The following is a 115,343-nucleotide window of genomic DNA, read 5'->3' as shown; positions in this document are numbered from 1 at the left end:
CAGGTACACAAGGCAAGCTGGTGTTTAGGGTACAGGCCTATCAAGATAGATATGCTTACTCAAAAGCGGTTACGGTAAACGTAACGCCACATAAAACTGTGGTTGCCTACCCTGTATTATACGTTCCGGGCGATTATCAGGGTTGGAGCCCGGCAACAGCACCTACCATTGCAGCTGTTCAGGCTGATAAAATTTACGATGGCTATATTAATATACCTTCTGGCGGTACTAATCACTTTAAGTTTACCAGCGCGCCGGATTGGAACCATATCAACTATGGTGATGGCGGTAACGGCACTTTAACTACCGATGGCTTAGCCGGAGATTTGGTGGTACCCGAGCCGGGCTATTACGAGCTTTCGGCTAATTTAAATACCAACACCTGGACCTACGCCAAAACTACATGGTCTATTATTGGCGATGCTACCCCAGGTGGCTGGAGCAGTGATACGCAGTTGAAATACGATGCATCTAACAAGGTGTGGACGGTTACTGCCGATATCGTATCAACCGGATCATTTAAATTCAGGGCCAATAATGCCTGGGTGATTGATTTTGGTATAGACGCTAACGGTAAACTGGCTTACGCTGATAGCCCGGTATACGGTTACAACGCAGCCATTGGCAACATTACCGTACCTACAAGCGGAAATTATACCATCACATTAGACCTGCACGACCCAACCAACTACAATTACAAGCTGAAGAAAAATTAAATATCAGGCAGTGTTTGCACTGCCTGATTCAACCTCATTTATATGAAATTTATAACCAGACGATACCTCTTAAAAGTTCTGTTATTTTTTGCTGTTTCGATTTTTAGCTTTTGTAAAAAAGATAAAAATCAGGCGGCAGAATCGCCTTACAGTCAATACGGAACACCTTATGCCAGTGTGCCGGCTACGCAGGATGCTATTATCTATCAGGTTAATATACGTGCGTTTAGTAATGATGCCAATTTGAAAGGTGTTACCGCCCGCCTGGATTCTATCAAAGCTTTAGGCGTTAATGTGGTATACCTGATGCCTACCTACCCGGTTGGTGTATTGAAATCGGCTGGTGGATTAGGGTCACCCTATGCGGTGAAAGATTACAAAGCAGTTAACCCCGAATTTGGTACGCTGGATGATTTGCGCGCTTTGGTTGATGCAGCCCACGCCAAAGGTATGGCTGTGATGCTGGATTGGGTAGCCAATCATACCTCATGGGATAATGCCTGGATTGCCGAACACAAGGACTGGTATAAGCAGCAGAACGGTAACATCGTATCACCGGCCAATTACTCAGACGTAGCACAGTTAGATTTTACCAATCAGGCTATGCGTAGCGCCATGATAGATGCCATGCAGTACTGGGTGTACACTACCAATATTGATGGCTACCGTTGCGACTTTGCCGATAACGTGCCCATGGATTTCTGGAAGCAGGCCATAGATGCGTTGAGAGGTATCACTACGCATAAACTGATTATGCTGGCCGAGGGTACCCGTAGCGATCACTCAAAGGCTGGTTTTGATTTAGTGTATGGTATGTCTTACTATTCCACGCTATCAAGTAAAGTGTTTGCTAATGCAGGTACGGTTACGCAGCTGCAAAATGAAAATGTTAGCGAGTATGCCAGCATATTGCCCGTAACTCAAGTGCTCAGATACATCACCAATCATGATGTGTACAGCAGCGATGGCAGTCCTGTTAATTTATATGGTGGTAGAACCGGATCAATGTCAGCCTTCCTGGTAACCGCTTATATGAAAGGTGTACCCATGATTTATAATGGTCAGGAAGTTGGTACTACGCGTGATTTAAATATCTTTTACCATAATCCGATTGACTGGACTACCAACCCGGATATGACAGCCGAATACAAAAAAATTCTGAATTTCAGAAAAAGCAGTGATGCGGTGAAAAACGGACAGCTAAGCATGTTCAGCAGTGATGATGTGACTGTGTTCACCAAATCAACCGAAGTGCAAAAAGTATTAGTAATTGCCAACTTGCGTAACAGAGCGGTAACGTATACCATGCCATCTACTATAACAACAACTGGCTGGAAAAACGCTTTTACGAATACTAGTATTACGTTAAACAATCAGGTTTATTTGCAACCTTATCAGCATATGGTACTGGTTCAATAAGCCCTTAATTCTATTAAATATTATAAATTCTATCTAACAACCGGAATATTAAATGATAACCCGGCTTCCGTTAAACATGAAAAGAAAACTAACGCTGCTGGTATGTATACTGATGCTAACTGGTATACGTCCCGGCCTAACCTTCGGACAAAACTCAGGTTCAACACCGTCTCAGTATAATAAGCCCTACAAAAATGTTCCTGATAGGCGAGATGTAACCATCTATCAGGTAAACATGCGCACATTTAGTAAAGAAGGAAATTTTAAAGGCGTTACTGCCCGTTTGGATTCTATCAAAGCTTTAGGCGCTAATGTAGTATACTTAATGCCTGTTTATCCGGTTGGAATTGTAAAAACGGCCAATTCACCTTACTGTGTAAAAGATTACGTGGCTATAAACACCGAGTTTGGTACATTGAATGATTTGCGAGAATTGGTTGACGGCGCCCATCAAAGAAAGATGGCTGTACTGCTGGATTGGGTGGGTAACCATACCTCGTGGGATCACGCATGGATTACAACGCATAAAGACTGGTATAAACAGGATTCCGTTGGTAAGATTGTTAGTCCGCAGGGATGGAATGATGTAGTCCAGTTAAATTTTGACAACCAGGATATGCGCCGGGAAATGATTAGTGCCATGAAGTATTGGATATATTCCGCTAACATTGACGGGTTCCGTTGCGATTATACAGATGGCCCGCCGGTAGATTTTTGGAAACAGGCTATTGATACCTTAAAAAAGATTTCTAACCATCGACTATTAATGCTGGCTGAAGGTAAGCGTCCGGGCAACTACACTGCCGGGTTTGATTATAATTTCGGCTTTACTTTTTTTGAAAACCTGGAGGCCGTTTATAAAAAAGGTAAATCGGCTAAGGTGATAGACAGTTTGAATAACGAGAATTACATCGGCGCTACCGGCGATCAGCAAATAGTAAGGTATCTAACTAATCATGATGTTAACGGTTCTAATGGATCGGCAGTCGAAATTTTTGGTGGTAAAAAGGGTTCAATAGCTGCCTTTGTGGTTGTGGCTTATATGAAAGGTGTACCCATGATTTACAACGGCCAGGAAGTGGGCTTGCCCTACCGATTAGTTTTTCCGTTTACCTCAGCCAAAGTGGATTGGACGCTTAATCCGGATGTAACAGCTGAGTATAAAAAAATCATCGCTTTCAGGAATGCAAGTACAGCTATACGCCGTGGTAAGCTAACCTCATTTACCACAGATGATGTTTGTGCTTTCACCAAACAAGATGGCGGTAAAAAAGTACTGGTTATATCAAACTTAAGAAATATACCTTTAACGTTTACTCTGCCTGCTGGATTAGCTACCACTTGGAGAGATGCTTTTACCGGTGCTAAAACAACTTTGAATAGCACCATTAAGTTGGAGCCATATAGCTATCTGGTTTTGAAAAATTAGCGTATAACTTAGTTAGAATATTACACGAAAGAAGGATGCGAAAGCATCCTTCTTTGTTTGAGCTCATTTTAAACTGAACAACGTTGGCCCGATTTTTTGTAGTATGTTTTTATATATTTTGGCAAATGAATAATTTAAAAATAAAAGTTGAGGTGTTGCCTGATGCAGCTACAGATATGACAGCCTATCTGAATTCGTTGTTCGCAGATCATTCAAGCAACTACAACGAACTTAAATACGAAATTCAGCGAGAATTTCGCCATAATGGATCACCTGATGTAAATTCCATGAAGTTAGACCGGGTTAACTATGACCCTAAGTTGGGTAAAGGCAGCTTTAGGGTTGTGGTAGATATGAGTTATACATTTAGCTGTGAGGACGTACGGACAGAAAAGCCGAACCAAACCTCGGAATGGACTTTTGAAATAGATAAAAATGCTTCGGTCATCCAATTCCACAATTCACCTTACGCAGAAAGCCGAAGCACAGCTGATGAGTTCTAAAGTTAAAAGCCAAAAAATTTCATTTGAATGCAAGGAGGAATTTATCTTTTAGTTAGAAGCGCTTAAAAGTGGAATGAGTAAGGGCCATCTAATTTCATTTGTTAAACGGCCCTTACTTATTTTTATACTATGCGTTCTTAACTTGCGGAATAGAAATTTCAAACGAAGTTCCTTCGCCTGGGCTTGAATTTATTTTCATTTCCCCCTTCAGGCTGTCTACCAAGTGCTTTACCAGTGCCAAACCAAAGCCATAACCCTGTTCGCCGCTGGTACCGTTGGTTGAGGTGCCCTGGCCGTGCAATATGGCGTTCACTTTGTCTTCTGTCATGCCTACACCGGTGTCTTGTACATTAAAGTGCAATTGGTTTACATCTGTGCCTATTTTTAAACCCATCTCTACCGAAACTTTACCGCCCATCGGTGTGAATTTCATGGAGTTGGATATCAGGTTACCTATAATTTGCAACAACTTGTTTTTAGAAAAAGGAATAACCTCAGTGTCTGCATTGGTTGTTACTACAAATTCAATTCCCTTGTTAAACGCTTGGGGGGTATATAGTTTTTCCAGCTTATCTTTTAGCATAACTTGGTTAAACTCATTGGCTCCAAGTTTAGGTGCAGATGCTGCTAATGGTACATCAGCACTTAATATCTCATCGGCTAGTTCTAAAATAGAATTGCCGCTTTTGTGAATCAAGTTTATAAACTCCAACACCTCTTCCATGGTGTTTTCATCACCTTGCTCACTTATAATCCGCGCTAAACCAATAATACCGCCAATTGGGCCCCGAATATCATGGGCTACCCGTTTTTTACTTTCCAGTGCATTAGTGGCGCTGCTTTTTAAATTTTGAATTATTTTGTGTACTTGCAAGCGATTCACAATTTCACCGGCAATAATTTTCAGCATTTCTACCTTCTCGGGCGTTAGCGGCTTGCTCTCGGTATCAAATACACATAGCGAGCCAATATTATAACCAGATGAGGTTTTAAGCGGGATGCCAAAATAATAACGCAGATTTGGATCGCCAGATACATAGGCTTTATTTTTAAACCGGTCATCTACAGATAAATCTTCTACCTCAAATTTTTCACCTTCTGCAATGGTGTACTGACATACCGTATCTTCACGTGGATATTGTTCTAATGGTAGGCCATGGTTGGCAATAGTCCACGAGGTGTAGCTGTCAATCAAATTAACCAGCGAAATATGGGTTCCCGCTATTTTAGCGGCTAAAGTGGTCAGATCCTTAAATTGATCTTGCAAAGTGCCATAATCCAAATCGAACTCCGAAAGTTCAATTATCCTTTCCATTTCATTTGCCGGTACCGGCGGTGTAATTGGTTGCATGGTGGGGCTTTTAGATTTTTACTTAAACGTATTGACTTACAATTTGGTTTAACTAAAACTTACCTAGTATAATACTTAAGGTTAAGCAAGAAACAAAAAAAGCGTCGAAAAACAAATTCGACGCTTTTTTTGAATAAGGATTATTTTATTAATAATGTCCGTTGCTTTGCAGTTTGGCAGTAAGCTTGGTTTGGTCGGTAGCACCTGTTACACCTTGTAGCCAAATGGTGTATAAAGCATCACTGTTTAGTTGTACATTACTTAAGCTGGCTAATACATTACTGGTGCCCGTTTGGCGAATCTCGAGTGTATAACTAGCGTTACCATTTACGGGTACAAAAGGTGAGTATCCTTTAAATCCCTTGTTGAAAGCTAACAAAGCGCCATCCTTAATAACTAAGTCAACAGCACCTGCATTAGGACTCAAATTTAATAAGCGAATAGTAGCTTTGCCAGTAGCCGGACGTGCAATTGAATCACGAATTAAAAGAAATTCTGCCTGGCTAGGTAAGTTTGTTAAAAACAAGCTGTAATACTGATCCTTCTTCAAGGTCATCGTGTCCGATTTAATAACTTGTTGTGTACCGGATGCATAAAAAGTAGCTGTTCTTTTTCCGGTATAGACCTGAAGATAATCCGGCAGGCCACTGCCATATGGGATATTTGAATACGCTCTGTTTTGATCCACATAAAAATCAACAGGTTGAGAGCCAGGCGACGCGTTGATTGCCCATACATTTGCCGTTGACGGTGCTACATATTCTTCATCATGGTTTTTTAAACAAGAAGAAAACAGGGCGGCTACCAAGCACATCATTCCAATTATGCCTGCTTTTCCTTTAATAGATAGTTGAGCTTTTCTCATAGTGAAAATAAATTATTTATTAACCCTTACGCAGAAAGATCACCATGTGCTACTAGCAGTTAAAAAAAATTTGAATTAAAATGAGGGGCAAAATTTAACAGGAAAAATAAGATATCCAGATTGAAATGCTCAAGTAATTATTGAGAATAGATGCGATCATTGTAGACGTCGGATAATAGAAAAAGCCTCCTCGCTCTTGCAGCTTGGAGGCTTTCAACCTAAACCTTATCACAATTGTAAGTATAGTACTTACAGCTACAAAAGTAAGTATTTACACATTAAATGCTAACTTTTTTTCCCGAAGTTTACATTCTGTTTATAATTTATCAAGGTTAAATTAATGCTAAAAGGTTTTAGAAAAGCGCTAAGGCCGATTAATTATTTTACAAAAAAATCACTTTGCGGGTGGCTTAGCGTAAAATATACACTTAAAGCAATTTATTTGGTGTAATAGGCAGCTCCCGAATGCGCTTGCCGGTAGCGTGGTAAACAGCATTTGCCACTGCTGCGGTAAAGCCAATTAAACCAATCTCGCCTATCCCTTTCGCACCCATGGGGTTCAGGTAATTATCGGGCTTGTCTATTAAATGTACTTCAATTTGTGGTACGTCGGCGTTTACAGGTACATGGTAATCGGCCAGGTTGTTGTTTACATACCGGCCATAGCGGTGGTCAACAATACCTTCTTCCATTAACGCCAAGCCAATGCCCCAAACCACCGACCCCAGTACTTGGCTGCGGGCGGTTTTATGATTCATGATGCGGCCAGAATCAATAACCGACACTACACGGTTTACTTTCACCATACCCATAGCTGGATGCACCAGTACTTCTACAAAATGCGCACTAAATGATTTGCCCGAATACTGTTCTGCTTCTGGCCCGGGTTTAGATTCAATGGTAACGTCAAGTTGAGGTAGATTATATCGCTTCAGTATACCAATATAATCAATGCTGGCATCTAATGGTGCTGATGGAATCAAGTCCATAAATTTTTTTTTCAGTGCTATTGCTGCATCATGTACAGCGGCCCCGGCCGAAGCAGTGGTATGCGAGCCATATTGTGGCGGTGCATAAGGATAAGCAGCATCGCCCCAATCAACATTTACATGGCTTACATTAATCCCTAAAGCATCGGCTGCAATTTGGGTGAGTATGGTGGCCGAGCCCGGCCCGGTATCGGCTACCGAACTTTGTATAATCACTTTGCCATCCATCAGCATTTTTATATAGCCAGACGATGGTGCACGCTCGGCTTTGTAAATGCCGGCAGCCATTCCCCAGCCCATCAGCATGCCATCTTTTTGCATGGACCGAGGTTGAGCGTTGCGTTTAGCCCAGCCAAATTTTTCGGCGCCAATAGTATAGCATTCTTTTAAGTAATTGCTTGACCATGGCTTATCTTTCATCAAATCCTTATCTGCAAAATTTTTTAGTCGTAAAGCCAGTGGGTCCATCTTCAATGCATAAGCCAGTTCATCCATGGCCGATTCCATAGCAAATGATCCACTGGTTTCGCCGGGGCCGCGGGCGGGGCAGGGGGTGCTCATATCCAGCGGTACCAATTTATAGGTAGTTTCTAAATTGGCACAGTTGTACATGGATTTGGTTGGTTCAATAATGCGCTCGGTAAACTGCTCATATTGCGAGGTTGAACCGTAAGCCTCATGACTGATACCTACCAACGTGCCATCGGCGTTAGCACCAATCCTGAATTTTTGCACTGAGTAGGGGCGATAGCCCACCATGTTAAACACCTGCTCGCGCGCGGCCACCACTTTAACTGGTCGGCCTACCTTTTTAGCGCCCATTACCGCAGCCATTTCATGTGGCCACATACGCGACGAGCCGCCAAAGGCACCGCCCACAAAGGGGGCATGTACTTGCACATTTTCGGGCTTTAGATTAAAATATTGTGAGAACTGCTGTTGCGTAGTTTTTACGGCCTGCGTTTTGTTGAAAATTAATAGCTTGTCGTTGCTTTCCCAATAAGCCGTGGTAGCATGGGGTTCCATAGGGTTATGCACCTGTTTAGGGGTGCGGTATTCCAAGTCAAGTTTAACAGGTGCGCTTTGCCAGGCGTCGGCTTGTCCTCTGGTGTAATCAGAGGGCTTGTCTGGCTTGATCGCCTTATCCAATTGATCTTTAATATCGGTGTGGTGGTCTTCTTTCTGATAGGTGATGTTTACTAAGCCAGCTGCGTATTGTGCCCGTTCCAGCGTTTCGGCAATTACCAATGCTACGGGTTGCATGTTAAAGCGAATAATATCGTCCTGAAACAACTTAAATTCTTTACCCGAAAATATAGGAATTTTAGAAGCCGGATTTTTAGCATACCCCGGTACCGGCGGGCTGTTCAGGTGACTCATTACCAGTAGCACACCGGCCGCCTGCTCGGCTGCTTTACTGTCTATCTCTGCAATTTTACCTTTGGCAATAGTGCTGGTTACCAGTACGCCGTAAGTCATGTTTTTTAATGCATACTCGGCCGCATATTTGGCTGCTCCAGTTACTTTAGCCCGTGCCTCAACGCGGTTAAGTGGTTGGCCAATGGCTGGTAAAGATGCTGTTGGGTTCATAGTGGCAGATGGGAAAGCTTTAAATATCACTATGGAAGCAACAGGCAGCCTTTTAATTTGTTGCATGCCTGCGTGCCTAAGTTGTTGCCAAATATTACAAACCCGAAACAATATGTGTATACACCTTAAACAAAAGTTAGTTTAATTTGCCATTGTAAAATTCAACGTCGTTTATCTAACCTGTAAGGCAACTCAATCATGATTTCAGAACCTACCTATCTGGCTGCACGAATGGTATCCGGTACTATTAGTAACCACTTTGCTTATCATCTGGAAACAGCCGATTGTGCAGGTAAATGTAACCTGGCACCCCAGCCCGAGTTGCAATGTATTGAGGCCGTTATTGACGTAGCTTTTTGGGCCAGTTTGCGGCGAGAGGAAGGCCACTCGCCCAAAATCTCTTTAGCGTTATTACCGCCCGAAAAAGCCAAACAGCCACTGATGTTTAAACACCGGTTGCGATTAACGCCGCATAATTTAACCAAGTTGGGCCCCGCAGTTGAAAAGGCAGGTATTCACTTAGGCGTATGGCATGATGAAAAAGGCATGTATGTTTGGGGGAGCGTACTAAACCTGCCGGGCATTTGCTTTGTGCTGGAAGTGATAGAGCCGGGTTTGCTGGTGGTAAAACACAGCCGTGCCGATGGTTTTGGCAAGTTCATTAACGTGGCCATTTTAAAAGGTGATGAAATTAAAATTGTAAATGAACGCCGCTTAGGTATGGGCGATTCACCGGCGCTGGTAGCCTCACTGTTAGGTATGCCATTACCCGATAGCCAGGACGATGCTGTGAATGTACTGATTGAACTGGCCGGCGCCATGCGTGAACATGGCCGTGGCGGATTGGTATTGGTTGTTCCTGCTAATTCTTATGCCTGGCATGACTCTATAGTGCACCCGATATCGTATCCTATAGTACCGGCCTATTGTGGCATCTCCGATTTGATGAAAGAAGACATCAGCGAACGGAGCAAGCCCTCATGGCGTGAAGCCTTAACCCGTGCTATTGATACAGTGGGCGGCTTTACAGCAGTAGATGGTGCTACCGTCATTACTCATGAGTACGATATGCTGGCTTTCGGCGTAAAAGTTACCCGTTCTAAAAACAGCATGCCTGCACAAGAAATATTAATGACTGAACCCGTTGAAGATAGTACAGGAGCGCTTATACACCCGGCGCAAAACGGCGGCACGCGCCATTTAGCGGCGGCACAATTTGTGAACGATCAGCGTGATTCATTGGCTCTAGTAGCTTCCCAGGATGGACATTTTACAATTTTTTCTTGGTCAAGCCAACTGGATAGGGTACACGCGCACCGTATTGATGCATTATTGTTATAAGCTTACTAAAAACCTAATTAAAAGGTAGGATTATCAAATAGCAACACTCAAAAAACCTGTCATTGCGAGGAACGAAGCAATCTCGTCGCCTGATTACGAACGCGATGGGATTGCGTCGTTTCTTGCAATGCCAGGTTGTAAAATCTGTTCTTTAAACATCAATATTCTCTAAATACTTATAACCACTACCCGTATTTAACAACAGTACTTTTTCTTGCGGCTTAATCCAACCGTCGCTTTTTAGCTTTTTAAAAGCTTGCCAAAGGGCCGCGCCTTCCGGGGCAATCAGCATGCCTTCGTAGCGGGCTATCTCTTTTAAGGCTTCGCTCATTTGTGCATCGGGAATAGCAATGGCTGTACCGTTACTTTCGCGTAATACTTTTAATATTATTTTATCGGCATAAGGTTTGGGTACGCGCAAGCCGTTGGCAATGGTAAAGCCGCCATCCACAAATTCTGCAGATTGCTGGTTACCATGAAAGGCCTGCACAATACCATTGCAACTTTCTGATTGCACGGCCACCATGCGTGGGCGGTGGCTGCCAATCCAGCCCAGTTGCTCCATTTCATCAAATGCTTTCCAAAGGCCAATCAGTCCGGTGCCGCCACCGGTAGGGTAAAGTATCACATCGGGCAATTGCCAGTTTAGTTGCTCAGCAATTTCATAACCCATTGTTTTTTTACCTTCCAAGCGATAAGGCTCTTTTAACGTTGATACCTGGAACCAGCCATGAATCATGGCCTGCGCGTTGGCCAACCGGCCACAGTCGCTGATGTTGCCATCTACTTCAACCAATTGTGCCCCATATAGGTGGCACTCGTCTTTAAAAACCTGTGGCGTGAGTTGCGGCATATATACGACGGCTTTAACACCGGCCCTGGCAGCATACGCGGCCAAAGCGCCGCCTGCATTGCCCGCAGTGGGGGTAATAATGGTATTGATCCCTAATTCTTTTGCCTTGGATACGGCTGCACCAATGCCACGGGCTTTGAACGAGCCGGTTGGATTGCCCGATTCGTCTTTCCAAACTACTTCGTTGTCGCCGGCTATGTGCTGGAGGTTTTTTAAGGGCAATATGGGTGTAAAGCCTTCACCAAGTGTTACAATATTTTCTTCATCCAATAGGGGAAGTACTTCTTTGTAACGCCACATGGTTGCCGGTCGACCAGCCAAAATTTCTTTTGACAAGCCGTTACTGAGGTCATACTTTGCAAAAAGAGAGGATAGACATGTTGAGTCTTCACAAACGGTGCGTACTATATCAGCACTGTAAGCTTTACCACAGGCCGGGCATTCCAAATGCGTTACAAGTGAACCTGTAGTATGAGTTGCCGGTGTAATTTCTTTATTGATCTGAAGCATACTTGATCTGATGGCAGCACTAAACAATTTGCACGGTGCTTGAGTAAAATCTGTTTATAAGCCCACCTTATTTATTTTTTAATAGGACTAGTAATGTGAGCATCATACTTAACGGTGAAAATATTGAATTAGTTGTGACACTAAAGCGTATAAAAATACTACTAAGTTTATATACTATGTATATATTTGCTATTCATATTACCTAAAATTGACCTATGTTGTTTTATGGCGGTTTTTTACTGTGTAAGGTATAACAAGAGGTGATAGGTTATAAAAATATTTCAAGCCTGGGCAGTTACCCTGACAGTGGCTTTTTTGTTAAGATTGTAAAAACATACACATGCAAAGTTTTAGAACTGAACTGGAAAACCCGGTGGTGGAAAAAGATATCATCGACTTAGAGAAAAAGATCAGGGCTTTCCGTGAGGGTAAAATACACGACGAGAAATTCCGTAGCCTTCGTTTAGCACGCGGTGTTTACGGTCAGCGTCAGCCCGGCGTGCAAATGGTGCGTATCAAGCTGCCTTTTGGTAAGGTGACTTTTAAGCAGCTATTGCGCATTGCCGATATTGCCGACGAGTATGGCAGCGGTAATTTACACTTAACAACACGTCAGGATATACAGATACACTATGTGAGCCTTGACCGTACGCCCGAGCTTTGGGCCAAGCTGGAGCAGGATGATATCACCCTGCGCGAAGCCTGCGGTAACACTGTGCGTAATGTAACCTCGTCGCCTACATCAGGCATCGACCCAAAAGAGCCATTTGATGTATCGCCTTATGCACATGCTACTTTTGAGTACTTTTTGCGTAACCCTATCTGCCAGGAGATGGGTCGTAAATTCAAAATTGCGTTTTCATCAAGCGAAGAAGATACCGCATTTAGTTACATCCATGATATTGGGGCAATTCCAAAACTGCGTAATGGAGAGCGCGGTTTCAAAATACTGTTGGCCGGTGGTTTGGGCGCTCAGCCTGCACTGGCGCATATGGTAAATGAGTTTTTGCCCGAAGATGAACTGATTCCGTATATCGAATCTATCATCAGGGTGTTTGACCGCTACGGCGAGCGTAACAACCGTAACAAAGCGCGCTTAAAATTTTTGGTTCAAAAAATTGGGCTGGAAGAAGTATTGCGCCTGGCCGAAATTGAGAAGACAGCCAATAAAGTTAAAACTTACAAAATAAACCGCGATACGGTACCAGCACCTGCTGTACCGCAAGCAACCAGTTATTCCGAAGTAACCATTATTAACCAGTTGGCTTACGATGTTTGGAAGGCTACTAACGTGTTTGAGCAAAAGCAACAAGGGTTTTATGGCGTATTTGTGAAAGTGCCTATCGGCGATATTCATACACCCGAAGCCCGTAAGTTGATTGAAGGCATCAAGGGTTTAGTGGCTGATGAAATTCGCATCACCCAAAACCAAGGCTTGCTGCTTAAATATGTGCGTGCCGAGGCCTTGCCTGCGTTATATAACGTTTTGGAATCGGTCAATTTGGCCGAGCCGGGATTTGATAGTGTGGCTGACGTTACTACCTGCCCAGGTACGGATACCTGTAACTTGGGTATTTCCAACAGCATGACTTTAGCCCGCGTATTGGAAGAGGTGATTTACACCGAGTACGAAGATTTGGTATACAATCGCGATATTAAAATCAAAATTAGCGGCTGTATGAATTCCTGCGGTCAGCATGGTTTGGCGCATATTGGTTTTCACGGCAGTTCTTTAAAAGCTGATAAACGCGTATTGCCATCAGTACAAGTGCTGCTGGGTGGTGGTACGGTAGGCGACGGCGTGGGCCGTGCAGCCGAAAAGGTAATTAAAGTTCCGGCTAAGCGTGCTACGCATGTATTACGTTATGTATTGAATGATTATCAGTCTAACACCACAGAGGGTGAAACTTTCCATAATTATTACGACCGTCAGGGTAAAGATTATTTTTATCAGTTGTTGAAACCACTGGCTGATTTGACTAACCTGGCCGACGATGAATTTGTAGACTGGGGGCACGAAGAAACTTTTGCTACCGCCATTGGTGTAGGTGAGTGTGCCGGTGTGATGATTGATTTGGTTGCTACACTGCTGTTTGAATCTGAAGAAAAGCTGGGCTGGGCTAAAGAAGCTTACCAGGACGGCCGTTGGGCTGACGCCATTTACCATAGCTACAATACTTTCATCAGTTCGGCAAAAGCTTTACTGTTGGATAAAGGTGTAAACAGCAGTACGCAAATTGGTGTGATCAAAGAATTTGACAACCATTACGTAAGTGCCGGTTTGATTAATTTACTAACCAGCTTTAATGATTTGGTAACGCAAATAAACCAACACGAGCCATCACAGGAATTTGCCACCGCATATTTGCAACAGGCTGAAGAATTCCTGACTGAGATGAAAGCTAAACGCGAAACCGTGAATGTATGATAAGCCCTGAAGAGCTTAACAATAATGCTGTGAACAGCACAAAAGAACCGGACGGCAACCTGCTGTTTCCGGTTTTTTTGAAACTGAACCAGTTGCATACTGTACTCATTGGTGCCGGCAATGTTGGTTTGGAAAAGCTGACGGCATTATTAGGTAATAGTCCGCAAGCACGGATTACCATTGTGGCTGATCGGGTGTTAACAGAAGTTGAGCAATTGGTAGCTAACTATCCGCAGGTAAGCATCCGGCAAAAAACTTTTTTAGAAAGCGATTTAAACGAGGCAGATGTAGTGGTAGCTGCAACCGGCGACAATGAATTGAACGTTAAGATCCGGCAAGCTGCACGGCAACGTAAGCTACTTATCAATGTAGCCGACAAACCGGAATTGTGTGATTTTTACCTGGGCTCAATCGTCAAAAAAGGCGATTTAAAAATCGGTATCTCTACAAACGGTAAATCGCCCACAGTGGCCAAGCGTTTAAAAGAAGTTTTGAACGAAGCTTTGCCCAATGATATCAATACCACCTTACAACAGATAAGCGCGCTTCGGAACACCCTAAGCGGCGACTTTGCCAGCAAAGTAAAGGCTTTGAATAAAGCAACGGAGGTATTGGCTCCATCAGCCAAACCATCATTTTACCAAAAAAACAAGACCTGGCTTATTATAGCAGGTCTTGTTTTAATTATAATTCTTATTGCAGTCGTTATCTACCGTTAAGCCAAGTTTAATTCTCTACTTTATATTCTTGATTTGAAATTACGGTGTTGTTAAAGCAACAGGGATTACTTTGCCGCTAAAAAACTTCTGACCGGTTAAGGCAAAGTCGGCAATATACTTCCCCATTTCAAACGCCATTACCGGCGACTCAAATCCTGGGAAAGCTTTCTCCAGCATTTCTGTTTGGGCCGATCCCAAAGCCAGGCAGTTGACGCTTATTTTTTGTCCGGCCAGTTCCTGCGCCAGGCTTTCAGTTAAGGCATGCAAAGCGGCTTTGCTGGCAGCATAAGCTGACAATCCCGGAAAACGCGAACTGCCCTGATAAGCACCCATGGTGCCGATATTAACAATATGCCCGCCTGCCGACATGAATGGCAATATACTTTGCGTCATGCGCACGTGGCCCAAAAAGTTGCTTTGCAGCATTTCTACAAAATCCTGCTCACCCAGTTCCATAAAGGGTTTGTTCACCAAAGCACCGGCATTATTAATCAGCACATCTACCTTATTATCAAAATTAGTGCGGATGAATTGCTGTAACCCGGCATAGTCATCATACACAATATCAAATTTGATAGGGTAGAGCGTACATTCCGGATTTAAGCCTTTGGCAATTTCCAGCAAGCGGGTAAGCCGGTCTTGTGAACGGGCCAAAGCAATTATTTTGTGCTTGTTGGTCAATATTAAATCCAATACAGCCTCAAATCCTACGCCGCTGCTGGCTCCCGTGATGATGATATTCATGTTGCCCCCTGATTTCCTAAAAGGTAAATGGTGTTATTGATTATGGGTAATAGCTATTGGGTTAGATTTGTTTGTTGATAGCGGCTTCTTGCTCTGCAGGCTCGGCGTTTTGTTCCATCTCTGGCAAGCCTTCTTGCAAACGACTTGGACGCAATACGTAGTAAACGCCAATTAACGATACGAGTAAAGAAATCAGGTAAAAAGATACACTCAGAAATACCGCCAAACCTACATTCATGTGGAAAGGGCCTGAAAGCTGCGTGAAAATAGCCTCCCGCGCACCAGCTCCACCTAATGAAATAGGCACTACCGCTGCTAATGCTGATAGCAGGAATGATAACAGGTAAGGGGCAAACTTGCCGCTAAAATTTTGGCCCAGCATTACCAGCAAAATGGTAAGCACTTGTAAAGATTGTACCATCACTGCTTTACCATGTGCCTGTACAAAGTTGCGGGTATATTCCTTGAAAAACTTATGCGCTACAAAATAGTAAATAGCCGATCCGACCAAAAATATGCTGGCCGGAATGGCCATATGCAATTCTACCTGCGGTACAAATAAAATCAAAGCAACTACTATTAAGCCAATGGCCCATAAGCCGCTCAGGCGATCAAACAAAATGGCCCAGAAAAGCTTTTTGGCAGGTAGTTTATAGGCTTTAGTAAGCATGTAAATTTTATAACCATCGCCGCCAATACCGCCGGGAAGTAAAAAGTTATAAAACATGCCCAGTAAATACAATCTGAAATTGAAACGGGTATCTAACCTTAAATTGATTGATTTAAAGAAGCTTAACAAGCGCCAGGCCGATACTACGCTGGATAAGAAAAATACCACTACAGCAGCCAGCATCCACCAGTAATTAGCGTGCAACAGGCGACCTTTAACATCCTCAAACGGTACTTTGGTAAAAACGTAATAAAGTAATACCGATGTTACTGCAATTTTAAACAGCAGCTTGGCAGCACTCCACAGAGTGTCTTTCCAGGTTTTGGGCTTCGGGAGAGTTTCCGTATCAGTCATTTGTTTGCAAAGCTAAGTAAAAAAACAAAAAGCTGTTTTACGTAACCAAAACCTTACCTGCTGTTGGTGGGCAACAGATAGATAAATGGACGTTTTTTTACATTAACTCAATAATACCATTATCTGCATATCGCTTAACTTAATTTACTAATGTGTATTTTTGCGCAAATTTTTAAAGCAGAGATGAGCAAAGTACAAGTAGGTTTGGTACAGATGAGCTGTACAGCTGATAAACAGCAAAATTTACAGAAAGCTATTGCAAAGGTACGCGAGGCCGCACAGCAGGGCGCACAAATTGTGTGCTTGCAAGAGCTGTTTACCTCGTTATATTTTTGTGATGTTGAGGATTATGATAACTTTAAATTAGCTGAACCAATTCCTGGTCCATCTACCGATGAGCTGTCAAAAGTAGCTGCAGAACTGGGTGTGGTAATCATAGCCTCGCTGTTTGAAAAACGTACACAAGGTTTGTATCACAATACCACTGCGGTATTGGATGCCGATGGTACTTACTTGGGCAAGTATCGTAAAATGCACATTCCGGACGATCCGGGCTTTTACGAGAAATTCTACTTTACTCCGGGCGACTTGGGCTACAAGGTGTTCAAAACTAAATTTGCTACCATTGGTGTGCTTATTTGCTGGGATCAGTGGTACCCTGAAGCTGCCCGTATTACCGCTTTAATGGGTGCCGAAATTTTGTTTTACCCAACCGCTATTGGCTGGGCATCATCACAAGATGTAGATACTAATACCGAGCAGTACAATGCTTGGCAAACCATACAACGCTCACACGCGGTGGCCAACGGCGTGCACGTGGTAAGCGTAAACCGTGTGGGCGAAGAAGCCGGCCTTAAATTCTGGGGCGGTTCATTCGTGTCAAACCCATTTGGTAAGGTGATGTTCCAGGGCGATCATAAAGAAGAGCAAACTACGGTGATTGAACTGGATCTGGATAAAACCGACCATTACCGTACGCATTGGCCTTTCCTGCGCGACAGACGTGTAGAAACTTATCAGCCCATCACTAAACGCCTGTTGGACGATGAGTAATTTTAATAATTCTCCTGCAAAGCAGGGATTCACCTTTCCTGCTGAGTGGGAACCACATACGGCAACCTGGCTAAGCTGGCCGCATAAAGAGGCTTCGTGGCCAGGTAAAATTGAAAGCATATATGCAAACTACTGTGCCTTTATCAAAGAAGTAGCACAAGGTGAATTGGTGCGCATTAATATTGCCAACCAACAAATGCAGGCATTTGCCACGCAGCATTTACAACAGGCGGGTGTTGATTTAAACCGCATTCAGTTTTTTGAGTTTCCAACCAACGATGCCTGGTGCCGCGATCATGGTCCGGCGTTTTTGGTGAACCGCAGTACCAAGAAAAAGGCTGTGGTAGATTGGGGTTACAATGCCTGGGGGGGCAAATACCCACCGTTTGATTTAGACGATGTGATACCTACCCGTATTGCCGAGCATTTTAATTTGCCGGTGTTTAATCCGGGTATTGTGATGGAAGGTGGTTCGGTTGATTTTAACGGCGCTGGTACGGTGTTAACCACTACTGCATGTTTGCTCAATAAAAACCGTAATCCGCACCTGAAACAAAGCCAGATTGAAGAGTACCTGCAAAACTTTTACGGAGTTGAGCAGATACTATGGCTGGGCGATGGCATTGTGGGTGATGATACCGATGGGCATATTGACGATATTACCCGTTTTGTAAACGAGGATACCGTGGTAACCGTTGTGGAAGAAAATAAAAGCGACGAGAACTATGCCATACTGCAACATAACCTGCAGGTATTAAAAGGTATGCGTTTATTAAACGGCAAACAGCTGAATGTAATTGAACTGCCAATGCCTTCGCCGGTTATTCATGAAGACCAACTGCTGCCGGCATCATATGCTAACTATTATATCAGCAACGCTGCGGTAGTAGTACCAACTTACCGTTGTGATGCAGACCAAAAAGCATTAGACATTATTCAGCAATGCTATCCTCACCGCAAGGTAGTAGGTATTGATTCTACCGACATTGTATGGGGCTTAGGTAGTTTCCATTGCTTAAGTCAGCAGGAACCCGAAGTGTAAACTTTTAATCTAGGTATAAAAGCAAATGCCCTGTTCTAATCAGAACAGGGCATTTGCTTTTATTAATATATTTTTAGCTCCTATATAACAGGTTACTCTGCCTCCACGGTAGCTATAAAAGTGTTTATGGGCAATTAATGAGCGCAAGAAATTATCTCAACAACCACATCCACAAGGTAATTTGTGAAAAGGGTTTGCCTCTACAAGATAAGTTGCAAGGTTATGTTTATAGTTAACAAGCATTGTTTTGCTCATCACAGCAATAGATTTTGCATATAGTGAAGCCATATACAATACCGGAGTAATTTGCGCTGGTTTAGCGTCGGGTAGGGTTAGGGCGATAAGGGATGCTAAAACTTTCATGATTTGCGTTTTCAGTTGACAAATCAAAAATCGTTAATATTTGATAATCAATTGTTAACATAGATTAAGATTTGCGTTTATAAAATGTCAATTTTCATAATATCGCTGGTCTGTCAAAATAAATCATATCCACGCTGTTAATCATTTTACTGGCTATTTTTGCCGCCTTAATTTGTAAAGCATGACTAAGCGCCAGCATTTTTTTCTCATACTCATTCTGGGGGCTTTAACCACCATAGGGCCGTTTTCTATTGATATGTATCTGCCTAGCTTTCAGGCCATAGCAGATGATTTGCATACCACTATACAGCAGGTAACCCTGTCGTTGTCAAGCTACTTCATCGGTATATCGGCCGGGCAATTATTATACGGACCATTACTGGATAAATATGGCCGCAAAAAACCTTTATATGTTGGTTTGGCCGTTTACCTGCTGGCATCGTTTGGCTGCATGATGGCGGCCAGTGTAAATCAACTGATTGCTTTGCGCTTTATACAAGCCATTGGCAGCTGTGCAGCTGCGGTAGCAGCAGTGGCTATGGTTCGCGATTTATTTCCGATTGAGGAAAACGCCAAAGTGTTTGCCCTGCTGATGCTGGTGGTAGGTGCATCGCCCATGATAGCGCCTACTGTTGGTGGTTATGTAACTACAGCCTGGGGCTGGCACGCTATATTTTTAATCTTGGCTATCATTGCCGTTATTATTTTGCTGGCCGTTATTTTTTATCTGCCCGACAGATACATACCTAACCGGGAGCTATCCTTAAAACCGGGCCCTATTCTGAGCAACTTTTGGTTGGTACTTAAAAACCCGCAGTTTTATACTTATGCATTTACCGGTGCTATTGCCTTTGCGGGTTTGTTTGCTTACGTGGCCGGTTCGCCACTGGTATTTATGAAAATTTATAGTGTGAGTGAAGAAACTTATGGGTGGATTTTTGCCGGCTTATCCATCGGTTTTATCGGTTCCAGTCAGGTAAATAGCTGGTTGCTTAAGCGATACAGCAGTCAGCAGATTGTGCCTGTGGTGCTGGTAGCTCAGGCTATTTTCGGCATCTTATTTTTAATAGGTGCTTATTTAAATATATTGGGTTTGCCTGGTACGCTGGTAATGCTGTTCTTGTTCCTATCTTGTATTGGTTTGGTTAATCCCAACGCATCGGCAATGTCCATTGCGCCGTTTGCCGAAAATGCAGGAAGTGCTTCGGCGCTGATGGGCGCTGTGCAGTTAGGTTTAGGAGCATTAGCATCAGTAGGGGTTGGTTCGTTTCATTCGCTTACCGCTATTCCGCTGGCCGCGATCATGGCGGGCTCAGCAGTATTGGCCTGCCTGGTGTTTTTTGTTGGTCGCAAGGCTATTAAAGAGCCCACTGTGGTAGACGGCAACGTGGCAGCGTTTCATTAAAACAATACGGCCTTTGCAACCTTATAGTAAGTACAACAAAATTTAAAAGTTATGGCTGCAGAAGAAAATAGAGAACCACTAAAAACGGCTGGGCATGAACAGTCGGGTGTAGAAAATAACCAGGAAGGTAACGGTCGCAGCAGTGCCGAAGTTGAAAAGACTTTTGAAATGGACCCACTGCAACAGGCTTACGACGCTTCTACTCCTTCATTTGAACTGAATTTGGACAGCGGTGACACTGCTGGAGGCCCAGTAGGTAATGAAGATAAGGATAAACAAGACGGACCCAACATTAAGCAATAACGTCTTTCCATTAAAAAGGGCTGGTTAATTAATTAACCAGCCCTTTTTAATGGAGTAAGTTTTGTGATCCAAGTAGCACAAGATTGTGTTTGCAGCACAAAGCTTATTAAACCAAACGTTCCAAAGTTTTAATTTTTGCCGGCCGGGCTAGCAATACTGGCGATATGCGTACAAAATGTTTGTAAGGTACTGCTTCCTGATGTCTGCTTAATGAATCTTCATCACGCCATTCCTCAATAATCAGGTAACGGCAACGTTCGTTGTTGTACTGGTATACTTCATATTTCAGGCAGCCATCTTCCTGTAACGAGGTGTCAACCAGTTTTTTCAGCTCCTGTTCAAACGTCTCCTCCGCATCCATGTTGCAGTGCATCATGGCTATCAACTTCACACTCATAATTAGATGGTTATTGTAAAATAATAACCATGCAAAGACTTAATTTGTTGTGCAAGTTGCAAATAATATTAGTGAAATACTGAGAAGTTTACTGCTCCATATAACAAGCACGACAACGCGGCTCGTAGCTTTCTTTTTCGCCCAGCAGTATGCGGCTGTTATCAGGCACCAGGCGATAGGAGTATAGGGCCGGATTGCCGCAGCGTACACATACAGCGTGTACTTTAGTTACCGATTCGGCCATGGCAATAATGGCAGGCATAGGGCCAAAGGGTTGGCCTTTGTAATCCATGTCTAATCCGGCCACAATAACGCGGACGCCTTTGTTGGCTAAGGTGTTGCAAACATAGGGTAACTCATCGTCAAAAAACTGGGCCTCGTCAATGCCCACTACCTGCACATGGCTACCCAGTAACAGTATGGATGAGGAACTTTCTACCGGAGTAGACGGAATGCTGTTTTGGTTGTGCGATACAACGGCCGTTTCATCATAGCGTGTATCAGTTTTGGGCTTAAAAATTTCAACATCCAGGCGGGCAATCTGTGCACGGCGTAACCGGCGAATCAGCTCTTCGGTTTTGCCCGAAAACATCGAGCCACAAATAACTTCGATACTTCCGCCATGCTCACTTCTTCTTTTAAAAACGTCTTCACTAAACAGCATTCCAAAAACTTTACAGCCGGCTAATATCAGAATTATATCTTACTTTTGGATAGGTACGTTTTCAACATCAGCAACATGAAACAACAGGAAATATTTAAGAAGATAGGTGGTATTTTAAAAGAATTGAATGAGCAACATGATTATTTGCAATCGCAAAATGACGAGTTTAGCGACCTTGATTTAGAGCTTTTTGCTGCCAGCGCACATTTTTTAACCGACCATACCGAGATATTGCGCAAGCTAAACCAACATACCGGCGGCAGCAAAATTGAGCCGGTTACACCGGCTGTAACACAGCAACCGGAGCCCGAGCCTGCACCAACGCTGCACCATCATGCCGAATTACCGGTAGACGAAGATATAGCCGAATCATTTGCTGCACCACTGCCACCGCTGGCTGAGAGCGCTGTAGTGTATGATCCTTGGCCTGTAACACCTGAAACGCCGGCTGTTGTTGACGAACCGATAGTTACTGAAGAACCTGTAGCAGAGCTGCCGGTATTTGAACAACCTGCACCACAAGCCGAACCTGAATATCAGGAACCGGTGGCTGAGCCAGTTGTAGCATCGGTAGAGGATGCACCTGCACCTGAAATTAATATAGAACCCGCGCGCCAGGATTTTTATTCTTTTATGCGTGAGGAGTCGCAAACGTCGGCACCACATCATGACTTTAGCATCAGCAGCAGCCATACAGAAGAAGTGAGTGCATCAGAACCAGTTCCGGCAGTGTTTACGGCGCCGGCACAGCCCGAGCCTGCTTTCCCAGCTCCTGCTCCAGCCGAGCCGGAACCGGTACAACATACTGAACCTGTAAAAGCATCACAAGACCCAGTAGTGGAACAGCCTGTAAGTGCTCCTAATCTGTTTACTTCACAACCAGCACCCACGCCTCAAGCCCCAAAAGCCGAAGAGCCGGTACTTACATTAAATCAGCGCCTGTCGGCCCAGCTGCATGGTAATACCAATACAGCAACATCTTTTCAAAGCCAATCCATCACCGATCTTAAATCGGCCATTAATTTGAATGATAAAATGCTGTTTGTGAAGGATCTGTTTAACGGCTATAGTTTGGCTTACAGCGAGGCTATTGAACTGCTAAATCGTAGCAAAAGTTTTGATGAAGCCGATCGGTTTTTGAAAAACAACTATATGACTAAAAACAACTGGGCAGATAAACCAATAACAGTCGAAAAGTTTTATAGCATATTGCGTAAGCGGTTTCCACAATAATTATAAGTAAACCCATCCCTGCAAGGATGGGTTTATTGTTTCTAATCAAACACAACAACCTCCAAACCTGTTCCCAACTATGTACTGCAAAAGCTATGATTGTAAATTACACAGAACAGGGATGGGAAATTATCACCCAAAGGGCACATGGGCTATTGGCGGGGCAATTCATGTTGCATTGGGCACAAAAGCAACGTCCCAAACGATGGATGGAAACCCTTTTGGCTGTTGCCGAACATGATGATGCGCATATTGAGTTAGAGAACGACGAGTTGCTTACGCCGCAGGGCGGTCCGCTACATTTTGCCATGCGCTCGTTCGATCCGGAGTTTTGTCGCCGTGTGACAGAGTTTTCCCTTTCTAAAAGCCGGTATATTGCCCTGCTGCATTCCCTGCATATGGATTTTTTGTATCATGACGAAGCAAAACACAACGCAGAGATAAAAGCTTACTTAGCAGAACAAGCCAAGCTGCAAAAAAAGCTGCGTAAAGAACTTGGAATAGAAAAAGCCGAGGCTGATAAACTTTATAGCCTGCTTGAATGGTGCGATGCTTTGTCCTTGTTGCTTTGCCAGCACAAAGTACAACCCGAGCAGCGTGGTATAGACATCAGCAGGGGTCCTGCTAAAAGCGAACATCAACTGAAGCAAAATGCCGATGATACATTGACAGTAAGCCCTTGGCCGTTTGAGGAAGACAAGTTTGAGGTGTGTGTGGAGGCAAGATTGCTTACGCAGTTGAAGTTTGCAAATAATGAAGAGTTTAAAAAGGCGTTTTTAGCTGCGGAGGTATATGAATTAAATTTGGTTTTTAAAAAGCATTGAAGCTTTTGTTATTGCTTTAATTATTTTTCTGTATTTTACACAGTAAACCTTAAACAATAGAAATTGCAATTATGAAATCGCTTGTTAAAAAGACTACGAAAAAAATCTTTACTACTGTTCTGCTCTTTAGTTCAATAATCGTTGTAAAAACAGAAGTAAAAGCACAATCAACTGATGTTCGAACAGGCATTATGTGGAATGCTATGATGGCTCCTGCCTCGAAAGAAGTTTATTATGATCGGATTAATAAGATAGATGGTAGCCCTTTCTTTCAAGATCAATTCATGGAAACACAAGCTATCACTAATGACGGGAAACGATATAAGATAGAGAAAGCGAAGCTTGACTTGGTGAATCAGTTTTTAGTAGCTGATGAGTCTGAAAATAGTACCACCCCCTCAAACCCTATATTTGTTAATAATCTTAAAAGCATTGTTATCAAAAATAAAAATGGTTCTGAATACCTCTTTGAAAGTGGATTTCCGGCTGTAAACGGAAACGGTGAAATGACGCTTTATCAGGTTCTTGGAGGTAAAGATGGAAAACTATTAAGATTGTTTACAAAAAAGACAGCTTGGAGAAAATCATACGGAACACAACAAGAGTATGTAACAAATAACATTAGTTATTACATATATAAGAATAACAGTATGTCTGAATTGAAAAAAGATAAAGACAGTATACTAAGTGTTTTTTCAGACAAGAGCCAGCAACTTTCAAACTATATCGATTCTCACAAGCTGAAAATTAGTAAAGACAAAGATCTAGACGAATTGATAGCATATTATAATACATTGTAAAATAAGGAAGCGGCTTAGTAAATCTACTAAGCCGCTTCCTTATTTTACAAACCCAGCACCTGCCTAAGTTTCACATACCCACTTTTACTTACCGGTATTTTAGCACCGGATTTCAAGATAGCCAAATGAGTATCTTTCTCATAAGGATCAATACGCGTAATTTGCGGGATACTAATGATAAAAGAGCGGTGCACCCGCACAAACTGTCGGGCATCCAGCGTTTGCTCAAAAAAGCTCATGGTTTTATTTTTCAAGAAAGCGCCTTCGGCCGTATGAATGCTTACGTAGTCATCATCGGCCGATAAGTATTCTACGTCCTGCACAGGGATAATCTTAACTTTCGTGCCGGTTTTAACCACAATACGTTCATGCTGTGATGGCGACTGCGCAACAGCTTCCAGCAACTGTTCTGTCTGCTTGTTTGCCTGTGGCTGTATCACTGCCTGACTTAAGTATTTTTCGATGGCCTTATTGAAACGCTCGCGCGAAAAAGGTTTAAGCAGGTAATCAACTGCGTGAGCTTCAAAAGCTTTAATGGCGTATTCATCAAAAGCAGTGGTAAAAATTACCTGCGGTGGTTGGTCAACCAGTTCAAGCATTTCAAAGCCGTTTATTTTTGGCATCTGCACATCCAAAAATATCAGGTCGGGTTGGTGCTGCATAATGGCTTTGATGCCTTCAAATCCGTCACCACATTCCTGTAAAACCTGTATATCCTTAAAAGGCATCAGGTACTCTTGTACCACCATTCGGGCTAAAGGTTCGTCGTCAATAATAAGGGCGCGTTTCATGCTTGCGGAATCTTAATCAGGATGGTAAATATATCATCATTTGTGAAAGTTTCCACCAAATCATTCCGGGCAAATAACAAATAAAGCCGACGTTGTATGCCGCTTAAACCAAAGCCGGTGCCTTGGCGGGGCCGGGCGGTTTGTGGGTCGTATGGATTTTGCACCATTACCACCAGGTAGCTATCTTCCATTTCGGCACGTATACTTACGGTTACCTCGCCAGTGGTGTCATACAAGCCAAATTTAATGGCATTTTCAACAATAGGTTGTAAAAGTAACGGCGGCAGCATGGCATCGCCCGAATTCGTATCGCTGCTGATTTCGGTTTTGAGCCGATGTCCAAAACGAACTTTTTCAATTTCCAGATAAAGATTCAGGTGTTTCAGTTCGTCGCATAAAGTTACCTGCTTCTGCTCATCCTTGTTAAGGGTGCCCCGTAAAAAGTCAGATAGCTGGTGTATCATTTTGCGGGCTTCATCAGGTTTAAAGCCAATAAGCGCGTTGATGGAATTTAAGCTGTTAAAAAGGAAGTGGGGTTGTAGTTGCTGACGCAAATTGTATAGTTCGGCATCGCGTGCCAGCTGTTCGGCTTCGGCTTTGCGCTTTTCGTTTTCTTTCTGGTCTTGCAATACATACCATATCAGGCTTATCATGGCCATCCATCCTATGGCCATAAAGCATGAAAAGAAACGCAACAAGGTAGATTGGTTAATAAAAACATCATACGTCTGTCCTAATCCAAACATAGGCAGAGTAAACCTAACCAGTAAGGTGCAGCCACCTGCCAGTGCCAGGCACCAGAAAAACAGGTTGATATAGCTGCCCTTACCCGGCTGGTAATACCGCAAATTGTTGTTAATAAGCCAGCATGACGCCGCCAGGGGCAGGGTGCATGTTAAACTATCCGTAATGGCAACGTACCAGTTAAAGCCAAAGCTTTGCACTACGTAAGCTTGTAAACCGGCCCAGGCCAGTCCGCCTAAGGCAAAAGCGATGTTCAGTTTACTGAATACGGTTGTTGATGTAGCCATTTTGGCAAAAAATTGCGGTCAGTTAAAGGTGATTGATTGAGGGTGATTGATGGAGTACGACTTAAATCTTTAAACGTGTTTGGATAAAGTTTTAAAAATCGTGTGAATGCTGACGATTACTAAATACCAGTTCATAATGTAAAGATTTTAGAGGTTAATAACTACGTATATCTACACCTGCAAAAATGGAGGTGCCTTTAATTACCAATAGTTTATCTGGGCTTTGCGGGGTTGTTTTATTAAAACGTTTATCATCAACACCGGCAAATATCACTGCCTGATCAGACACAATTTGCCAGTGTGGTGGTACAATCAGCTTTAAGCCGCCAAATACTTGTACAATGTCCAGTACCACGCGGCCGTTAATATCAGCCTGGGTAAGATCCAGTTCCGATCCGCCAAAAATGTTTACAATATCCCCGCCTCTGAAATTTTTAGACAGAATCGTTTTTTTTTGGTTGCTAAATACCGTTACTGAATCTACAAAGTCTTCGCCGTAGGGTGGTGGCGTATTTGTATTGGTTTGATTGGTGTAAGTATTGTCTGTACCGGCAGTAGGTGCGTTAGGGTCAGGTACGGTATAATCTACTTCCGGAATGTTTGAAAAATCAACAGTTTTTTTTTGAGTCCAGTGGTCAGGGTCTTTATGATTATTTCGTTTTAAAATAAACCATAAACCTAAAGCTATTAATACCAGTGGCCATACAAACTGGCGCAAATCAAACCCGTCAAAAATTCGGTTCAGTAAAAAGATACTGCCTATTACCACCATAATAAGCCAGGCCGAATTACGGAAGTTGTTTTTGGCGCCTATATAAAGGCCTATAATAATTAACAAGCTCGGAAAACTAAATATCCAGCTTGGAAAAAAGAAAAAGGTAAACTGCTTTAACAAAAGCAAGCCGCCTACAGCTAACAAAATAAATCCGGCCACGGCTTTGCCATTATTTTGTGGGCGGTTAGGATATGTTTCGATACTCATTGTAGTAGTATTAAATATTCTTTGTTGCTTCAAATGTACATCAACAACTAAATTGAGCCAATACAAAAGTGGTAACCGGGTTTAAGTTATCGGTAAACGGCGGTATTTTGTCGGTGAGAAATTCTTTGTGTAAAAAAATATCGGTAAAAAGTGTAAGTATTTACTTAAATTTATAATCAGTTACCTTACATATCACAATCATGAAAATGAAAAAGCCCGGCAAAGCTATATTGCTTATTTTGTTGGTGGTACTTGTTGTAATTACATCTGGCCTGGGCTATGTGCGCTATTTTAAGCCTGATGTAGGTGCAGCACCACAAATCAAAATTATAAGCAATCCGCAAATGATAGAACGCGGCCGCTATATGGCTAATCATGTTATGTCGTGCATAGATTGCCATAGCACACGTAATTTTAGCGAGTTTGCAGGGCCAATGGTAGCTGGTACCGCCGGTAAAGGCGGCGACCGATTTGGTCCCGAAGTTGGATTTCCCGGAACCTTCTATGCGCCTAATATTACACCGGCCGCTTTAAAAAGCTGGACGGATGGTGAGCTATTTCGAGCCATTACCACCGGTGTTCGTAATAATGGCGAACCTATTTTTCCGGTAATGCCTTATCATTATTATGGCCGGGCCGATTCTGCCGATGTTATTGCGGTAATTGCTTACCTGCGTACGCTGCCTGCTATTGAAAATGAGGTACCTGCATCTAAAGCCGATTTTCCGGTCAACTTCATTATGCGTACCATGCCTGCAAAAGCGCACTTGCAGCCTAAGCCGGATACGGCTAATCAGTTGGCTTACGGTAAGTATCTGGTAAGTACGGCGGCCTGCCAGGATTGCCATACACAGGTGAACAAAGGCGAGCTTATAGCCGGATTGGAATTTGCAGGTGGCCGAACTTTTGATTTACCTACGGGTAAAGTATCATCGTCCAATTTAACGCCGGATGCTACGGGTATTGGTAGCTGGACACCCGAACAGTTTGTAAGTCGTTTTGCCCGGTTCCGCACCGAAAGCGCTACACATCAGGTAGTAAGAGCCGGCGAGTTTAATTCTATCATGCCCTGGACCATGTACGCGGGTATGACAGACAAGGATATAAAAGCTATTTTTACCTATCTTAAAACACTAAAACCCATCAAAAATCAGGTGGTGAAGTTTGTACCTAAGGGTTAAATAAATTGGTTGCATTTATTATTTTTGACGATAACTCTGCCGATCCGCTTAGCTGCATTTTATGAAAACAAAATATTGCTGAGGAATATTTAACTAACAGCCAATTACTTATTTCCTAATTCTTTATTTCTGACCAATTATATCTTAATGGTAACAGAGATTTTATATTCGCTGAAACAATATCAGACTATGTATGACAGCCTGACGGATGGCGTATTATTGTCAGACGCGCAAGGCAAATGTTTATACATCAACCCAAGTTTCACCGAGCTATTCAATGTTGATTCTTTAAATGTAATCGGTAAATCTGTAAATTGCTGTTTGGAGTGCATCCGGTTACCGTTAGTTTATAAATCGTATCAGCAAGCAGTAAAAGAGCAGTGCAAACAAACTGAAACCTATGCACATGAGGTAACACAGGCATTATATAAAGTTACGGTGGTGCCTGTTGATGATTACTTTGTAACCTTATTTGTACGGAGCCATATTGTAGAGAATAAAAGTTACCAGAATTTAACAGATAGTCACGGGTTTCTTGAGGGTGTATTTAACGCCCCCAACGTCGGACTGATAGTTTACCAGGCGGTTCGTAACACGGATGGAAAAATAGTTGATTTTACGCACCTGCTTATCAGCAAGAAAACTGAGGAAATGCTGCGTCAAACCAACCTGTCCGGTAAAACGATGGCAGCATTGCTTAAAAACTATTGTGAGCGGCAGTTTAATTCATTGTGCCAGGTGGTTAATACTGGTGAACTTAGAAATTATGAGCTTGATTATAAAACTCTGGAAGGAGACAGGTGGCTTCAAATATCCAATGCTAAATATAAGGATGGTGTAATACACGTTTGGGATGATATAACCAACCGTAAAATAGCGGAGCAAGAATCACTTCGTGCCAAAAACTTACTCGAGGCAATTTTCAACACCTCTAACACCGGCTTGTCGGTAATGCAAAGTGTTCGTGATGATCAGGGCCAGATTGTTGACTTTATTTACAGTTGGAATAATAAAGTTATAACAAATATGGCTGGTGCAGATATTACCGGAAGGCGTATGCTCGAAACATTTCCGTCAGCTAAAGATTTGGGTATTTTTGATGAATACGTGCAGGCTGTGACGGTAAGTGGTTTTGCAGATATTGAACGATCTTTTAAAGCCAGTGGTATTGATGGCTGGTTCAGGTGGACGGCCGTAAAGCTGGATGATGGCTTGTTTGTAACTGTTGAAAACATAACAGAGCGTAAAAAGAAAGAAGAAAATAAACTGCGTGACCAGGCTATCTTACAGCAATCCGAGCAGTTAGCACAGCTGGGTAGCTGGGATTATGATATGCAAACCGGCGTTTACCGTTGGTCTGAAGGGATGTATAGCCTGTTTGATCTGAAAGCAGGTACACCGGTAACACCCGAAATATATCTAGCCTTTGCTACCATAAGCTGCAAGCCTATTGCCAAGCGAATTGTTGATGCCATTAGAAGTGGCTATTCGCCTTTTGAAGAAACGCTGGATATAGTGGCCAATGCACAAATCAAAACCATTAAAGTAAGGGGGCAGATCATCCGTTCGGCCACGGATGATTTGCTTCAGGTGGTAGGTGTTGACTGGAATATTACGCATACCAGGCAAGCGGAGGCCAGGATAAAAGAAAACGCCGATTTAATACGCGGAATAGCCGATGCTGCGCCCGATATGCTGTATGTAATTGATCTGCGTACTATGCGTATGGTATATGCCAACGGCAACACTACCCGCATGTTCAACAAAACGGTCGAACAAATCAGAGCTCTAGGAATGCTGTTTTTTGATGCCGTTATTCATCCAGATGACAAAGAGAAGTTTAAAAACAACATTGAACAGTTGCGCAATGCCGACAGCCACGAGGTGAATGAACTGATTTACCGAATATTTGACAGCCGGGGTGATATCCATTGGGTAAAAACCCGCCGTACGGTTTACAAGCGCAATAAAACAGGCTTGGCTACACACGTAATAGGTGTATCACAGGATATTACGCCACAGGTATTATTACATGAGCAAAATAAGCAACTGGAAGAACGTAAACAGAAAGAGATATTAACAGCAGTTTTAAGTGCGCAGGAAGAAGAGCGAAAGCGAATTGCCGAAAGCTTGCACAATGGACTAGGGCAGTTGCTATATGGTGTTAAAATGAACCTGGAGCAGGTTAATCTGACTAAATATGGTGTTGATATTGAGGAAATACAATCTGCCCGGCAGTTAACCGGACAATTGCTAAGCGCTGCTATCAAAGAATGCAGGCGGATATCGCATGAGCTTACACCCAGTATATTAGAAGATTTTGGCCTGAGGTATGCCATTCAGGATGTATGCCAGCAGTTTGGCAGAACCATGCACACACAATGCCATTTTGAAGGCATGTATTATAAAGTTGAACCTTACCTAGAAATTGCCATATACCGTATTGTACAGGAACTGGTTTTAAACGTAATTAAACACGCCCAAGCCGATAGGGTAGATGTAACTTTAATTTATAAAAGAAAAAGTATCATCATAACAGTGAAAGACGATGGTGTGGGCTTTGATAGTAAAGAAGAACAAAAGCAGGGCATTGGTTTAAAAACCATCCGCAACAAAATAAAGCTTTTAAAAGGGAACATGGTTGTTGCCTCGGCGCAGCATCAGGGCACAACTTTTAATATCACTATCCCCATTAAAAATTAAGTTAGTTAGTAAGGCCTGCGTTTTATTTAAATGTTAAATCAAACCAGCCGTTTTTATCTACTTCAAGGATGATTCTCTGATAATTAATTCAGTATCTACCTGTTGATTACTGTATTCATAAATCGGATGTTTGCTTTCGATCGTTTTAATCAGCAGTTCAGTAGCGAGTTGTCCCATCTGAAAAGCGGGCTGGCGCACTACGGTTAAAGGTGGGTTAAATGATTCAGCTACGTCTGAGTTGGTAAATCCGGCCATGGCTAAATCATTTGGAATTTTTAATCCCATTTTTCTAATTACGGGCAAACAGGTAGTGGTCAGCCGGTCGCTGGTACTAATGAGGGCGTCTGGACGCTCGGGCAGGTTAAGTAATTCATGCACGGCCATTTCCACTTCATCCAGTATCATACCGCCGTGATCGCAGTGTTTAATATATTCCGGTAAAAACGGAATGTTATACTTTTCAAGCGCAGCTTTATAACCAGCTACCCGTTCAACACTAATAAGCAGATTTTTAGAGTTAGTGATGTGTGCTATTTTGGTATGGCCGGTATTTATCAGATGCTCGGTAGCTTCAAAAGCGCCTTTGAAGTTGTTGGCCGTTATTTTATGGGTGTTTACCTGCTCGGCAACCCTGTCAAAAAATACAATAGGAAATCCTTTATCATGCAGATATTGGTATGGAGCAAGATCGGTGGTAGAGGCAGATAGTGATACCAATAGTCCGTCAACATGGCGCGACAGCAAATGCTGCACATTGGTTGCCTCACGTGCGGCCGATTCATGTGTTTGGGTAATGATAACATGATAGCCTGAGTTGTAAGCAATAGATTCTATACCATTAATAGCCTGCGAAAAATAATTGTTGGCTACCTCGCAAACCACTACGCCTATAGAGTGGCTTTTTTGCTCTTTTAAGCTAAGCGCAATAGGGTTTGGGCGATAGTTAACTTTTTCGGCATATTCCAGCACCAGTTTCTTGGTTTCGGCACCTATTTCATAACTGCCGTTTAAAGCACGCGAAACAGTAGAAGTAGACAAGCCCAATGCTTTCGCAATATCCTTTATGGTGTACGATCCAAACATAATCGGTTGCTAAAATAGATTTATTTCAGATATGCATACAACCTTTTGTTGCTGCTATAACACACCAGGTGATTTAAAACGATTAGTGATATAAAACATTGCCAAACTTTTAACTTCAGCAAACAACTATAATCAGCAAAAACGTTATTAGTAGTAAATACAGGTTATATAAATACGATGAGTTTCCGGGAACGATTGCATGATTTTAATTAATCATATCCTTTTTTTTATTACTTCGAGTAACTAATCTTGTTCGTGATTAGCTCGTTGCTCTCCTAACAATACCGGAGACATGTTAGCTATTATAAACCAATATATAACCAATCAGAGCCCATGTTTAACAGCCCAAAAAAGTTTTACATCGCCGCATTGCTACTGGCTACTTGTGGATATACATATGCACAAGCACCGGCATATTCCTGGAAAAATTTGCCTAAGGTATTGCGTCCGGTATTTAAAAAAGATACCATTAACGTACTGAAATATGGTGCCAAGCCCGATGGTGTTACGCTAAATACCAAAAGCATTAACAATGCTATTGCTGCATGCAGCGCCGAAGGTGGCGGTGTGGTGCTGGTACCGCAAGGCTTGTTTTTAACCGGGCCAATTGTATTAAAAAGCAATGTTAACCTGCATGTAAGCCGGGCCGCTTTATTGCAGTTTACGGCAGACAAAAGCCAGTATAAAATTATAGAAGGCAATTGGGAAGGGCATGCCGCCTACCGTAACGAGTCGCCGATATCAGGTACTAACCTGGTTAACGTGGCCATCACCGGCGAAGGTGTGATAGATGGCAACGGTGAAATTTGGCGAGCTATTGGCAAAGACCGTTTAACCGAAGAGGAGTGGAAACGCAAAGTAGCATCAGGTGGTGTGGTGAGCGAGAATGGCAGAACTTGGTACCCGTCCGAAGCGTATGCCAAAGCCGCTAAAACACCGCGCGCCGGTTACATCGAACCAGGGTCAAGTGCTGCTGCAAACGAGCAGTATAAAGATTTTTTCAGGCCCAACATGCTGGTGTTAACCAACTGCAAAAAAGTATTGTTGCAAAATGCCACCTTTCAAAACTCGCCAGCCTGGTGTTTGCACACCTTAATGTGCCAGGATTTAACCTTGCAGGGTGTCAAAGTTCGCAATCCCTGGAATGCACAGAACGGAGATGGTATTGATGTGGAATCATGCAAAAACGTAATGATTGACAACAGTACGTTTGATTGTGGTGATGATGGTATTTGTGTGAAATCGGGCCGTGATGATGAAGGGCGTAAAAGGGGCATGCCGACAGAAAACATGATTGTTAAAAACAGCGTTGTTTACCGTGCGCACGGCGGCTTCGTGATTGGTAGTGAAATGTCGGGCGGTGCACGCAATATTTTTGTGACCGATTGTACCTTCATGACCACTGATATTGGCTTGCGCTTTAAAACCACCCGTGGCCGTGGTGGCGTGGTCGAAAATATCTTTATTAAAAACATTGCCATGAAAGATATCATCACCAGCGCTATTCTGTTTGATATGTACTACACCGGCAAATCGCCAACAGAAGAAGAAATGGCTAATGATAACAATATTCCGCCGGTTACCGAAGCTACACCACAGTTTCGCAATTTTTATGTAAGCAATGTGGCCTGTAACGGTGCCGACAGAGGCTTGATGGTAAGAGGCCTTCCCGAAATGAGCATTAAAAATATCAACCTGGAAAACATCACGCTAAAGGCTAAAAAAGGTATTGATATCATAGAAGGCAACGGCATCAACCTTAAAAATGTATATGTAGAAGCGGTTGAGAATAATCCACTCATCAGCGTGGTAAATAGTAAAAACATTAAATTTGATAATCTGCGTTACGGTGCAGCAACCGAGTTGCTTTTTAAAATAAGCGGTAAAAAGTCAGAAAACGTCCAGGTAATCAATACCGATACATCAAAAGCCAAAAGTAAAGTCGAGTTTAAAAACGGAGCAGAAAGCAAAGTGCTGACCGCTGCCAAATAATAAGATCAACTACAAAATTTCACAATGAAAAAGCTTAGGCTATTTATTGTTTTATTATTGAGTACCGGCAGGCTGTTTGCGCAGTCTGCCGGTTTGCCTACTGATATAATCGTAGCACAGGATGGCAGCGGAAAATACAAAACAATTCAGGAAGCGGTTAACGCCGTTCGCGATTTAGGTCAGCAGCAGGCAACCATCCATATTAAAAAAGGTGTTTATCACGAGAAGCTGGTTATCCCATCTTGGAAGACTAAAATATCTTTAATTGGTGAGGATGCCATCAACACCATCATCACCAATAATGATTACTCGGGCAAACCAGTACCCGGAGGTACAGATGCCTATGGCCATAATAAAATGAACACTTTCACTTCATACACGGTGTTGGTTCAGGGTAACGATTGCCATATTCAAAAGCTTACCATTGAAAACAGTTCGGGCAGGGTAGGCCAAGCCGTTGCCTTGCACGTAGAGGGGGATCGGTTCATTATTAAAAACTGTCGTTTACTGGGCAACCAGGATACCTTATATGCAACCACCGAAAACAGCCGGCAGTATTATAAAGATTGTTATATTGAAGGCACTACCGATTTTATTTTTGGCGAAGCTACGGTGGTATTTCAAAGCTGTACTATTAAGAGCTTGATGAATTCGTACATCACGGCAGCAGCTACCACGCCCCGCCAGGCTTATGGCTTTGTGCTGTTAGATTGCAAGCTGATTGCGGATACAGCAGCCCAAAAAGTTTTTTTAGGCAGGCCTTGGCGCCCTTATGCTAAAACCGTATTTATCCGCACCGAAATGGGTAGCCACATTGTACCCCAGGGCTGGGACCCTTGGAAAGGCGATGCCATGTTCCCGGAAAAAGAGAAAACCGCTTATTACGCTGAGTATGGCAATACCGGACCAGGGGCAGCTACAGCCAGCCGCGTCCCTTGGTCTAAACAGTTAAAAAGTAGTGAAGCTAAGCGCTACACCGTTAAAAATATTTTGGCTGGTAAAGATGATTGGGATCCAACTGCGGCATTGTTTTGAACTGAAAATTTGCCTTGGTTAAGCTAGTGGCCAAAGGATACCGACATAAAGCTTAGTTATAACTGTGGATAAGTACAGTATTAAGCTTGAAATAATGAAAACGTTACCGGGAACGATTGCATGAAAAATTATTCTTTTTTGCGTATACTGACCTGAAAATATAGTTAGAATTGTAAAACAACAGGTTATTTTAATAACCAATATAAACAACCGGAATAAGTTCGCCAAACTTATCCTAACAGATTGGGTAGAAAACATTCCATGAAAAAAAAATATTTACTGTGTTTGTTACTGCTGTCGGGCACATCTGTGCTTAAGGCGCAAAGCCTGCAGTGGGCACAAAAAATGGCTAATACCGCCATGAATTTATGGAGCGATACGGCAAGTAACAGTCGGTGGACCTATGAGCAGGGTGTGGTATGGCAGGGCATGAAAAGCGTTTGGATGCAATCGGGTGATGCACGTTACATTAAGTATGTACAGCGTAGCGCCGATCGTTGCATCAATGCAGATGGCACAATACGTACTTATAAAGCTGAGGATTATAATATTGATAATGTAATGAGCGGGCGCAGCCTGCTTACCCTTTACCGGGTATTAGGTGCCGAAAAATACTATAAGGCGGCAACCACCCTGCGCGAGCAGTTAAAAACTCAACCCCGTATACCGCAGGGTGGCTTTTGGCATAAAAAGCGTTATCCTAACCAGATGTGGCTGGATGGCCTGTACATGGGCGAACCGTTTTATGCCGAATACGCCAGTACATTTCATGAAACTGCCGACTTCGATGATATTGCCAACCAGTTTGTTTTGATGGAAACAGCTGCCCGTGATGCTAAAACAGGGTTGCTATACCATGGTTGGGATCAAAGCAAAAAGGAACGTTGGGCTAATCCGCAAACTGGGTTATCGCCTCATTTTTGGGGTCGCGCTATAGGCTGGTATGGTATGGCACTGGTAGATGTACTGGATTATTTTCCGGCCAATCATCCAAAACGTCCTCAATTGATATCCATTTTAAACCGTTTGGTAGTGGCTATGCAAAAATACCAAGACGCTAAATCGGGCGTATGGTACCAGATCGTAGATAAAGCCGGTGCTAAAGGTAACTATCTGGAGGCATCTGCATCATGCATGTTTGTTTATACTTTAGCAAAAGCTGCCCGCGAAGGGCATATCCCGAAAAAGTATATACAGGTGGCACAAACCGGTTACAGTGGCATCATCAAACAATTTATTACCACCGATGCTAACGGGCAGGTAAACTTAAACGGTGTATGCAGTGTAGCTGGTTTAGGCGGCAACCCATACCGCGATGGCAGTTATGAGTACTACATTAGCGAAAAGGTAACTACTAATGATATGAAAGGCGTAGGCGCTTTCATGATGGCCAGCGTCGAGGTTGATCGCTTGGCCCACTTGTCAGACGCCAAAGGTAAAACTGTACTGCTTGACAGCTATTTTAACAACGAACGCAAAAAGGATGTCACCGGCGCAGTGTTACCATACCATTATAAATGGGAGGGTATGGATAATAACGGTTTTTCGCTGTTGGGTTACCTGTTTAACAATTACGGTGTGCAAACACAAACGTTGTATGATGCGCCAACAGCCGCTAACCTGAAAAAAGCGAACATCTATTTAATTGTTGATCCGGATATTCCCAAAGAAAACCCGGATGCTAAATACATTGAGCAACCGCACATTAAAGCCGTAAGCGATTGGGTACAAGAAGGCGGCGTATTGCTGGTGTTGAATAACGATACCGGCAATGCCGAGTTCAAACACTTGAATGAGCTAATGGCAAAATTTGGTATCTACTATAACGAAAATAGTGTGAACCATGTGGTAGGTAGCCAGTTTGAGCAAGGTGCGGTAACTATTCCAGCCGGCAATGAGGTGTTTAAAACCGCACGTAAAATTTATATCAAAGAAATCAGCACGTTTACGCTAAAAGCTCCGGCTAAAGCTGCCTTGAATCATCAAAACCAAATTGTGGTGGCTACTGCCAGGTATGGTAAAGGCGCCGTTTTAGCCGTTGGCGATCCATGGTTTTACAATGAATACCTGGATGGGCGCAAATTGCCGGCAGAAATGGAAAATTATAAGGCTGCCAATGATGTAATTGCTTGGTTGATTAAACAAATTCCTGCAAAAAGGTAATAAGAACCAATACTTTACCTGCGGTCAATGCAATCCCTACAAAACAACAACACTAACAATAGATACTTAATTGAATCATGATTTTATCCAGATACAATTTAAACAAAATAAGCACGCCAAACTTGGCTGTGCCTGCGGATGAAATATTTGAACTGCCCGAAAAAGTGTTGCAGTTTGGTACCGGGGTATTGCTGCGTGGATTACCTGATTATTATATTGATAAAGCCAACCGCCAGGGTATTTTCAATGGTAGGGTTGTGGTGGTGAAATCTACCGATACAGGTTCAACCACAGAGTTCGATCGCCAGGATAGCTTGTATACCTTGCACTTAAAAGGTATAGACGAGGGTAAAGAAGTTGATGAGCAAATGGTATGCTCAGCTATCAGTCGTGTTCTGACAGCTGGTACCGACTGGGATAAAATTCTGGAAGTAGCTAAAAGCCCGGATTTAAAAGTGGTTATTTCTAACACTACCGAGGTAGGTATACAACTGGTGCAGGATGATATCCGCAAGTATCCACCCGTTTCTTTTCCGGGCAAATTGCTGGCTGTTTTATATGAGCGTTACAAAGCTTTTAACGGCAGCAAAGGTAGCGGTTTGGTTATTGTACCTACCGAGCTGATTGTAGACAACGGCAAAAAGCTGGAGTCGATTGTATTGGAACTTGCTCATTTAAATAAACTGGAACCGGCTTTTATGGACTGGCTGGAAGAAAATAATCGTTTCTGTAGTTCATTAGTAGACCGTATTGTTCCCGGAGCACCAAATCCAGCACTAGCTGAAGAGATGAACCAAGAGTCGGGATACCAGGATAACTTACGTATCATTTCAGAAGTTTATTCACTATGGGCTATTGAGGGTGATGAATATATTAAGGAAGTGCTTTCATTTGCACCGGCTGATAAAGGCGTGGTGATTGTACCGGATATTGAAGTGTTCCGCGAACTGAAACTGCGTTTGCTGAATGGTACGCATACGCTAAGCTGCGGTATAGCTTACCTGTCGGGTTTCAGAACGGTAAAACAATCTATGGATAATCCAGATTTTTCAAAACTGGTTACCCAACTGATGATAGGCGAGGTGGCTCCGGCCTTGCCTTACGATATTGATATGGATACGGCAACCGACTTTGCCAACAAGGTGTTAGACAGGTTCCGTAATCCGTTTATCGAGCATCAGTGGATCAGTATATCGGCCCAGTATTCATCCAAAATGAAAATGCGGGTGATACCTATTATCATCAACCATTACAAAACCAAGCAACAGCCGCCTAAATGCCTTGCTTTAGGTTTTGCCGCTTTTTTACGTTTTATGAAGAGCGAAAAGCGAGCAGATGGTAAATTTGTAGGCCATTACAATGGCGAAGAATACGTTATTACCGATAGTCAGGCCGAGGTATTTAGCAATGCCTGGAACAGCTACTCGGACGTGCACGAAATGGTAAACGCCTTGCTGGCGCAAAAAGAATTATGGGGTTTTGATTTAAATCATTTACCGAGTTTCCGCAATGCGGTATTAACCGAACTACTGAAAATCAACGAGCACGGAACCAAAGAATTATTTTTTAAGGAAGCGATAGTATGAAACAAAGATATTTAAAGATACATCCGGCTGATAACGTATTAGTGGCCCTAACCGATTTGCCTGAGGGCGAAGTGGTAGAATATAAAGGCGAACGTGTAACTAGCGTTAATGCCATCCCAGCCAAGCATAAACTGGCTTTGCAAGATTTAAATACAGGCGACAGCATTACCATGTACGGTGTACTGGTAGGCAAGGCACAAGCTTATATACCGGCAGGTGGTTTGTTAAGTACGGCCAATGTAAAGCATGCCGCCAATAGCACGCTTACTGAAAATTTAGGTCCGGCTGATTGGAGTAAACCAGACGTAAGCCAATGGGAAGGGCGCACTTTTAACGGCTACCACCGCGCAGATGGTAGTGTAGGTACCGGTAATTACTGGCTGGTGGTACCCATGGTATTTTGTGAAAACCGTAATCTGGAAGTATTACAGGAAGCGTTAGTGAAACCGCTAGGCTATGGTCGCAAAAAAACATATGAAACCAAAGCGCAGCAATTAATCAACCGCATCAAACAAGGCGGTTCGGTTGACGAGGTACTATACACCGAGATAAATGCTGAAGATGCTGCGGGTAATGAAACGAAAGTATTCCCTAACGTTGATGGGATTAAGTTTTTAACACATACCGGCGGCTGCGGCGGTATCCGCCAGGATGCAGAAGCGCTGTGTGGCCTGTTAGCAGGTTACATCACACACCCTAACGTGGCTGGCGCAACGGTAATGAGCTTGGGTTGCCAGAACGCACAGGTAAGCATCTTACAACGTGAAATACAAAAACGCTCACCAAACTTTAGCAAACCGTTGTATATCATCGATCAGCAAACGGTAGGCAAAGAGTCAGACACGGTAGAGCTAGCTATGCGCCAAACCTTAGCAGGTTTAATTCAAGCCAATCAAATTACCCGTAAACCTGCACCGCTAAACAAGCTGACTATCGGTTTAGAATGCGGTGGTTCGGATGGATTTTCTGGCATTTCGGCCAACCCGGCAATCGGTTATACATCCGATTTGCTGGTAGCACTAGGCGGTTCAGTAATCTTGTCTGAATTTCCGGAACTGTGTGGTGTTGAGCAAAACCTGATTGACCGTTGTGTAGAAAAAGATGATGCCAACCGCTTTGTGAACCTGGTACGTACCTACGCACAACGTGCAGAAGAGGTAGGATCGGGCTTTGATATGAACCCATCGCCAGGTAACATTAAAGATGGCTTGATTACCGATGCTATTAAATCAGCAGGCGCCGCCAAAAAAGGCGGTACATCGCCAGTAATGGACGTGTTGGATTACCCTGAAAAGGTAACTAAACCTGGCTTGAACCTATTATGTACACCAGGTAATGATGTGGAATCTACAACAGCCGAGGTAGCTTCAGGTGCCAATGTGGTGTTGTTTACTACGGGTTTGGGTACGCCAACCGGCAACCCTATTACGCCGGTGGTAAAAATATCATCAAACACCAATCTGTATAACAAGATGAGCGACATCATCGATATCAATACCGGAACCATTATAGAAGGTGAGGAAACTATTGAGCAGGCTGGTGCCCGTATTTTAGATTATGTTATACAAGTGGCCAGCGGCGAGGTACAGGTAAGTGCTGTACGCCATGGTCAAGACGACTTTATTCCGTGGAAACGCGGAGTATCCTTGTAATTATTTTATAGTTTTTATTTGATGGGGAGCGTTCTTACAGCGAGTGTAAGGCGCTTTTTTGTTTACAGTATGATCTGAAAAAAGAAAGCCCGATAATATTATCGGGCTTTCTTTTTTAGGCTGATTAGGTTCCTGAACCCTCATTGCCGCTTACATCTTTGGTCCACTTCTGGTTTTCGTCTTCCAAATAAGTATCTGGCGGAGCTCCTTGCTGGCGCTCGGGATACGCATCCCGGCCACCCTCAGGGCTATTCTCTTTTATTTTGCTGAGTTGGTCCTCATCACGGGCGCCGCTTCTGATATCCTCTCCAGATTGATTGCTATCTTGTAAGCCTTCTTTCTGGTCGTAAGGTTTGGTACCTTGTTCATCCAACTGATTTTTTTCCTGTTCCATAATCTCCTCCTTATTTAATGGATACTTAAAATCTTAAAAATGCAGCAACAACGCTTTCCTTAGGCATTTTTTCTTTTTCCAGCAGGTAAACATCTCCACCGTTTACAAAGGTTTTGATGGCTGCCTGATTCAGTAAGCACTCGTCACCTTCCTGCTTATCCTGATGAATTTCGAGAATGTTGTCTGCCTCGTTAAACTTGCCCCAAATGTGCTTATCCTTACAGATAAATAGATCCGACACTTGTGAGTAATAGCTGGCCGGAATTACCTTATCAGGCATTGATGAGGTAAGCGGCGTGGCAATTTGGTTGTAATAATTCTCTAAAGCCTTGTTGGTGCGCTGTCTAAAATAAGGCGCTACCTTTTCGCGCGATTTTTCGAACAACGCATTCAGGTTCTCGTGTTCCTGGCTACCGGTGATCGGCTCTTCGACAATGTTCTGGTATTTGCTTACACCTTTGTAAATAGGTATCAAATACTCTACACCGGCCAAAACCAATGGTGCATGCTTATCGTGTAAAATTTCGGTAAACAAGGTTTTGTCCACTTCCTGAAAGTAAATACCCAAATTGGCCTTATCATCTAATTGTCCCTCGCCATGGCCGTGGAAACTAGCACTTCCGGTACCGCCTTTGCCACCTTGACGGAACAATTGCTGGTCTTCTTTTTCTTCAAAGTGCACCACGTCGTCCATGCCGTTGGGCAGGCCTTCTACCAGTACACGTTGTAAGCCAAAGGCATTACCTTGGTAAAACTGTGCATCGTGTTTGCTTAGCACCAGCAGGTAATACTCTTCGTTGTTGGTGATGGCTGGCAATAGCGGACTTACAAAGAAATTATGGTTCAGATACACTTCTTCTTTTACCGCAAAAGGCAATTGGATGGCTTTGAAAAAGCCGTTGGCCATAAATACGGCTAGGCCTTCCAGTTGGCTGTTCCAAAATATTTCGTTGTTATACAATTCAAACCCTGGTTTCAGCAAGTTTTCAATTACTTCCGAGGTTAAACCTTGGTTTTGCAACTGCGTATTGGCAGCTTGTAAAGCATTTTTGAAAACAATAGCATCCTGCTTTTCATTTACCTCAACGCCCGAGCGGTGCGTTGGTATATACAAGGAAATGCAGTTGTCACCCTGGAAGTTTACCAGTTCTGTAAATTCATTTTTTGATATAATCTCCATTAGTGCTTACTTATTAATCGTTATTACTATTGTTATTGTCGTCTAAATCTTCACCTTTATGCAGATTGCGGTTGGGGTGACGTACGTGTATACCTTCTGCAAGTTCGTCGGTGTGGTCTTTAGTATATTTGGCTGCTATTTCATTTTCTGTTTCCGGATCAATAGCTGCAAAAGCGTCTTTTAATTGATGTGTATCGCGGTCGCTGCCAGATGGTTTTCCTTTCGGCGGAACGTATCCGCCGTTTTTATCTTTTCCCATAGTGATGTTTATTAGTTTATATTAAAAAAGGAAAATCTTTAGATTATCCTACGGTTAAATATGTTAACCATAGGAATAACTTATTGGTGCTAAAACGGTTTTAAAAAAAAGCGAATAAAACCAGCACGAAATTTAATTTCAATGTCAGCTAGGGTTTGCCAAACCTAACTTGAAAGGTAAGTGTTATATGCATCATAAATTCATTAAAAAGCTATGGATAAGCTTAAAACGCCACTTAAAATAGCGGCAGTAGCAATGGTGGCCGCTTTTGGCCGTTACCCGGTTTCATGGTTGTTTTCTAAAAAAAGCGGCAAACATATTAGCTGGCCCAAGCCCGGCGTACACCATTGGGTAAAGTGTGCCAGTGGTAACGAGTTTTATGTGGAATTTGATGGTCCCGTTAACGCACAACCTATAGTATTTATACATGGTTTAAATGCTACACGGCAGCAGTGGTATTACCAGCGCAAGTATTTCAAAAAAACACATAGGCTGGTGTTTATTGACTTGCCGGGGCATGGCAATTCCGCAAAAGCCAACGATTTAACCGTTGCTACGCTTGCTGCAGACTTGAAACGGGTGTTGGGCTTTTTGCATGTTCATAACCCCATTATTTATGGGCACAGTTGGGGAAGTTCAATAGTGATGCAATACTGCCTGTTAGCCGGCATACCATTGAATGCCAAGGCGGTTATCTTACATGGCGGTCCCTATACTAATCCACTAAAAACCATTCAGCTTAGTCCGTTAGCGCTGGCGCTCGAAAAGCCGGTAATTGTGCCAACTGTTGAGCTTCTGAAAAAAGCAGCACCGTTGGTTGATGTGGTTAATAAGCTTTATTACTCAAGTGGTATCACTACCTTATTGGCCCGGTTTGCCTATTTTACAGGTAAGCAAACCGCAGCACAATTAAGGTACACAGCACAGATGGCACCGCAGTGTAAGACCAAAGCGGTAACCGGCGGACTCCTGAAGCTTTTTAACTTCGAGCTTACCGAGCAGTTAAAAACCATCAAAATACCCACACTGGTTGTAGGTAGCCTGAATGATAAGGTACACCGTTATGAGTGCAGCCAGTTTATTCATGAACAGATACCCAATTCAAGTTTTGTAACTGTAGATGGCGGCCACCAAAGTATGGTGGAAAACCACAAAACCTTAAATCAGGCCATTGATATGTTTATCCAGTCTATAGGTTAAATCAAGACATGTGAAGTTTCCTTTGCTTTAACGCTGGATATTACAAAGCCGCTTTTAGGTAAGGTAGGCATACGCGATAAATTAAATGACAGATCTTGCTTGGCGACTGTGAATTGCACTTTTTCCAGTAAAAAGGTAAGTACAGTCTTTAACACTTCTATAGTAATCCACTCACCCGGACAACGATGTCCTTGATGTGGATTGCCACCGCCTTGCGCCAAAAAATCAAATGGTTTTATGGGGCGATTTATAAAGCGGTCAGGATTAAATTCATATGGATGTTCCCACAAGCGTTCATCATGGTTGGTGCCATACATATCCAGTAATACCAGCGCGCCTTTCGGGATAGAATAACCTTGCCAGTCAAAATCATGCTTGGCAATGGCACCCATCAATGGGGCAAATGGGTAAAAACGCCTAACTTCATTCACAAAGCGGTTACGGTAGTCATTCGTATCTTTCAAAAACAATTGATGGCTGGCCGGATACGTATGCAGTGCTGTAGCGCCAAAGGTAATATACCAGGCAATAGCCACAGTTGGGCGCAAAACGTTTAAAAGTTCAATTGCGGCCAAGTGCAAATCCAATAATCTGCCCTCGCTATCGCGATAAAAGGCGGTAAGGTACAATGCTGTTTCCTCGGGTACCGCCATTCTTCCATCCCTTACTTTTTTGATCATACGCTTTATCCATGTTTGTGCACGCCTGCGAGCCAAGCGACCCCGCCAGTTACGGGAACCGATGCTGCCAAAAGCATCAACCATATAAATAAAGTCGCGCGCTCGTCTGGCTACTTCGCTGTTTTTCAGGGGCACACCTGCCCAGGCACATACTGCCCGGCAAAGTACCTGTTGTGCTTCTTTAAACAAAACCACGCTTCTTTGACCTGGCCACCGGTTTAAAGCATAGTTCATTTGTTGCTCTACCAAACCCGTAAGCCGGTTGATGTTCTCATCCGTCATCAACGACATAAACATTTCTTTACGGTTGTGATGCACCTCGCCGTCGGTGGTATGAATGGCGTTGGTGCCGGTCAACGTTTTTTGTATAGGTGGAGGCACAGCCCCCTTGCGCTTAAATTTATCCGGGTCATAAAATGTTCTGGCCGCATCTTCTCCGCCAAAGCAAATGACTTTGAACCCTAAAACAGGTATTTGAAATATGTCTGATTGGTGTTTTTTCCGTCGGTTGCCAATAAAGTTAAAACCGTCGTGGTATACACCGTATAATGCAGATAATGCGTTTTCTGATGGAATCTCTGTCATGCGCTTGAGTTATACTGTTTAAAAGAAACGTCACTTTGCTAAGCTTGTTTACAGTAATAAGATTATTCCAATGGTTGATTTATGTGATTTTCTTGATAGTGATTTGTACTCCAGTAACATAAATTGACCAATTCCTGAAAAATGTTACTGGTATTTGGTATTCCTAATTAGAGTGTAAGTTAAAATTTGATATTAATATTTATGTGGTTATCGTTTGATGTTAACTATTGATTAAATGTGCCTGTTATTGAAAATTAACGGCTTTTTGCCCCTTGACATGTGGTTTTAATAATTAAATTTGGTAGCCGATTTTTTAACCGGCCTCTACAAATACCTATCTATGAATAACGAAATTATAGACATCCCTGTAAAGGAGCGTCCGAAAAAGTCTGTGCTTAATGATAGCGAAGAGGCTTTGGATATGCGCGAATTGCTGCGTGTGCTTTCACAAGTAAAAAACGGTAAGTTAAGTGCCCGCATGAATATTACCCAGGCGGGTATCAGCGGCCGGATATGCGAGTTGGTTAATGATATTATTGACATGAACGAACGTATCGTGTCCGAAATTTGCACGGCCGAAAAAATCATTGGTAAACGAGGTAACCTTTCTAAAAGGGTTTCCATTCCGGATGCTAAAGGGGAGTGGGCTGTTGGGGTAAACGCCTTAAACAACCTTATCACCGATTTAACATATCCTACTACAGAAATTGCAGGGATGATCACCTCTATTGCAAAAGGTGACTTATCGAAGCAAATACCACTTGAAATAAATGGGCAGCCATTGCGGGGAGAGTTTTTAACCATTGCTAAAGAGGCAAACCAAATGGTGTCGCAGCTCAGATTATTTTCATCTGAAGTAACCCGGGTAGCCACCCAGGTAGGTTCGGAAGGTAAGCTGGGCGAGCAGGCCAAGGTTAAAGGGGTAGCCGGTGTTTGGGAAGAACTGACCGACTCGGTAAACCAAATGGCCGGTAACTTAACTACCCAGATGCGTAACATTGCCGAGGTGACTACGGCGGTAGCCAAAGGCGACTTGTCGCGCAAAATTACCGTAGATGCTAAAGGTGAAATATTAGAACTAAAAAATACCATCAACACGATGGTGGATCAGCTGAACTCCTTCTCATCCGAAGTAACCCGTGTGGCTATTGAGGTTGGTACCGAGGGGAAACTAGGTGGTCAGGCAAAAGTACAAGGTATATCAGGTACCTGGAAGGATTTAACCGACTCGGTAAACCAGATGGCCGGTAACCTAACGGCCCAAGTACGTAACATTGCTGAGGTGACTACAGCGGTAGCCAAAGGCGACTTATCACGGCACATTACAGTAGACGTAAAAGGCGAGATATTGGAGTTAAAGAATACCATCAATACGATGGTGGATCAGCTGAACGGTTTTGCATCCGAAGTAACGCGTGTGGCGCTTGAGGTAGGTACCGAAGGTAAGCTGGGTGGACAGGCCAAAGTACCAGGCGTAGCTGGTACTTGGAAAGAGCTTACCGACTCGGTAAACCAAATGGCCGGTAACTTAACCGGTCAGGTGCGTAACATTGCCGACGTAACCACCGCGGTAGCCAACGGTGACTTGTCGCGCAAAATTACGGTAGACGTCCAAGGCGAAATCTTGGAGCTGAAAAATACCATCAATACCATGGTGGAGCAGCTTAACTCGTTTGCATCTGAAGTAACACGTGTAGCGCTAGAGGTGGGTACTGAAGGTAAATTAGGCGGCCAGGCCAAAGTAAAAGGTGTTGGTGGGGTTTGGAAAGATTTGACCGACTCGGTAAATAAAATGGGTAGTAACCTGACTTTACAGGTACGTAATATAGCCGACGTAACCACGGCGGTAGCAAAGGGCGACCTTTCCCGCAAAATTACGGTTGCCGCCAACGGCGAGATTTTGGAGTTGAAGAATACTATCAATACGATGGTGGATCAGCTCAACTCGTTTGGTAATGAGGTAACCCGTCTGGCTCGTGAGGTAGGTACTGAGGGTAAACTGGGTGGCCAGGCATTTGTGCCTGGGGTAGCCGGCACCTGGAAAGAGTTGACTGACTCGGTAAACCAGATGGCTGGTAACCTAACCTCGCAGGTACGTAACATCGCAACGGTAACTACTGCCGTAGCGAATGGTGACTTATCACGTAAAATCACCGTGGATGTACAAGGCGAGATTCTGGAGCTGAAAAACACCATCAACACAATGGTGGAGCAGCTGAACGCCTTTGCCTCGGAAGTAACCCGTGTGGCCTTGGAGGTAGGTACCGAAGGTAAGTTGGGCGGCCAGGCCAAGGTAAAAGGTGTTGGTGGGGTTTGGAAAGATTTGACCGACTCGGTAAATAAGATGGGTAGTAACCTGACCTTACAGGTACGTAATATAGCCGAGGTAACCACGGCGGTGGCAACGGGCGACTTATCGCGCAAAATCACCATCGAGGCCCGAGGCGAAATTTTAGAATTAAAGAACACTATCAATACGATGGTGGATCAGCTAAACGGTTTTGCGTCCGAGGTAACGCGTGTGGCGCTCGAAGTAGGTACCGAAGGTAAGCTGGGAGGACAGGCCAAAGTACCAGGCGTAGCGGGTACGTGGAAAGAGTTGACCGACTCGGTAAACCAGATGGCAGGTAACTTAACCTCGCAAGTACGTAACATTGCAGATGTAACCACAGCAGTGGCCAACGGTGACTTGTCGCGTAAAATTACGGTAGACGTACGAGGGGAAATTCTCGAGTTGAAAAACACCATCAACACGATGGTGGATCAGTTGAACGCATTTGCATCCGAAGTAACACGCGTGGCTCGTGAGGTGGGTATTGAGGGCCGCTTGGGTGGCCAGGCGTTTGTGCCGGGTGTTGCCGGTACCTGGAAGGATTTGACCGACTCTGTAAACAACATGGCGTCGAACTTAACCAGCCAGGTGCGTGGTATAGCCAAGGTTGTGACCTCGGTAGCTAACGGTAACCTAAAACAAACGCTATCGATCAATGCACAGGGCGAAGTTTACCAGCTAACGGAAACCATCAACAACATGATTGATACCCTGGCGGTATTTGCCGATCAGGTAACTACGGTGGCCCGTGAGGTGGGTGTGGAAGGTAAGCTGGGCGGGCAGGCCAACGTGCCGGGTGCATCTGGTACCTGGTTGGATTTAACCAAAAACGTAAACCAGTTGGCCGAAAACTTAACCACACAGGTGCGTGCCATTGCCGAGGTAGCATCGGCGGTAACCAAAGGCGACTTAACCCGAACCATCCGTGTAGATGCACGTGGCGAGGTGGAGGCCCTGAAAGATACCATCAACCAGATGATTGCCAACCTGAAAGACACCACGACCGAAAACCGTGAGCAGGACTGGTTAAAATCTAACCTTGCCAAATTTGCGCAGATGCTGCAAGGCCAGCGCGATAGAAATGCAGTGGCCAATAAAATTCTATCGGAGCTTGCCCAGCTGGTGAATGCCCCATATGGTGCATTCTACATTCTGGAACAGCCTGAGGGCACCGATGAGCCAACATTAAAACTGTTCGCCGGTTATGCACCACGCAGCAGAAGATCAATCAACAAAGAGTTTTCGTTGAATGAGGGCTTGGTAGGGCAGTGTGCTACCGATAAAGAAAGAATATTACTGAAAAACGTACCCGGCGATTACCTGCGCATCAGTTCGGGCATCGGCAACGCGCCGCCGCTCGACTTGGTAATTTTACCGGTATTGTTCGAAAATAACATCAAAGCGGTAATCGAACTCGGTTCATTCGAGCACTTTAGCCGTACGCACTTAGACTTTTTGGACCAGTTAACGGAATCTATTGGTATCGTATTGAACAACATCGAAACCAATACCCGTACCGAAGAATTATTGAAGCAATCGCAATCCCTATCAGGCGACTTACGTGCCCAGCAGGAAGAGCTGCGCCGCGCTAACGAGGAGCTGCATGATAAAGCCCAATTGCTCGAGAAACAAAAAGAAGAGGTGGAGCAAATCAACAAAGAAGTTGAGGAGGCCCGACTTTCATTAGAAGAAAAAGCCGAGCAGTTAACGCTCACCTCAAAATATAAGTCAGAATTCTTGGCCAACATGTCGCACGAATTGCGTACGCCGTTGAACAGCTTGCTTATTTTAGCGCAACAACTGTTCGAGAATCATGATGGTAACCTTACCGAAAAGCAAATCAGGTATGCTAAAACCATTCACTCTTGTGGTGATGACCTGATTCAGCTGATTAATGATATTCTAGACTTATCTAAAATCGAATCAGGAGTTATTTTTGCGGATATTATGCCCGTTAGCTTCCGTGAGATTGCCTCATTTGTGGAGACAACCTTTAAGCCGATATCGGAAACCAAGAACCTTAACTTCGAGATTGAGATTGACGAAGAGTTGCCGGAAATGATGGAAACGGATATTCAACGTCTTAACCAGATCCTGAAAAACCTATTATCGAATGCTTTCAAGTTTACCGAAAAAGGAGAAGTAAGGTTGCGTATTCAACGCGCCAACGCCTTGCCGGATAGCCCGATTAAAGATGCGGTTATTGCATTCTCTATTGAAGATACCGGTATAGGCATTCCAAAAAATACGCAAAGTTTAATATTTGAGGCATTTCAGCAGGCCGAAGGTTCAACCAGCCGTAAATACGGTGGTACAGGTTTGGGCTTATCCATCAGTAAGGGCTTTGCCGAATTGCTGGGTGGTACTATTACCGTAGATAGCGAATTGGGCCGTGGCAGTGTGTTTACCCTTTACCTGCCGTTCCGCTACAAAGATGCTTCTAAATCGTTAGAAGAAAACGTAGCTGTCGTATCTACCAACCCAACTTATCCGGCAACAGCTACCAACAAGGCGCTGTTAAACAATGATGCCGAAGAAAAAGTGGTTGACGATGACCGCCATAACATTCAGCAAAACGATCGTGTGATATTGGTGATTGAGGATGATATGCGCTTTACCAAAATCATGATTGATAAGGTGCACGATTTTGGTTTGAAAGTAGTGGTGGCATCTACTTATGTAGATATCTTTGACGCTATTCAGAACTACCACCCAATAGCCATTACACTGGATGTGAACCTGCCCGAATCAAACGGTTGGAAAGTGTTGAAGCTGCTGAAAAAAGATTTAAACCTGCGTCATATCCCGGTTCATCTAATTTCGGGTGAAGATAATAAAGCACTGGCCTATAAACGCTGTGCCAAAAGTTTTCACCTCAAACCGCTGTCAAACCGTGCTCTGGATGAGCTAATTTCTGGTATCATCAGTTTCAATGATCGTCCGGTTAAGCGGATGCTGATTGTAGAAAATGATGAGCAGGAGCGGGATGCTTTAACCAAATTTTTAACATGCGAACATATCAGCGTAACCAATACCGATTCGGCTAAAAACGCAATTTCCTTACTTAAAGATTCGGTGTTTGACGGTATAGTATTGGATTTTAGTTTGCCCGATGCCAAAGGTTTGCTCAATTACCTGAACATGCAAAAGCATTTGGATGTGCCGGTAATCATGCACTCGGTAGAAGATATTCCGCAACAAGAATTATTACACCTAAAGCGTTTGAATCACAAAGTAGTTGCTAAAACTGCCGATTCCAAGGGTTTGTTGTTAGAAGAAGTATCCAAACTACTCCATATCAATACCCAGCAATGGGCCGAAGATAAGTTGCAACTAATAATTGACGCGATTGGCACAGACGATATCCTGGATAACAAAAAGGTGCTGATTGTAGACGACGACGTACGTAACCTGTTTGCTTTAACCGCTGCATTTGAACGTTCAAAACTTAACGTATTAACTGCTGAAAGTGGCCGTGAGGCACTGGAAATATTGAATAACGATAAAGATATAGACATTGTACTGATGGATATCATGATGCCCGAAATGGACGGTTATGAAACCATACAGTGGATACGTAAAGAAAATAAGAATAAAAATTTGCCTATAATTGCCGTTACTGCAAAAGCAATGATTGGCGACAGGCAAAAATGTATTGCCTCTGGCGCATCAGATTATATCACAAAACCTGTTAAAACAGATCAGTTATTGTCATTGATGAGAGTTTGGTTGCAGCAGTAATATTTGCCGGTAAATGATACTATTTTTAATAAAGTTTGATAAATGGAATTAAATTCGGCTGTTAAGATACTATTGGTAGATGACAGCGAAGATAATTTGATGTCAATGGAAGTCGTCCTCGAAAAAGCGGGATATACTTTCTATAAGGCCACTTCGGGTAAGGAAGCTTTGAAAATCCTTTTAAAAGAAGACGACTTTACATTGATATTACTGGATGTGAAAATGCCCATTATGGATGGGTATGAAACAGCTGAGCTGATTTATCAACGCGACAAGCTAAAGCATGTTCCCATCATTTTTATCACCGGTAAAGATTATGAGGATGCTGCCATATTTAGAGGTTATCAAACCGGTGCGGTAGACTATATTCGTAAACCTTTCAATCCGGATGTATTACGCTCAAAAGTGGCTGTATTTGCCGAGTTATATAAAAAAAACTTGCAACTGCAAAGGCAGGAAGAAGAGTTACGCATTATTAATGATGATCTGGTTCGGCTAAATCAAGATTTGGAAAACCGTGTTAAGGAGCGTACTAACGCTCTGGAAAAATTAAATGATGAGTTAAAGCGGCTAAATATCCTTAAAGATAAATCCATTTCTGTAATATCACACGATCTGCGTAACCCGCTGTCTGCCATGTTAACGGCATCTGCCAAGCTTAATGAAAATCCGGAAGAGTTGAGTGACCGGCAAGTTAAACAATTGTCGGGCATCATCCACCGCACATCTCACCGTATTTTAAACCAGTTAAACGAGATTGTAGAGTGGGCAAAAGAACAGAATGAAAAGAACAGCTTCAACCCGCAAAAAATTCATTTGGCTAAAGGTATAGAAGAGTCGTTGGAATTGCTGAAAGTAAATGCGGTACAAAAAAATATCCGGCTAGAGAATAAAACGCCGAGAGGGCTTTATGTAAATGCTGATAACCTGATGCTGCGCTCTATTGTGCAAAACCTGGTTACCAATGCCATTAAATTTACGCCAAGCGGCGGTTATGTGATGGTGCATGCCGAGGCTAAAGCCGGTACGGTAGATATTTGTATTCAGGATACGGGCATTGGTATGTCGCCCGAGATGCAGCAAGCACTGTTTACCCGTGGTTCATTAACCATTAGCGGTACTAATAACGAAGTGGGCAGTGGTTTAGGGTTGATGCTGGTGCGCGATTTTGTAGCCCAGCATGGTGGCACTATCAGTGTGGAAAGTACCCAAGGGGTGGGTACTAAATTTATCTTTAGCATGCCACATAATAATTGATCAAATTGCGCTTTGATTGGCCGAAAGAAATATACGTTGCTTAATTAAACAACGTGTGCAGACAGACATTTTTGTATTTCGCTTAACAAATCGTCTAAGTTAAATGGCTTATGCACATAACCTTCGGCACGGCACTTTTTGGCAATATCTGCGATGTTCATCTGAGTAGAAAAAATGATAACCGGAACATGTTGGGTTTCATGCAAATCTTTCAGTTCTGTGCACAGCAGGTGGCCTTCCTTTTCGTTAATCCACTCGTCCAGTAATATAAGATCGGCTTTATGGTTGTGTAACTGATTTACGGGCCATGGTTTAGCGGTAACTACATGATAGCCTTCTTCGCTTAAAATATAGCTTACAATATCACGAATGTCATTGTCGCCTTCAATAACCAGAATTCTTTTTTTCACTTAATGCTTTTAAATTAATTAGGATTTTGCGGGTACAAATATAATTATTTTGAAATTTTATTAAACGAAGGTTTAAGGTCGAAAAACAGTGCTTTGAAATTATCAACAAAGCCTTTTATTGCTTATCAGATTTACTGCGTTTTTCTTGATACCGAACCCGGAGCTGACTGATAATAACTACCGGAATATAAAAGCATATATCACTCACTATTTTTCCGGTTACAATGCCTGTGGCATAATTGTGCAGCAAGATAGGGAAAATGTACATAAAAAACGGCCGTAAAAGCAAGCTATCCAATAATTCTGCCGGGCCAAATTCCAACTACAGGTTTTTAAAGACCTGCCACGTATGGCGTAATGAAAACTTTTGAGAACTGTGATGCAGTTGGCGGCGTAAAGCTAATACACTTTGTAAGGTGATAACCATATAAAAGCCGATGGTATCGGCAGTAGCCGCGACGTAGGCTGCAATAACCTTATTGTGCGTTAAGTAAAGTGTAAGGTTCGAGGCCGCTATAGCCAAACCAGAGCCGATAAGCTCGGCTGGCAAAAAGCGCTTTATCCACGCTAATATTTTGCCTCGAATTCCTTTAGGCGCGGATGGTATCTCAAATCGCTCCGGTTCGGTGTTCATCTATTTATGGTATTAGCGGGATTAACTGATTTATTAAAAAGAATTGAAAGCTGTGTTGTGTAACCCGGCATTGTAAACTTGCCCGGCTCTCATTTTTACGTCAACAAAAATGAAAATATTTATAACCATTTAACTTCAGCTTTGTAATAATAGTAGCTTGCACACGTATAAATGATGTGCAGGTTTCAGCTGCCAAGCAATAGTTAGCCGATTTACCGGAACAAACATTACAGCATTAGTGCTGGTCATTCCATTATTTTTAAATCCACGACAGGCAGTTACTCAGGCTATTTTTAAATATTTAACAAAAGGAGTTTTGTATGGAGAATGAGCGATATGTGCTTTTACCGGCTACCGATAATTCATGCGCAGAAATTATATTATCTAAAGTAACGGACACTAAAATTAAAGTATGCCCGCTGCAAAAAATAAGTTTTACCCCCGATCCGAATGAGATACAGTTATATTGTGAAAATAAAGGTGAGTCAATTGCCTTCCAAACCGATGGGCTGTCGGTAAAAAACGGATTGGACATGTTCATGGCCGTTAAATGGTACGCCCGTCAGCAGTTGGATAACCCTAAAATGCTGATAATGCATTATAGGTCTTAACAAGTGATTTGGTTTGTGTTTATATAAAAAGGCTGGTTGTTACAACCAGCCTTTTTATATAAATGTATTGTTATGAAACAGGCGTTTTAATTATTTAAAACTACAATATTATGAAAGCGCACTACGGGATAGTATCATAAGTGGGCCTTGTTTACTTGTAAAGTTTTAGACGCGCGGCGTCTTTTTCAAATAGTGTTTGAGGCAATTGGTAAAACTTAATAAAATCCTGTTCGGACACTTGTCCTTTATACGGTGCGTAATATTCTGTTACCTTTTCTGATGGCTTATAGCCCGCATTGCGCCAAAGCAACACATAAGCAGGATGGCGATTTTGTAAAGCGGTAGCCAAAACACCGGTCCACCAGTTAGGGTAGGGGATTTGTGAAAACCCGGTTTCGGCTAATGCCGGTAATTTGTGCTTGGCTTGGGCAACTTCTTCAACAATGGTTAGGTTCTTACTCAGATTGTCGGCAAATGATTTGTCAACGTCCGGGCTTTTATATTGGTAGGTATCAAAGCTAACCACATCCACAACATCATCACCGGGGTAGCGTTGTAAAAATTCATCTTCGGTTTTAAAATCACCGCTGGTGTTATACACAATTATAAGGTTATGCAAATGCTTTTTGGTTCTCAGGTAATTTACCGTAAACCTAAAAAGCTGTTTAAATTCATCGGGCGTACAACTGTTGGCACCCCACCAAAACCAGTTGCCGGTAAGTTCATGAAAAGGACGATACAATACCGGAATAGTTTCACCTTTAGAGCCTTTTAGATCAGCTAGAAAAGCAGCTATCTTATTTAATTGTTGTACGAAAACTTCATGCTTGGGTCCACCCGGTAAAATGGAAGCTACTGTTCCGGGCGCAGGGTCCCAGGCTGTTTTGTCCGTCAGCGGGTTGTTGCCATGCCAGCTGATTGTGATAGCCCCTCCGCGTTGATATCCTTCACGGATGTACTGCTTCATTAAAGTAAACGGAACGCTGTCTAAATCTACCGGAGAGTCTTTTTCAAGGCCGCCTAATTCCCAGCCGTATAAGGCAGGATAATCGCCGGTAACTTCTTTAATATCGCTTCTGCCGGGTTGATATTTCCAATTTACGCCATAAGCTAAGTCATCCTGATGCCCAATTAAATAACCTTCTTGGCTGCTTTTATTTAATTTTTTGAAAAGGTTAACGGTTTCTTTAGTAGCCGAAGCATCTGATAAAGCGTTGGGCTGTGCACAAGAGCTACTCAGAAAGGCAATGGCTAACCAGCCTGTTATCATTTGTGCAGCAAGTTTCATCGGGGATGTATTATAGATGGTGAACATCAAAATTTAAGTTGTATGTGAAATATGAGTAAAGTGATTAGTTATAAAATTATGATTAAGCTAAACAGCATAATTGAAATAAAGCTTTATCTGGAATAGAATAAAATTTAAACAAAAAGTATACTAAATCTGTAGATATTGTATATATTTGAATTATGCCGGTTGTACAGACTGGCTTAAGCGCATAAAATGCTTTAAATTTTAAGACGATGTACAGAGTAAACACCACATACCAAATGTATATATACAGCCTTTGCAAAGGTTGTTATATGTGTTGCTGCTAATTCATTGGGTTGCTTCAGTACATTAATCTCTAACTTATAATTCAACGCAAAATATGTCTGCTCATGTTATATCCCCAACCATAAAAAAAACAGCATACTATCCTGTACAAGAAGTTTTACGGCTTAAGCGATTGTTGTTGCCCTGTTCAATAAACGATCTCATACTAATTCACCCAATTGTTCCTATTCGTTAATGTTTTGATATGCTTAATCAACGTTTAAATTTTCCGGCGTTCGACGCTTTAGAATATACCCCTGAACTAGAATTTTCAAATAACCGGCATGTTGCCTTGTCGCCTTTAAAATATGGCTCTACTGTAATAGAGCTGGATAGCCAAGGCAAAACACATTCCTTTTTAAGTGAGAACTTGTTTAACAATTTCGGCATATCCTTTAGTTATATAACAAAGCCGTTGGTGTTGTACTTTTATTCCCAGGAGTGGGGAACAGCAGGTATTCAGCATTTAAAGCAATTGAATGGGATGCGCCATGAATTGGATATCTACAATATTAACGTGCTCGTGATACATTCAGAACGTGCCGAAAAGTTAAACAGAACTTTTTGGGAGCATAATATTTCATTAGAAGCTTATCATGATGCCAATCATGAAATTGCCCGCTTATTTGGCATATTTCATGAAAATAGCCCAGCATGGAGCAAATACGCAGGTGTAGAAAATAACATTCCTTTACCCGCAGTATACGCTTTAGATCATGAACGGAAAGTTGTGTTCGATTTTGCTAATCAGGATATTCAAACACATATACCTGTAAATGAACTCAAAAATGCAGTGGCTACATATGCACAATACTCGAGTCATAAAAAGTCTGCATAAAATATACTGACTTACAAAAGTTAAGGTTAAAAGCTGGTTTTAATTAAAACCAGCTTTTTTTGTAGTATACTGATTCACGGTTATAACAATCCGCTTTACATAAATTTTTTGTAGCAATCTGTAAGTTGATAATCATGGTATTATGCTATCTTTATGTAAGTTTGTAGCCCCAATATTTAAACAAATGCGTACCGGTTTATGGATAGGCTTGCTAGGTTGCCTATGGCTGCTCAATTCTAATAGTGCCACGGCACAAAACGATAAAAGTGTGTCACTGCCACAGTTAATAACCGGTAAAAAGGGAGCCAGTGATACACTACGCAATAATTTGGACGACAGCGACCAAAAAGATTTGCCTGATATATTCCGAAGCTGGTTTCATATCAAAAGTAAACCTGGTAACGACTCGGTAACCAATAAGCCCGAAATTTCTGTAGTGCCTGCAATTGGCTATACGTTGGTATCTAAACTGGCATTAGTACTTTCCGGAAATGTGGCTTTTCGCAGAGCTCCGCAGTCGCGCATATCAACAGTTGTTGCCAGTGCTTCTTACACCCAAAACAAGCAATTTATCATACCCGTACAAACTACGGTGTGGTCAAAAAACAACGATTATGTTTTTGTGGGCGATTACCGCTTTTACAAATACCCTGAAAGTACCTACGGTTTGGGAAGCAATTCTGACATTCGAGCCGAAGACCCGATGAGCTTTTCATTTGCCCGTTTTTACGAAACCGCTCTACGGCACGTAAGCGGCAACTGGTATGCCGGTATAGGTTATGCTGTTGACACTTATTGGAATATATCGCACGAAGGAGCATTGAATGGCACTTTGTCTGACTATGAACGCTACGGAATGCGCTCGCACTCGCTGGCATCCGGGTTTACAGTAAACGCTTTGCACGACTCTCGCGATAATTCCATTAACCCGCAAAAAGGCTGGTATGGCAGTATGCAATACCGTATCAACCCACAATGGCTGGGCAGTACCAACGGATGGCAATCGCTCATTCTAGACTTTCGTAAATACGTACCCTTTCCTGCAAACTCGCACAATGTACTGGCATTTTGGTCATACAACTGGTTGATACTACATGGCAACCCGCCTTACCTGAATTTACCGAGCAGCTCATGGGATCCCAATTCAGCTACTGGCCGTGGGTATATTCAAGGCCGCTTTCGCGGAGCGCAAATGGTGTATCTGGAAAGCGAATACCGGTTCAGGATCACACACAACGGCTTACTGGGCGGCGTACTATTTGCTAATGCCGAAACACTAACAGCCCAACCCGGAACCCATTTTCAACGAATACAACCAGCTATTGGTCCGGGTTTGCGTTTAAAGCTGAACAAGGTTTCGCATACCAATATTGCAATTGATTATGGCTTTGGCAGACAAGGATCAAAAGGTTTATTTATTGATGTGGGCGAAGTGTTTTAACAAAGCCCACACGAAATTTATTTACTGAATAATCTGAGCTTTTTAAGCTTGCGGCGCAGCCTTTGCGAAAGTGTCCAGCCATTGCTATGGTACATTTTGGAAGAGCCCCAGCGATTAAACTCCTGTTGTACACTCATGTCAGCTGGTGAGGATTTGATAAGCCTCATTAACTGGTCAGCATAATATTTGATACCATTGGGTGCTGCAAAGTATTGTTCCCAAACAGCGGCGGCACGATTGCCTAACTGCTCATACTGCGGTTCTTTTTCCTGTAATACCTGCTTTAAAGATTCTATCTTATTTTCAGGAACAGATATAGAAAACGAGTTCCAGTCCGGACCAACAGGCGGAACAAATTCATCGGCAATAATAACCGGGCATCTGCCCAGGGCCATACTTTCATATAGTCTGAAAGTGGTTGGTGCCCAGCCTGCAGGTGCCAGCGCAAATTTGGCGTTCAACAAGCTATCTACATAAGCTTGCTTTTCATCTTTACTATGGTTAAACCAGCTATTGGTAGTGTATACATCAAAAGCTTTATCATTAGCATACAGCTCAACAATTTTGCTCCTTACCGAGTTCGATTTGGTGTTTCCGCGCCAGGTGGCTAAAAAGGCTGGTTCGGTTTTAACAGCTTGTTTTGTAATCAGGTTATTGGCAAATTCCAGGTAAGGTACGCTTGCATGAAATCGTTCATCAAACCGTGACCTTTTTAGGCAAACATATGCACCTTTTAAAACCCCTGTTGCGCCATCGTCATAATTGATAGTGAAAATTTTGTGTGCATATTGTTTAAAAACTGGGTCGTTTTTTAACAGCTTTATGTATTTATAGTCTTTAAAAGATATATTTTCCTGCAGAATCAGGGCGTCGGCATCTTCTATCGTGCAATCTAAATTTATTGCTTTATCGGTTTGCCAAAGCTGTTTTATGGCTGTTGCGATAGGAGAAGATTCATCTGCTACAGGTGTGTGACTCCTGTTCAGGAAAAAAACTTTAATCATAGGTTGCTTTAATATTCCGGTGGAGTTGAACACCAGCCAGACTTTCGGTAAAACTAAAACAAATCGGGTATAATGCAAAGCATAAAAGGCCCTGAGGGTTTCGTTTCACTTAATTATACTTTAAGATACCAGGCGCATTAAATAAATTTATAACTTGTCATTTTTACATCTCTATCTATTTATCATGGACAAATCTGCCACTATTGCCTTTTCTTACAAAATCGAAAACATACTGCTACAACCGCTTGGCCCAAATCTGCGTGTTACCGAAAGCTTTATAACCCGCGATATACTGGACCAGATAAACGATCAACTAAAAGTCAAAAACTTTAAGGTAGATGAACGTACATTACGCCCTCGGTATATAGACGTTCAACTTTATCTGGAAGGTTTTGCCATCGAAATTAAAGAAGCCAAAACAGTCGGCTTTTTATCGGGCAGGTAATTGGCATCGCCTCAAAACCTGAACCCGGCCGATATGTAAGGGTAGGTGCCTTCTTTCGAAAAACCAACCACTGCCTGGAATATAAATAATTGTGCCGGTAAAAAGTAGATGCCGCCACCGTAGCCATCATGCCAGGTACTTGACGATTCGCCAGGCGACCAAACGCGGCCAACGTCATTAAAGCCAATTACACCCAGCGTGCCGGGCAGCAGGTACGAGTTAAAGTTCAGCACTTTTAGGCGCACCTCCAGGTTATTGTACGCCATGCTTTTACCGGTAAAACGCCAGTAGTAAAAGCCGCGTAAATTTTGGTTGCCACCCAGTTTAAATTGCTGATAATATGCAGCGTCACCGAGGGTAATGCCTGCACCTGTACGGTTGGCAATTACCAATATGGAGTCTTTATCCGGATTGAGGTAAAAGCTAAAATCAGATGCCAACTGGCCATAAGTATGATTTTTGATGTTGAGGCCCGTCATACCGGTGAGCGATGTGTTCCAAAGTACACCCTTATGCGCTAACAGTGACCGGTCGCGCGTGTCTAAACTTGCTGTTGCCGATGCGCCGCCAAATACTTGATTGCTGAATACATTTTGGTCGGGGTGCTGCCGGTCATAAACACCCAAAAAACGGTTTTGGTTATCGTCTCCGTCACCATGGTAAAACTGGCCACCCAAGCCGCCGCTTACCGTCCAGTTTTTAAAAGTGCGTTTTAGCTTTACGTCTGCCGACAGATAGTTGTAAATATTGCGATAAAAGCGAATTGGACGGTCGCCGGTTCTGACAAAGGCCGTGTTGTTACCGGTACCAAAGAAGTTGCTCATGTAATTGGGGCCTAAAGAAAGCATGTTGATGACCAAATCGTTTTTGCCAACGGCCTGTTTAAAATCGCCAATATAGTTAAGCAATAAAGAGCTGGTACCAAAACCATAATTTACAATGAGGTTTTGTTGATTTGCGTAAGGCTCTTTCCGGAACCCTTGCTGCTGCAAGATAAAGTTTCCGATAAACTGGAAACCATAATCGCGGTTGATGTTGGCCAGCATAAGCGGCTGCAAAAAATTGTATTTGAAACCGGTACGGTTAAAGGTATTCACCGTGGTGTCAGTTGATATACGCAAGCGTGCCTGTGATGAAGCAGGTAGGTGATTGGGCTCGTCCGAGCGATCATACACATATAGCAGATGCTTATCGCGCAGGTTGCTGTCAACGGTAAAAGTGTCTTCATCATCGCCACCAATCATTCTTATCAGAATGGGAGATGGTTTATTGCCATTTACTGCAAATACATCTTTGCCACCCATGCCGTACAATCTAACCTCTTGCGTTACCGAAGGTTTGAAAGTGCGGTTGTAAACAGGCTGCCCTTTAGTACCATCTTTTTTTAGCTTGTAAATAGTAACGTTAAGTTGTTTATCAGGCTGGTGGGTAATTTCGATCTGCTCTCGTTTGTTGCTCGCTGGTATCTCTAGCGTGTGCGACAAGTTGCGGTAATATTTCAATGCTTGGCGCGGTAGAGCATTTCGGCGGGCAATTAATTTCTGAACAAGCTCGTGGCCGCCCATTTGATAAGCGGTTGCCGGCATTTGCTTAACGGCTTGAGTAATTACTTCATCAGTCAGTTGATTTTGTACATAAGTTATTTCTGTTTTCCAATCATCCTCGTTCAGGCTGTTCAAAAAGTAGCGGTCAAAATAGCGGGCGTTTAAATTCCAGCGGTTAATGGAACGGATATGATCACCATAATTTTGAAACTTAGCCATAAAAATATGGCGGGAAACCAAATATGGCAGCACGCCCGACGCATTGTAAAAAACCTGGTCGCGGTCGCGAGGTACCGGTTCATAGGTAGTGCCGTTGTCGTTTTTTACACATTCCCAGCGCCATTGGTCTTCGTGGCGGTCCCAGTCGCCCAGCAAGAAGTCGAGCAGACGTGCCCGCAAAACAGTTTTCTGGTCAACCCGATTGTCGTTGTCGTTTTCCAGACGCGATTGAGTTTTTAGGGTATTATCTGTTTTGTCGGCATCTAAAGGTTCTCTTTCTTCAAACAAAAATACCTGGTTTGCAAAATCTTTACGGTGTTCGCCAAAAGCTGGGTCGTCGGGCACGTAAACAATCTCAGGGTGCGAATGCGGCACGCCCAGCTTTTGTGCCAGCGGTGGTACAATCAAAAAGGCAAATGGGTGTTCGGCACTAATCTGGTCCTGAATAATATCTTTAGCAAGCGACTTTCTCAGCGTCGGCGGTAAAACTTTTTCGGGATATTTCTGCACGCTTCGAAGTACCCATTCCTTACCATCAGTTGCCTCAAGCCGTAACGATTTTGACTGCATACCACCACCACGCTGTAAAATCTTCAATCCGCCTTTTTCTTGGTTTAGATGAAAAACACGGATATTAACCGGTGTAGCCCATAGCTTGCGGTAGCTTTCGCCCAAAAATAAACGGTGTGTTTTGTTTACTTTATCATACGCTGGTTCAATGGCTGTTTTAATGCTGTCGGGGGTAGCTACTGTTTGCGCAAACGAGCTGATTCTTGTCAGCAAAAAGAACAGCAGAATGATTAAATATCTAATTATTGAATGAAAATGTTTCATTGTATTGTGGAAGTAGGTTGAGTTATACAGTAGAAACGATTAGCTGCAAGGCTTGACCACCCTAATATGCCTATGGTGTGCCTATGCCGGTTCAGCTGTATAGAAAGTGTAATTTTAAGCCGAAAATATAACTAAATCACATAATCTGCAACGTTTAAATAATCTGTAAAAAGCAATTTTTCACCTTATGCAAGTGGTGTGTTTTGCGGTAAGTCGTTAATAAACTATATATCGTGATTGCCATATAGGCATCTGGTTTTTTAGTTATTTGTCTGATAAATATGATTCGGCATGCTTTTTTATATAAGCCAATAAAATTGATAACACTGACTAAGGATATTTTTTAAGCCCGGATTATATTTTTACTTTAGATACGCCGGGCGCTTGTTACATTCGTCCGCATAATATAAAATACCTATGCCGCAAATTACAGTTGAGCAATTGAAGTTGCTGGATACCTTAAAAGACGTTCCCGATAGTCAACTGGAATGGCTATTATCTATAGGCGAAACCCGTGAAATGGCCGCCGGTGATGTGCTTTTTTCCATAGGTTCGTCTTTTGACCGAACGCTTTTTATTTTGGAAGGCAAAATCCGAATTGGCATGGTTCAAAACGGGCAGTTTAAAGAAGCCACGGTAGCAGAAGCGGGCAGCGTAATGGGATATTTGCCTTACTCCAGAGGTACTACAGCACCGGTACAGGCCGAATGTATACGCGACTGCCTTATTTTAGACATACCGGCTGATGAAATTAAAAATGCGCCTCGTTTACATTTTGAACTCACCGAAGCGCTGGTACATATCATGACCAACCGCGTGCGGTATTACACCACTCAGCAGCAACAGATCGAAAAAATGGTGGCCTTGGGTAAGCTTTCTGCCGGGTTGGCTCACGAGTTGAATAATCCGGCTGCTTCCATTGTTCGTAATGCATCTTTTTTGCAAGATCAGTTACACAAAATGGCTTGTTTGTTTGAGGAGGTAGCGGTACTGACTTTTGAACCGCAAGCACTTACTCAATTACAGCAAAAACTGGATGTGCTACTTACCCGTACGGATAAACCGGTGTTAAGCATGATGCAAAAAGACGACCTAGAAGATGAATTGAGCAGCTTGCTGGAATCGCACGAGATAGATGACTACTGCATGGTAGAAAACCTAACCGAAGAAGGTATACAGGTTGCTGACCTGGAAGAACTGGGCCAAATCGTGCCTGCCGAAAATTTGTCTGCAGTGTTAAACTGGCTCAATCAGCAACTTACGGTAGGCAAAATAGCACAAGATATTAAAGAGGCGTCCGAGCGGATCTCAAACCTGGTGAGTGCAGTAAAGGGATTCAGTCATATGGATCAGGGAGCCGATAAACAGTATGTGGATATCCATAAAGGGTTGGAAAATACCCTTACTATTATGGATTATAAGCTTAAAAAGAACAAAATTGATGTTGTTAAATCCTTTGACACAGCGTTGCCGCAGGTAAAAGCTGTAGCCGGAGAACTGAATCAGGTGTGGACCAATATTATTGATAATGCTATTGATGCCATGGAAGGCAACAGCCAAAGTAAGCTGGAAATAGTCACCGAGCACGATACACGTAGCGTGTATGTAACCATAAGAGATAATGGTCCCGGCATCCCTTCCGATATACAAAGCCGTATCTTCGATCCGTTTTTTACGACTAAGGATATGGGAAAAGGCACCGGTTTGGGTTTGGACGTAGTAATGCGTATTGTAAGCCAGCATAAAGGCTCTGTTAAAATTAAATCGGTACCAGGCAATACCGCTTTTCAAATTTGCTTTCCGCTTAGCAGCGAATAATATTAGAAAAATTACTCATGAAAGATCCTATCATATTTTTAGTAGACGATGATCAGTTTGTGTTGCGGGCCATTACGCGCGATTTAAAAACGCAGTACCATAAACGCTATCGTGTACTAAGTACTACTTCTGCCAACGAGGCACTTGAAAATCTGCTACAGTTAAAAAACAAAGGTGAGGAGATTGCGCTGTTTATATCAGACCAGCGCATGCCCGAGATGGAGGGTGTAGAATTTTTATGCCGGGCAGTTAATTATTACCCACAGGCTAAGCGGGTACTGCTTACCGCTTATTCAGATACACAGGCTGCTATCAAAGCAATTAATGAAGTAAAGCTGGATTATTACTTGACCAAGCCTTGGGACCCGCCGCAGGAAAAGTTGTTTCCGGTGGTTGATGATTTGCTGGACGACTGGCAGGCCAATTACCGCCCCGATTTTCAAGGCATCAAAGTGTTAGGTTATAATTTTTCGCCCAAAACGCACAATATCAAGGAATTTTTGACGGGCAACCTGGTACCTTACCAGTGGCTGGAAGCAAACTCAGACGAAGCGAAGGTGCTCATCAAGGTAAACCAGCTAAAGTCCGCCGAAATGCCTGCTGTGATTTTTGAAGATGGCAGTGTGCTTAAAGTGCCTGCTATAGGCGATATAGCCCAAAAGATAGGCCTTAGTCCGCAGGTAAAGAATGAGGTGTACGATGTAGTGATTATTGGCGCTGGTCCGGCTGGTTTGGCGGCATCAGTTTACGGTGCATCCGAAGGCTTAAAAACGTTGCTGATTGAACGTAAAGCACCGGGTGGACAGGCCGGTACCAGTTCGCGCATTGAAAACTATCTGGGCTTTCCAACCGGTTTAAGTGGTGCCGATTTAACCCGTAGGGCCGTTACCCAGGCAACCCGCTTTGGTACCGAGTTTTTGTCGCCTCAGGAAGTAAAAGAGATACGATTAAAAGACGGTTATAAAACCATTGTTTTGGAAGATGATACCAGTGTTACCACCCGTGCGGTAGTAGTTACCACTGGTGTAGATTACCGTAAGCTGGAAAATAAAGGTATTGATGACTTTACTGGTGCTGGTATTTATTACGGTGCCGCTACAACCGAAGCATTATCCTGCAAAGATAAAACCGTATTTATTGTAGGTGGTGGCAATTCGGCAGGGCAGGCCGCTATGTATCTGTCTAAATTTGCACAGCAGGTATTTATTCTGGTACGCAAGCCCGATTTAACCTCTACCATGTCGGCCTACTTAATTGAGCAGATTCGGCAAACAGAAAATATCAGCGTACGTGGGCAAAGTGCAGTGGCTGAGGCCCAAGGCGATAAAAAGCTGGAACGCCTTGTAATTCATTGCTTAAAAGACAACACCATGGAAACGGTAGATGCAGATGCCCTTTACATTTTTATAGGCACTCGTCCGTTTACCGATTGGTTGGGCGAAACCATCATCAAAAACGATAAAGGTTTTATTGAAACCGGCCGCGAGCTAAATCGCTACGAAGGGTTTAAAAAATACTGGAAAAGCAACCGCGACCCTTATTTGCTAGAAACCAGCTGCCCAGGCATTTTTGCCGCAGGCGACGTGCGAGCCGGAACTATGAACCGTGTAGCATCAGCAGTAGGTGAGGGCTCAATGGCTATCAGTTTTGTGCATAAATATCTGGCCGAGGTTTAAATACCCTTCGGTTAGGCATTCTGTTTTAATGCGGTTTGGTGACCTAGAAAGCGCCAAACCCCATCTTCCAGGCACCAAATGGCCAGGTAAATAGAGTGCATAGTTTTTTCAACTCCGTGCAGGTTTACTTCAAGCGTTAACCGGCCGTGTATCATGATGGCATCATTGCCAGCATATACCGCTTTTTCTACCACTGTTTCCACTTTGTGATAAGCGTAGGTGCCCAACTTGATTTTGCTGATGTAATCGGCTTTGTTGTCCCGGTAGCCGCCAGAGTGGCCGTAATATAAATCATTAGATAATATCTTCGTTAATTCGCCTGCATCCCCGTTCAGCATAGCTCGGGTTCTTTTGTTTTCCAGTTCAACGGCCAGGGCCAATACATCTTTGTTCATGGTGGCTATACAATAAAACTACTGTGTTGGTTTATAATTACCTCTTAACCTGATTAAGGATCAATTGCCATTTAACGTTAGGCTTAAGAATTGGCGACACCTGCTTTATGATATCAATATAATCCTTGTCAAAGTAAGCAGCTAATGCCAATGTGTATAAAGCTATTTGCGGGTCGACGGGTGTGCCGGCTTCAAATCCTTTTTCATGATTGGCCGCTCGGGCGCGGTCAAAAGGTACTCTGCTCTTCACAAACTCGGCATGCTGTTTTTCGCCGGTCATGTAGGGAATGATGAAATCAACCGATTTTTTGATGGAAGCTTCCTTATCCGATTGGTATTCAAAATAGCTTTTGCCCGAAGCTCGTTTAATGGCAATAATCGCTGTAAGCAAAGGTTCCAGATCATAAGTATGATAATGAAAAGCATCGCGCTCTATAAAATCAATGCTGGTACCATTAGCATTCAAGTTTTGTGCGATTTGCTTTTCCAGCTCGGTTTTGATGATGGTATCGTACATGCTGTTATGCAAGGTATAAGCAATCAGCGTGATAATTTTGATACGGTGAGAGTTCCAGTTGTTTACTGCCGTTCCGCGTCCGGGCTTTGCTGCAAAGCTATTCAACTCGGCATTGGCAACGTCGTTGAGCCAGTTGTCTATCTGTAATTTTTGCTCGGCCGGTACCTCGGCGCGTATTAAATCATAGCCTGTAATTAATGCTTCCAGCTTGGTGTCATTAATAGGGTTGCCAAACGGGCGGTTGGCTTGCGCCCAAGCTTGTAAAAATTCAATGGTTTTACCCAAATAGGTTTTGTTTCCATAAAGCCGGTACATCAAAGCCATTGCGTATATTTTATCCGCATCGTGCATCGCTCTTAAACTGGCTGTTTTTGCCGGATCACCTGCAAGTAATCCCTCCAACGATATTTTGACTATAGGATTAGGTTGTTCCAGTAATGATTGTTCCGCTACCGAGCGTAATGGCATAAATGCCGCTGTAGCGGTAGTATCATTGTCAATAAGATTTTTTAAATGTCGTACTTCCTGGTCGGTCAGGCTCACCAATTGTGCATGAGCGCTTGCAGCAAAAAAAACAAGTGATAAAATTAGGGTAATCCATTTCCTCATCGTAACAGCCATTAACCGAATTTAGATGTAAAACTGATAGGTTAACTTTCTTTTTTAATTTCCTCTGTTTTTCTCTTGGCGTCTGCTTCGTTTTCCTGCAAGCTGTTTTTGTTGCTTTTTACCTGGATAATTTGAATTGTAACGGCATAATCATTCGGCCTGATTTCACGACCGAAAGCTAAGGCATAACATTTAGTAAACACCGCACCGAAATATAAAATGATGGCCGAGTAGTATATCCATAATAACAGGATAATAACCGAGCCCGCTGTACCATAAGCACTGCCCGGGCTGCTGTTCCCTATATAAAATGCTATGGCAAACCGGCCCAGCATAAATAGTATTGCTGTAAACAATGCGCCTACCGCCACATCGCGCCAGCGAATAACGGCATCGGGCAGCACTTTAAATATAATAGCGAACAAGCTGGCCGTAACCACCAGTGTGATAATTAGGTTAGCCACATACACTAGGATCACCGTAACATGCGGAAAAATAGTTTCGAGCCTACCCATAAAGCCTTCTACTACGCCGTTGATTATCAATGATACCAGCAGCAAAAAAGCCAGACTTACCACTAATGAAAAGGAAAGCAGCCTATTTTTTAATGTAATCCACCATCCGCGGTCGGTATCCACTTTTAATCGCCAGATGGTATTGATAGAATCCTGAATTTCGGCAAAGATGGTTGTAGCGCCTATGATCAAGGTAACGAAGCCAATAATGGCTGTAAAAGTGTTGTTACCCGCAATGGATGCGTTTCGGATAATTTCCTGTATCTGCAAGGCGGCCTTGTCTCCTACAATGTCTTTAATTTGCCCGTATAGCACCCCTTCAATGGCCTCTTGCCGCCACAAAATGTTAGACAGGTAGATAACCACCATTAGCATTGGCCCTAATGAAAAAATGGTATAATACGCAAGTGAGGCACTCAGCTTGGTTACACTGTTTTCTACAAATCCCGAGCCCGATTGCTTTAGCAATTGCCATATACTTTTTGCGGTTACCTTGGCCATTATTTCGTGTTAGGTTATTTAGTAAATACCCCTGCTGTTTAGACAACAGCAGGGGTGGAGAAAGGAACGGTTATAGTTTAACCTTGAAAATTTTGTGTGGTGACGTTCTTTTATTTTCGCCGTTATTATAATCTGGTTGTTTTTGAATCTGCGAAGTGCTTACATACAAATATTTGCCATCTTTGGATAATGAATAGCTGTCGGGCCATATGAGCTGCTCATCTTTCAAAAAAGTACTCATTTGCAAATCGGGCGTAATTTTAAGCAATGCATAATTTTGCAGGTCGCCTAAGTAAAGGTTGCCCTGGGTGTCAAATGCCATACCATCAGTAGTAGCAAAACTGCCTAAATCTTCTACCTTGCTTTCCAGTTCTTCATCGCTCAGGTCTTCGTTACGCAGATGCTCGGTTTTAATACGATACAGTTTATTGTCTGTTAAAGGCTTATAGTATAACCATTCTCCGTCGGGTGACAGCGCAATGCCGTCTGACTGCATTTTGGCCGGCTCACCTTTTTTCATCAATTCGTGCCCATCAATCATAAAAGTAAACGACGGATCGGTTTTAACAGAATAATGATTTTTAAGCAACTCGCGGCCTTTACCTGTTTCCAAATCCAGCACCGTAATGCCCCCTTCGTTAGAGTTGGTCAGGTAAGCAATTTGTTTTTCGGTGTCTACGCGTACATCATTAATGTAGCTTTTTTCGCTGGTGATGCCTTCAAACGGATATACCCGCTCAACAGTATTTGTAGCCAGGTTTATCTTTACCAATTTGTGCTTGTTTTGGTAAACCTTTTCCATAAAAGGGGCTGCCGGGTCAACCACCCACATAGTATTTTGGCTGTCTATATAAACGGCCTGTACGCATACCCATTTATCCATGCCACTTTCGCCATCCTTCCAGCTATTCATAACCTCGTTGGGGTAGGGGGTAACCGAGCCATCAGGCATTACTTCTACCAAAGCATACTTGTAAACGTCAGACCATAAAGGATAATTGGTAAATAACCGGCCCTCGGCCGAGATGGCAACGCCTGTAAGCTGGTAGGTATCATCTGCAAATACTTTTTCTAATTGTGCCATAATGCTATATGTAAGAAAGTGCCTTTTTAATGTTTATATCAAAAGCATAAACCCCGAAAACGGCATACTGTTCTGTTATAACGCACTATGGTTACTTTAATAAGTAGCATTAAGCAAGTTTCTCTTTCATTCTATAGTGCAGGCTGCTCGCTGGAATGGTCGCCTTTGGTCATGCCTTTTTCCATTCCCTTTATGTTGGCTGCTTTTTTTCGGGTTCTTTTTTCGCGGTCTTTTGTAACAGTTGCCACTTTGCGACCCTCTTCTTTTTTCTTGGTATTCATTACTTTATGTTTTTAATGATAAAACGTAATTACATTTCCTCGACATCAATTTGGTTGGCCTCTAATCCCTTTTGAAGTGCCAATTTGTGTATTAGCGCTGCAATTTGCTCGCTTGTTATGTATTGGCTTTCCTGAGGCGAAAGTGTATGAATAACAGCGCCTGTAACGGCGTCAAAAAATTGAAGATATTTTTCTGGAGTATTTGCCATAATGTATCTGATATTAATAAATAATTGAACGGATAATGCGATAGCAGGTATACTAAAACATACCTAAATCGCCTCGCTTCTTATCTTTATAGCCCCACTCTTCCTCGGCTTCCAGTTCCGGATAAAGTGACGTGTCGTCTTTCAATATGGTAAATACCATCCATATTAAAACTAAAGGAGATGTTAAAAATAAATAGGATAGAATACTGATGGATAAACCGGTGCTAAACAGTATCATGTAAACTAAAAGATATATGGTTGCACTGATTACAGCTGTCGATGCTTTCATAAATGTAGTTTTATTTAATAAAATAAATTTTGGAGCAATAATGTTTTTGTTGAGCGACTTAATCGGTTCATACTCATCAAAAAATGAAAAACTGATAAAGATCACTTTTTGTACTGACAGCCCTCATGTACCAGATCCGTTAGCCGGGGTACTTTTGTATTGAATTAAAATGCCTTCAGACAAAATGAAAGTGGTCGCTTACAGCATAAAGTCGTTCGAGAAAGAATTTTTGGCTAAGGCCAATCAAAAAAAGCATGATATAACGCTTATATCTAACCCATTAAGCCCCGAAACTGCTATTTACGCAGCAGGCAAAGATGCGGTAGTGGTATTTACTAATGATAACGTATCGGCACAGGTGGTTAACCAGCTGGCCGATTTGGGTATTAAGTACATTGCCACACGGTCTGCCGGAACCGATCATATCGATAAGGAGGCCGCTGCAAAGCGTGGTATTAAACTGGCTAACGTGCCGGTATACTCGCCGCAAGCTATTGCCGAACATACTGTTGCACTAGCTTTATCATTAAGCCGGCAAGTATTAAAGGCCCAAGAGCATAGTTTACATTTCGACTTTAGGCAAGACGAGCTGATAGGCTTCAACTTTTTTGGTAAAACGGTAGGACTGATTGGCTTAGGGCATATTGGACAAGCCACAGCTGCCATTTTTAACGGACTAGGTTGCCGCGTAATTGCTTATGATGCTTCTTTAACTGATAGCTTACCGCATATCGAAATGGTGTCTTTTGATGAACTGCTTCAGCAATCAGATATCGTTTCATTACATGCACCGCTAACTGCCGATACGCACCATATTGTCAATAAAAAAACATTAGCCAAAATGAAAAACGGTGTAATGTTGTTGAATACCTCACGCGGCGGCTTGCTAAATACGCGCGATGTAATTGACGCGCTAAATACTGGTAAAGTGTGCTACTTGGGTATTGATGTTTACGAAAATGAGAAAGGCTTGTTTTTTGAAGATCATGAAAATGATCAAGTAAAAGATGCCGTGCTGGTTGACTTGATGCAACACCCTAACGTTTTGGTAACGCCACATCAGGCCTATTTAACCCGCGAAGCCTTGCAGCAGATAGCCGACCAAACCATCAAAAACCTGGACCAATGGCAAATGAATAAATGTGTAGGCAGTGCCTGTGTGTGTGCGCGTAATTGCCGTAATGTCGAAAATGTTCCAATCCGCCCGGCTGTATAAAGCCGGCTTAAAAGTTCATTGTTATGCAACCCTCTCAAATCCTAATTGATAAATACCACGTGGCCGCGCCACGTTATACCAGCTACCCAACCGTTCCGTACTGGAACACTGATGCCTTTAGTAAACAGGCATGGAAAGAGTCGGTTAAGCTGTCATTTAACCAAAGTAACTCTGCCGATGGTATTAGCCTGTATGTGCATTTGCCTTATTGCGAAAGCTTATGTACTTACTGCGGATGCAATACCCGTATTACCAAAAATCATACAGTTGAGGTGCCTTACATTGAAACGGTTTTAAAGGAATGGGACCTTTACCTCGATGTTTTTGGTGAGAAGCCTGTAATTAGAGAGATACACTTAGGTGGTGGAACGCCTACCTTTTTTAGTTCCAATAATCTGGAAATGCTGATTAATGGCTTACTGGCCAAAGCGGTTGTACACCCAGATGCTGAGTTTAGTTTTGAAGCGCATCCCGATAATACTACTGCCGAACATTTGCAAACCTTGTACAACCTGGGGTTCCGTCGGTTAAGTTTGGGTATACAGGATTTTGATCCGCGTGTTCAGTTTATCATCAATCGTATACAAACCTTTGAACAAGTCAAGGCGGTAACAGAATTGGCACGCCAGGTAGGTTATACCTCGGTAAATTTTGATTTGATTTACGGTTTACCGCTGCAAACCATGGAAGGTTTAGTAGATACCGTACGTATGGTATCAGAACTTATGCCCGACCGTATTGCCTTTTACAGCTATGCCCATGTGCCTTGGATTAAACCTGGTCAGCGCCGTTTTACCGAAAAAGATTTGCCCGATGCTTACGCCAAACGTGCTTTGTATGAAACCGGCCGCCGCTTGTTTACGGCTTTAGGCTACAAAGAAGTGGGTATGGATCACTTTGCCTTACCCGCCGATAGTTTGTGTGCCGCAGAAGAGGCAGGTACGCTGCACCGTAACTTTATGGGTTATACCCATCAGTATACGCAGCTCATGATTGGTTTAGGCGTATCTTCTATCAGTGATACCTGGTACGGCTTTGCGCAGAATGTAAAAAAGGTTGAAGAGTATATTGAGATTGTAAACCAAGGCGAAATACCTGTATTTAAAGGCCATGCACTAACGGAAGAAGATCTAATTATCCGCAGGCATATTCTGGATATTATGTGTAAAGGAGAAACCTGCTGGAATTTACATCAGGAACCATGCGAAGCGCTTTGCGAGGGGCTGGACAGAATGGAGGCGCTGGCCGATGATGGTTTGATAGAATTAAACTCATGGTGCCTTAAGGTTACCCAGCTTGGCAAACGCTTTTTAAGAAACATTTGCATGGCTTTAGATGCACGCCTATGGGCGGATAAACCGGCTACCCAACTGTTTAGCATGGCCGGTTAAAAGATTATTAGTTTTTGGTGTTGTAGTGATATGCCTGTTATTACAGGCATAAAAAAAAGCGGTTTTTAAACCGCTTTTTCTGTTAACTGTCCTAACCGTTAAGCGGTTTGTAAACCGCCGGCTAAAGCATGCAGGTGCGTTTCGGCAACCATAAGATCCGTGTACATTTTGTGCAGGTACTCCTGCGTTTCATTAGTAATTTGCGGCAGCAGGTTTTTGTAGTAGTTAATACCATCCTGCAACTGGTTTTTAAACTTGAGCAAATACTTTTCTTTTTTATCGCTCCAGCCCTTTAAGTGGGTGCTGATGTCTTTGCGCAGGTACTCAACATACAAATTCAGTTCATTAATGAATAAGTTAGGCCGTTGTACATTTTCCAGCAGATTTATCTGTCCGTAAATGTGTTTCACCATTTCCTCCAGCGAATAAGTTCGGGAAAAGAAAGCCAGATTGGGGCCGGGGCATACGGCTACTGCTGTACTTTCGCGAGGTTTAAGCATATCATTTTTGATATATGCAGATGCACATAAACCCTCGCATAAGCATATCTTTTCGGTGATAGTGTTGAACTGTTCCTGATACTCATCGGCGGGTAAAGCCAGCGCCTGCAGTTGGTTAATTTTGTGGTTTTGGTATTCGCGCGAGGCAGTGCAAATAGGTTGCTCAGTAAATTCGGTATTGGTGCATAAAAACTTTTTGGTGCAGGGGCTGCCTGGGCGATTTTTCTCGATACGTTGCAAACGTTGCTGCTCAATGCTGCTGTTTTTAAAGTTGTTGAACAGTACGCCTAGGGGCGAGGCTGCGCTTACATAATAATCGTCTTCGGTAGCTGCGGCCAGGTGTTGCAGTGTATCATCATCTACATTGGTAGCTTCGGGTACCAGTAAAAACGGACTGCCCCAGCCGGTACCGTCCAATTTGTAGTTCTCTAATAAAAAGCGGTCTTCAGGCGCGGTACCTATGCCACCCTGAACACTGATGCGTTGTACTGGTGCCGTAGTGCAATTAATTCCTTTTTCGGCCAATGCTGCGCTGTACATTTTCTGTAATTCATCAGCCATCGCCTGTCGTTTTTGTTTAAACTCTTCTAAAATAGGACCTAACAGTAACCCATCGGTTGCAAAGGCGTGGCCGCCGCAGTTGAGGCCTGATTCTATCCGGAACTCTGCTACCCAAATACCTTTTTTGGCTAAGAATTTTGCTTGGATCAACGCCGAACGGAAATCACTCACTTTTAGAATCACTTTTTTACGCAGGTTCCCGTTACTATCAGGGAAAAAGTCAGGAAATTTTTCCAGATAACTATATAGCTTAGGATTCATACCGGCAGATAAGATAACCGATGATTGCAGATTGCTTTGCGCAAAGCCTCGCAAGGCTGCCAATGCATCGGTATTCTCATCACCGGTGTATTGGCCGTCGGGATCAAAGTTCAGCTTGTCAACCTTCGACATAATGTTTACATCAATAGCGCCTTTTTGTAGGTGTGCACGCAGCAGGTTTTGAAAAGCTTGTTTGCCGGCCTCATCAGGGTATTCCTGCATCAGCTCATATCCCTGTTTTAACTGTGATGTGGGCGGAAGCAGGTCAAAGTACCGTTCCAAATCGTTTTGCTCGCCAAAAGGTAAATGTTTCAGTTTTTCAAACTGCTCATTCAGTAAGTCATTCAGCAAATTCAAATATGCAGTAATGCGCTGCGCTCTGCTGTCGGGCACTCCTTTATAAATGGGTACGTAATCAAGTTGATGTTTTTCAGCATGATGTTTACGCATGCGTTCCAGCAGTTCATCATCTACAATGGAAACGGTAGAAGCAATGCCGTAACGGCCAACTTTTAAAGGCGTATCAACCGAAAAGGCAAGCCCCAGAACAGGGATATGAAAGGTATGACTCATAATTTTATGAATAGAAATGTATGTCAATAAAAAAAGCGGTCACCAAAACCGCTTTTTCATATAAAATTTATATTATTAAATAACAGCAATCAATATCATCAGTACATGAATAGCTACGCTGGCAAAAAATAACATTAATGTGGTACGAATGCCTGCGCCGCCCATGTTGGCAATCAGGTTGGCAAAAAAGCATGCCATGGTAATAGCCAAGACACCAACCGGGGCATCATAATAATACATCAGTACTGCCGGTAACGGTAAAAAGAACACGCCGTGTATCATCAGGTTGATAAAGAACCAAAGGGTGCGGTTACCTTTTTGTGTATCTGCAAATTGTATAAATCTGGTCCAAAGGCTAACGTTGTTGTAAGTTACTTCTTGTTCTTGGATGGTCCAGGTTGCAGGTGCTATAGTTTTTAAAGTTGCCATGATGTTTGTGTTTTATCTTTGTTTGTTGATACAAAGATGCCGTACAAGCGCCACCTGCCACATGATAGGCGTCAGCTCAAAAAATGATCTTAAGCACAATTTAAATTATGGTTTGTAGAATGAATTTAAAGGGATGAAAGCAGTGCTGTAGAGGTACAAACCTTGATCTTATTGCTTTGAAAATAATTTGTTTCAATAACTGCTTGCTTATTATAGTTTTGAAGCACATCAGTAACGCAATTAAATGCTTAAGCAAAACAAAATTATTCCGGGTTTATTATTCGCTGTTCTGTGGGCCACAGGCTCGGTAGCATTCAAAATCGGATTAAGATCAGCAGAAGCACTTACGCTGGCTACTATTAGATTTATTGGTACCGGCCTGCTTTTTGGACCATATTACCTTATTAATAAGAAGTATCGCTTTTGGCCAAGCGTTGCAGAATGGAAGCCAATAGTTTTATACGGTGTTTTGAATACCACCCTTACGTTAGGAGCTTTTTCTGCTGCTCAAAAGTATGCTTCGGCTGGTATCAGTATGCTTTTTATTGCTATTACGCCGTTATTAATTGCGTTGTTAAGCTCCATCTTTTTGAAACGGAAGCTGTTGCGCTTAGAAATAATAGGTATGCTTATCGCTTTTGCCGGATTAGCATCTACATCTGTATTAGATATACCACATGCTCAAATTAAGCCTTTGGGTATTGTGTTGCTATTAGTTTATGTGCTGGCCTATGCATTAAGCAGTATTTACTTTTCAACCCTAAAATTATCCCTGTCTACCCAGGTCTTTAATGTGTGGCAGGTTTTTGTGGGTGGATTGGTACTGTGGCCGTTCTCATTGCTTTTTCATCAAAACCATGTCAAGCACTGGGATATTTCACTGTTTGGAGCTTTGGCTTGGCTGATAGTAGCCCTTTCATTTGTTGCCAACCAGCTTTGGCTGTATCTGGTTAAGCTGGATGCGGTTACTGCGGCCAACTGGCTGTATTTGGTACCGGTGTTGGGCTATGCATATGGCTATATTATTTTAGGCGAACGTATAACCTGGTGGGCAGTTGGTGGAACTGCTTTGGTGATTGCCGGATTAATAATTTCCAAACAAGCCAAAGCTAAAACGGAAAATTAACCAGTGGCTATGACCATCCAAAGTTTGTAAGAATGATGTATGAAACTTATGTTCTGCTCGTTATTTTTTCACCAAACTAGGGAGCTGCTTGTATCTTTTTTTAAACGCTTCAGTAAAATGATGCGCATTTTTATAACCAACAATATCTGCTACTTCACTAACAGTTTGCCCGGCTTGCAGCAGTTCTTTTGCCTTTTGCATGCGTAGCTCGGTTAAGTAACCAAATGCCGTAAAACCATAGGTCGCTTTAAATCCTTTTTTTAGTTTGAACTCGTTTAGTCCGCTTCTTTTGGCAAGTTCGGTTAGCGATAAGGGATTGCGTAAGTTTTCTTCTATAAACTTTTTTACGTGCCTTAGTTTTTCAATATCCTGATTTTCGGCTACTGCTTTTGGCGATGTGCCAGCGCCTAAAGCACTATCCTGAAGTTGATGGGATAGGAGTTCCAGTATTTTAGCTTCCAGGTAAATACGCCTGATGTATGCTGGATGTTGTGCGTGGGTAATCTCGTCTATAATGATTTGCAACTGCTCTGTAATGGGTTGAATGCCGGTTACCAAAACGGATTGTTCGTCAGCTTGTAAGGTGTCATTTAAAATCAATGGGCTTTTCCAAAGCAAATGTTTCATGAAGCGTTTGGTAAGGCATATAATAAACAACCGTGTGGGTTTTTGCACGGCGGTTTGCAAGTTCAGGTTAGTGCAGTACAAACAGTTGTAATGGCCTGCTTTCATATTAAGTAAGTCATTCTGCGTTTGTACGGCGGTAGATAGTTCACCATCCAGTACAAAATTCATCAGCCAGCACGCACCTTCACATTTCATATTCAGCTGACAGCTTTTGTTGGCTTCTATTTCGCTCTGAAAAACGCAGGCACCGTCAAACCATAGTTCGTTAATATAAAAGTTTCCCCAAGGCGCTTTTTGCTTAATCTTACGTTCCTCCAGCTGTTGCAATCCCGAAAATTCCCTGGGGTAATTAAGCTGTAGCGTAAACGTGTTGTGGGTAGGTGATGTAATTGTGATATCCATAATAATCCGTTTCGCGTTGATTAAAATCCGTTTGGCGTTGATATGATCCGGTTACAAACATACACATTTGCGCTATTATTTATAATTAGTCTAAATAAATGAATCTTGTTTGCGCAATCGTCTTTTTCATAACTATCAGTACCTGTATATATGCACAATCGCCTGGTAAAGCATCAGGCAGGGTAGTAAGTGCCGATGGCAAAGCGGTGGCTGGCGCTTGCATTAGCATAAACCATAAAGTGCTTGCGCAAACTAATGACGAAGGGTATTTTAAAATACAACTATTGCCTGGCCGGTATACTGTGGAGATAAGCTATGTAGGCGCCTCAACCCAGTCAAGGATGGTTAACATAACAACCGGTCAGGATTTAATACTAGATAACATCACCTTGCAAGAAAGCGCCATGCAACTGAAAGACGTGGTGGTAACCGGGCAATATGAAGCACAATCATTAAAGAAGTCGGTATACCAGATACGGACTATTACCAATGAACGCATTCGCTTACGTGGTGCTACAACGGTTCAGCAGGTATTGAGTACGGAGCTGGGTATTCAATTTACCAATGATTTGACATTGGGTACTTCAGATATTAACCTAATGGGTATATCGGGTCAGAGGGTTAAGATATTGTTGGATGGCGTGCCGCTGTTGGACAGAGGCGATACGCGCGAAAGCCTGGGGCAGGTAGATATTAATATGATTGATCATATTGAAATTGTAGAAGGCCCCATGTCAGTTATGTATGGTACAGATGCGTTAGGTGGTGTGATTAACTTAATTACCAAAAAGGCAACCTGGGCAGCCAGTTCTTTTACGGCAAGCTTACGTGTGCAGGAAGAAAGTGCCGGTAAGCAATATAACGGCTTTGATGGCAGCGGTACGCATAATCAAAGCTTGAATGTTAAGTGGCAACGTAACAACTTTAATATTGGCGGAACCTTATCACGCAATAATTTTGGTGGCTGGGCCCCGGGCGATGGCTCAAGGGCCTGGCTTCCCAAAAATCAGTTACTGGGCAATTTGAGTGCCGGTTATAATACGCAGCGTTTTAATATATGGTATCGGATTAATGCGGTTGATGAGGATATCATCAGCGATGGATTAATTGTTCCGGCGACCAATACTTCAAAAGATCAGCGCTACATTACGCACCGTTACATGCACGAGTTGCAAGGTAATGCGCGCTTAAATGATAAGCTGAGCTTCAACGCAGCTGCATCTTATACAGACTACAGCCGTCGTACCCAAACTACCGAGCAAAACCATACCACCGGTGAACGTTATCTTACTGCCGTGGCATCCGAACAGGCAGTAGCCAAATTCAATACAACTTTTTTTCGAGGTACGGCTTTGTATAAACTGGCGTCCTGGATATCACTGCAACCTGGTACCGAAATTAACCTGACCAGCAGCACCAGCGACCGTATATCGGGCTCGCCAAACATAAACGACTATGCTTTCTTCGCCTCATCCGAAATTTCATTAAGCAGTTGGGCCAGCATCCGCCCAGGCATCCGGCATATACACAATAGTGTATATGATGCACCGGTTATCCCATCGGTTAATACCAAGTTTTCTTTGTCGCCGGCTTTAGATCTGCGATTGTCTTACGCCCGCGGTTTCAGGGCGCCTTCCTTGCAGGAGTTATATTTTAACTTTCACGATTCCAGTCATTCAATTGACGGTAACCCCAACCTGAAAGCCGAGTATTCCAACAGCTTTAATGGATCACTGGCTTGGCAAGTGCTGAACGAGCAACAAGTAAGGTTCCGTGCTACTATAGGCGGATTTCATAATCGCTTTAACAACTTCATCGAAACCGGCTTTAATCCTCAAAATCCATCTATCACCACTTATCTCAACATCGCCCGTTACAGAACGGTAGGCGGTACCATCGAAAACACATTTAACTATCATAACCTGCAAGCCACACTGGGTTTTTATTATACCGGCCGCTATAACCAACTGAATACCGACGACAGCACCATACCCGATATGAGCTGGACGCCCGAGGTAAACAGCAACATTACGTATGCCATAACCAAGTGGAAAGCCAATGTAAGCCTGTTCTATAAATACACTGGTAAAAAGCCTGGCTACGAATACGCCACCAATACAACCACTATTCGCCGTACCGAAATAAGCGCTTACAACATGGCCGATTTTACCTTGAACAAAACGATTAACCATGCGCTTAGCCTCAGCGGGGGTATCCGTAACCTGTTTGATGTAACCCGTATCAACAATACATCGCAGGATGTGGGCGGTGCACACAGCTCGGGCGGACCGGTTCCGGTGGCGTATGGCCGGTCCTTCTTTTTGGGCTTAAACTATCAATTCCTGAAATAATCAACACTATTACCAAACCCTATAAATTCTCATGAAAAAACTATTATCTATTTTTTGTGTGCTGATGGTTCTGTTTACGGCTTGTAAAGACAGTGATCCACCATTGGCCGATAATCTGGTAAGCTTCCAGACCGATAAACAAGGCTTTACTGCCGACCAAGCCACAGCCGAAATAAAACTGGTGCTAAGCCGTAATACCGATGTAGCTGTACCCGTAACGGTTACCCTGCAAGGTTCAGGCGTAACTTATGGTACACAGTTTACTACAGAACCGGCTGCTGCCAACAACAGCTTAACCGTAACTATTCCGGCGGGAAGCAATTCGGCTTCTATAAAAGTCAATAAAGCGGCCAACCTGTTTCTGAACGGTACGGAATCCATTACGCTTAAAATTGCATCAGCAGGGCAACCTGTTGTAGTAGGTACCACACCGCAAACGCAGCTTAGTTTTTCGTCTATCGTATCAACCGGTACCCAACTTACTTTAGATGGCGGTACAGGCGGCGCATCGGCCATTAACTCTGTATTTGTTGATTTGAGCGCCAACAAGCAAACCAGCATTGCCCGCGAAGATTGGGATCTGGGCTTTTATAGCGGTACCGATTTCAGAGTAATTCTGAACAACACACTGGCCGCTTCGGCCGTGGCCACTACCAAAACCGATATCAATGCCGTATCTGCTGCTGACGTAAACCTTAGCAACCTTGAAGTAGGTTTTGGTAAAGGTACATTCGGTATTATAGATGATATTAATGGTGATCTGACTAAAACCGTCATCCCGGCCATATCGGTAACAGATGCAGATAACAAAGTGTATATCATTAACCGTAAAGGCGGCAGCGGAACTACCTTACCGGCTGCCGATTTAATTAAGATAAGAGTACTGCGCAGCAGCAACAGCGGCTACACGGTACAATATGCCAAAATCAACGAGACTACTTTCCAAACCCTGAGCATTGCTAAAGACAGTCAGTATAACTTCCGCTACATGTCTTTTGCCAAGGGTGCGGTTGAGGTAGAGCCGACCAAAGCTAACTGGGATATTGAATGGACATACAGCATTTACACGGCAGGTACAGTACCATACGCTTTCTCTGATTTAGTGTTTGTCAATCATCATGGTGGCGTACAAACGGCAGAGGTGTTAACCAGTGCGGTTGCCTATGATGCTTATGCGGAAAGTAATATTGCCACCACTATTTTCACCAGTAACCGTAACGCTATCAGTTCAAACTGGCGTGTAACAAGCGGTGGCACCGTAGGTGTGAAAACAGATCGTTTTTATGTAATTAAAGATGCATCGGGCAATGTGTACAAAATGAAATTCATCAGCTTCGGTCCCGATGGTGGTACCCGTGGCTACCCGGTGCTTACTTATGCACTGGTTAAAAAAGCTTAATTACTTGTTCTCGTTCTAAATAGTTGTTCAAAGCTTCCCTGTTTAAGCGGGGAGGCATTTTTAAAATGTATGAAAACTTTGAAAAAATTACTGTTGATGCTGGCTTTGATGATGCCGGCAAGTATATTCATAAGCCAGGCTAATAATAAGCCGCTGTCTGCTCAAAAAATAGTATCGGTTAATGGTACGGTTAGTGAAATTTTGGCTGCTTTAGGCTTAGAAAATAATATTGTAGGTGTAGATGTAACCAGTACATACCCGGCCAGCTTACAAAAAAAGCCAAAGGTTGGACACAATCGTAACCTATCGGCCGAAGGCATATTGGCCTTACAGCCTGATGTGGTAACCGGCCTGGCGGCGGATTTAAAACCTGAACTGACTGAACAGCTTAAAGCTGCAGGAGTTAAGTTGGTGCTGTTTACACAAGAGTATTCACCCAATGGTACCAAAAACCTCATCCGGCAGGTAGCCGCCAGTTTTGGCAATAAAGCCAAAGGCGAAGCCATGATTAAACAATTGGATGCTGACTTAGCGAGTGCTGCTAAAAAGATGCAGGCATCCGGCAAACCCAAAGTGCTGTTTATTTACGCACGAGGTACCGGCACCATGATGGTATCCGGAGAAGGTACGCCACTTGAAAAAGTTATCCAGTTGGCGGGCGGGCAAAATGCTGTTAATGGCTTTAAAGATTACAAACCCCTTACTGCTGAAGCACTGGTACAGGCCGATCCTGACGTGATATTATTATTCAGCAGTGGCATGCAAAGCCTGGGTGGTCCGTCGGGATTGACAAGTGTACAGGGTATTAATCAAACCAAAGCAGGTAAAGCTAAACGCTTTATTACCATGGATGGCGAATTGTTAACTGGTTTCGGTCCGCGTTTAGGTCAGGCAGTGGCCGAGCTGGCGCAAAAAATACGGTCGTAGTGTCTAAGCGTTTTAGTTTGATATTGGTTGCGCTGGCTTTGGTGCTGGTGATAGCAATCATAATCTCGGCTTGCTTAGGAGCGGTTCATATCCGCTTCGGTGAATTCATGTCTATCATGGCTTATCGCTTGGGTATCGATAAGCAAATACATTATCAACCACAGCAGGAAGCGGTATTATTTGCGTTGCGTTTTCCGCGGGTGATGTTAGGTATACTCATTGGTGCTGCGCTGGGTGTATCCGGTGCCGCTATGCAGGGATTGTTCCGTAATCCACTGGCCGAACCGGGACTTATCGGCATCTCGTCGGGCGCCTCACTGTTTGCCGTGATGATGATTGTTTTGGAAGCAGCAGCGTTTAAGCAACTGGAAAGCTACCTGGGCTATTATGCGCTGGCTGTAGCCGCTTTTGCAGGTGCTTGTGTTACAGCTTTTATTGTTTATCGCATTTCGGTTCACAATGGTCGGTCAAACATCACGGCCCTGTTGCTCGGTGGTATTGCCATGAATGCCTTATCGGGTGCGTTTATTGGTTTGATGACCTATATGGCTACAGATGAGCAACTACGTAATATTACCTTTTGGGGATTAGGCAGCTTGGGCGGTGCCACCTGGAAGTCGGTTACCACATTACTGCCGTTTGTGGCTGTTCCGATATTGGCGCTGCCTTTTATGGGCAAATCATTAAATGCCTTTGCATTGGGTGAAGCGCAGGCCCGCCACATGGGAATTAATACCGGCCTAGTTAAAAAAGCAGTGATAGTGCTGGCTACTATGGCTGTTGGTGCATCGGTAGCATTAGCGGGCACCATTGGTTTTATCGGATTAATTATTCCGCATTTAATTCGAATGGGTTTTAGTTCTGACCACCGGTTGCTGATACCGGCTTCGGCCTTGTTGGGTGCATCGGTATTGACACTGGCTGACTTGATTAGTCGCACGATAGTTGCGCCGGCCGAACTGCCATTGGGCATTGTTACCGCTTTGCTTGGGTCGCCGGTATTTGTTTATATCATCATTAGCAAAAAAAGAAGAACAGAGTTATGATTAAAGTTGACGGTGTAAGTTATCAGGCGGGCCGAAGGCTGCTGTTGGATAATGTTAGCATTGAGGTAAAAACAGGTGAATTACTGGCTATCATCGGGGCAAACGGTGCTGGTAAAAGCACATTAATGAAACTGATGAGCGGCGAGCAGAAAGCACATCAGGGTCAGATTTCTTTTGAAGGTACCAACATCAACAAGCTATCACCGGCCGGATTGGCTACCAAGCGGGCGGTGCTTACCCAGCACAATACCGTTTCGGTTTCTTTTACTACTGATGAGATAGTGTTGATGGGCCGTTATCCGCACTTTGAGGTACGTCCGCAGCCCGAAGATATGGAAATTGTAAAAACCGTAATGGACTATACTGGCGTACGCGGTTTGGCTGGACGCGATTATAGCACACTATCTGGCGGCGAACAGCAACGCGTGCAGCTAGCCAGGGTAATTGCCCAGATCTACGATATTCCTAACGCTTACCTTTTTTTAGACGAACCTACCAATGGGCTCGATTTGCTGTACCAGCAACAGATACTGACCACTGCCCGAAATCTGGCTGATAAGGGTTATGGTGTGGTAGCCATATTGCACGACATCAATTTTGCCTCGCGCTTTGCCGACCGGGTTTTAATTTTAAAAGATGGTAAAATACTGGCTTTGGGTACACCGGCCGAAGTAATTAATACACAAAATATTCAACAAGCCTTTCAGGTACAAATGGTACTGTTTAACGCCAATGGCTGCAAATATCCCTTTGTAGTACCTAACGGCGCGTTTTAATGATTTAAACTATTCAATAATACAATGGAAAAAGTAATTACATCAATAAAAGAACAATGGGATGCTTTAAAAGAGCAGCAACCCAAACTACGCATACGCGACGCTGCTAAACAATTAGGCGTAAGCGAAGCCGAACTGGTTAACACCGGCGTAAATAGCCATGTTATTAAACTGGCAGGCGATTTTAAAGAACTATTGAAAGAGGTTGTAACCTTGGGCTATGTAATGGCCCTTACCCGAAATGATTTTTGCGTGCACGAGCGCAAAGGCGTTTATAAAAAGGCTGGCTTTAACGGCCATGTAGGTTTGGTGGTAACGCCTGATATAGACCTGCGTTTGTTTATGACCCACTGGCACTTTGGCTTTGCCGTAAACGAAAACGACCGCTTAAGCCTTCAATTTTTTGACAGCAATGGTGAAGCTGTACATAAAATATACCTGACCGACCAAAGCGACATAGCCGCCTATCATAAGCTGGTACAACAATACCGAGCCGAACAACAAGAAGGTGAATTACCAGTAATTGCTTCTGCTGATAAAACTGTAGAAATACCCGACCACGAAATCGACTTGAAAAGTTTTCACCAGGAATGGATAAACTTGCAGGATACACACGATTTTCATGGCATGCTGCGCAAATACCAGCTTACCCGTACACAGGCGTTACGTTTGGCACCAGAAGGTTATGCACATCAGATAACAGTTGATAATCTGAAAAATGTGTTGCAAAAAGCATCTGAGCAGCTAGCCGAAATTATGGTGTTTACCGGCAGTGCGGGTTGTATACAGATACATACCGGACATGTAAAAAAACTAGTAGAAACTGGTCCGTGGTTTAATGTATTAGATCCGGAATTTAATATGCACCTCCGCCTGGATGGTATCAGCAAACTGTGGTTGGTTAAAAAACCTACAGTAGACGGACTGGTACACAGCATTGAAGCCTATGATGCACAAGGCAACACCATTGTACAGTTTTTTGGCAAGCGCAAACCCGGCATCCCGGAGAGCGAAGCTTGGCGGAGTATCCTGAACGATATACTGTAAGGTTTTGTCTGAAACGTCAAAAAATAAGAGCCTATCAGATTTTCTGATAGGCTCTTTATTTTAAACTGACAAAAAATGACCAGTAAGCTCTTCTGCTAATACGCCTTGTTTCTACTGCTTAAATAATAGCAGGTCAAAAAAACAAGCAGGGTAAGTATGCCTACAAATTGATGGGCTACGGCCAGAGATATGGCATGGTGGAATGGACTGTTTATCAAAGTAACTATACCCAGTATAATTTGAGTAATGATAAGCAACAAGGGTAACCATTTAAGCCGGTTTATCAATGTATATTGAGGTGCTTTATATGCGCTTATAAACCAGATGATAGTAAGCATGCCGATAATATAAGCTAATGAACGATGAATGAACTGGACTGCTAAAGGTTGGTAAATCACATTGTACAAGATAGAATTACTCATCATCTCTTGCGGTATATAAACGCCATTGATATCCGGCCAGGTAGGGGCAAATAGTGCCGCGTGCAAGCCAGCCATAAAGGCACCATAAGTGAGTTGTAATGCAAGCAGTATTAATATTGCTAAAGTTAGGTGTTTGAGTTGCGGTATATAGGCAACCGCTTTTTGAGGTATGCTCATTTTTAGTGTAAACCATAGCAAATATCCGAGTAAGAATAAGGCGCACATAAAATGAACCGCCAGGCGGATATGGCTAACCCTAACATCAGTATCATTTAAACCGCTTTGAACCATTATCCAGCCAATAGCGCCCTGCAAGCCACCTAACAGGAACAAAATTAGCAGGGGTCTTATCATATTTTTACTAATTTGTTTACGAATGATAAACCATATAAACGGAATCAGAAACACCAAGCCCATCAAACGCGCCCATTCCCTGTGCAACCACTCCCAAAAAAAGATGGCCTTATAATCGGCCAGGGTAAAGTGGCTGTTCAGCTTTTTAAATTGCGCAATGTGCTGATACTTTTCAAAACTATCCTGCCATGCCTGTTGGGTAAGCGGCGGCAGGGCGCCCAAAAGCGGTTTCCATTCGGTAATGGATAATCCCGAACCAGTTAAACGGGTAATGCCACCCAGTAAAATCTGAACAAACAGCATAAATAGTCCCAGGCATAGCCAATAAGTAATCAGCCTTTGATTATGTTTATACGTAAAAGGTTGTGGCAGGGAAGCAAACATGTTTTAATCTATGAAACTTAAAAAGGATGCAAGTTGTACTAAATGCCTCAATCAGGGAATGACGATGCTCACTTTTTAGCCTGTCAATACATAAAATTAGCTTCTACTCTTGTTGATAATCACGTCAGAGGATGACGGGCATCACTATTCAATTGATGGTTTAGCCGCACTTTTACACCATCAAAAGTTGTTATGAAAAAGCTGCTAAATTTCTCCGCTTCAAAAAGTTATCTGTATATAGGTGTTTGTGTTTTACTGATGTTATTAAGCTTATGTGCTGAAGCTAAATCAATAAATCATCAAACCAGATTTATTGACGCTGTAAACGATACGGTACCTACTGCTGATATTAAGACCGCTTTAAAGTTGTATCATAATGAGCTGTATTTTCCAAAATCTGTAGCCCGTTTTTACAGCAGCAACAACTTTTCGTGTGTTTGGGTATTGCCCGCAGATAAAGCCGGGCAAACCTGGCAAGCCATGCTGGCGCTCGATTGCGTGCTGCAATATGGATTAAACCATGCCGATTATCATCCCAATGATTTAAAATATGCGCAGTTGCAGCAAATAATGGAAAAGCTGCAAACGGTAAGTAACGCAGATAAAGCCCGCTTTGAAATTATATTGACGGATGCAATGTTAACCTTTATCAATAATCTGCATTACGGCAAGCTAAACCCCGATTTTTCGTCAGCTAAAATCGATGATCCGGCACCATCCGCTTTTAGGGCCGAAACCATTTTACAGGCAGCCCTGTACAGCGCCGATTTAATGAGTGCTGTTACCAGTGTACAACCCCAGTCAATACAGTACATACTTTTGCAAGACCAGCTGCGATTGGCAACCGCCCAATACACCGGCGATTGTTATGAGATACCCGAAGCTACCATTCGTAAAATGGCCGTGAACCTGGAAAGGCTGCGCTGGCTGGGTAATACCGAGAGTACTTTTATACAAGTCAACATCCCATCATATACTTTAAGCTTTTGCAAGCCCGATACCACTTACCAGTTTCGGGTGATAGTAGGCAAGCCTGCAACACTAACCCCAACGCTGCAAAGCGCCATTACTCATTTTACCACCGCACCCGAGTGGAAAGTACCGCAAAAGATTTTTGTGAAAGAATTATTGCCTAAAGCATTAAAAGATACTGCTTATCTGGAAACCAATCATTTTGCAGTATACAATAATAAAGGTGTTTATGTAATACCCAGTAAACAAAACATTGCCAGCATACTTCGTAATGTTAATCAATATTATGCACGGCAATCAGGCGGGTGTGATAATGCCTTGGGGTTGGTGGTGTTCCGGTTTCCGAATACCTATGATGTTTACCTGCACGACACGCCTCAGCAGCAATTGTTCCGAAAAAGAGACCGCGCATTTAGCCACGGCTGTGTGCGGGTAGACCAGGCCGGCAAGCTGGCCGCCTTACTGCTTAAAAATGATGGCGCTACCGGCAAAATAGTTGCCATGCAAAAAGCAATGGCTGCATATCAGAACCAAACCTTCATACTTAAAAATAAAGTTCCGTTAAAAATTACCTATTTCACTTGTGAGGTAAAAGATGCTCTATTGGTTACTTATAAAGATGTTTACCAGCTGGATAACGCGCTGGAACAAGCCTTGTACTATACTGCCCCACAACTGGTGCTTAAATAAAAAGAACCTAATTAACCCCATAACCACATGAAAAAGCTTTTGGTTGCTACCGATTTTTCTACCCCTGCCGAAAATGCGGCGCGTTATGCCTGGCATTTGGCTAAAGGCATTAAAGCCAATGTAGAACTGTTCAACGCATTCAAAATACCTGCGGATGCCACCATGGCTGCTCAGGTTGCCTGGCCGATGCCTGATTTTCAATCGCTTGAAGAAGAGACGATGGCCGAGTTGAAACTTCTGGCCGATAAGCTTGCTGCTAAAGATGAATACACCGCAACTCCGGGCGCTTTTATACCTGCAATTAACTGCGCAAACGAAGTAGGCGGGTTAGCCGATGTAATAAGCGATGAAGTAACCCGTGAGAAAGTTTGTTTGGTGGTAATGGGCATGTCGGGCGCAGGTGCTTTGAGCCGGTTCTTTTTAGGGAGCAACAGTCATGATTTAATTAACCAGGCAATTTTCCCGTTGTTGTTGATACCGGCGTGCGCCCGTTTTAAAGGCATCAAAAAAATTGCCTTGGCTACCGATCTGCATGATACCGATATTGCTGTTATCAATTCACTGGCTACGTTGGCGCAGCATTACCATGCCGAAATCTTATTGTCGCACATTACGGATGATAAGTTTGAGGAACCGGATCAGGACAGGGTCAGAGCCTTCTTGAAAGAGGTAACCTGTAAGGTAAATTATTCCAAAATATATTATCGTCATATCAAAAGTCAGAACGTAGAACAGGGCTTGGAGTGGCTAACTGAACACGGCCATGTAGATATGCTGGCCATGGTACACCGCAAACATAACTGGCTGGAACGCGTGCTTGATGAAAGCTATACCCAGCGCATTGCCCGCCGTATTGATATCCCGCTCATGGTGTTTCCGGATACCGGCAACCGCCACAGCTATACCGCTTTTTAGCCGGAATAGTGATGTAAATCACTTTTCGGGCAAACGCCAGTCATTCCGCAGGGGAGTGATAATGCTCACTTTTGATACATAGTTAATTTACAAATATGGCTATTGATACCATTACACAAAGCACTTGTTACCACTGCGGAAACGACTGTACCGAAGGGCACTACCATTTCGACGAAAAAAGCTTTTGCTGTGTAGGCTGCCGTGGCGTTTACCAGGTGCTATCGCAAAGCGGGTTGTGCAATTATTATACTTACAATGATCATCCCGGCGCTAACCGCGCCCGGCTAGATAAGCGGTTTGAGTACCTGGATGAACCCAAAATTGTTAACGACCTGATTGATTATACCGATGATAAAATCACGGTTGTAACTTTATATATTCCCTACATACATTGCAGTTCCTGCATCTGGTTGCTGGAGCAGCTAAATCGTATCAATCCGGCTATTTATTACAGCCGGATTGATTTTCTGAAAAAGCAGGTCAACGTACGTTTTAGTAACGATGGCATGAACCTGCGCCAGCTGGTTGAACTGTTGTTCGACATTGGTTATGAACCACTCATTAGTTTACAGGACATTGTTAAAAAACAGCTAACCGGACAGAAAGATAACCTGGTGCGCAAAATTGCCGTTGCCGGTTTTTGTTTTGGTAACGTTATGCTCATTAGCTTTCCTGAATATTTAGGTCTGTCGGAATATGAACAAACCTTCCGTCAATTCTTTGGCTGGCTAAACATCCTCTTTTCCTTACCCATGGTGTTTTACAGCGGTACCGAATATTTTGTATCGGCCTGGAACAACCTGCGTAATAAAGTGCTCAACATTGATTTTCCGCTGGCACTGGGTATAGCCGTGCTGTTTATACGTACGGTAGCCGAAATACTGCTGCATACCGGGCCCGGTTTTGCCGACACTTTGTGCGGTTTGGTTTTCTTTTTACTGGTGGGCAAGTTTGTACAGCGCAAAACGTATTATCATATTTCGTTTGAGCGCGATTACCGTTCATTTTTTCCGGTTGCGGTTCAGGTGATGGAAGAGGGCAAAGAAAAGCCATTGCCATTGTCTGAATTAAAAGTGGGCCAGCGTATACGTATTCGTCACAACGAAATTATTCCGGCTGATGCCATTCTGTTACAAGGTGAAGCACTGGTCGATTTTAGCTTTGTAACCGGCGAATCAGTTCCGGTAGCAAAAACATTGGGCGAAGTGGTATATGCAGGCGGCCGCCAAACCGGTGAGGCTTTGGAACTTGAAGTTATCAAACCCGTATCGCAAAGTTACCTCACCCAATTATGGAACAACGAGGCCTTTACCCGTCAGCAGGATAATCGCATGCGAACCTTTAACGAAACAGTGAGCAAATACTTTACTATTGTTTTGCTGGTTGTTGCATTTGGCTCCCTGTTTTTTTGGATGCCTGCAGATATTGGCCGTGGCCTGTCTGCCTTTACGGCGGTGCTAATTGTGGCTTGCCCATGTGCGCTGGCCCTAAGTACACCATTCACCATGTCGGCCGCGCTCAGCATCTTCGACCGCAATTTTTTCTATTTGAAAAATACAGCTGTGGTTGAACAGTTGGCCCGCATCAACACCATTGTACTCGATAAAACAGGCACCATTACTACCGGTGGCAGCAGCAATGCCATTAGCAGGCACGCTGAGTTTACCGACCTGGAAAAACAGATTATTTATACACTGTGCAGCAATTCCAGCCACCCGCTTAGCCGCCAAATTTGCCAGGTAATGGGCGAGCAGCCACGCCTGGCCATTAGTGCCTATAAGGAAATTCCTGGTAAAGGCATTTCGGCTTTTGTAAATAGTCATCAGGTAAAAATTGGAAGTGCGTCTTTTATGCACCATGGGGTAGCGGTAAATTCAGGAACGGAAGTACACATTATGATTGATGATGTTTACTGTGGTGCCTTCATTTTCAAGCAAAGTTTCCGCAACGGATTGAGAGAAATTTTTGGCCTTAAACCACAGTATAAATTTTACCTGCTTTCGGGCGATCAGGATCACGAACGGGCAGCCATGGCCGAGTTTTTTGGCGACGATGGTTACATGCACTTTAAAAAATCCCCGCAGGAGAAGCTGGACTTTATAAAATCCCTGCAACTGGCCGATCGTAAAGTGATGATGATAGGAGATGGGCTGAACGACTCAGGCGCACTAAAGCAAAGCGATTTGGGCGTGGCTATAACTGACGATGTAAATAACTTTTCGCCAGGCAGCGACGCTATTCTGGATGGCAAATCGCTGTGTAAGTTGCCGGCGTTTTTCCGGTTTTCGAAGGATACGGTGAACATCATTCACATATCATTCCTGATATCGCTTACTTATAACCTGATAGGGCTAAGCTATGCCGTAACGGGTAATCTGTCACCTTTAATAGCGGCCATCCTGATGCCTTTAAGTACGGCCACTATTATATCATTCACCAGTATTGCTACGCATGTAGCCGCCAAAAAACGCAAATTATTATGAGCATTATTTATTTCCTCATCGGGTGCAGTATCATTCTGGCGCTCGTTTTTCTGGGTGCCTTTTTTTGGGCCCAGCGCCATGGTCAGCACGATGACTTGTACACGCCGTCTGTGCGTATACTATTAGACGACCAACCAGCAGACGAAACTAAAAAGTGATGAAGGTCAGGTTTTCAGCCAACAGTCATCATTCTGTCAGCAAAGCCGCTCAGCTACTTTTGCATCATACATAAGAATTACCAACTAATTAATTTATGCAACCCGAAAAATTTTACTACGACAACAAAATTGTGCGCAACTTCGGGATAGCCACCATCGTCTGGGGCATTATAGGCATGACGGTGGGACTATTGGTTGCCATACAATTGTACAAACCCGGTGCTAACTTGGGCAATCAGTACACCACCTTTGGCCGCATCAGGCCGCTGCATACCAATGCGGTTATTTTTGCCTTTGTGGGCAATGCCATTTTTATGGGCGTTTACTACTCTTTACAACGCCTGCTCAAGGCCCGCATGTTTAGCGATGTGCTTAGCAAAATCCATTTCTGGGGCTGGCAGCTCATTATTGTTTCGGCTGTTATTACCCTGCCTTTGGGCTTTACCACCTCACACGAATACGCCGAGCTGGAATGGCCTATTGATATTGCTATTACCTTAATATGGGTGGTGTTTGGTGTAAACATGTTTGGTACCATATTTAAGCGCCGCGAACGGCACTTGTATGTGGCCATATGGTTTTACATTGCCACGTTTGTTACCATTGCCGTATTGCACATTGTAAACTCATTCGAGTTACCTATATCTGGTCTAAAAAGCTACTATCTGTTTGCCGGTGTGCAAGATGCGCTGGTACAATGGTGGTACGGACACAATGCGGTTGCGTTCTTTTTAACCACGCCGTATCTGGGTATGATGTACTACTTTTTGCCTAAAATGGCTAACCGCCCGGTGTACTCTTATAAACTAAGTATTCTGCACTTTTGGGCGCTGATATTCATCTACATCTGGGCTGGTCCGCACCATTTGTTGTATACCACTTTACCAAGCTGGGCACAATCATTAGGCGTAGTATTTTCTATTATGCTGATTGCACCAAGCTGGGGTGGTATGATTAACGGCTTGCTTACCCTGCGTGGCGCCTGGGATAAAGTGCGCGATGATGTGGTGCTTAAGTTTATGGTGGTAGGTTTAACCGCCTACGGTATGGCCACTTTTGAAGGCCCTATGCTATCACTAAAACAAGTAAATGCCATTGGACACTTTACCGATTGGATTGTAGCGCACGTACACGTTGGTGCACTGGGTTGGAACGGCTTTTTAACCTTCGCTGTTTTATACTGGTTGATACCACGCATTTACAAAACCAACCTGTACTCTAAAAAGATGGCTGCTTTCCACTTCTGGATCGGTACGCTGGGTATTTTATTCTATGCCATCCCAATGTATTGGGCCGGCTTTACCCAAGGCTTGATGCTGAAAGAGTTTACTGCCGAAGGTATGCTGAAATACCCAAGCTTTTTGGAAACTACCATGCGTATTTTGCCTATGCACGTTATGCGCTCTGTAGGTGGCGGTTTGTATCTGGTGGGTGTTATTGTAATGGCTTATAACCTGGCTAAAACCATGTTACAAGGCAGCCTGGTAAGCAATGAAGCAGCTGAAGCCTTGCCATTGGAACCGGTATATGTAAAACAAAATACCGATATCTGGCACAAAGTAATTGAGCGTAAACCAATCCGTTTGATGGTGCTGTCATTACTGGTAATCCTGATAGGTACTTTCATCGAGTTGATGCCAACCATGACCATCTCTTCAAACGTGCCTACCATTGCCAGCGTAAAACCTTACACGCCGCTGGAGTTGCAAGGCCGTGATATCTACATCCGCGAAGGTTGTGTTAACTGTCACTCACAAACGGTGCGTCCGTTCCGTTCAGAAACCGAACGTTATGGCGATTACAGTAAAGCAGGCGAGTTTGTGTACGATCACCCGTTCTTGTGGGGCTCAAAACGTACCGGCCCCGATTTGCACCGCGAAGGTGGTAAATACGGCAATGCATGGCACTACAATCACCTGATGGATCCACGTCTAATGTCGCCAGGCAGTATCATGCCAAATTACGACTGGTTGATTTCTCAGGAGTTGGATACCACTACCACTGCCGCTAAAATAGACGCTATGCGCAAATTAGGTGTGCCATACGCAGCTGGTTACGCACAAAAAGCTAATGGCGATCTGGATAAACAAGCCCAAGGCATTGCCGAAAACTTGTCTAAAGACCATATCAAGGTAAAACCGAATAAAGAGATCGTAGCCATCATTGCTTACCTGCAACGCTTGGGTACCGATATTAAAGCCAATAAAACAGCCAATAACAATCAATAATTATGTTTAAGCAGTTTACCGAAAATATATCAGGCAACCAGGTTTACCTGATCACCTCACTGGCCATATTTCTGCTGTTCTTCATCGTGGTAAGTATTATGCTCATCCGTTCGCGCAAAGATCACAACGATTACATGAGCGACATGCCATTGCACGACAGTTTTGTTAAACCCGATACTACCTTATCCTGATGAAAAGATTAAAATTTATGCTGATATGCTTGGTTGTACTTGCTGTACAACCAGCATTTGCAGCCGACGATAGCCTGGTGCCCAACGACGTGAAAAATTACATAGGCTATGGCGCTATTATGCTGGTGTTGCTGCTGGTGCTATTGGCCATGGTGGTTTTGCTGCGGGCATTTAAAGCACTTACCAAAGTGCTGATGACACGCGAAGAATACGCCGCCATGGAAGCAGAACAGAAAGCGGCCAAAGTGAAAAAGCCAAAAGCAGAAGTAATAAACAAGCTGCTGTCACTAAAGCCGTTATCTGAAGAAAAATCAATACTGATTGAGCACGATTTTGACGGTATTCAAGAATTGGATAACCCTACACCGGCCTGGTTTATGGGCCTGTTTTATATCACCATTGTGTTTGCGGTAGCTTATATACTTGGTTATCACGTGTTGGGAATAGGGCAGTTGCAGGATCAGGAATATGTGACAGAGATGAAAATTGCCGCTAAAGAAAAAGAAGCTTATTTAGCCAAAGCGGCTAACCGGGTTGACGAAAGTACCGTTACTGTATCAACCGATCCTGCAGTGCTGGCTTCTGGTCAGGCTGTTTTCAAAGCCAGTTGTATGCCTTGCCACGGCGATAAAGGTCAGGGCGTAGTTGGCCCTAACCTTACTGATGATTACTGGCTGCATGGTGGTAAAATTGCAGATGTATTTAAAACTATTAAATACGGTGTAACGGCCAAAGGCATGCCTACGTGGGAAAAACAGCTATCACCTAAGCAAATAGCCGACGTTGCCAGCTTTATTAAATCATTACACGGTACCAACCCGCCGGGCGCTAAAGAGCCACAAGGCGACAAAGAAACCGACGACGCTACCAGCAGCGCTGCTAAAACCGCTATGGTGGTTAGCAAATAAACAATATACCCTTAATTATAAGCTATCTGAATAGCCATGATGATATCTGAAACGAGCAAGCCGGATACCGTGCAGACCGAAAAGCGTAAATGGTTGTATCCGCTTGTTCGCAAGGGTAAATTTTATCAATACCGTACCTGGTTAAGTTACTTTTACCTCATTCTTTTTTTTGCCGGTCCGTACTTACGCATCAACGGCAACCCAATTTTTTTATTCAATGTTGTTGAACGCCGCTTTGTAATACTGGGGCAGGTGTTTTGGCCGCAAGATTTCTTTTTGTTTGTGCTGGGCATGCTGGCTTTTGTAGTGGGCATAGTGCTGTTTACTATTGCTTTTGGTCGCATTTTTTGTGGCTGGATATGCCCGCAAACCATTTTTATGGAAATGGTTTTCCGCAAAATTGAGATATGGATTGAGGGCGATGCCAAGCAACGCCGCAAGCTGGATGAAGGGCCGCTGACTAATGAAAAAATTCTGAAAAAGGCCAGCAAGCATTTGATATTTGTTGTCTTGTCGTTTGTTATTGCCAATACCTTTTTGGCTTATGTAATTGGCAGCGAAAGCCTGTTGAAAATCATTACCGAACCGGTAACACAACATATATCAGGCTTTATCAGTATCTGTATTTTTACCGCTGCTTTCTATTTGGTTTATAGTCAGGCACGCGAAATTGTTTGTACGGTAATTTGTCCGTACGGCCGTTTACAAGGTGTATTAACAGATAAACACACGCTTATGGTAGCCTATAATTATCTGCGCGGCGAACCGCGTGGCAAGCGCTCAAGGCAGCAAACCAAAGCGCCAAAAGGTGATTGTGTGGATTGCGGCTTGTGTGTAGATGTTTGCCCAACAGGTATTGATATTCGTAAAGGGCCGCAGTTGGAGTGTATCAACTGTACCGCCTGTATTGATGCCTGCAACCAGGTAATGGAAAAAATAAACCGGGAACTTAACCTTATTGGCTTTTACTCTGAAGAAACCATAGAGAAAAAGACTAAGCCAAAGTTTACCGCCCGTATGGCAGGTTACAGTAGTGTAATGGTAGTCTTGTTTGGCGTATTAGCTTACTTTGTTCTACAGCGCAGCGACATTGACTTAACGGTATTGCGCTCGGCAGGTTTATTATACCAGGAGCAACCGGGCGGCTACATCAGCAATATTTACAATGCTGATATTATTAACAAAACCAACCAGTCGCAGCATATTAACCTGGTAGCTGATGATCCATCTATCAAAATCAAGTATATACAGACACCGGGTACACTGGCTAAAGAAGAATCAACCAAAATTACGTTCTTTTTACTGGTGCCAGCTACCAGTATTCATAACGCCAAAACAGATATCAAGCTAAACGTGGTGCAAGGCAACAAAATACTAGGCTCTGCCAATACCACCTTCATCGGACCGATTAATTAAGATTAAACTATATGAACTGGGGAAAATCAATCATTGCGGGCATGGCCACTTTTATGCTGTTTATCATAGGCATGGGTGTGTATATGGTGAGCCGGCCAACAGACGATTATGATAAACAGTACTACGAAAAAGGCTTGGCCTTTGATAAAGAATACACCCGCGAAAAACAGGTGGTTACCGATAAGGCACAACCGCTTATTAGCTTTGCAGGCAAAGAAATGGTCGTAAAATTCACAGAGCCTGCCGATGGCGTTTTGAAGTTTAAACGCTCATCAGACCGCCACATGGATAAAACCTTTACTATTGAAAGCAATGCCGATAACACCATGCGTATACCTTTAGCACAACTGGCAGCAGGCCAATGGTTACTGCACTTTGAGTGGGTAAGCCACCAAAAAGCTTACCAATACGAACAGGAAGTTTATTTACAATGAGCAGCAACGAAATAGCTTTTTTTATAGGCCTGTTTGGCAGCGTACATTGCATAGGCATGTGCGGGCCGCTGGCTTTTGCTGTTCCGGTAAATGGCGGCGGCACGTGGTTGCTAGTTTGGGATAAGCTGGTTTACAACATGGGCCGTACCATTAGCTATACGTTTTTAGGGCTATTAATCGGCTTAATTGGCAAACAGCTGTGGTTGGCAGGCTTGCAGCAATGGGTAAGTATTTTAAGCGGGATATTAATCATTGCGGCAGCCGCAACCAGGCTGTTTAAGCTATCGGTAGGTAAAGGGCAAATGGCAGCTAAATTGCTGGCTCCGTTTAACCGTTTGTTGGGTTATGCCTTAACCCGCCGCTCAGGTCATTTAATTGTAGGTATGCTGAATGGCTTTTTACCCTGCGGTTTTGTTTATCTGGCGCTGGTAGGAGCAGTAAATACTACCAGTGCTGTAAGTGCGGCGCAGTATATGTTTTGGTTCGGAACAGGTACTTTACCATTAATGCTTGTTGCTACTGTTAGTTCTGGTTTCGCCGGGCCGGTTTTACGGCGCAAATTTAATTACGTTATTCCTTATTTTATGCTGTGCCTGGGCCTGTGGTTTGTACTTAGGGGCTTGGGTGTTACCTATCTTCATTCTTCATTTGGTATTGAGCAGGGCGTGTGCCGGTAATTCAAATACGATAACTCTATTAAATGATAAGGCTATTATGTCCTCATTGCGTAGGCCAGATGTAAAAAATTTATTTCATTGAACTTTGCTATATACGTTGTACCTTAACGTTAACAAAGTCGTCTGCTTTTGGATAGTTGCAGGTGATGAACCAATTAGTTCTGCATTATCTTCTTATGATTTCAACCGCCAAGTCAATACTGTATTCATTTAGTGTATGTGCATTAAGCTTAACGGGTTTAACCTGTTATGGGCAAACGCCAATTTATTTTAACAGGGCACCTTTAAAAGCCGATTCCTATGCACAGCTACCTTTAGGAAGTATTAAAGCGAAGGGGTGGTTAAAAAAGCAGTTGGAACTGCAGAAAGATGGTGCCACCGGTCATGCCGAGGAATTGTATCCGGGTAAAAACGATTTAGGTAAAGATGCCGATTGGCTAGGCGGAGACGGTAATAGCTGGGAAAAAGCGCCCTACTATTTAAAAGGATTAGTTGCCTTAGCCTATACGCTGGATGATGCCGGCCTAAAGGCAAAGGCACAAAAGTGGATTGACTACACGCTTAACCATCAAGCAGAAAATGGTTTGTTTGGACCCGTAAAAATGAAAGACTGGTGGCCCAGAATGCCTTTTTTGTACGCTTTGCAAAGTTATTACGAAGCTACAAATGATAAACGGGTGATTCCTTTTATGTCCAAATACTTTAAATACGAACTGGCTAATCTGGACCAAGACCCACTACGCGAATGGAGTAAGTCTCGGGCCGGCGACAACATGGATGTGGCTTTGTGGTTGTACAACCAAACCGGAGAAACTTATTTGCTTGCTTTGGTGAATAAATTGAAAGCGCAGGCATACCCTTGGGCCGATATTTTTAACAATAATCAGTTCTTTTATTACGGGCGCGATTTTCATACCAGGCACATGGTAAGTGTTGCCGAGGCTTTAAAATTTCCGATGGTTTATTCGCAGGTTGATGCCTCGCCATATTACGCCAATGCCATGCAAAACGGTATAAACTTTATTATGCGCGAGCATGGGCAGCCACAAGGGTTGGGTTCGGGTACCGAGTTTTTGGCCGGCAAAAGTTCGGTACAAGGTGTGGAAACCTGTACCGTGGTAGAATGGATGCAAAGCTTGGAAACGGCTTTCAGAATCAGTCATCAAGCAAATATTGGGGATCAGCTGGAAAAGGTTGCCTTTAATGCTTTGCCTGCTCAATTCAGCAAAGATTTTAAAGACCATACTTATTATACTTTACCCAACCAAGTTCAGGCTTTGCCGGGGCCTCATGGTTTTAATCAGGATTATGGAAATGGCATTGTGCCAAGCCCTTATTCGGGTTACCCATGTTGCCGGTATAATATGCACATGGGCTGGCCTTACTTTGTTAAAAATAGCTGGCTGGCTACACCCGACGGCGGACTGGCCGTAAATACCTACGGACCAATGGCCGTAACAACCCATATAGCCAACAAAACGCAGGTAACTATTGATGAAGATACCGCTTACCCCTTTGAAGAGCAAGTGCGGCTAAAATTTTCATTGAAAAAGTCGGCATCGTTTCCTCTCAAACTTCGTATTCCGGCTTGGTGCAAAGTCCCAAATGTATTGGTAAACGGACAAAAGATAACAAGTGTTAAACCGGGGCAAATGTTGGTAATCAACAGAAAGTGGAAAAGCGATGATAAGGTAGTGCTTAACTTTCCTATGCACCTGCAGCTACAGCCACAGGTAAATAATGCGGTTAGTGTTGAGCGTGGGCCGCTTGTTTATGCCTTAAAAATAAAACAGGCAGAAAAGCATGTGAAAGAATTCCCGGTTAAAGGATTTTATGAAACGGAGATATCGACGGCTTCGGCCTGGAATTATGGTTTAGTATTGTCAAAAGGCGCTCTCGAAAATAGTGTTCAGTTTGTGAAAGGCAATATGCCCGAAAATCCATTTATGCAAGATGTTACGCCCGTGTCTTTAAAAATAAAGGCTAAACGCATTTCATCGTGGACTATTGATGACAACGCAACAGCTGCCTTAGACGTTCCATATAGCCCGGTAACATCCACCGAAAAAACTCAGGAAGTTACCCTTGTACCTTTCGGCGCCGAAAGTTTACGCCTTAGTATATTTCCAACCATTGGAAATGAAAGGTATATCACTACTAATTATCAGGAAAATTTTGACGACAATACGTATCGCCGGTTAGTAAACTATGGCGGCGGCTGGTATTGTAAAGATAAGACCATACACACAGCAGCCAACGAAGACGGTGGCTCCGGAAACGGAACAAAGGTTATAGCAACCGGTACCAGATTTTCAAACTTTGAATATAACGCTGATATTACGGTAAACACAGCAGGCGATGCCGGATTGATTTTCAGGGTTACCAATGCGGCTATCGGTTCTGAGGCTTATCAAGGCTACTATTTAGGTCTGAATGCCGAAAAAGGCATTATACAACTTGGCAAATCAGGCGATAAGCAGTGGACTGTTATCGCATCAGCACCCTTTCCTCTCCAGATGAACAAAACCTACAAGGTTACCGTCAGGGCAGTGAATAACAAGTTTGATGTATTTATAAACGGTATTAACCAAGCTGTTATCACCGCTACAGACAGCCAGTTTGCGACAGGCAGCGTAGGCCTCAGAGCGTATAAAGCATTACTAACTGCCGACAATTTAAGTGTAAAAGCCTTATAAGAAAGATGTTTGGGCATTATAACTTACTCGCAGACTTCTTCATAATTAGTTTATTGGACACCAGCTCGCCAACTTTTTTTCCATAATAATGTGCCACCTGGCAGGAGTTATGAAAATGAATTCCCCCGTAAAACCGAGCCCAGTTATTTTCTAACGCAGCGGCACGGAATGATGAGAATGATCTGCTTTCAATCCCAAATTCCAATTCTGATGTGTCTGTGTAAGCAACATGATCCCCAAAAACACTGGTCAAAGCTTCGGCTGCCGATGATGATACGGTAGAGTGGCCGCAAGTGTATTCCGGAAATGGTGGGGTTTGCAGGTAAGGGCGCCAGTTAATATCCAGGTATTTATTGATGGCCGTTTCGGGGCGCATGGTATTATAATGGTACTTAGCGTCCCAGCATTGTATAAAACTATCAAAAAGCGCAATAGCCGTTTTAGCAAAAGCACAAACCGTTGTGCCAAAATCAGCATGTACTTTTTTGGCGGCGATGCCGGTGATGCTCATCCAATGCCCTGGAGGCGAAAACTTTTTGGTGATAAACTGAACATGGCCTGATACATTCATTTTCCCCGGATTATCGTCCCAAAAATCAGCAATGTGCTTTTGTTCGGGCGTTAAGTTTTCAACCGTGTTTTTGATATACATTACCTCCTGGTAGTACTTGCTGGTTTTATTTTTTACATCAAATTTAGGCGGCGGCGGCACCCGGTACTGAGAGGCGCTGTCTAAAACCATTGGTCTAACCTCCATCCAATGCGGTTCTACAGCTTGCGCATACATGGGTGGCGTAGGTATCCAGCGGCCATCTTCGCTGGTAACAGTAAATTTTGAGGCACTGCGTGTGCGCAGGTAGTTATCGCCTTTGCTCCATTTAATAACTGCACCGGCTACGCCTTTTGCATAAGCCTGAGTATTGGCTAGTACATCTTCGGGCATGCCATGGTCTAACGCCAGGGTATTCAAGCTGTCTATATAATACTTCATGCTTCCTTCCGGAAATGTAACGGCCTGCCCAACTTCGCAAAAAGCAAGTATGGCGGCGTATTCAAAATCTACTGTTTTGCCTTTCGGAGCAGCCGGAACACCTTTAAAATCATTTAATTGCCCGGCAAGCGATTGGTACTGTTTCGGATACCCCGCCGCAATAGCCTCATAGCCTGCAACCGTAGCATAAGCGTAATTTCGGGAAGCCACAACAGGGGTGAAATTGTTACCCATAACTACACTGTTTAATTCATGTACTGTGCTCGAATACAATTCCGGATTGTGTAATATCTGTTGGTAATCGTTTTTTTTACAAGACGAAATCAGAATTGCAAGGCCTGTCAAAAAGATTATGAAACTTTTCATAGTTATAATCAATGTAGAGTATGGGTAATCAGTAGTTTTTTTGCTAGAGGCGTAAACAGCCGGTAGCGTTTATATATTGGTTGTACTTGAGCGAAAAGTTAGTATTTTAATGCTTAACAACAAAAGTTTTTTTATCCGGACCAATGCCGGTTAATGTCAAAGACCGCCATTTGGGTGGTAGCGTAGTTTTAATCTGAACTATTCCGCCATTGGTAATATCCAAGCCGCCAAAACCCATCAATACGCTTTGCAAAATACCTCCGGCACCGGTAGCAAAGTAAGGGTTAGTTCCGCCTTTGGTTTCAGCAATTACTCTGAAAGGAGGGTTCAGGTTAGGTTCATAAGCGTCTTTGAAAAAGTGATAAGCTTTATCGCCATTGCCCAGCCTTGAATACAGCAATGCAAATATGGCCTGCGTCATGGCCGGAGTACCCTCGTTGGGTATACGCGTTTCATAATATTCCAAGTCCTTTTTTACTTGCTGGTTATTGGTAATTACTTTTAACGGATAAGCCAGTAGGTTTACATCCGCTTGTTTAATGCCTTCGCCTTTATACGTTTCGTGCTCTTTGGTAACACCGTCTGGGAGGTTAAGTATCGGGATGTTTTGTGCAACCACAGCCCAGTCTGGGTTAGGGCTGATGCCTAAAACTCTTGCTGCCTGCGTGGCATACTGTAAATTTACTTTCGCAGCCGCGTTGGTGTACGCATTATTGTCCACGTTTTCTGCCCACTCATCGGCCGCAACCACGTTCTTAATATAATAGTGCCCTTTGCCATTACGCTCCACACGACTGGCCCAAAAATCGGCAGTGGCAGAAAGGATAGGCCAGCCCCGTTCCTTAAGCCATGTTTTATCTTGCGTAACGCAGTAATAGTTCCAAAAGGCAATAGCCACATCGGCAGTTATGTGGTGTTCAAACGGCCCGCTCAAGGCCCAAACCGGCGTTTCTTCCACGCCTTTGTCTGCGCTTTCCCACGGGAACATGGCGCCCTTAAAGCCATTGGCAAATGCATTGCGCTTGGCGGCTTCCAATCTTTCAAAACGGTATTCCAGTAACGACTTGGCTATTTCAGGGTGTAACACCAGTAACGCTGGATACATCCATACCTCGGTGTCCCAAAACACATGTCCGTTATAGCCTAACCCCGACAGTCCCATGGGCGAAGGCGAAAAAGCAGTTCCGGCACGGGAGAATGAGTATAAATGGTACATCATACTATGGATGTCCTGCTGGGCCTGGTCGTCGCCCTCAATCTGTATATCGCTTTTCCAAAGCTCGTCCCACGCCTGGTTGTGGAATTTAAGCAATCGGTCATGCCCTTCCAGCTTTGCATAAATGGTTAAACGTTCTGCCTCATTTAAAGGATCATCATGATGAGCGGATGAAATTGAGGTACCTGTAATGGAAAAGGTATAACTTTCTCCAGCCTTTAGTGCTTTTCCAAACCGCATTAGGTGCATGTTGCTGTCCCACATTTCGTGTATCACCCGTGGTTCGTTACCGTGCGGCTCGCTAAATAAAAAGGTGGCCGATGAACAGAGTTGCAACTTTCCGGTAGGACTTTTGGCTGTTGATGTTAACAGGCTGATGGTAGTGTGCGGACGGTCAATTTCATTATAATAATTTTGTACCTCGCGTAGCGCATCCGGCGCTTCTATAACGCTGGCGGCAGATAAATTGATATCTTTTTTGGCGGTAACGGTTACATCCATTAATACCGAAAACGGTAGTTGGCGTAATGAGTAATAGGTGTATTTAACGGTAGCCTCGTCGCCATAATCAAAAGTGGTGGTGAATGCAGCATGATGCATATCCAGCTGTTGCCTAAAATTACTGCAACCTGCAGCAGAAACCCTTCTGCCATTAATATCAAGGTTCATATTAAGCAGGTTAAAGCTGTTCAGAAAATTGCTTACCCTGCCGCGGCCGTACTGGTCATATGTGCCGGCCAATACTACACTCTTTATTTTAAACGGTTCCGGTGCGGATACTACACCGATCATCCCATTTGCTACCGTAATGCCGTAATAATTTGATGGGTTTATTTTATCAGTTCTGATTACCCAAGCATCTGCTTTAGATTGTGCATAAGCCGGCGCTATGCATGCTGCTAGCAGCATAGCTGTAAATAAATGTTTAAGTTTCATAATTGGTATTTAAAAATACAAAAAAGTAATTATGAAAACTTGCTAATGAAATACTTATCTGTCAATTACTTTTTTAATAACTTGTAAAACCAATTTTTACCTTAATTAAGATGACAAAAAAGTTAGTGGCGTTTATTATCCTGCTCGTTTTAGTTGTTACTATTCTTACCTATGTTCTTATTCCACCTTATATAAAAATACATCGGCAGGTAAGGGTTTACACAACCGAACAAGCAGTGATGAAATACGTAATGCATTATAAAAAGTGGAGTAAATGGTGGCCTGATGCCAGTCAGAAATTTACAATGCAAAAAAATACGGTGAGTGAGGTAGCCGGTCGTTTTGTGGCTGATAATGTTACTTTGCCAAGCACAGTAAGTTACACCATTAAAGATAGTAAGGGTATTGACCTTAACTGGGATGGTGTATTAACGACCGGTTTAAACCCGGTAAAAAGAATTTTACGCTATCAAAATCGAGATAAGATAGCGCAGCAAATAGACTATGTATTAACCAACAGTAAGCTGTTTTTAGAAGATGACCGGCATGTATATGGCATTCACGTACAAAAAGCCAGAATTGAAGATTCGATATTACTGTCCACCAAACGTACAAGCAAAGTTCCTTTAACGGTAAAAGAAATTTATGAAAAACTAAGCACTTTAAAAGCATACGCCAGTGCTCACCAAGCCAAGCAGGTTAGTTACCCGATGTTAAATATAACACAACTTAATGATAAGCAATATCTAACCTCGTTGGCTATACCCGTAAATAAATGGGTAAGTGCAGGTAAAGATGTTTATATCAAAAAGCTGGTGTATCATGCCAATATTCTAACTGTTCAAGTTAAAGGAGGTGATAATAGTGTTAATAATGCACTTGCCCAACTGTCTGTTTATATGAGAGATAATAACTATACAGCACCTGCTATTCCTTACGAAGAACTGATAACCGACCGTGCTACCGTGCCGGATACCAGTAAATGGGTTACTCGTATTTGCTGCCCTGTGCTATAAAGTTGCTTTTTTGATTCTGTTCCGAAATGAGCAATACTTTACCATCATATGTTACGGCCAAAAAGTTACTTCGGCCTCTGTTTCTAATTGGCTGAAGGTTTTCCAGTTCCTGAAAGTTGGTTTGCGGGTTTACCCAGTAAACAGGCGCAGACAACGTTTTGGTCTTGTTGTTATAAGTTGCACAGGCAAGCCCTAGCGCATCGTATCTGCCCTCAAACGGAACTACGCCCGAGAAGTATCCGTTAAGCAAAATTTCGTTTTTGGCCGTTTGCCTAATGTTTTTTATGGGTGCCTGCTGATACAGCCACGGCAGCTCCGTAACTTTTGCCGTATGCATAATGTCGGATATGACAATAGTTTTGAACGTTTTCGCTTCCAGCCGATCGTTTAAATTTAGCTTATTGCCAAAAATCTCTTCGGTAGTTTTATCACTCATTTTGCGATAACTCAACCATTCTTTTTTCAGGTAAGGGAGTTCTTGTTCCAAATCATTTTTAGGCCTGAACGGGTAATACTTTCCATGATGATTGTACGATAAAATCAAATCTGGTTTTTCATCATTGTCCAGGTCCTGATTGTAGGCGTAAAGTGGTCTGTCGGGTGCTACGTTATACTTGTTGTTCACTCCCCAATTGCCGGCTATTACATCTTGCTTGCCATCATGATCAACGTCTGCAACCATTATGGATTGCCACCATCCCGACAGGTTTTTCAGCGCGGGCAAATTCAATCTTACTAACTTGTTGTTTTTGTTTAAAAATATCATCGGCGGTTGCCATTCCGCAGCAACTGCCAGGTCATCCCGTCCGTCACCATCTACGTCAGCTACGGCAATATCTTTTATAAAAGGTATATTCCTAAGTTCTGAATAGATATGGTTTGGAGCCACCTGAAACTGGCCATTACCTTTATTGAGTAATAAAACAGAGGGGCGCTTTGCCGTATAATTTCGGAATGAAATACTGCCATGCAGCAAAATATCTTTCAACCCATCTCCATTAATATCAAACGTTGTTATACCGGAAGTTTGCTTACTGATTTGCGGTAGGGGGATGTACTCAAACTGAAAATTCCCTTTGTTAACAAACAGTCGTGGCTGCACCAAGCTGCTGCTGTCGGCAAAGGGATGATTACTGCTTAGCACTATAAGGTCGGGCCGTTTGTCGTTATTAACATCGCACCATTTCGCCTCAGCGTCTGCAATATTTGTAAATGATGCAAATGCGGCCGGAACGTTTTTGCGGTAATTTCCGTTACCATCGGCAATTAATAGATACTTTTCATCGCCAGCCATGCCACCTATATAAATGTCGTCATTACCGTCGTTATCAATGTCTGTTACGGCTACAGCGGGTGTGTGCGGCAGGTAGTTGTGCGGTAATAGGTAAGCGTAATTAAAATCGGGAGTTTCGTTGAGGTTTAACTGTGCTAATTGAACTGTTTTTACAGGCTTACTATTAAAACTGGCACTGCCATTTACAAACTGGGTAATAACACTTGCAATATCGGGGGTGTGCAATACTTTGTCGGCATGATAAGTAACCTTGTTGGGCTTGTTTAACTTAAAGGTAGTTTCAATTTGATAAGAGTTATCAGGCCATACTATAAGCAACTGTTCGGGTTTATCATTATCTGAAAATGTGAACAATAATCGGTCGGGCTGATTGCTTTGAAAAGCCGTTGTGGTTTGAAACTCCTGATGATCTAATGATTTTTGCGATTTCAAATAAAGCTTGGTGCCTATGCCTTTGCGGTTATCGCCTTTATAATTTGCCTGGTAAGTAATATATGAATGTTTAACGGGCCCGCCGGGGTTTATCGTTGTGTTTTTGTAAATAAAAGCAGGTTCATTTGAGTTGTTAGTTACAATTTCTAAGTCACCGTCATTGTCCAGGTCAACCGCTACTGCCCCGGCAGATGAGGCAGTATCCCGCATATCATTGCTTGATGAAACATCGGCATATTTAAGTTGCTTATTGCCTTTGTACAAATAGCTGTGCACTTTTCCATCCGGCATGTGGTTTATTTTATCTTGATCGAACTTTTTGTTTGTGCCAACTCGTTGCACTGATGGGGTGCCTAGATATTTTAAATAGTCGAGGTCGGTAAGACGTTTTTTTATACCGTTTGAAAAAAATAAATCTTTATAACCATCCATGTCAAAGTCTTGCGACAAAGGCGACCACGTCCAATCTGTTGCAGAAACCCCGGCATATAAGCCAACATCAATAAACTTATTGCCGTTGCCCACATTCAACTGCAGGCAGTTTTTAGAGTATTGATAATAAAAGCCGGCTTTTACTTCCTGGTTATAAATATCCAATGATTCATCGTTGATAGAAGATTTCAACTGTTGTAGATCTTCCGGTAGCATATCTGTGGTAACCACATCTAACGCGCCGTCTTTATTAATATCGCTAATGGCGTTGCCCATCGAGAATAAACTGGTATGGCCAAACGCGCTTTTCATTTGCTCTTTAAAGGTGCCGTTGTGCTGGTTGACGTAATAATAATCATGCTCGAAAAAGTCGTTGGACACATATATGTCGTCCCAGCCGTCGTTGTTCAAATCGCCAATGCTAATACCTAAGCCGTAGCCAATAGCCGAAGCGTAAATGCCGGCTTGTTGTGTTACTTCGGTAAAGTGGCCCTTGTCATTACGCAACAGGTGATCGCCGGCGGCGTAGTTGTATTTAAACCGGGCGGTTGAATCGCCGTAAGATTCGTTACTGTGCACGGAGTGTGTCAGTATAAATAAGTCTAGGTCTCCATCTTTATCATAATCAAAAAACGCAGCCTGTGTAGAAAGGCCCTTAAAGTCGATACCATATTTGGCGGCACTTTCAGTAAAGGTCATGTCGCCGTTATTGATGTACAGCTGGTTGGCCCCTGTAAAGCTTTTATATCCTGATACAACGGAAAGATATATGTCCGGAAATCCATCATTGTTAATATCTACAATGGTTACGCCGGTTTTCCAATTGCCATTACCGGCTACCCGAGCCTTTTCAGTTACGTCCTGAAATTTTAAATTTCCTTTATTGAGGTATAGTTTGTTCGATTCCTGGTTGGATACGAAATAAAGGTCCTGCAATCCGTCGCGGTTAAAATCTGCACTGGCCACTCCTGCGCCGTTATAGAAATACAGGTAATCCAGTATGTTTAATGAGTCTGTTTCTGTAATGTTATTGGCGAACCGCACGTTGGATACCGACGGATCAACCTTTTCGAAAGTATGAGGCCCCTCCGGCTGATGTTTGCATGCGCCTAATAATAGGGTTAGTAGCGTTACTAAAAGCAGCAGTTTATTAAAATATAAAAAGGGTTTAAGGCTCATATTGGTGATTTAAGCAACATCAATAGTTAGGTTTGTAAGCATACAAGCGGTCGTCATTCAATCCAAAAAGATAAGTTTTTTTGCCGGATGCGTTAGATATTATGGCTGATGATCGCACCTGTCCTTTAATACAAATGCCGCTTTGCAGGGAAGGGACATATTTGAAATTTCCGTCTTTGTATACATAGGTAGTTGTGTAGCTGGCATCCAATCTTCCTACCTCGGGTTTAAAGTCATAAAAGTTGCCGGCCAATATTAGGCTTTTAGTTTTCAAGTGCTCATTATCGTCAACAATTATCGTGTTTACTGGAGCAAATTGTGCGTTTGCAGGTAGTGGTTTATAAGTAAACCCAGTACCCTTGTTGTTGATAAATACCGATGATGCGAGCGTATTGATCTCATGCTTTTCTGCATCTTTAAGGTCGTCATCAGGAAAAATATCTTGAAAGGGCTTGCCTGCATAGTCCTCGTATCTAAGATACTTCTTTTTAAATATGGGCATCTGCGCTACCAGGTCTGGTCGCATGTGAAATACATACGACTGATGGTCATGACGGTAGATGGAAGCGATACATTCTTTGGTGCCATTTCCATCAAAGTCTTTTATAAAAATGCGCATCGGTTCTGTAGTTGATGCCCTGAACTTGCTGTTTAAACCCAGGTTCCCAGCTATTATATCCGGGTAACCATCGCCGTTAATGTCATCTGTTGCAATACTGCTCCACCAACCTTTATAATTATTCAAGCTATTATCTGTTTTAAAATGCCCGCTTGTGTTTTTGAATATGCGGATACCCATCCAGTTACCGGCTACAATAAGATCATCGTACCCGTTTTTATCCAGGTCGGCCCATTGGGCGCTGGTTACCATGCCCAAGTGGGTATCACCAAACACCTGAGTGCTTACATCTTTAAAATTTCCATGTCCATCGTTTTGAAGCAGGTAGGATGAAGGTGAACAGCCATATAAGCCGGGCACGCTGCGTCCGCCGATAAAAATGTCTTCATCACCATCATGGTCATAATCGCTTTTTACCACTACCGATGCATTAACGGTGCAGGACGGCGATTTTTGCCTGTTCCAACTAAAGCGTCCGTGCCCGTCATTTTCGTAAAAGCGTGGTTTCATTACATGTGAGTCAGGTTCTTCCTGGTTGCCGCCGAATGCAATCATTAAATCCTGGTCGCCATCTTTGTCAAAGTCGCCAATAACTGCGCCTGCACATTCCAGGTAATCCTGCTTTTTAAAGTCGTCGGGAATGTAAGGCTTATAACGTCCGTTCTGTTGCTGAAAATAGATGCAGGCCGGATGACCTGCCGAAGCGCTGAAGTAAAAGTCGGTTAGCTTGTCGTTGTTCAAATCGCCGGTAACGATATAGGGATTTTCTGTCGACAGCATTTGCAACGTTAAGCGTTCGCGGTCAAAGTCAACAAAATCGTCTTCATGATGTCGGGGTATAGAATCAAATAGTTGTTTAGAAACCTCGGTGAAAAGTGTTGGGTGTTTAGTTTGTACTTCTGGTTGTTTGATGGTGGCATTTTTTATGTTTAAAGTGATCAGCTTGCCGGCTGGTACATTTACAAGGGTTTGTGTTTTGCCGTTTGGCCATATCACTTTAACAGAATCGGCTTTTTGGGCCTTGCCTATGCCCATGCACAGCAGGTTAGGAGAGGTGCTACTTTCAAAACCCCGGGCGGGCTGGTGATAAAAAAGCAACTCTTGCCCTGCCGCCCATACCTTAACAGTTGCGCCGACGCCAAAAGCATTTTTACCATCACCCTTTAAACTGATTTTAAGTGAGGCGTTTTTAAGCTTTTCGGCATGGTTGCAATAAACTCCCGCCGGCATGTTTACCCGGTTAACTATCAAGTCCAGGTCACCGTCATTGTCCAGATCGCCATAGGCTGCACCATTACTAAAACCAGGTTCATTGAGGCCTAATTCGGCTGTTTTGTCTTTAAAGGTAAGGTTGTGGTTGTTTATAAAAGCATAACTGGATACAGGCACAGAAGGTATTTTGGATACAAATTCCTGATACTTAAAACGCTTTCCATCTTGAATCTTTTTAAGATTATCTTCATTGGCCAGATACTCTATATAATCTTGGTTGGTGAGGTCTTTGTAAATGCCGTTACAAATTAAATAATCTTTCCATCCGTCATTATCCATGTCAAATGCCAAGGCACCCCAACTCCAGTCGGTGGCTGCAATTCCGGCGTAAAAAGCAACTTCAGAAAATGTGCCATCGCCGTTATTCAATTGTAGGCAGTTTTGCATATATTGATTGTAATAGCCGTCTTTTTGCTTTAGCTTTACTACATCGTATGATTCATAAGAAGTTATGCTTTTGAGTCTGGCGTCGCTTTCAGGAAGCATTTCGGTAGTAAAAATATCAAGCAAGCCGTCATTGTTTATGTCTGCAATGTCTGATCCCATCGAAGCCAAACTTAGGTGACCGGTTTGATTTTGTATATTCTCCTTAAATGTGCCGTTGTGCTGATTGATATACAAGTAGTCGCGCTCAAAAAAATCGTTGGACACATAAATGTCCGGATAGCCATCCCGGTTGATGTCGGCTACCGATACGCCCAGTCCAAATCCGATATCGCTTGAGTAGATACCAGCAGCTTGGGTAACATTAACAAAATGCCCGTTATCGTTGCGGTATAAATGGTCGCCGCCTAATTCGTCTATTTTAGATCGTAAATTTTCAGAAAAGTTGAAGGTGCCTATAGGTCTGAAGGAATTGTTCAGCACATAGCAATCCAGGTCGCCGTCTAAATCATAATCAAAAAAAACGGCATGGGTAGAAAGGCCTTTATCGTTTAAACCATATTGCGCTGCTTCTTCTTTAAAAGTGCCGTTACGCTGGTTGATAAACAACTCGTTATCCGTTTTTTGTCCGTATTTGTTGCCGCTGTTACAAACATAAATATCCAGCCAACCATCGCCGTTTACATCTGCCATGGTTACTCCGGTGCTCCAGTATTTGCTGCCTTTAACACCAGCTTGAAGGGTTACATCTTTAAACTTCCAGTTGCCTTTATTGATAAATAATTTATTATCGCCCTGATTTGCGGTAAAGAAAACATCGTTTAAACCATCATTATTAACATCGCCTATAGCTACACCACCGCCATTATAGTAGTTGCGGTAAGAAAAGATATTAGTAACGCTGTTATCAGTAAGATTGTTGCTGAAAAGGATACCTGTACTACTGCCGTTTAGTTGTTGAAATTGGGTATTGGGTGAAGGAGAATGACAAGAACTGATAATTAAAGGCAACCATAACAACAGGTATTTGAAATGCTTAATCATTTACAATTAATAGGTATGAAAAACGTAGCGATGAAAATCGCTACGTTTAAAGATTCGGGACGGGCTATTATTAATAGCCAAAGTTTTGTTTAAGGTTTGGATTGGAGTCAACCGCGCGTTGAGGGATAGGATAAACTACACGATAACCGGCCGACTTTGTTTCTCTTTGATCAACCGGATCATTGAATTTCCCAAAGCGGATGAGGTCGTTACGTCTCCACGATTCCCAGTACAACTCCCGGCCACGTTCTGCTAACAGTGCTGTCAGGTCAAGATTGGCCAACTGCGTAGCGCCACGGTTAGCACGAATTTGATTTACTAATGCTAATGGCTGAGCAGCATCGGTGCCGCCACGCAAAATAGCTTCGGCTTTCATCAGCAGTACATCAGCAAAACGGAAAAACACATAGTCGTTACCGCTTTGACCGTAGTTGGCAGGGTTAAGTGCAAACTTAACTACCCGGATACCTTCGGCCTCGGTAGCATAACCCAAATTTACATTTGGTGTAAATACCAATGGGTTACCACTTCGGTCAAGCACGTTAACCAGATTACCCTGTGCGTCATACTTTTTTTGCTGACCAACCAGGAAACCCACGTTGTGCCCGGTTTTGTCAGTGTAGCCCGGCAGGTTATACTTTTTACGAATATCATTGTCCTCAAAGCTGTTATAAAAAGCAGCCAGGGTAGTGAATCCGTTCCAACCATCTGGGGTAGTATTGTAGTGCATGCCCATACGGGTACGGTTCTCTACACTTGCATTCTGACCAACGTTCGGATCATTCTGACGAGCAAATATGATTTCTTTAGAGGCTGTAGTATTATCCCATTTAAAGTTATCATAATAGTTTGGTGTTAAGGTATAACCACCATTGTTAATGATATCATTTAAATAGCCTAACGCCTTGTCCATATCGGCTTTTTGAAAGGTATATGGTCCGGCAGCTGTAGCAGGGTCTTGATAGAATACTGCTTTATTCAGGTAAATTTTAGCCAGCAAAAATTCGGCAGCATATTTATTACCCTTTCCCGGATCTTTGGTGGTTTGATTGGCTATAGCAAATTCCAGATCTTTAATCATGAAATCAGTCGCTTCTTTACGGGTCATTACACGTGGGTTGGCATCCGGGTCGTCAGTAACTTCACGAAAAGGTTGCTGTCCGTAAAAATCAACCACCCAATACATAAAGAAGGCACGTAAAAAGCTAGCCTCTGCTTTGGTTTGATTGTCTGCTGCTTTAGCTATTACCGAGGTTGCACGGTATACGCCAATGTTCAGGTTGTTCCAGGTATCATAAATTTGGTTGTGAGATGGGTCCCAGGTATGCTGATGCAGTTTACGCCAGGTACCAAAGTCGTCCCAGTCTGTTCCGCGAGTTGGGCCCATCATCTCGTCTGACGAATGCTCAGAAAGTGCGTACCAGTTTGCCTGATCGTTGAACCCGTTCAATTGTGAATAAACACCCCCCAAATCGGCGCTGGTTGCTGCACCGCCTTTATCTACATATTTGCTTCCGTACAGGTCTTCATTTAGCTTGGTACAACTAAGGTTAAATACTGCTAAAGCCCCTGCACTTAATAATAATTTCTTATTTAATTTTTTCATGTCCTTTTAAAATTAAAAGCCTGCGTTAATACCCAAAGTGAATGTGCGTGCGTTTGGATAAGCGGTGTAATCAATACCTCTTGAAGGCACGTTATCTCTTGATTTATTAGTATTTACCTCAGGATCTAAGCCCTTGTATCCAGTAATCAGCGCTAAGTTTTGGCCTGTTACGCTTACACGTAGTGATCTGATACCTTTCATGGAACCGGTTGCGAAGGTATAGCCTATATTCACGTTAGATAGACGTACAAAGTCGCCTTTTTCTAAAAAGCGTGTTGATACACTACCAGAGTTTAACGGGTTTTCGGCGCTGGTTGCTGCATCATAGGTTACGTTACGGCCATTCTTTAAACTTCCTTTAAGGAAATAAGCGTTGGCGGTATTATTGTAAATTACAAAACCTGTACTGGAATTTATGAATATGCTTGCATTCCAACGACCGTAGGTAAAGTTGTTGGTTAACCCCTGCGTAAATTTAGGCAATGCGCTACCAACAATTGAAGACTGACCATCATTTGCATAAGTAGAGATACCGTTAGCATCGTAACCTGTCCATGTTGGCAGGTAGAAAGATCCCAGCGGATAACCGTCGCGGATAACCTGTGAGTAAGCACCAGATAAACCCTGACCGTTAATATCGCCTGTGATGATTACGCGATTACCAAAGTTTTTGATTGTGTTTTGCGTGTAAGTACCATTATAGGCAATTTCCCAGTTAAAGTTCCGACTCTTAATGGCCTGAAAGTTTAGGCTATAATCAACACCTTTATTAATAATGTTACCTGGCAGGTTAACCCAACGCTGAGTTGACGCTGACGGCTGTGCATATACTTGCAGGAACAATACATTTTTCAATGAGTTGTGGAAATAATCTACCGTACCGCTGAGCCTACCTCCGGCAATCGCAAAATCTAAACCTAAACCGTACTGCGTTTTAGTTTCCCATTTTAAAGTAGGGCTGGCATTGCTAATTACCGTGGTACTACCGTTAAGCTGATACTGGCTAACGGCAAGTGATGCATACGGCGGGAACTCCTGGTTGCCAGTTAAGCCATAGTTTAAGCGAAGGCTTAAGTCGTCAAATGCTCTTTTAGGCGCCCAGCTTTCGTTAGAAATTCTCCATTTAAAAGCACCTGCCGGGAAGTAGCCATATTTGTTGTTGGCACCAAATTTAGATGAACCGTCTGCACGAAAGGTAAAAGTTAAAAAGTATTTGTCATTATAAGTATAGTTAGCACGGCCAAAGTATGACTGTAACTCATATTTAGAACTATCGCCAAAAGCAGCAAACGGACGAGTGTTAAAATCATCAAGGCTGCTTGCTTGTGTAGTTTTATCTTTTTGGCCGTAAGCTATATTATTAAAGCTGTAGTTTTTAAAGTTTTGGTATGAGTAGCCACCTAATAAATTGATGGCATGTTTACCAACTGTTTTATCATAAGTTAAGGTGTGCTCTATGATAGTTGAACGTAACTTCAGGTTTTGTTCTATACCACGGCCATTACCTGTAACCTGCGGAATACTTGCACTGCTACGAATACTTTGGCTACCGGTATAACCAATTAAACGTGAATCCATAAAGGTTTCCCGCTTAGCGGTGTTGTTATCATAGCCGAAGTTAACCTTATAAGATAGGTTTTTTACAATTTTCCAGGTACCGCTTAAGTTAGTTAAATAGCGGTTTAAATTATCGCGGTCATTAATATATTCCAACATGTTGGCCACATTCCGGAAATTAGCATCACTATTATTAAAGTAACTACCATCGGGGTTTTTAATTGGATAGGTAGGGTTAGATAATAAAGCGGCACCAATCAAGCTACCTTCAAAACCTGCGTTGTCACTAATAGGGGCGTAGCGGTTTTTAACGTTTGATGCGGTAAAGTTCAGATCAATTCTCACTTTATCACCAAACAGGTTTTGAGAAGCATTTAAACGACCAGTTAACCTTTTCAGGCTTGAATTTTCAACAATGCCTTGTTGGTTATCATAACCAAAGTTGAAACGGTAGGTGGTTGATTTTCCTGCATTACCATAGCCCAGGTTATAGCCTTGTGATATAGCAGTACGGAAAATTACATCCTGCCAGTCTGTGTTACCTTTTTTGTCGATAACGGAAGCTGTAGCACCCGCGGCAGTAGCGTATTTCACATAGTCTGCAGCACTCATTAAGTCGTATGTTTTAGCTGGACTAGAAACGCTGGTATTTGCCGTAAACTGAATACCCTGGCCTTTTGAACCTTTACGGGTGGTAATCAAAATAACACCATTAGCACCTCTTGAACCATAAATTGCAGCAGCAGAAGCATCTTTTAATACAGAGATGTTCTCAATATCTGCAGGGTTTAAGAACGCTAACGGATTACGTGCAGAAGAAGTACCTGCACCGGCATCCAAACCACCGGAAGTGCCACCATTATCCAGAGGTACGCCGTCAACCACATACAACGGGTTGTTGCCGCTTCGAACAGATGATGCGCCACGGATGTTGATAGAAACACCGGCACCGGGTTCGCCGCTGGCAGGTGTAACTTGTACGCCAGACACACGTCCTTGCAGTAATTGCTCAGGGCTGGAAATAACCCCTTTGTTGAAGTTTTTAGGTCCTAACGATGCCACGGACCCTGTTGCATCTTTAACTCGTTGGGTACCATAGCCAATAACTACAACATCGTTAAGGTTGCCGGTTGTGCCTTTAAGCGCTAAATTGATAGTAGTTCGGGACCCTACGTTAATCTCCTGCCTTTCGTATCCTACAGAAGATACAACGAGGGTAACGTTTCCTGCCGGAACGGATAATCTGAAGGTTCCGTCAACCTGAGTGACAGTACCGGTAGATGTGCCTTTTACAGTGACGGAAGCGCCAGGTAACGAGCTACCATCCTTACTGTCGGTAACTTTACCGGTAATCGTCCGGTTTTGGGCGAAAACAGGATGAAATAGCAAGCAGCACAAAATAGAGACTGCTGCGCAAAGTAAACTTTTTGCATACATGATTCTTGGTTTAGTTAATTTAGGTACGAGGAAATTTTAATTGGTTCCCTAAGTTAAAAAATGTAATAACATTATTACAATAGCAGGATGAAATATTTTCAAATTTTTTTCAGTTACTCAAAAAATGATGCAAAACCCT

Annotated in this window: 89 protein-coding genes (1 of these 89 running past the window's edge); 51 read left to right on the top strand and 38 right to left on the bottom strand. The window is 43.1% G+C overall.

The features are described 5' to 3' along the window. The 4 genes from GPM24_RS11180 to GPM24_RS11165 all read left to right on the top strand — a co-directional run. Positions 1-716: the 3' portion of a SusE domain-containing protein gene (locus GPM24_RS11180; protein WP_158826836.1), read on the top strand. Its footprint begins 364 nt before the window's first position; the window shows 716 of its 1,080 coding nt (coding positions 365-1,080); the start codon falls outside the window, past its left edge; the stop codon is at positions 714-716. A gap of 42 nt (positions 717-758) precedes the next feature. Continuing rightward, positions 759-2,135 (top strand): alpha-amylase family glycosyl hydrolase, encoded by a 1,377-nt coding sequence (locus tag GPM24_RS11175; RefSeq protein ID WP_158826835.1) that lies wholly within the window; start codon positions 759-761, stop codon positions 2,133-2,135. Positions 2,136-2,211: 76 nt separating this feature from the next. Then, the gene (locus GPM24_RS11170) at positions 2,212-3,564 is read left to right on the top strand and encodes an alpha-amylase family glycosyl hydrolase (protein WP_158826834.1); all 1,353 of its coding nucleotides are present in this window, start codon (positions 2,212-2,214) and stop codon (positions 3,562-3,564) included. Between the two features lie 125 nt (positions 3,565-3,689). Next, a complete protein-coding gene (locus GPM24_RS11165) occupies positions 3,690-4,067 on the top strand; it encodes a hypothetical protein (RefSeq protein ID WP_158826833.1) in 378 nt (125 codons plus the stop codon). Between the two features lie 127 nt (positions 4,068-4,194). Here GPM24_RS11165 and GPM24_RS11160 read toward each other — a convergent pair whose 3' ends face one another. The 3 genes from GPM24_RS11160 to GPM24_RS11150 form a co-directional block, all read right to left on the bottom strand. Continuing rightward, positions 4,195-5,418, bottom strand: coding sequence for a GAF domain-containing sensor histidine kinase (locus GPM24_RS11160; RefSeq protein ID WP_158826832.1), 1,224 nt, complete (start codon positions 5,416-5,418; stop codon positions 4,195-4,197). A gap of 148 nt (positions 5,419-5,566) precedes the next feature. Beyond that, the gene (locus GPM24_RS11155) at positions 5,567-6,283 is read right to left on the bottom strand and encodes a DUF4397 domain-containing protein (protein WP_158826831.1); all 717 of its coding nucleotides are present in this window, start codon (positions 6,281-6,283) and stop codon (positions 5,567-5,569) included. 428 nt (positions 6,284-6,711) lie between these two features. Beyond that, complete coding sequence (locus tag GPM24_RS11150) at positions 6,712-8,928, bottom strand: xanthine dehydrogenase family protein molybdopterin-binding subunit (protein WP_233268797.1); 2,217 nt, start codon at positions 8,926-8,928, stop codon at positions 6,712-6,714. 132 nt (positions 8,929-9,060) lie between these two features. Here GPM24_RS11150 and GPM24_RS11145 point away from each other — a divergent pair, with 132 nt between their 5' ends. Further along, on the top strand, positions 9,061-10,203 hold the full coding sequence (locus GPM24_RS11145) for a putative sensor domain DACNV-containing protein (protein WP_158826830.1): 1,143 nt from the start codon (positions 9,061-9,063) through the stop codon (positions 10,201-10,203). A 151-nt stretch (positions 10,204-10,354) separates the two neighbouring features. On the opposite strand, the gene GPM24_RS11140 is transcribed toward GPM24_RS11145, so the two are convergent. After that, on the bottom strand, positions 10,355-11,566 hold the full coding sequence (locus GPM24_RS11140) for a threonine synthase (protein ID WP_158826829.1): 1,212 nt from the start codon (positions 11,564-11,566) through the stop codon (positions 10,355-10,357). 340 nt (positions 11,567-11,906) lie between these two features. Between GPM24_RS11140 and GPM24_RS11135 the strand changes: the two genes are divergently transcribed. Together GPM24_RS11135 and GPM24_RS11130 are read left to right on the top strand one after the other, a co-directional pair. Continuing rightward, the gene (locus tag GPM24_RS11135) at positions 11,907-13,994 is read left to right on the top strand and encodes a ferredoxin-like domain-containing protein (protein ID WP_158826828.1); all 2,088 of its coding nucleotides are present in this window, start codon (positions 11,907-11,909) and stop codon (positions 13,992-13,994) included. After that, positions 13,991-14,713, top strand: a complete 723-nt coding sequence (locus GPM24_RS11130; RefSeq protein WP_158826827.1) for a precorrin-2 dehydrogenase/sirohydrochlorin ferrochelatase family protein — start codon at positions 13,991-13,993, stop codon at positions 14,711-14,713. The genes GPM24_RS11135 and GPM24_RS11130 overlap by 4 nt, the downstream gene beginning before the upstream one ends. 39 nt (positions 14,714-14,752) lie before the next feature. Here GPM24_RS11130 and GPM24_RS11125 read toward each other — a convergent pair whose 3' ends face one another. Further along, positions 14,753-15,457 carry an SDR family NAD(P)-dependent oxidoreductase gene (locus GPM24_RS11125; RefSeq protein ID WP_158826826.1) on the bottom strand — a complete coding sequence of 235 codons (705 nt, stop codon included), beginning with the start codon at positions 15,455-15,457 and terminating at the stop codon, positions 14,753-14,755. A gap of 61 nt (positions 15,458-15,518) precedes the next feature. Then, positions 15,519-16,481: a lysylphosphatidylglycerol synthase transmembrane domain-containing protein gene (locus GPM24_RS11120; RefSeq protein WP_158826825.1), complete on the bottom strand. Its 963-nt coding sequence runs from the start codon at positions 16,479-16,481 to the stop codon at positions 15,519-15,521. A gap of 183 nt (positions 16,482-16,664) precedes the next feature. On the opposite strand from GPM24_RS11120, the gene GPM24_RS11115 reads away from it, so the two are divergent. The 4 genes from GPM24_RS11115 (at position 16,665) to GPM24_RS11100 (ending at position 20,647) form a co-directional block, all read left to right on the top strand. Next, a complete protein-coding gene (locus GPM24_RS11115; RefSeq protein WP_158826824.1) occupies positions 16,665-17,534 on the top strand; it encodes a carbon-nitrogen hydrolase in 870 nt (289 codons plus the stop codon). After that, positions 17,527-18,576 (top strand): agmatine deiminase family protein, encoded by a 1,050-nt coding sequence (locus GPM24_RS11110; RefSeq protein WP_158826823.1) that lies wholly within the window; start codon positions 17,527-17,529, stop codon positions 18,574-18,576. Before GPM24_RS11115 ends, GPM24_RS11110 begins: the two co-directional genes overlap by 8 nt. A gap of 544 nt (positions 18,577-19,120) precedes the next feature. Continuing rightward, positions 19,121-20,344 carry a multidrug effflux MFS transporter gene (locus GPM24_RS11105; RefSeq protein ID WP_158826822.1) on the top strand — a complete coding sequence of 408 codons (1,224 nt, stop codon included), beginning with the start codon at positions 19,121-19,123 and terminating at the stop codon, positions 20,342-20,344. Between the two features lie 51 nt (positions 20,345-20,395). After that, a complete protein-coding gene (locus tag GPM24_RS11100) occupies positions 20,396-20,647 on the top strand; it encodes a hypothetical protein (RefSeq protein ID WP_158826821.1) in 252 nt (83 codons plus the stop codon). Positions 20,648-20,753: 106 nt separating this feature from the next. On the opposite strand, the gene GPM24_RS11095 is transcribed toward GPM24_RS11100, so the two are convergent. Continuing rightward, positions 20,754-21,044 (bottom strand): putative quinol monooxygenase, encoded by a 291-nt coding sequence (locus tag GPM24_RS11095; protein WP_158826820.1) that lies wholly within the window; start codon positions 21,042-21,044, stop codon positions 20,754-20,756. Positions 21,045-21,132: 88 nt separating this feature from the next. Then, positions 21,133-21,708 carry a thymidine kinase gene (locus tag GPM24_RS11090; protein WP_158826819.1) on the bottom strand — a complete coding sequence of 192 codons (576 nt, stop codon included), beginning with the start codon at positions 21,706-21,708 and terminating at the stop codon, positions 21,133-21,135. Positions 21,709-21,783: 75 nt separating this feature from the next. Between GPM24_RS11090 and GPM24_RS11085 the strand changes: the two genes are divergently transcribed. The 3 genes from GPM24_RS11085 (at position 21,784) to GPM24_RS11075 (ending at position 24,565) form a co-directional block, all read left to right on the top strand. Beyond that, complete coding sequence (locus GPM24_RS11085; protein WP_158826818.1) at positions 21,784-22,941, top strand: DUF8457 domain-containing protein; 1,158 nt, start codon at positions 21,784-21,786, stop codon at positions 22,939-22,941. A 95-nt stretch (positions 22,942-23,036) separates the two neighbouring features. Next, positions 23,037-23,765, top strand: a complete 729-nt coding sequence (locus tag GPM24_RS11080) for a DUF3891 family protein (RefSeq protein ID WP_158826817.1) — start codon at positions 23,037-23,039, stop codon at positions 23,763-23,765. A gap of 71 nt (positions 23,766-23,836) precedes the next feature. Next, positions 23,837-24,565 carry a hypothetical protein gene (locus GPM24_RS11075; RefSeq protein WP_158826816.1) on the top strand — a complete coding sequence of 243 codons (729 nt, stop codon included), beginning with the start codon at positions 23,837-23,839 and terminating at the stop codon, positions 24,563-24,565. Between the two features lie 44 nt (positions 24,566-24,609). On the opposite strand, the gene GPM24_RS11070 is transcribed toward GPM24_RS11075, so the two are convergent. From GPM24_RS11070 to GPM24_RS11060, 3 genes are all read right to left on the bottom strand, one after another. Next, entirely contained in the window at positions 24,610-25,356 is a 747-nt protein-coding gene (locus GPM24_RS11070; protein WP_158826815.1) for a LytR/AlgR family response regulator transcription factor, read from the bottom strand. Further along, positions 25,353-26,387, bottom strand: a complete 1,035-nt coding sequence (locus GPM24_RS11065; RefSeq protein WP_158826814.1) for a sensor histidine kinase — start codon at positions 26,385-26,387, stop codon at positions 25,353-25,355. Before GPM24_RS11065 ends, GPM24_RS11070 begins: the two co-directional genes overlap by 4 nt. Positions 26,388-26,541: 154 nt before the next feature. Then, positions 26,542-27,369, bottom strand: a complete 828-nt coding sequence (locus tag GPM24_RS11060) for a LiaF transmembrane domain-containing protein (RefSeq protein ID WP_158826813.1) — start codon at positions 27,367-27,369, stop codon at positions 26,542-26,544. Positions 27,370-27,569: 200 nt separating this feature from the next. On the opposite strand from GPM24_RS11060, the gene GPM24_RS11055 reads away from it, so the two are divergent. Continuing rightward, entirely contained in the window at positions 27,570-28,550 is a 981-nt protein-coding gene (locus GPM24_RS11055; protein WP_199269725.1) for a c-type cytochrome, read from the top strand. A gap of 147 nt (positions 28,551-28,697) precedes the next feature. Then, a complete protein-coding gene (locus tag GPM24_RS11050; protein ID WP_158826812.1) occupies positions 28,698-31,253 on the top strand; it encodes a PAS domain-containing protein in 2,556 nt (851 codons plus the stop codon). A gap of 57 nt (positions 31,254-31,310) precedes the next feature. Here the strand turns inward: GPM24_RS11050 and GPM24_RS11045 are convergent, their stop codons facing one another. Beyond that, positions 31,311-32,336, bottom strand: coding sequence for a LacI family DNA-binding transcriptional regulator (locus GPM24_RS11045; RefSeq protein WP_158826811.1), 1,026 nt, complete (start codon positions 32,334-32,336; stop codon positions 31,311-31,313). A 333-nt stretch (positions 32,337-32,669) separates the two neighbouring features. Between GPM24_RS11045 and GPM24_RS11040 the strand changes: the two genes are divergently transcribed. The 5 genes from GPM24_RS11040 to GPM24_RS11020 all read left to right on the top strand — a co-directional run bounded on the left by GPM24_RS11040 (position 32,670) and on the right by GPM24_RS11020 (position 40,764). Further along, on the top strand, positions 32,670-34,328 hold the full coding sequence (locus tag GPM24_RS11040; protein ID WP_158826810.1) for a glycoside hydrolase family 28 protein: 1,659 nt from the start codon (positions 32,670-32,672) through the stop codon (positions 34,326-34,328). Between the two features lie 24 nt (positions 34,329-34,352). Further along, complete coding sequence (locus GPM24_RS11035) at positions 34,353-35,363, top strand: pectinesterase family protein (protein WP_158826809.1); 1,011 nt, start codon at positions 34,353-34,355, stop codon at positions 35,361-35,363. Positions 35,364-35,624: 261 nt separating this feature from the next. Beyond that, complete coding sequence (locus tag GPM24_RS11030; protein WP_158826808.1) at positions 35,625-37,526, top strand: glycoside hydrolase family 88 protein; 1,902 nt, start codon at positions 35,625-35,627, stop codon at positions 37,524-37,526. Between the two features lie 77 nt (positions 37,527-37,603). Then, complete coding sequence (locus tag GPM24_RS11025; RefSeq protein ID WP_158826807.1) at positions 37,604-39,112, top strand: tagaturonate reductase; 1,509 nt, start codon at positions 37,604-37,606, stop codon at positions 39,110-39,112. Beyond that, entirely contained in the window at positions 39,109-40,764 is a 1,656-nt protein-coding gene (locus GPM24_RS11020) for a UxaA family hydrolase (RefSeq protein WP_158826806.1), read from the top strand. Before GPM24_RS11025 ends, GPM24_RS11020 begins: the two co-directional genes overlap by 4 nt. A 124-nt stretch (positions 40,765-40,888) precedes the next feature. On the opposite strand, the gene GPM24_RS11015 is transcribed toward GPM24_RS11020, so the two are convergent. The 3 genes from GPM24_RS11015 to GPM24_RS11005 are packed head-to-tail and all read right to left on the bottom strand — an operon-like array spanning position 40,889 to position 42,597. Beyond that, positions 40,889-41,158 (bottom strand): hypothetical protein, encoded by a 270-nt coding sequence (locus GPM24_RS11015; RefSeq protein ID WP_158826805.1) that lies wholly within the window; start codon positions 41,156-41,158, stop codon positions 40,889-40,891. A gap of 25 nt (positions 41,159-41,183) precedes the next feature. Next, complete coding sequence (locus GPM24_RS11010) at positions 41,184-42,338, bottom strand: baeRF7 domain-containing protein (RefSeq protein WP_158826804.1); 1,155 nt, start codon at positions 42,336-42,338, stop codon at positions 41,184-41,186. A gap of 13 nt (positions 42,339-42,351) precedes the next feature. Then, positions 42,352-42,597, bottom strand: coding sequence for a hypothetical protein (locus tag GPM24_RS11005; protein WP_158826803.1), 246 nt, complete (start codon positions 42,595-42,597; stop codon positions 42,352-42,354). Between the two features lie 213 nt (positions 42,598-42,810). On the opposite strand from GPM24_RS11005, the gene GPM24_RS11000 reads away from it, so the two are divergent. Beyond that, a complete protein-coding gene (locus tag GPM24_RS11000) occupies positions 42,811-43,797 on the top strand; it encodes an alpha/beta fold hydrolase (protein WP_158826802.1) in 987 nt (328 codons plus the stop codon). Here the strand turns inward: GPM24_RS11000 and GPM24_RS10995 are convergent. Then, positions 43,794-45,062 (bottom strand): cytochrome P450, encoded by a 1,269-nt coding sequence (locus GPM24_RS10995; RefSeq protein WP_158826801.1) that lies wholly within the window; start codon positions 45,060-45,062, stop codon positions 43,794-43,796. The two genes, GPM24_RS11000 and GPM24_RS10995, sit on opposite strands and share 4 nt — an antisense overlap. Positions 45,063-45,402: 340 nt before the next feature. On the opposite strand from GPM24_RS10995, the gene GPM24_RS10990 reads away from it, so the two are divergent. Continuing rightward, positions 45,403-51,135, top strand: coding sequence for a HAMP domain-containing protein (locus GPM24_RS10990; RefSeq protein WP_199269724.1), 5,733 nt, complete (start codon positions 45,403-45,405; stop codon positions 51,133-51,135). 42 nt (positions 51,136-51,177) lie between these two features. Then, positions 51,178-52,392 (top strand): hybrid sensor histidine kinase/response regulator, encoded by a 1,215-nt coding sequence (locus GPM24_RS10985; RefSeq protein ID WP_158826800.1) that lies wholly within the window; start codon positions 51,178-51,180, stop codon positions 52,390-52,392. A gap of 44 nt (positions 52,393-52,436) precedes the next feature. Here GPM24_RS10985 and GPM24_RS10980 read toward each other — a convergent pair whose 3' ends face one another. Continuing rightward, positions 52,437-52,802: a response regulator gene (locus GPM24_RS10980; protein WP_158826799.1), complete on the bottom strand. Its 366-nt coding sequence runs from the start codon at positions 52,800-52,802 to the stop codon at positions 52,437-52,439. 322 nt (positions 52,803-53,124) lie between these two features. After that, on the bottom strand, positions 53,125-53,436 hold the full coding sequence (locus GPM24_RS10975; RefSeq protein ID WP_158826798.1) for a hypothetical protein: 312 nt from the start codon (positions 53,434-53,436) through the stop codon (positions 53,125-53,127). Between the two features lie 320 nt (positions 53,437-53,756). Here GPM24_RS10975 and GPM24_RS10970 point away from each other — a divergent pair, with 320 nt between their 5' ends. Next, entirely contained in the window at positions 53,757-54,047 is a 291-nt protein-coding gene (locus GPM24_RS10970) for a hypothetical protein (protein ID WP_158826797.1), read from the top strand. 151 nt (positions 54,048-54,198) lie between these two features. Here the strand turns inward: GPM24_RS10970 and GPM24_RS10965 are convergent, their stop codons facing one another. After that, positions 54,199-55,335, bottom strand: coding sequence for a glycoside hydrolase family 26 protein (locus GPM24_RS10965; RefSeq protein ID WP_199269723.1), 1,137 nt, complete (start codon positions 55,333-55,335; stop codon positions 54,199-54,201). Between the two features lie 514 nt (positions 55,336-55,849). Between GPM24_RS10965 and GPM24_RS10960 the strand changes: the two genes are divergently transcribed. Beyond that, positions 55,850-56,482, top strand: coding sequence for a redoxin domain-containing protein (locus GPM24_RS10960; protein ID WP_158826796.1), 633 nt, complete (start codon positions 55,850-55,852; stop codon positions 56,480-56,482). A gap of 184 nt (positions 56,483-56,666) precedes the next feature. Beyond that, on the top strand, positions 56,667-57,923 hold the full coding sequence (locus GPM24_RS10955; protein ID WP_158826795.1) for a BamA/TamA family outer membrane protein: 1,257 nt from the start codon (positions 56,667-56,669) through the stop codon (positions 57,921-57,923). A gap of 17 nt (positions 57,924-57,940) precedes the next feature. Here the strand turns inward: GPM24_RS10955 and GPM24_RS10950 are convergent, their stop codons facing one another. Continuing rightward, the gene (locus GPM24_RS10950; RefSeq protein WP_158826794.1) at positions 57,941-58,927 is read right to left on the bottom strand and encodes an exostosin domain-containing protein; all 987 of its coding nucleotides are present in this window, start codon (positions 58,925-58,927) and stop codon (positions 57,941-57,943) included. Positions 58,928-59,111: 184 nt separating this feature from the next. Here GPM24_RS10950 and GPM24_RS10945 point away from each other — a divergent pair, with 184 nt between their 5' ends. Next, positions 59,112-59,372: a hypothetical protein gene (locus GPM24_RS10945; protein WP_158826793.1), complete on the top strand. Its 261-nt coding sequence runs from the start codon at positions 59,112-59,114 to the stop codon at positions 59,370-59,372. An 11-nt stretch (positions 59,373-59,383) separates the two neighbouring features. On the opposite strand, the gene GPM24_RS10940 is transcribed toward GPM24_RS10945, so the two are convergent. After that, complete coding sequence (locus GPM24_RS10940; RefSeq protein WP_158826792.1) at positions 59,384-61,969, bottom strand: BamA/TamA family outer membrane protein; 2,586 nt, start codon at positions 61,967-61,969, stop codon at positions 59,384-59,386. 417 nt (positions 61,970-62,386) lie between these two features. Between GPM24_RS10940 and GPM24_RS10935 the strand changes: the two genes are divergently transcribed. Next, positions 62,387-63,787 (top strand): ATP-binding protein, encoded by a 1,401-nt coding sequence (locus tag GPM24_RS10935; protein WP_158826791.1) that lies wholly within the window; start codon positions 62,387-62,389, stop codon positions 63,785-63,787. A gap of 17 nt (positions 63,788-63,804) precedes the next feature. Further along, on the top strand, positions 63,805-65,463 hold the full coding sequence (locus tag GPM24_RS10930) for an NAD(P)/FAD-dependent oxidoreductase (RefSeq protein ID WP_158826790.1): 1,659 nt from the start codon (positions 63,805-63,807) through the stop codon (positions 65,461-65,463). Positions 65,464-65,474: 11 nt separating this feature from the next. Here the strand turns inward: GPM24_RS10930 and GPM24_RS10925 are convergent, their stop codons facing one another. The 7 genes from GPM24_RS10925 to GPM24_RS10895 all read right to left on the bottom strand — a co-directional run bounded on the left by GPM24_RS10925 (position 65,475) and on the right by GPM24_RS10895 (position 69,863). Then, positions 65,475-65,858, bottom strand: coding sequence for a nuclear transport factor 2 family protein (locus GPM24_RS10925; protein WP_158826789.1), 384 nt, complete (start codon positions 65,856-65,858; stop codon positions 65,475-65,477). 37 nt (positions 65,859-65,895) lie between these two features. Next, the gene (locus GPM24_RS10920; RefSeq protein ID WP_158826788.1) at positions 65,896-66,984 is read right to left on the bottom strand and encodes an alginate lyase family protein; all 1,089 of its coding nucleotides are present in this window, start codon (positions 66,982-66,984) and stop codon (positions 65,896-65,898) included. Positions 66,985-67,025: 41 nt separating this feature from the next. After that, positions 67,026-68,000, bottom strand: coding sequence for a YihY/virulence factor BrkB family protein (locus GPM24_RS10915; RefSeq protein ID WP_158826787.1), 975 nt, complete (start codon positions 67,998-68,000; stop codon positions 67,026-67,028). A 70-nt stretch (positions 68,001-68,070) separates the two neighbouring features. Next, positions 68,071-69,084: an SMP-30/gluconolactonase/LRE family protein gene (locus tag GPM24_RS10910; RefSeq protein ID WP_158826786.1), complete on the bottom strand. Its 1,014-nt coding sequence runs from the start codon at positions 69,082-69,084 to the stop codon at positions 68,071-68,073. A gap of 131 nt (positions 69,085-69,215) precedes the next feature. Beyond that, entirely contained in the window at positions 69,216-69,365 is a 150-nt protein-coding gene (locus GPM24_RS10905) for a hypothetical protein (protein ID WP_158826785.1), read from the bottom strand. Positions 69,366-69,394: 29 nt separating this feature from the next. Continuing rightward, positions 69,395-69,574 carry a hypothetical protein gene (locus tag GPM24_RS10900; protein WP_158826784.1) on the bottom strand — a complete coding sequence of 60 codons (180 nt, stop codon included), beginning with the start codon at positions 69,572-69,574 and terminating at the stop codon, positions 69,395-69,397. A gap of 52 nt (positions 69,575-69,626) precedes the next feature. Further along, entirely contained in the window at positions 69,627-69,863 is a 237-nt protein-coding gene (locus GPM24_RS10895; protein WP_158826783.1) for a hypothetical protein, read from the bottom strand. A gap of 169 nt (positions 69,864-70,032) precedes the next feature. Between GPM24_RS10895 and GPM24_RS10890 the strand changes: the two genes are divergently transcribed. Then, a complete protein-coding gene (locus GPM24_RS10890) occupies positions 70,033-71,079 on the top strand; it encodes a 2-hydroxyacid dehydrogenase (RefSeq protein ID WP_233268796.1) in 1,047 nt (348 codons plus the stop codon). Positions 71,080-71,102: 23 nt separating this feature from the next. Further along, positions 71,103-72,470, top strand: coding sequence for an oxygen-independent coproporphyrinogen III oxidase (gene hemN / locus GPM24_RS10885; RefSeq protein ID WP_158826782.1), 1,368 nt, complete (start codon positions 71,103-71,105; stop codon positions 72,468-72,470). 98 nt (positions 72,471-72,568) lie between these two features. On the opposite strand, the gene GPM24_RS10880 is transcribed toward hemN, so the two are convergent. After that, positions 72,569-74,365, bottom strand: coding sequence for a hypothetical protein (locus GPM24_RS10880; protein ID WP_158826781.1), 1,797 nt, complete (start codon positions 74,363-74,365; stop codon positions 72,569-72,571). A gap of 75 nt (positions 74,366-74,440) precedes the next feature. After that, positions 74,441-74,794 carry a hypothetical protein gene (locus GPM24_RS10875; protein ID WP_158826780.1) on the bottom strand — a complete coding sequence of 118 codons (354 nt, stop codon included), beginning with the start codon at positions 74,792-74,794 and terminating at the stop codon, positions 74,441-74,443. A 244-nt stretch (positions 74,795-75,038) separates the two neighbouring features. On the opposite strand from GPM24_RS10875, the gene GPM24_RS10870 reads away from it, so the two are divergent. Next, positions 75,039-75,920: a DMT family transporter gene (locus tag GPM24_RS10870; RefSeq protein WP_158826779.1), complete on the top strand. Its 882-nt coding sequence runs from the start codon at positions 75,039-75,041 to the stop codon at positions 75,918-75,920. A 60-nt stretch (positions 75,921-75,980) separates the two neighbouring features. Here the strand turns inward: GPM24_RS10870 and GPM24_RS10865 are convergent, their stop codons facing one another. Then, a complete protein-coding gene (locus GPM24_RS10865) occupies positions 75,981-76,949 on the bottom strand; it encodes a helix-turn-helix domain-containing protein (RefSeq protein ID WP_158826778.1) in 969 nt (322 codons plus the stop codon). 98 nt (positions 76,950-77,047) lie between these two features. Here GPM24_RS10865 and GPM24_RS10860 point away from each other — a divergent pair, with 98 nt between their 5' ends. The 6 genes from GPM24_RS10860 (at position 77,048) to GPM24_RS10835 (ending at position 84,495) form a co-directional block, all read left to right on the top strand. Then, the gene (locus tag GPM24_RS10860) at positions 77,048-79,300 is read left to right on the top strand and encodes a TonB-dependent receptor (RefSeq protein ID WP_158826777.1); all 2,253 of its coding nucleotides are present in this window, start codon (positions 77,048-77,050) and stop codon (positions 79,298-79,300) included. 31 nt (positions 79,301-79,331) lie between these two features. Continuing rightward, positions 79,332-80,699: an HmuY family protein gene (locus tag GPM24_RS10855; protein ID WP_158826776.1), complete on the top strand. Its 1,368-nt coding sequence runs from the start codon at positions 79,332-79,334 to the stop codon at positions 80,697-80,699. A gap of 69 nt (positions 80,700-80,768) precedes the next feature. Then, positions 80,769-81,626 (top strand): heme/hemin ABC transporter substrate-binding protein, encoded by an 858-nt coding sequence (locus GPM24_RS10850; protein ID WP_158826775.1) that lies wholly within the window; start codon positions 80,769-80,771, stop codon positions 81,624-81,626. Continuing rightward, positions 81,626-82,672 (top strand): FecCD family ABC transporter permease, encoded by a 1,047-nt coding sequence (locus GPM24_RS10845; protein ID WP_233268795.1) that lies wholly within the window; start codon positions 81,626-81,628, stop codon positions 82,670-82,672. The genes GPM24_RS10850 and GPM24_RS10845 overlap by 1 nt, the downstream gene beginning before the upstream one ends. Further along, the gene (locus tag GPM24_RS10840) at positions 82,669-83,448 is read left to right on the top strand and encodes a heme ABC transporter ATP-binding protein (protein WP_158826774.1); all 780 of its coding nucleotides are present in this window, start codon (positions 82,669-82,671) and stop codon (positions 83,446-83,448) included. Before GPM24_RS10845 ends, GPM24_RS10840 begins: the two co-directional genes overlap by 4 nt. 24 nt (positions 83,449-83,472) lie before the next feature. Beyond that, positions 83,473-84,495, top strand: a complete 1,023-nt coding sequence (locus GPM24_RS10835) for a hemin-degrading factor (protein ID WP_158826773.1) — start codon at positions 83,473-83,475, stop codon at positions 84,493-84,495. 95 nt (positions 84,496-84,590) lie between these two features. On the opposite strand, the gene GPM24_RS10830 is transcribed toward GPM24_RS10835, so the two are convergent. Continuing rightward, positions 84,591-85,655: a COX15/CtaA family protein gene (locus tag GPM24_RS10830; RefSeq protein ID WP_158826772.1), complete on the bottom strand. Its 1,065-nt coding sequence runs from the start codon at positions 85,653-85,655 to the stop codon at positions 84,591-84,593. Positions 85,656-85,847: 192 nt separating this feature from the next. Here GPM24_RS10830 and GPM24_RS10825 point away from each other — a divergent pair, with 192 nt between their 5' ends. The 11 genes from GPM24_RS10825 to GPM24_RS10775 all read left to right on the top strand — a co-directional run bounded on the left by GPM24_RS10825 (position 85,848) and on the right by GPM24_RS10775 (position 99,423). Continuing rightward, on the top strand, positions 85,848-87,317 hold the full coding sequence (locus tag GPM24_RS10825) for a L,D-transpeptidase scaffold domain-containing protein (protein WP_158826771.1): 1,470 nt from the start codon (positions 85,848-85,850) through the stop codon (positions 87,315-87,317). A 27-nt stretch (positions 87,318-87,344) separates the two neighbouring features. Beyond that, positions 87,345-88,232, top strand: coding sequence for a universal stress protein (locus GPM24_RS10820; protein ID WP_158826770.1), 888 nt, complete (start codon positions 87,345-87,347; stop codon positions 88,230-88,232). Between the two features lie 95 nt (positions 88,233-88,327). Then, positions 88,328-90,715 carry a heavy metal translocating P-type ATPase gene (locus GPM24_RS10815; protein WP_158826769.1) on the top strand — a complete coding sequence of 796 codons (2,388 nt, stop codon included), beginning with the start codon at positions 88,328-88,330 and terminating at the stop codon, positions 90,713-90,715. Beyond that, the gene (ccoS, locus tag GPM24_RS10810) at positions 90,712-90,873 is read left to right on the top strand and encodes a cbb3-type cytochrome oxidase assembly protein CcoS (RefSeq protein ID WP_158826768.1); all 162 of its coding nucleotides are present in this window, start codon (positions 90,712-90,714) and stop codon (positions 90,871-90,873) included. Before GPM24_RS10815 ends, ccoS begins: the two co-directional genes overlap by 4 nt. Positions 90,874-90,968: 95 nt before the next feature. Further along, positions 90,969-93,101 carry a cytochrome-c oxidase, cbb3-type subunit I gene (ccoN, locus tag GPM24_RS10805; protein ID WP_158826767.1) on the top strand — a complete coding sequence of 711 codons (2,133 nt, stop codon included), beginning with the start codon at positions 90,969-90,971 and terminating at the stop codon, positions 93,099-93,101. 2 nt (positions 93,102-93,103) lie between these two features. Continuing rightward, complete coding sequence (locus GPM24_RS10800) at positions 93,104-93,292, top strand: hypothetical protein (protein ID WP_158826766.1); 189 nt, start codon at positions 93,104-93,106, stop codon at positions 93,290-93,292. After that, complete coding sequence (locus tag GPM24_RS10795; RefSeq protein ID WP_158826765.1) at positions 93,292-94,200, top strand: cbb3-type cytochrome c oxidase N-terminal domain-containing protein; 909 nt, start codon at positions 93,292-93,294, stop codon at positions 94,198-94,200. Before GPM24_RS10800 ends, GPM24_RS10795 begins: the two co-directional genes overlap by 1 nt. 36 nt (positions 94,201-94,236) lie before the next feature. Further along, positions 94,237-95,616, top strand: a complete 1,380-nt coding sequence (gene ccoG / locus GPM24_RS10790; RefSeq protein WP_369409678.1) for a cytochrome c oxidase accessory protein CcoG — start codon at positions 94,237-94,239, stop codon at positions 95,614-95,616. Positions 95,617-95,627: 11 nt separating this feature from the next. Further along, entirely contained in the window at positions 95,628-96,050 is a 423-nt protein-coding gene (locus GPM24_RS10785; RefSeq protein WP_158826764.1) for a FixH family protein, read from the top strand. Further along, on the top strand, positions 96,047-96,727 hold the full coding sequence (locus GPM24_RS10780) for a sulfite exporter TauE/SafE family protein (RefSeq protein WP_158826763.1): 681 nt from the start codon (positions 96,047-96,049) through the stop codon (positions 96,725-96,727). The genes GPM24_RS10785 and GPM24_RS10780 overlap by 4 nt, the downstream gene beginning before the upstream one ends. Before the next feature lie 176 nt (positions 96,728-96,903). Continuing rightward, on the top strand, positions 96,904-99,423 hold the full coding sequence (locus GPM24_RS10775; RefSeq protein ID WP_158826762.1) for a beta-L-arabinofuranosidase domain-containing protein: 2,520 nt from the start codon (positions 96,904-96,906) through the stop codon (positions 99,421-99,423). Between the two features lie 16 nt (positions 99,424-99,439). Here the strand turns inward: GPM24_RS10775 and GPM24_RS10770 are convergent, their stop codons facing one another. Together GPM24_RS10770 and GPM24_RS10765 are read right to left on the bottom strand one after the other, a co-directional pair. Beyond that, the gene (locus GPM24_RS10770) at positions 99,440-100,780 is read right to left on the bottom strand and encodes a vanadium-dependent haloperoxidase (protein WP_158826761.1); all 1,341 of its coding nucleotides are present in this window, start codon (positions 100,778-100,780) and stop codon (positions 99,440-99,442) included. 106 nt (positions 100,781-100,886) lie between these two features. Further along, complete coding sequence (locus GPM24_RS10765) at positions 100,887-102,932, bottom strand: kojibiose hydrolase (protein WP_158826760.1); 2,046 nt, start codon at positions 102,930-102,932, stop codon at positions 100,887-100,889. 110 nt (positions 102,933-103,042) lie between these two features. On the opposite strand from GPM24_RS10765, the gene GPM24_RS10760 reads away from it, so the two are divergent. Continuing rightward, positions 103,043-103,948 carry a GyrI-like domain-containing protein gene (locus tag GPM24_RS10760; protein WP_158826759.1) on the top strand — a complete coding sequence of 302 codons (906 nt, stop codon included), beginning with the start codon at positions 103,043-103,045 and terminating at the stop codon, positions 103,946-103,948. Here GPM24_RS10760 and GPM24_RS10755 read toward each other — a convergent pair. From GPM24_RS10755 to GPM24_RS10740, 4 genes are all read right to left on the bottom strand, one after another. Next, complete coding sequence (locus GPM24_RS10755; protein ID WP_158826758.1) at positions 103,920-107,285, bottom strand: VCBS repeat-containing protein; 3,366 nt, start codon at positions 107,283-107,285, stop codon at positions 103,920-103,922. The genes GPM24_RS10760 and GPM24_RS10755 overlap by 29 nt on opposite strands. Before the next feature lie 19 nt (positions 107,286-107,304). Then, positions 107,305-110,604, bottom strand: a complete 3,300-nt coding sequence (locus GPM24_RS10750) for a VCBS repeat-containing protein (RefSeq protein ID WP_158826757.1) — start codon at positions 110,602-110,604, stop codon at positions 107,305-107,307. A 70-nt stretch (positions 110,605-110,674) separates the two neighbouring features. Next, positions 110,675-112,210, bottom strand: coding sequence for a RagB/SusD family nutrient uptake outer membrane protein (locus tag GPM24_RS10745; RefSeq protein ID WP_158826756.1), 1,536 nt, complete (start codon positions 112,208-112,210; stop codon positions 110,675-110,677). Between the two features lie 12 nt (positions 112,211-112,222). Beyond that, positions 112,223-115,204: a SusC/RagA family TonB-linked outer membrane protein gene (locus tag GPM24_RS10740; protein WP_158826755.1), complete on the bottom strand. Its 2,982-nt coding sequence runs from the start codon at positions 115,202-115,204 to the stop codon at positions 112,223-112,225. Positions 115,205-115,343 lie beyond the last annotated feature (139 nt).

The sequence above is a fragment of the Mucilaginibacter lacusdianchii genome (assembly GCF_009770985.1).
GTDB classification, from domain to species: Bacteria; Bacteroidota; Bacteroidia; order Sphingobacteriales; family Sphingobacteriaceae; genus Mucilaginibacter; species Mucilaginibacter lacusdianchii.
Note: the sequence above shows the minus strand (reverse complement) of the source record. Positions and strands in the feature narration are given on the sequence as shown.

Excerpts from the sequence above, each read along its gene's own strand:
- GPM24_RS10950 (WP_158826794.1), bottom strand. The coding sequence starts at position 58,927 with ATGATTAAAGTTTTTTTCCTGAACAGGAGTCACACACCTGTAGCAGAT.
- GPM24_RS10820 (WP_158826770.1), top strand. The coding sequence starts at position 87,345 with ATGAAAAAGCTTTTGGTTGCTACCGATTTTTCTACCCCTGCCGAAAAT.
- GPM24_RS10855 (WP_158826776.1), top strand. The coding sequence starts at position 79,332 with ATGAAAAAACTATTATCTATTTTTTGTGTGCTGATGGTTCTGTTTACG.
- GPM24_RS10815 (WP_158826769.1), top strand. The coding sequence starts at position 88,328 with ATGGCTATTGATACCATTACACAAAGCACTTGTTACCACTGCGGAAAC.
- GPM24_RS10865 (WP_158826778.1), bottom strand. The coding sequence starts at position 76,949 with ATGGATATCACAATTACATCACCTACCCACAACACGTTTACGCTACAG.
- GPM24_RS10740 (WP_158826755.1), bottom strand. The coding sequence starts at position 115,204 with ATGTATGCAAAAAGTTTACTTTGCGCAGCAGTCTCTATTTTGTGCTGC.
- GPM24_RS11065 (WP_158826814.1), bottom strand. The coding sequence starts at position 26,387 with ATGGCTACATCAACAACCGTATTCAGTAAACTGAACATCGCTTTTGCC.
- GPM24_RS10920 (WP_158826788.1), bottom strand. The coding sequence starts at position 66,984 with ATGAGGAAATGGATTACCCTAATTTTATCACTTGTTTTTTTTGCTGCA.
- GPM24_RS10905 (WP_158826785.1), bottom strand. The coding sequence starts at position 69,365 with ATGAATACCAAGAAAAAAGAAGAGGGTCGCAAAGTGGCAACTGTTACA.
- GPM24_RS10800 (WP_158826766.1), top strand. The coding sequence starts at position 93,104 with ATGTTTAAGCAGTTTACCGAAAATATATCAGGCAACCAGGTTTACCTG.
- GPM24_RS11150 (WP_233268797.1), bottom strand. The coding sequence starts at position 8,928 with ATGCAACAAATTAAAAGGCTGCCTGTTGCTTCCATAGTGATATTTAAA.
- hemN (WP_158826782.1), top strand. The coding sequence starts at position 71,103 with ATGCAACCCTCTCAAATCCTAATTGATAAATACCACGTGGCCGCGCCA.
- GPM24_RS10860 (WP_158826777.1), top strand. The coding sequence starts at position 77,048 with ATGAATCTTGTTTGCGCAATCGTCTTTTTCATAACTATCAGTACCTGT.
- GPM24_RS10940 (WP_158826792.1), bottom strand. The coding sequence starts at position 61,969 with ATGAAACATTTTCATTCAATAATTAGATATTTAATCATTCTGCTGTTC.
- GPM24_RS10835 (WP_158826773.1), top strand. The coding sequence starts at position 83,473 with ATGGAAAAAGTAATTACATCAATAAAAGAACAATGGGATGCTTTAAAA.
- GPM24_RS11000 (WP_158826802.1), top strand. The coding sequence starts at position 42,811 with ATGGATAAGCTTAAAACGCCACTTAAAATAGCGGCAGTAGCAATGGTG.
- GPM24_RS10870 (WP_158826779.1), top strand. The coding sequence starts at position 75,039 with ATGCTTAAGCAAAACAAAATTATTCCGGGTTTATTATTCGCTGTTCTG.
- GPM24_RS11085 (WP_158826818.1), top strand. The coding sequence starts at position 21,784 with ATGAAACAACAGGAAATATTTAAGAAGATAGGTGGTATTTTAAAAGAA.
- GPM24_RS11140 (WP_158826829.1), bottom strand. The coding sequence starts at position 11,566 with ATGCTTCAGATCAATAAAGAAATTACACCGGCAACTCATACTACAGGT.
- GPM24_RS10970 (WP_158826797.1), top strand. The coding sequence starts at position 53,757 with ATGGAGAATGAGCGATATGTGCTTTTACCGGCTACCGATAATTCATGC.
- GPM24_RS11045 (WP_158826811.1), bottom strand. The coding sequence starts at position 32,336 with ATGTTTGGATCGTACACCATAAAGGATATTGCGAAAGCATTGGGCTTG.
- GPM24_RS10995 (WP_158826801.1), bottom strand. The coding sequence starts at position 45,062 with ATGACAGAGATTCCATCAGAAAACGCATTATCTGCATTATACGGTGTA.
- GPM24_RS11125 (WP_158826826.1), bottom strand. The coding sequence starts at position 15,457 with ATGAATATCATCATCACGGGAGCCAGCAGCGGCGTAGGATTTGAGGCT.
- GPM24_RS10875 (WP_158826780.1), bottom strand. The coding sequence starts at position 74,794 with ATGGCAACTTTAAAAACTATAGCACCTGCAACCTGGACCATCCAAGAA.
- GPM24_RS11060 (WP_158826813.1), bottom strand. The coding sequence starts at position 27,369 with ATGAGTATCGAAACATATCCTAACCGCCCACAAAATAATGGCAAAGCC.
- GPM24_RS10830 (WP_158826772.1), bottom strand. The coding sequence starts at position 85,655 with ATGTTTGCTTCCCTGCCACAACCTTTTACGTATAAACATAATCAAAGG.
- GPM24_RS10825 (WP_158826771.1), top strand. The coding sequence starts at position 85,848 with ATGAAAAAGCTGCTAAATTTCTCCGCTTCAAAAAGTTATCTGTATATA.
- GPM24_RS11105 (WP_158826822.1), top strand. The coding sequence starts at position 19,121 with ATGACTAAGCGCCAGCATTTTTTTCTCATACTCATTCTGGGGGCTTTA.
- GPM24_RS11145 (WP_158826830.1), top strand. The coding sequence starts at position 9,061 with ATGATTTCAGAACCTACCTATCTGGCTGCACGAATGGTATCCGGTACT.
- GPM24_RS10955 (WP_158826795.1), top strand. The coding sequence starts at position 56,667 with ATGCGTACCGGTTTATGGATAGGCTTGCTAGGTTGCCTATGGCTGCTC.
- GPM24_RS11155 (WP_158826831.1), bottom strand. The coding sequence starts at position 6,283 with ATGAGAAAAGCTCAACTATCTATTAAAGGAAAAGCAGGCATAATTGGA.
- GPM24_RS10760 (WP_158826759.1), top strand. The coding sequence starts at position 103,043 with ATGACAAAAAAGTTAGTGGCGTTTATTATCCTGCTCGTTTTAGTTGTT.
- GPM24_RS11080 (WP_158826817.1), top strand. The coding sequence starts at position 23,037 with ATGATTGTAAATTACACAGAACAGGGATGGGAAATTATCACCCAAAGG.
- GPM24_RS10960 (WP_158826796.1), top strand. The coding sequence starts at position 55,850 with ATGCTTAATCAACGTTTAAATTTTCCGGCGTTCGACGCTTTAGAATAT.
- GPM24_RS11035 (WP_158826809.1), top strand. The coding sequence starts at position 34,353 with ATGAAAAAGCTTAGGCTATTTATTGTTTTATTATTGAGTACCGGCAGG.
- GPM24_RS10985 (WP_158826800.1), top strand. The coding sequence starts at position 51,178 with ATGGAATTAAATTCGGCTGTTAAGATACTATTGGTAGATGACAGCGAA.
- GPM24_RS10930 (WP_158826790.1), top strand. The coding sequence starts at position 63,805 with ATGAAAGATCCTATCATATTTTTAGTAGACGATGATCAGTTTGTGTTG.
- GPM24_RS11160 (WP_158826832.1), bottom strand. The coding sequence starts at position 5,418 with ATGCAACCAATTACACCGCCGGTACCGGCAAATGAAATGGAAAGGATA.
- GPM24_RS11030 (WP_158826808.1), top strand. The coding sequence starts at position 35,625 with ATGAAAAAAAAATATTTACTGTGTTTGTTACTGCTGTCGGGCACATCT.
- GPM24_RS10770 (WP_158826761.1), bottom strand. The coding sequence starts at position 100,780 with ATGAAAAGTTTCATAATCTTTTTGACAGGCCTTGCAATTCTGATTTCG.
- GPM24_RS11090 (WP_158826819.1), bottom strand. The coding sequence starts at position 21,708 with ATGCTGTTTAGTGAAGACGTTTTTAAAAGAAGAAGTGAGCATGGCGGA.
- GPM24_RS11040 (WP_158826810.1), top strand. The coding sequence starts at position 32,670 with ATGTTTAACAGCCCAAAAAAGTTTTACATCGCCGCATTGCTACTGGCT.
- GPM24_RS10840 (WP_158826774.1), top strand. The coding sequence starts at position 82,669 with ATGATTAAAGTTGACGGTGTAAGTTATCAGGCGGGCCGAAGGCTGCTG.
- GPM24_RS10915 (WP_158826787.1), bottom strand. The coding sequence starts at position 68,000 with ATGGCCAAGGTAACCGCAAAAAGTATATGGCAATTGCTAAAGCAATCG.
- ccoG (WP_369409678.1), top strand. The coding sequence starts at position 94,237 with ATGATGATATCTGAAACGAGCAAGCCGGATACCGTGCAGACCGAAAAG.
- GPM24_RS10850 (WP_158826775.1), top strand. The coding sequence starts at position 80,769 with ATGAAAACTTTGAAAAAATTACTGTTGATGCTGGCTTTGATGATGCCG.
- GPM24_RS10785 (WP_158826764.1), top strand. The coding sequence starts at position 95,628 with ATGAACTGGGGAAAATCAATCATTGCGGGCATGGCCACTTTTATGCTG.
- GPM24_RS11020 (WP_158826806.1), top strand. The coding sequence starts at position 39,109 with ATGAAACAAAGATATTTAAAGATACATCCGGCTGATAACGTATTAGTG.
- GPM24_RS10890 (WP_233268796.1), top strand. The coding sequence starts at position 70,033 with ATGCCTTCAGACAAAATGAAAGTGGTCGCTTACAGCATAAAGTCGTTC.
- GPM24_RS11075 (WP_158826816.1), top strand. The coding sequence starts at position 23,837 with ATGAAATCGCTTGTTAAAAAGACTACGAAAAAAATCTTTACTACTGTT.
- GPM24_RS10755 (WP_158826758.1), bottom strand. The coding sequence starts at position 107,285 with ATGAGCCTTAAACCCTTTTTATATTTTAATAAACTGCTGCTTTTAGTA.
- GPM24_RS10900 (WP_158826784.1), bottom strand. The coding sequence starts at position 69,574 with ATGGCAAATACTCCAGAAAAATATCTTCAATTTTTTGACGCCGTTACA.
- GPM24_RS11115 (WP_158826824.1), top strand. The coding sequence starts at position 16,665 with ATGAGCAAAGTACAAGTAGGTTTGGTACAGATGAGCTGTACAGCTGAT.
- GPM24_RS11055 (WP_199269725.1), top strand. The coding sequence starts at position 27,570 with ATGAAAATGAAAAAGCCCGGCAAAGCTATATTGCTTATTTTGTTGGTG.
- GPM24_RS11010 (WP_158826804.1), bottom strand. The coding sequence starts at position 42,338 with ATGGAGATTATATCAAAAAATGAATTTACAGAACTGGTAAACTTCCAG.
- GPM24_RS11165 (WP_158826833.1), top strand. The coding sequence starts at position 3,690 with ATGAATAATTTAAAAATAAAAGTTGAGGTGTTGCCTGATGCAGCTACA.
- GPM24_RS10990 (WP_199269724.1), top strand. The coding sequence starts at position 45,403 with ATGAATAACGAAATTATAGACATCCCTGTAAAGGAGCGTCCGAAAAAG.
- GPM24_RS11015 (WP_158826805.1), bottom strand. The coding sequence starts at position 41,158 with ATGGAACAGGAAAAAAATCAGTTGGATGAACAAGGTACCAAACCTTAC.
- GPM24_RS11110 (WP_158826823.1), top strand. The coding sequence starts at position 17,527 with ATGAGTAATTTTAATAATTCTCCTGCAAAGCAGGGATTCACCTTTCCT.
- GPM24_RS10780 (WP_158826763.1), top strand. The coding sequence starts at position 96,047 with ATGAGCAGCAACGAAATAGCTTTTTTTATAGGCCTGTTTGGCAGCGTA.
- GPM24_RS10975 (WP_158826798.1), bottom strand. The coding sequence starts at position 53,436 with ATGAACACCGAACCGGAGCGATTTGAGATACCATCCGCGCCTAAAGGA.
- GPM24_RS11175 (WP_158826835.1), top strand. The coding sequence starts at position 759 with ATGAAATTTATAACCAGACGATACCTCTTAAAAGTTCTGTTATTTTTT.
- ccoS (WP_158826768.1), top strand. The coding sequence starts at position 90,712 with ATGAGCATTATTTATTTCCTCATCGGGTGCAGTATCATTCTGGCGCTC.
- GPM24_RS10775 (WP_158826762.1), top strand. The coding sequence starts at position 96,904 with ATGATTTCAACCGCCAAGTCAATACTGTATTCATTTAGTGTATGTGCA.
- GPM24_RS11005 (WP_158826803.1), bottom strand. The coding sequence starts at position 42,597 with ATGGGAAAAGATAAAAACGGCGGATACGTTCCGCCGAAAGGAAAACCA.
- GPM24_RS11100 (WP_158826821.1), top strand. The coding sequence starts at position 20,396 with ATGGCTGCAGAAGAAAATAGAGAACCACTAAAAACGGCTGGGCATGAA.
- GPM24_RS10745 (WP_158826756.1), bottom strand. The coding sequence starts at position 112,210 with ATGAAAAAATTAAATAAGAAATTATTATTAAGTGCAGGGGCTTTAGCA.
- GPM24_RS10925 (WP_158826789.1), bottom strand. The coding sequence starts at position 65,858 with ATGAACAAAGATGTATTGGCCCTGGCCGTTGAACTGGAAAACAAAAGA.
- ccoN (WP_158826767.1), top strand. The coding sequence starts at position 90,969 with ATGCAACCCGAAAAATTTTACTACGACAACAAAATTGTGCGCAACTTC.
- GPM24_RS11070 (WP_158826815.1), bottom strand. The coding sequence starts at position 25,356 with ATGAAACGCGCCCTTATTATTGACGACGAACCTTTAGCCCGAATGGTG.
- GPM24_RS10880 (WP_158826781.1), bottom strand. The coding sequence starts at position 74,365 with ATGAGTCATACCTTTCATATCCCTGTTCTGGGGCTTGCCTTTTCGGTT.
- GPM24_RS10895 (WP_158826783.1), bottom strand. The coding sequence starts at position 69,863 with ATGAAAGCATCGACAGCTGTAATCAGTGCAACCATATATCTTTTAGTT.
- GPM24_RS10750 (WP_158826757.1), bottom strand. The coding sequence starts at position 110,604 with ATGATTAAGCATTTCAAATACCTGTTGTTATGGTTGCCTTTAATTATC.
- GPM24_RS10935 (WP_158826791.1), top strand. The coding sequence starts at position 62,387 with ATGCCGCAAATTACAGTTGAGCAATTGAAGTTGCTGGATACCTTAAAA.
- GPM24_RS11130 (WP_158826827.1), top strand. The coding sequence starts at position 13,991 with ATGATAAGCCCTGAAGAGCTTAACAATAATGCTGTGAACAGCACAAAA.
- GPM24_RS11170 (WP_158826834.1), top strand. The coding sequence starts at position 2,212 with ATGAAAAGAAAACTAACGCTGCTGGTATGTATACTGATGCTAACTGGT.
- GPM24_RS11135 (WP_158826828.1), top strand. The coding sequence starts at position 11,907 with ATGCAAAGTTTTAGAACTGAACTGGAAAACCCGGTGGTGGAAAAAGAT.
- GPM24_RS10965 (WP_199269723.1), bottom strand. The coding sequence starts at position 55,335 with ATGAAACTTGCTGCACAAATGATAACAGGCTGGTTAGCCATTGCCTTT.
- GPM24_RS11120 (WP_158826825.1), bottom strand. The coding sequence starts at position 16,481 with ATGACTGATACGGAAACTCTCCCGAAGCCCAAAACCTGGAAAGACACT.
- GPM24_RS10945 (WP_158826793.1), top strand. The coding sequence starts at position 59,112 with ATGGACAAATCTGCCACTATTGCCTTTTCTTACAAAATCGAAAACATA.
- GPM24_RS10765 (WP_158826760.1), bottom strand. The coding sequence starts at position 102,932 with ATGAAACTTAAACATTTATTTACAGCTATGCTGCTAGCAGCATGCATA.
- GPM24_RS10795 (WP_158826765.1), top strand. The coding sequence starts at position 93,292 with ATGAAAAGATTAAAATTTATGCTGATATGCTTGGTTGTACTTGCTGTA.
- GPM24_RS10910 (WP_158826786.1), bottom strand. The coding sequence starts at position 69,084 with ATGGCACAATTAGAAAAAGTATTTGCAGATGATACCTACCAGCTTACA.
- GPM24_RS11050 (WP_158826812.1), top strand. The coding sequence starts at position 28,698 with ATGGTAACAGAGATTTTATATTCGCTGAAACAATATCAGACTATGTAT.
- GPM24_RS11095 (WP_158826820.1), bottom strand. The coding sequence starts at position 21,044 with ATGAGTGTGAAGTTGATAGCCATGATGCACTGCAACATGGATGCGGAG.
- GPM24_RS11025 (WP_158826807.1), top strand. The coding sequence starts at position 37,604 with ATGATTTTATCCAGATACAATTTAAACAAAATAAGCACGCCAAACTTG.